The sequence below is a fragment of the Vibrio sp. S234-5 genome, from assembly GCF_000960595.1.
Lineage (GTDB): Bacteria > Pseudomonadota > Gammaproteobacteria > Enterobacterales > Vibrionaceae > Vibrio.
Genome location: NZ_JZAM01000266.1, coordinates 1 through 115,343, shown reverse-complemented (window position 1 = coordinate 115,343; position 115,343 = coordinate 1). Strand labels below are relative to the sequence as shown.

Here is a 115,343-nt window from a genome sequence, read left to right as displayed (position 1 = left end):
ACCTTTATTGTCGCCACACATGACGCGCGTATGGCGTCGCGCTGCGATCGGACCATTGAGCTGCTAGACGGCCAGCTCAGCCAGTATCACGGCGAGCAGGAGGTGATCTCATGGGCAAGTTAATCGCACGCTGTTTGCCTGATTCGCTACGTATTGCGTTGCTCAATTTGCAGCGCAATCGTCGTCGCAGCGCACTCTCAGCCAGCATTATCGCCATCGCGGTGTTTGCGCTTGGCAGCGCGGGCGGTTTTGGCCTGTACACCTACGACAGCCTCAAAGAGTCAACCGCTAGAGATACCGGTCATTTGACCATCAGTACCCCTGGCTACTTCGAGAAAGAAGAAGAGATGCCGCTGAGCAACGGTTTAAGCAATGCCGACTCTTTGATGCGCGATCTGATGGGGCTGGAAGTGGTCCGTGGCGTGCAGCCGCGCATCGACTTTACCGGACTGGTGTCGAACGGCAGCAAGTCGACCATTTTTGCTGGTATTGGCGTTAATGAGCGCGAGTTTGATATGAAAGGGCCGTTTTTGGATGTGCGCCAAGGGAAAACCTTGTCTGATCCAAGCTCTGCACGCTATGACCCGAGCGAACCGGAAGTGATGTTGGCGACCGATCTGGCGCGCAACTTACACGTCAGTGTCGGAGATTGGGTGACATTGCTGGCCACCACCACCGATGGTGCGCTCAACGCGTACGATTTCAAAGTTCGCGGCATCTACTCAACAGGTGTCCCTGAGCTGGATAAACGTCAGTTGTATCTGCACATTGACAGCGCGCAATCGCTGCTGGGTAGCGACAAAGTGAGCACTCTCTCCGTGTTTCTGTTTGAGACGGCGAAAACCGAGCAAGTCCGGCAAATATTGACCAAACGCCTCGCCAGCCAAGAACAAGCATTGCAGATCACCCCTTGGCAAGAGCGGGCTTTTTTCTACCTCAAAGTGAAAGATCTTTATGATCGCATTTTCGGCATCATGGGCGCGGTGATGGCGCTGGTGGTGTTTGTCGCACTGTTTAATACCATGACCATGTCGGTGACCGAACGCACGCGAGAAATTGGCACCTTGTCGGCGCTGGGTAGCTATCCCAATGAAATTATTGGTGGCTTTTTACGTGAAGCGGGATTAATCGGCCTGATTGGCAGTGTGGTCGGTGCGCTGGCTTGCGCTGCGCTTTGTGCTCTTTTGATGGTGGTGGATGTGCAGATGCCGCCACCGCCGGGGCGTACCGATGGCTATCCGCTCTCCATCTACTTCTCTTGGCCGTTGGTGTTGAGTGCAACACTCGGCGTGGTGGGGATCTGTCTCCTTGCCGCTTATCTTTCCGCCCGCAAAGGGGTGAAAAAACCGATCACGGAGGCGCTAATTTATGTCTAATTTCACCGTATTTTCATCGCGAATTTTGCTCGGCCTAGCGCTTGTTGCCCCAACCAGTATGGCCGCCACCGCGCCATCGCCTAAACAAGTGGCGCAAATGCTTCAGCGCGCCGACGACTATCGACTGAAAGAAGACGCTGCGCGAGTGATTTCACTGGTCAGTCTCTATCAAGCTGGAGAACTGGATAAAACCCGCGAGTATCACGTATACACTCGTTCTAACCGCGAATCTCTGGTGATCTTCAAATCGGCGGTTGAAGCGGGGCAGAAGATGCTGATGCTACAAGATAACTACTGGTTGCAAATGCCGAAAAGCCGCCGTCCGATCCGCATTACGCCGATGCAAAAACTGCTTGGCGAAGCCTCGGTGGGCGACATTTCGACCCTGACTTGGAGTGACGATTATCAAGGCCAGTGGCAAGCGCAAGAGACACTTACTTTGCCTGAGGGCCAATCGCTGAACACGCACAAGTTGACCTTAACTGCGCTCACCAGCGGCGCCAGCTATCAGCATATCGACCTTTGGATCGCGCAAAAGGATGACTTTCCCATCAAAGCGGATCTCTATCTGCGCTCCGGGAAGCTCGCGAAGCAAGCGTGGTTTGAGCGTGGCGATCGGCAAGGCGTTAGCCGCGTTGTCTCAATGACCTTGCTTGACCGCATCCAGCCCGCGAAAAAAACCGTGATTGAGTATCAAGACATTCAGCCATGGGCTTTGGAGGATAAGTTTTACAACCCGAGCTACCTCATCAAAGCGGATGTCAGCCAATGGTAGCGCTGATGCACAAACAGGGGTCAATGCGCTGGTCTCGTACTTGGTTTGCTCTTGCGCTGCTCAGTTGTGCTACGCCGAGTGTTGCAGGGCTAAGCACGGTTTGGGATTGGGCACTCAGTTACGAAACGGCAACGCCACGTGAAAGCGCCTTTGTCGCGGCGCAAGCGAGTCATCGCGCTGCTCTTAACGGCATGTTGGATTTGCAGCTTGATTATGGCAGTGAGTACGGTACTTGGACTTCGCTTTGGACGCTCTACAGTCAGGGTTTGTATCTTGATGATGGCCATCAATCTACATGGTGGCAGGAGCGAGATTCGGATCTGATTGTTCGTGAGCTCGCTTGGCAAGGTGAATTGACGATTTACGATCTACCACTGGATGTCAGTGTCGGCAAATTGCGCCTCGATTGGGGGATGGGTTACGGCTATCGGCCACTGGATCTGTTTCGTCCTTATCGGCAGAACCCGATCAGCTTGGTGGCCGAAGAGGGCACGGGCGTGGTGTCGTTGTCGCATTTTGACTTAGACGGAGAATGGACTTGGCTGGCGACGGATTCGAGCTGGACGCGTGCCACACAAACGGCGCTGGATAAAGCCAGTGAGCAGCGTGGTTCTGGTATCCGTCGTTACTGGTTAAATGAGCAAAGTGAGTATCAATGGATTGGCTACTACGATGACGTACGCCGCGGGTTGCTTGCAGCCAGTTTGCGCTCCGTGTGGTCGGATTCTCTGGCTTGGCATGCCTCTGCCGTTTGGCAGCGGAAAAGCGTCGGCTATCAACTCCCGACGACGCTCTACACAGCGCCGTACGTTGCAGAGCAAGGCCATGCGCTGCAGGCTTTGGTGGGGCTGAACTGGGCCAGTCAAGACGGCCACAACCTGATTGGTGAATACTGGTACGACAGTCGATCTTGGTCGAATGATGAGTGGCAACAGGCCCTTGAGCGAGCAGAAAGCCTAAAAACAGTGACACAAACGGCAGGATTAGCCGCCAGCTATCAGCAAGGCTTTCAACATGCCAACTTAGTACAGCATAACCTGATGCTGCATTGGCGTTGGGATCTGCAAGCTTGGATGATGTGGAATGAACTTGCCTGGCCTACCTGGCTTTCGGATGTCACGCCAACGCTGGATCTGCTTTTCTCGCCGCAAGATGGCGGGGTGATTGCCACTCAGTGGCTACGTTATCAGTGGCTCGACACGGGGGCGCAAAGCGTTGAAGTGGAATTTGCCGCACGCTTTTTGACGGGGAATGGGGATTCTGTGTACGCGCATCTCCCCGACCAGCATATGATGGTTTTTAATCTCAAAGGGAGGTTTTAATGTTTGTCGCTAATGTTGCTAATGAAAACAGTTGGCAGAAAAGTTTCATCGTGACATCGCTTTTCTGCCTGTTCGTCTCTCTGTTGACCCTGTCGGTGTGGGGCGGGCCATACTATATCCATCTGTTCATCAGCGTAGGGTTTGGTTATTCAGCGCTGTTTTTTTCTTGGCTGATTGTACATCTGTTCCCTGAGGTACCTCGCCGGGCGGAAGTATTGCTCTCACTCACCGCTTGCTTGCTGTTTGGCATTCTCAATGCCCGTTTTTGGGTGAGTGACTACATGGGGATGTCGGATATGGTGCCCGTTGGCTTGATGGGATTGCTTTTCAGTGGCATGTGCTATTTTTATTTTCACTCTAAAGAGCAGCAAATGAGAGCGTTGCACGAACTAGAAGTGATCAAAAGAGAAAAAGCAGAGCAAGAACGGGCGCTGCTGCTCAGTCAGCTCAAACAAATGCAGAGCCAAATTGAGCCGCATTTTCTTTTCAATACGCTGGCTAACATCAGCGCTTTAATGTCGCAAGACATCGATAAAGCGCGGCTGATGCTGGAAAGTTTAACCGCCATGATGCGTGCGACGCTGAGCAATTGCCGTGAAGAACACACCACGATTGCCGATGAAGTCGCGCTGATTGAGGCGTACCTCGCCATCCAACATATCCGTTTGGGTGATCGGCTGCGCTATCGAATCCAGGTAGATCCCGGTTTAGAGCACGTCAGCATTCCGCCGTTGATGCTGCAACCTTTGGTTGAGAACGCTATTTTGCATGGGATTGAACCGCTCAAAACGGGCGGCGAGATTGAGGTGACGATCGACACGTTCAATCAGGCATTGCAGATTTGCGTAAAAGACACCGGGGCCGGGCTCGGTTCAAGTTCGACGCATGTTGGCTCAGGTGTTGGATTGAATAACCTTAAGCTGCGGGTAGAGACTTTGTTTGCTGGGCGTGGTCAGGTCAGCATCGTTGAGAACAAGCCGCAAGGTGTGATTGTACGCTTGAGCTGGCCGTTAGCGTTGGCAGAGAAAAAAGAGTAGGAAAAACAAGATGCAAGATAGCTATCGTGCGATCATCGTGGATGATGAGCCGCTGCTGCGACACCATTTGAACAAAAGCCTCGCCGATGTGTGGCCAACGCTGGAGATAGTCGCGTTAGCTGAAGATGGCGAACAAGCGTTGCAGGCTATTGGGCTGCATCAACCGGATGTGGTGTTTCTCGACATTCGTATGCCGGTGATGGATGGGTTACAAGTCGCCAAACAATTGCACGGCAAACAAGGCGCGCCGTTGGTGGTGTTTATCACCGCGTACGATGATTACGCGATTCGCGCTTTTGAACAAAATGCCGTGGATTATCTCCTCAAGCCAATTTCGGCGGCGAGATTGCAAAAGAGTTGTCAGCGGGTTGAGCAGCGGTTGCAAGAGCGAGCGGGGCAAGCGCAAAGTGATCCCTCGCTCTCTGCCTTGTTGAGCCAACTGCAGCAGCTCTCGACACCATTACGCACACCGCCGCATTTGCAGTGGATCAAGGCACAACTGGCCGAAGAGATCCATCTGATTGCGGTTTCGGATGTGCTCTATTTTAAAGCGGAAGAGAAGTACGTCTCCGTTTTCGCCGCGCAAGGGGGGGAGGCGATGCAAGAGTATTTGATTCGCACTTCGTTAAAAGAGTTGCTGGCACAGCTCGACCCAGATCAGTTCTGGCAAATCCATCGTTCTTGCGTAGTGCAGGTGAGTAAAATTGATAAGGTGAAGAAGGACTTTAGCGGACATATGTTTGTGCATATCGGCAAAACGCAACTGCCGGTAAGCCGCGCATCACAAAGTCTGTTTAAAGGGATGTAACTGTGGTGTTTACAGTGTAAATCGGGCAGCCAATGGGCTGCCCGAACTTTACATGCACCGTTAGCTTATACGGTGAATCGACCGACCAAGTCATACAGCTCATGGGCTTTGTGGTTCAAGCTCTGACTGCCCGCTCGGTTTTGGTTCGCCAGATCGGCAGATTGGCTGCTTTGATCGGAGATGACCACAATCCGTTGGGAGATTTCCTGTCCGACAATGCTCTGTTCCTCGGTCGCGGTAGCGATTAGCGAGTTCATATCCATGATCGTGCCAATCGAGGATTTGATCTTAAGCAGTGCTTCTGCGGCCGCATTGGCCTCTTTAACGGTATGTTCACCACGGGCTTGGCTGGCATCCATCGCTTTCACTGCCGCATCGGAAGCGGACTTGAGCTGATTAATCATCTGATGGATCTCGCCGGTACTGTCTTGAGTGCGGCTGGCTAATTTACGCACTTCATCGGCCACCACGGCAAAACCGCGTCCTTGCTCGCCAGCCCGCGCCGCCTCAATGGCCGCGTTCAGCGCCAGCAGGTTGGTTTGCTCGGCAATGTCTTGAATCACTTCCAGCGACGACGAGATGTTTTTCACGTCATCTTCTAAACGGGAAATAACCTGATTGGCTTTGGAGACTTCACCCGCCAGATCGCGCACCGAAGTGGCCGCTGAGTTGACGATGGTTTGTGCTTCGTTGGCATTGTCTTCCGCGTCGCGAGCGGCTTGTGCTGCTTGGTTAGCGTTGTTTGATATTTCGGTCGCCGTGGTAGTCATCTCAGTCATTGCTGTGGCCACTTGCTCGGTTTCTTCCCGCTGGCCAGTGGCGATTTCATCAACTTGGGTTGCACGCCCTGTCATGTTGTTGGTTTCGCTGACGACCTCTTGCCCAACTTCACTGACGCGGCGAATGATGTTCTGCAAACTGGCAACAAACTGGTTAAAGTTTTTGCCCAGTTGCGTGAACTCAGGAACGGTGAACGGTTCCATACGCGCGGTTAAATCAGCATCACCACTGGCAAACGAGCGGATCGATTGGTCAAACAGCTCCAACGGTCGCATGATGCTGCGGTTAACAAACACGGCGAAAATGACCACCAGCACAGCGATAACCACACAGAACAGGCCGATTGCCGTGAGTGTGTCTTGCAAAGCTTGATGGGCATTTTCCTTCATCGCGTTAACGGTGGCATCAATATCGTCAGTGTAGAAACCGGTGCCAATCATCAGATCCCATTGTGGAATGTACAGCGAGTAACTGAGCTTAGGCAGTGGCGTGTTTTGCCCAGGTTTGGGGAAATAGTAGGTGGTGAACTGACCTTGTTTGGCGTTCTTTAAAAGATCTTTAATCAAGTAGTTGCCTTTCTGATCTTGCAAATTCAGAAAGTTTTCGCCTACTCCTTTCTCGCTTTTACCGAGAAAAACCCGTGTCCCTTTGGAGTCATAACCAAAGATGTAACCGGAGTCACCGTACTGCATCTCTTTTAAAATCGGCAGCGCTTCAGAGAGCGGGGCGTTTTTCTTTAATAGCGGTTGAACAGCGGATTCAGCCATTTGTATGTAGTTTTTTAGTTCCTCTTGCTTCATGCGCATCATGTTCTCGTGGGTAACACTGAACTGCTGCTCATTAAACGCGACGGTTTTGAGATAGGTAAACCACATCATGCCCAATGCAATGGTGACAACCGGCACTATTGACAAAATGTAGAGTCTTTTTCTTATGGTCAAACTCATTGCTACTTTCCTTGCTTAATCGGCTTATATCGTGACAACTTAGCGTTGATAGATGGTGTAATAGTTATGTGTTAAGCGTAGCCAAATCTGACTGTTCAGACTGTGAAATCTGAAAGTTTTGTGGCTGAAAAATGAAGTTATTGCCGTAATTTTGCTTTTTGTCATTTTTTTAGCCGCACATTTTAAGCGTTCGGTTGCTTATTGTTGGGCTGTCACGGTAGCGATGCTTACTTCCACTGGTGTACGAAATGATATGTGAGATATTGTTTAAGCGGCCTTTTGTTTTTGTACTGATATTGTTTTCTTTTCTGGTTTTTATCGATGATTTTTCTGATTAAATTGGCTGTTTAAGCTAAGTTCGGACATTTTCTTCGAATTATGCTATAGTTTTCGACCTATTGATTTGGTGCGAGAATCAGCATCGCAATGATTCGATGGTTTGGCCGTTGATAGGCTCTGTTTGACCAACTCAATAGCAACGGATTTTGAACGCCAGTACGCGCGTAAGGCTTTTGCACCTCATCGAGGAAAGTGAGATGTGCAGTTTGCCGACACTTCTAGGAGCTAGAGATAGCTCCTTTTGCATTTTGGAAGCTTGCAGAGGGTGTTTGAGACATCACCCGATGATCGTCTTCCTGTCTGAGCCTAACCAGATGGCTTGTCTCTGTTGTTGCTAACCATGCGCTGTGGCGAGGTTAGTTCGACGCCTTAAACACAATGCAGCACTGACGTTCAAAAGTAACAACAACACTCTGACATCAAGGAAGATAAAGAGTCTGAGATGAAGAGGTTGTATGAATCATCTAATTACCGTCGGCGCGCTGGAATCATTTTTAGTGGCGATTAGCGTCCTGTTTCTCGGCCATTTTATTAATGCAAAATTGCCCGTGTTGCGAAAGTTCAACATTCCAGAACCTATCGTGGGTGGGTTGATTGTGGCTTGCGCCATTACCGCGCTGCACTTTCATGGCGTGGATTTGCAGTTTGATTTGCCCTTGCAAAACACCTTTATGTTAATGTTTTTTGCCACTGTGGGGCTGGCGGCGAACTATACGCAGTTGCTCAAAGGTGGTGCGAAAGTGCTGCTCTTTTTAGCCATTGCTTCCGTGTACATCGTGATTCAAAACGGAGTTGGCGTAGCGTTAGCCAGCGCGCTAGGTCTGGAGCCATTAATGGGCCTGATTGCGGGCTCGATTACCCTCTCTGGCGGGCATGGCACGGGCGCGGCGTGGTCGCAAACCTTCACCGATCTGTATGGCATTGAAAATACGCTAGAAATCGCAATGGCGTCAGCGACATTTGGCCTGATTATCGGCGGCTTGATCGGTAGCCCAGTGGCGCAGCGTTTGGTCGATAAACATCAGTTAGAGTCGGAGTACGGGCGCGGTTCGAAAACTCACGAAAAGTTTCCCGAGCTGGTGACCTACAACGAAAACGAAGAAGACAAAGTAACCGCCAAAAAGGTGATTGAGAAGCTATTTTTTCTGCTGATCTGCGTCACTGGTGCTAAATACGTAGAGCAGTGGGTGAGTGCGTATCAAATCAAATGGCTGATGATTCCCGATTTCGTCTATGCGCTGTTTATTGGTGTGATCATCACCAACTTGCTGGAAGTGAGCAAAATTCGTAAATTGGACGCAGAAACCATCGATATGCTGGGCACGGTATCACTGTCTTTATTTTTGGCGATGGCGCTGATGAGCCTAAAACTGTGGAACATTTTTGATCTGGCGATTCCATTTCTGCTCATTCTCGCGGTTCAGTCGCTTGTGCTGGCGCTGTTTACTTACTCCGTGACGTTTCGAGTGATGGGGCGCAATTACGATGCAGCGGTGATGGCCGGAGGGCACTGTGGTTTTGGCTTGGGAGCGACTCCCACTGCGGTGATGAATATGGGCTCGATTGTCAATCGTTTTGGCCCGTCGCCTCAGGCGTTTATGGTGGTGCCGATTGTTGGGGCGTTTTTTATCGACATCGTCAATTTACTCATCCTGCAAGGGTTTATCTCGTTTATCAAATAGCCATTCATGTTAAAAACAAGGAGCTTTCGGGCTCCTTTTTTCTTATCTGATGATAATTAATTGAGGTTATTTGTCTTAAATTCTCTTTGGGTGAGAATGAGATGGGCATGACTCAGTGACATTCCTGACGATGACGGCACACTGCCTGTTTGAAAAATCGTTGTCTGTATGGACAACAACGAGCAACAAAAGGGGTGTTATGAACAATGTTGTCTCTGTTGGCCCGCTAGCGTCTTTTCTCGTGGCGATTGGTGTGCTGTTTCTTGGTGGCTTGATAAATGGCCGTTTTCCTCTTCTGAAAAAATTCAATATTCCTGAACCGATCGTGGGTGGCTTAGTGGTGGCGACGGTGATGACCTTGCTGCACTTTCGTGGCACGACACTCAACTTCGACCTGCCGCTGCAAAAAACCTTAATGCTGATGTTTTTCGCAACGGTTGGTTTGGCGGCAAACTATAGCCAGTTACTCAAAGGAGGCGTGAAAGTTGTGCTCTTTTTGGCGATCGCCTCGCTCTACATTGTGATTCAAAATGGCATTGGCGTCTCACTGGCAAGCTTGTTGGGGCTCGATCCGCTGATGGGCTTGATTGCAGGATCGATCACCTTGTCTGGTGGTCATGGTACAGGCGCGGCGTGGTCGCAAACCCTCACCGAGATTTATGGGATTGAAAATACGTTGGAGATTGCCATGGCATCGGCGACCTTTGGTTTAGTGGTAGGCGGGATCTTAGGCAGCCCACTGGCGCAGCGCCTGATTGATAAACATCAGTTGGAATCGCAATATGGGCGTGGACCACAAGCGCATCAACGCTTCCCTGAGCTTGTTACCTACAACCAGTATGAAGAAGACAAAGTGACGGCGCAGAAAGTGATTGAAAGCTTGGCGTTGATTCTGCTGTGTGTTTTGGGTGCTCGCTATCTGGAGCAGTGGCTCAGTGCCTTGGCTATCCGCTGGCTGATGATCCCCGATTTTGTCTATGCCTTGCTGATTGGCGTTGTGGTCACAAATTTGCTTGAAGTTACCCGAGTGAGAAAATTGGAAGCGGAGACGGTGGACATCATCGGCACCGTCTCATTGTCACTGTTTTTGGCTATGGCGTTGATGAGTTTGAAACTGTGGAATATTTTTGATTTAGCGCTGCCGTTTTTACTCATTCTTACGGTGCAATCTTTCGCCATGGCGCTGTTTGCCTATGGCGTGACGTATCGCTTGATGGGGCGCGGTTACGACAGCGCGGTGATTGCCAGCGGCCATTGCGGCTTTGGCCTCGGCGCGACGCCAACAGCGGTGATGAACATGGGGACCATCGTCAATCGTTTTGGCCCTTCTCCACAGGCATTTCTGGTGGTGCCGATTGTTGGCGCTTTTTTTATCGACTTAATGAACATGATCATCTTACAGGGGTTTATTTCCCTGCTTGGCTAAGCCTTTGACTTGGGAGCGTGAGCTCCCTTTTCTTTATAAAACAGCGAACTATCTGATTCAGCCATCTTCTATTACAATGGTTTTGCAACCGTTTGCACTGTTTTGCTGGCGGCATAAAGAGGAAAGGTAAACCGAGGGCAGCATGATGAGCGAAAAAATTTCCACCACGGCGTTGGCCAAAATGCGCAACATGGATGCTCCGATGTTGTTTAGCGATCTCAAACGTGCTGGTTACATTAGCCGCGTGGGTGATAAATGGATCTTAACGGAACTCGGCGCTCGTTTTGGCGGAGAGTATGTCGATCACCCCAAGTTCGGTCAATTCATTGTGTGGCCTGCCAATTTACACATCGAATTGGCCAATACTCAAGGCAAGCTGCTTAGTGCCACTGAACTGGGAGCAGCGTGGCAACTCAATGCGAAAAAAATCAACCAATTGTTGAGTGAACTGGGTTGGATGTTTAAATCAGAGCAAGGTTGGCAGTTAACCGAATCTGGGATCCGTGCTGGCGGCAAACAAAAAGGCGATGGCAGCGAGCACCCTTTCTACGTGCTGTGGCACGATTCTCTGCTGCGTCACAAGCGTTTGCGTCAATCGGTGGTGGAATTTTTAGGTCAAGACGCACAGACGCAGTCCACCGATCGCTCGCTGTCGAATTTTCGGCAGAAATTTGAGGCCAAACACCGCACTTTAGATGGCCACTATGTCCGCTCGAAAGGTGAGCTGTTGATTGATAATTGGTTGTACATGGCGGGTGTCGTGCACGCTTATGAAAGACAACTGCCGATAGAAGAAGAGGTGATGAGCGATTTCTACTTGCCTGCGGGCAAGGTCTATCTGCAATTTTGGGGTTCAGACAACAGTGTAACGGCGGACAGCATCAGAGAAAAAACCAGAGCCATCTACCAAGCACACCATTTTAATCTGATCGAAATTGAGCCTGAAGAGGTGGATAAATTGGATGACGTGCTGCCAGCTAGGCTGCGTCAGTTTGGTATCAAAGCCTACTGAAAAAGAGCCAATAAAAATCCCGCGTTTGATGCGGGATTTTTATTGCAAATTGAAACGCCGCGAGTGCGATTAGAAGCCTTCGATGTTCTTCGCTTCTAGCTCAGAGAAGTATTTCACGGTTTTTACTTTGAGCTCTTGGGTCGATGGTGCGTCACACACAATCACCGATTTTGGATGCAATTGCAGTGCAGACACGGTCCATAGGTGGTTAACACTGCCTTCAACAGCCGCTTCCAGTGCAAGCGCTTTGTTGTGGCCTGTGACTAGTATCATGATCTCATGAGAATCGAGCAAGGTGCCTACGCCGATGGTCAGCGCGTATTTTGGTACTTGATTGATATCGCCATCGAAGAAACGTGAGTTGGCAATACGCGTGTCTTCGGTCAGCGTTTTGATGCGAGTACGAGATGACAGAGAGGACGCTGGCTCGTTGAAGGCAATATGACCGTCGTTACCCACGCCGCCCATAAACAGATTGATCTTGCCGTAAGACTTGATCTTATCTTCGTAGCGTTGGCATTCGACTTCGTGATCTTCAGCGTTGCCGTTGAGCAGGTTGATGTTTTCTTCCTGGATATCCACGTGATTGAAGAAGTTGTTGTACATGAACGAGCGGTAAGATTCTGGGTGCTGTGGATCGAGGCCCACGTACTCGTCCATATTGAAAGTGACCACGTGTTTAAAGCTCACTTCTCCTGCTTTGTATAGTTCGATCAGTGCTTTATAAGTCGCGAGTGGAGTGCCGCCAGTTGGCAGGCCAAGCACAAACGGACGCTCTGCCGTTGGGTTGAAATCATTGATGCGTTTAGCAATGTGCGCCGCTGCCCACTTACCAACTTGTGCCGCGGTTTGTAACGGGATAAGTCTCATTTTTCGCCCCTAGATATTGGAAATTTTGTTATGCTGAAACATTATTTTGCATTATAAAATAAGTTTTCTGGGTCTGCCATTGTTTTAGGTCAAAATTTCACAACTTTTGTTTTTCTACGTTACATTTCGCTGAGTTAGTGGCGATTTTGTCCATTTTGTGACCGAAGAATGTCACTGGTGGACGAGCGAAGTTGGCATGTGTTCTCTAGGATGAAGGGATAAATTTACCACTTGAATTAAGTGAACTTTTGATGGGCTTCATGTTTCGCCATTGGCTAAATTTTGTGTCGTTAACCATACTTAAAATGTCTCTTTGGTCAGGAGTACCATTATGAAAAACGAACTCGATTCCACCAAAATTTTGCATGCTTACGAAGTCATTATGGAGCGTGGTACGCCGACGGAGTTCGGAAAAATCTATGAAGGTGTTGAAGCCTTCTCCGATTACGATGGCTACAGTATTTACATGCGCGGTAATGGCGTTGAGTTGAAAATTGGTTTTCACAACACCTATCATCTTGACTACGATCAGGAACATCTCAAAGAGAGTTTCTTGAAGAAAGTGGCGACGCTAGCGAAATAGCGGGTGGAGTGCGGTTGCCCAAGTCATTAGATTCTAAGCTCCACGTGGTCTGTGGAGCTTTTTCTATCGGTCGTTTTGCTATTCAGTGGCCGTCAGATTTTTAGGCTATCAATCAAATAAGAGAGATGTGGCTCAGACTCGGCGCGCTTATCCATCAATGGGTGAGGCGGTTTGGCTAACCAGCCGCGCGCGACCAACTCGTCAAGCAGATCGAGATAGCGATGGCTGCATTTGCCCAGCAAAAGATTATCGAGGCTGCGCTGCTGCTCTAGTTGGCGCATGTGCAAAAAGCCGCTGAGATAGAGGTGATCTTTGGTAAAGCCGCCGCCACGGTAAACGCGCATTGTGGTGGTCCAAGCACTCTCTTGGTTCAACACCAGTTCGTCACGCAGATATTGGTATGTTTGGTAGAAATTATGCTCTTTGAGCATCGAGTGCACCGCCAGTACTCGCGTGGCTAAGAGTTTCAGCCGCTGGTGGGACATCCAGCCCGCTTTGTATTCGGCCAAGATGGCCAATCCTTCTTGAGTGGCTGCCGCGCCGGGCAAGCCTAAACGAAATAGATTGAGCGGTTGCTTTCTTGCATTCAGTGTTGTCGCCATATGCACGCCAAGCTCGTGGTGGATTAAACGCTGCACTTCGGCGTGAGAAAAGCGTGCTTTGCCATTGATCAGCATAGTCGGTGGCTGGGACGTCACCATGGCTTTGGCCGCCAGTGACGTAGACGCAGTGACTTTGCACGGCATGTGCCACTGCTCGGCGGCCTCTTGCATTAACTGCTTGGCCTGCTGTGCGCTGTATTGCTCAACTTCATCGTCTGCCAGCGCTTTGGCGTAAAGAAGAAACTGAGCGTTATTGATAGCGTTGCTATCCGGGCGGCCATAGTGGCGCAAAGAGTGATAGAGAAACGATTCTTGGCCGACGTGGGTAAGCAGATCGACTTGTTCGCTCAAGCTATTGAGCGTGTCGCTGTAAAGCTGGCGCATGTCTGGATCGGCAATCTCTTCAATCGGTAACCGATAAAGCTGAGATTTAAACTCGTTGGCATGCAGGGGTAATTGACGGTAGCGGTAGTCCGGTTGGTAGCGACTAGGCGCGGCTTCAAAACGCTTTTTCTCTGCGCTGAGATTGTTTGGATTAACGTATTTAAGCGTTTCCAATTTTTGCGCCAGTTTATACAGCGCCTTGTCAACGTGCAGTACTGCTGGTTCAATCGATGAGCTGAGCATGTCGGCTTTGCCAATGCGATGCTGTCGGTTAAAGCGGCGCTGGAAATAAGCACCTGTTTGGCTAAAGGCTTGCTTGATCCCGGTTTGCAGAGCTTCCAACACCAGCGGAAATAGGGTTCCGCTCTCTTCCTCCATAAAGATTTTTTTCACTTCGGTTGGTAACACCAGCGTGCGGTCAAAGTGCGCATTGGTGTGGGAAATCAGATACCCTCGACCTTCAAACACCGCATTGATTGCCGCGCTGGTGGTCATGTTGGGTAGCGTTATCTGCTCAAGCTCAGTGCAGAAACGTTTCACTACCGGGCCCCAACGTTCCATATCGATCTGGGCGGTGCCGATGTTGAATACTGGCGCGTCGGTTTTCTGCCGTTTGTAGTTGTACGAATGAAGATCAAACACCACCACCATCCCGTGCAGGGCTTCTAGCTTGCCAATCAGCGCTTGATAGAGCGTGTAGAAAGCGGCGTGTTTGCGATGGCTCTCTTGCCGTTGATGGGCACTAAGCGCTTTTTGCCACACTTGTCGGCTCCATGCCGATTTGTAATAGGTGCTGAGCGCCATCGGACGATTAAGATCGTACTCAAAACGAGAGTCGAGACCGATTAAAGTAATCGGCTGGGAGGCGATCATTTGATCGGTAAACGGGTCTTCTTCAAAATAGCGTTCGTCTGGGTTAAGCAAGCACTGTTTGTGCAGATCGGGTCTTAAACGATGTCCGGCGTGAATCGCGGTACAAACCACGGGAAGGTATTCATCGATTTTGATGTAACAGCCCGCACCGATTAACTCGCCGTTAAATGGCAATCCTTGCTTGATAAACCCAAGCATCTCTTGCAGGGAGTAAGCATTAGTGTTCGATGTGTGCATTTTGCACGGCGCTGCGAAACGCGCTTTTGCGCTGTTGCAACAGATCTTTCGAGTTTACGATGTTTTCAACAAAATCAATCACCTGACGCTGAAGGCGCACGCGGTTTAATTTGTTGATGCGTGTGATGCCACCGGGGCTGAGTACGTTCACTTCCACCAGCTTGTTACCAATCACATCGAGACCGGTAAAATAGAGGCCATCGCGAACCAGTTTGGGCCCGATTGCGGCGCACAAACGGCGTTCCTCCTTGCTTATCACATGCTTAACCACCGAGCCGCCAGCGTGCACATTGGAGCGGAACTCTCCGCTCGCCGGGACGCGGCGCATTGCACCAATCGGCTCTCCGTTTAGCATCAGAATGCGTTTGTCACCCTCTTCTGCGCCTTCGATGTAATCTTGCAAAATCACGTAGTTACTCTGTTCCCCTTCACCAATGTAAAAATCGAGCAGAGAGCGAAAGTTTTGCCGCGCGTTTTTCTCAATCACAATCACGCCATGGCCGCCAAAGCCATTGAGTGGCTTTAGGATCATCTTCTCGCTGGGCGATTCTTCCAACACGCGCTGAAGGTAATCGCGGTTTTTTGAAACGTGGGTGCTGGGAAGAAACTCGCTCGCCGTTCCGCCCATGCTAGCGGTGTAAAGCTTGTTATTGGCAATGCGTAGCCCTTCTAAGTCATTGATGATCAAGGTATCATCTTTGATTGAATCGAGAAAGTTTAACGCCAGATTATCCAGTGGCGGATTGGCGCGCATAAAAATAACGTCAAAGCCCGCCATGGGGAGGCGGGCTTTTTGAAACTCAGCTTGGCGATAGAAAGTGGGCACTTTCTCGGAGATTTTTTGGCCCTTTTTCAGGACCTGACAGAAACCGAACACGTTGCTGTCACGAATGGTTAACCCGCTTGTTGTTGTAATGGCAACCGTATGGCCTCTGGACGCGCATTCGTGCACTAAGCGCAACGTGGTGTCCGTTTCCGCACATACCTGCTCCCATGGATACATCAAAAAGCAGATATGCATTAATCTTCCTCGTTTAGGCTTGCGTCTTCTTCCACGTAATCATCCCCTGCGTCTGGCTTATTGCGGCCATTCAGAGTGTGAAAACGCTTGCGACCACGCGCTAAACGAACGTATTTGAGCCAAGTGCGTTCTACTTTGCTGTTGGCATTTTCTGGGTTATCCAACAGAGTCAGAAAATGTTCTTCTGCTTCGTTTTCTGGTGTCAATTCACCTGTTTCCAGAGCCTGCAAAGTGTCCCCATAAAGTGTTAGGATTTCCTCTTCTGCCAGAGTAAAATCACCGGATTTGGCAAATCCTCTAGGAAACTTTGCGTTATCGTAAAAACGTTTTTTGCCATGACGAATCGTCGTGTCAGACATATCAAACAGCCTCTATAACCGTTATTGATCAACAATGATGATTTACGGCGAAAATTAGGCGCAAAGTTAACAAAAGAAAAACAAAACATTTTTATCGAAAAGATTGTTTTTTATTGTTAATCTGATGGCGATTAACCCGGAGAAGTGCAATGGACGTAAAGGTCTTTCGAACATTTTTAGAGTTGGCTAAGGTCCGTCATTTTGGTCGAGCGGCAGAAAATCTCTACATCACACAGGCTGCGGTGAGTGCCCGAATTAAGCAGCTAGAAAGCTATTTTGATACCCAGTTATTTATTCGTGATCGCAACAACATCAAATTGACGTCCGCGGGTGAGCGCTTGGTTGGCTATGCGGAAGTGATGGTGGCGACGCTGCAGCAGGCTAAGTTAGAGCTGTCGATGCAAGATGGCCGAGGGTTGCAATTGACACTGGGTGGAACGCCCAACGTGTGGGATGCCTATCTGCAAAACTGTTTGAGTGTGGTGAGCGATGCGTTTGGTGGCTACGGTTTTATCGCCGAAGTGATGGGGCGTGAGCAACTCAATCGTGGCTTGCAAGAGCGCACGTTAGACATGGCGTTTGCTTTTGATCAAATTAAGGCCGATGAACTGTACTGCAAAAAAGTGGCCGATTTAGTGCTGATACTGGTGTCGACTCAGCCGCACAACAGAGAGACGGTATTTGACAACAAATATGTTTACGTCGATTGGGGCACCAAATTCGCGTCTGAGCACGCCGAACGCCACCCCAAAAGTATGGCTCCATACTTACGTACTTCGACTGCGCGCATTGCCTTGGATTTCATTTTAGAGAAAGGGGGCAGCGCTTATTTGCCGGCTTCTTTGGTCCAGCCGTTCATTGCCAATGACCAACTGTATCGTGTCCCCGGTGTTGAGGATTGGTATCGTCCTATATATCTCAGCTATCGCAAAGCCAGTTCGACCATAGATGCGATTCGCCAAGTGGAGGAGTTGGTGAAGATGATCGATCCACTCACCGCCTACAGTTTGCAACAAGTGGCCGAGCGGCCTGTTGAAGACGAATAAAACCGTTCTGGCCCAAACAGACAACAAAAAGCCTCATCGCAGAGGCTTTTTGTGTTTTAGGAGAGGCACTACAGGTTCATTAGGCTTTCAAGAGAATCCTCAATACTGTTGCAGTGATAGGTTCGGATAAAGTTCCCATCACGGGCATTGATTTGAATGGTTGAGATGCTTTTAGGCCCCTGAGTTTCAATGATACCCAGTGAGTCTTCCACAGAGTTGCTGGTAATAACATTGCTGTTACGCAGCACAATAATGCAGGTATGTAGATCCATAGCCGTTTTCCTTTTATCTGACGTTGCTGACCCAGCCATTAATAAGCGGTTAACTGGTGTCACAACTTTTACCTTAGTTCAGTTTGGCAAATTTGCCACAAGAATGGATGCAGCGCAGGCTCATCATTGTCGCGACATTTCATTCGTCATCATTCAGTTCCGAAAATGGCTGGTTGTGTGCGCTGTGATGTTTACAATTAGGGCATCAAGCGAAGGAGTGTTTTTGTGGCGATATCAGTCTATTCATCGTTGACGACAGAGCAATGCCAGCAGGCAAGAATGGCGCGTGACAGTCGTTTTGACGGCTTATTTTATGTGGCGGTAAAAACCACAGGCATCTTTTGTCGTCCGGTCTGTCCGGCTAATCTGCCGAAAGAAGAAAATGTGGAATACTACAGCGATCGCACCCAAGCGCTTGATGCCGGATATCGCCCTTGTTTGCGTTGCAGGCCAGAAAGCCACCCGGGCTCTTGGGCGTGGAAAGGCGTAGAAACCACCTTCCAGCGCGCGCTCAATCTTATTGATAGTGGCTCGTTACAGCAGCACTCACTCACTGAACTTGCACAGCGATTAGGCGTGAGCGATCGTTATGTGCGGCAACTGTTTTCACGCTATTTGGGCATCTCGCCCAAGCAGTACGCCCAATATCAACAGTTGATGTTTGCCAAACAACTGCTGCACATGAGTAATCTCAGTGTTACAGACATCGGCTTTGCCGCGGGTTTTAACAGCACGCGTCGCTTTAATGACGCTTTTAAAAAAGTGATCCAATTGACTCCCTCACAGGTGCGGCGAGAAGTTGCGCTGCCAGCAGATGAGCAAGCGCTGATTATCCCTTTTCAGGGCGCTCTCAATTGGTCACATATGCTGAATTTCTACCGTTTGCGCGCCATTGAGGGTGTCGAGCAAGTGGATGAGAACAGCTACTCCCGCTTTGCAGATTTGGCGGGAGCGCGCGCTTGGTTTAGGGTGCAGCAAACGGCAGAACAGCAGATGACGGTGTGGTTTCGATTAGACGATGTTGGCCAACTACACTTGCTAGTGAAAAAAATTCGCCAAATGCTCGATCTGAATTGCAATACCGATAACATTGAGCGCCATTTTCAGTCACTCGCTCCTGGTCTTGTCAAACAAACCGGTATTCGCATTCCCGGAGTATGGAATGCATGGGAAGCGGGCGTTCGCGCCATTTTAGGTCAGCAAGTGTCGGTTAAGGCGGCCATCGGACAGCTTAACTTGCTGGTGAGCACGTTAATGCCAGAGCCTAGTGAGCTTTGTTTCCCAACCCCTTTGCAACTTGCTCAAGCGAATCTCGATTTTCTGCGTATGCCGCAAAGTCGTAAAGAGACCTTGCATCGCTTCGCCTGTTATATGCAAGACAACCCTGATGCGGATCCAAAAACGTGGTTAGCGCTCAAAGGGATTGGACCTTGGACGGTCAGTTATGCGCAGCTCAGGGGAGAATCGCGCCCAGATTGTTTTTTAGATAAGGATTTGGTGGTGAAAAAAGCTTTGCTAGCTTATCCGCAACTGAACGCAAAAACGACCTCCCCATGGGGGAGTTACGCTACTTTTCATCTATGGAATCAATGATATGAACTATTACACTATCGCACCAAGCCCATTGGGTGAGATGACGTTGCAAGCCAATGATGAAGGCATACTTGGCATCTGGTTTACCACTCAAACGACTCTGCCAGATGATCTCGGTCAGGAAAATGCCAACCACGCCGTGCTTAGTCTGGCGTTAACTCAACTGGATGAATACTTCACTGGAAAGAGGACCCAATTCGACTTGCCGATTGCTGCTAAAGGAACCGCTTTTCAGATGCAGGTTTGGCAGGCGTTAACCACCATTCCTTACGGAGAAACATGGAGTTATCAGGAGTTAGCCAATGCGATTGGCAACCCAAAAGCAGTTCGGGCGGTGGGGCTTGCCAACGGTAAAAACCCGGTTTCAATTGTAGTACCTTGCCATCGTGTGATTGGTAAGAACGGCAAACTCACGGGTTATGCAGGCGGAATTGAGCGGAAGCGGTGGTTATTGGAGAGAGAAAGCAATCAGGGACGATAAGCCCCTGATTAAGTCATTGTTAAGCCGTTTGAATTTTTGCTTGATAGCGCCCTGGTTTGTGATTCATGGCCAAAATCAAGTTGGTGGCCACCGCGCCTAACACGGAAAGCGCAATTAGAGTTGGCTCAACAATAAACAGCGACATGATGACGATGCCGCAATCGAGCGCCATTTGCACTTTACCTGCTCGGATGCCAAAGCGCTCTTGTAGAAACAGGGCAAGAATGTTGAAGCCGCCCAAGCTCATTTTGTGGCGGAAAATGATCAGCATGCCAATCCCAATCAATCCGCCGCCCAGTAGCGCTGCGTAGAACGGGTCAATATGCGCGATTTCAATCACGTGATGCAGATGGTCAACGGCGAAAGAGACAATCGTGACCGAGATAAAGGTGTTGATGGTAAAACGCCAACCCATGCGCAGCACGGAAAGTAGGTAAAAAGGCAAGTTGAGGGCAAAAAATACCTGACCAAAACTAAAGTCGCTGATTTTTGTCAGGAAAATTGCTAATCCAGCGGTGCCACCAGTGAGTAGTCCCACTTTGCTGAAAAAAATGACGCCGAGTGAAACCAAGGCACTACCGAGCGTCAGAGCCAATAGATTTTCTCTGAGGCTATGATCTTTATCCATTATCATGATTCCTTTCTTATTTGGTCGTCAAAGACGTAAAACGGGCAAAAAACTGACTAAAGATGTCGACTATTGTGTTTTTTGTCGAGTGGCATACTGAAATCGGCAAAATGTTATGTGTTTAACAAAATTTACACAGCGGATTTGAGGTTGAGGGAAAAAATGAGTTTGCTACAAGGCGCATACAAGGAGAGCTTCAATGATCAAACAAATTGGAAAAACCCAGATCTTAGAAAAACACACTGCTTCCTGCCATTGTGGCAAGGTTGTGCTCGAACTGAGCCTGCCCAATGGTATTGAGAAACCAAGACGCTGTGACTGTTCGATTTGCCGACGAAAAGGGGCCATCGTCGCTTCGGTGAAATTGGACGGTATCCGCATTTTGCAAGGTGAAGAGTCACTCAAGCTGTACCAATTTAATACCCACACCGCCAAGCACTACTTTTGCTCTCACTGCGGCATCTATACTCATCATCGACGTCGTTCCGCGCCGGACGAATATGGCTACAACCTCGGTTGTCTGGATGGTGTGAACCCGTATGAGTTGGGGGATGTGCCGCTAATGGATGGCGTCAACCACCCAGCGGACTGGCAGTAATTGGCAGGGGTGATTTCTGCGCCAAAGTGCGCTAAGCGAAAGCTTCATTGGGGCAAACGAATCGGTTTACCCCTTTTTTCGCTTCAGAGCGTAAACAGCGCGGAGTTAAACATTAAGTGGACGGCAATGCTGGCAAAGTAACCAAACAAAATCACTGGCGTCCATTTTAAGTGACCAAAGAAGGTATATTGCCCTCTGGCGGCGCCCATCAATGCGACCCCCGCTGCTGAGCCAATCGAGAGTAAACTGCCGCCAACACCTGCGGTTAGCGTGACCAGCAGCCAGTTACCTATCGACATGGCGGGCTCCATACTCAGCACGGCGAACATTACCGGGATGTTATCAACAATCGCCGAGAGAAAACCAACCATGACGTTGGCCCAGATCGGATCCCACTCGCTATACATGGTAAGTGAAACCACCTGCAAATAGCCAAGCAAACTGAGCCCACCGACACACATCACTACGCCGTAGAAAAACAGCAAGGTGTCCCATTCGGCGCGCGAGATACGGTGAAAGACATCAAAGGGCATCACCGAACCTAAACGTTTCAACGCCTCTTCATCCCCATTGGCAATGGCGATGGCGGTTTTTCTCGCCAAAGAACGCACCAAGGTTTTTCTGAGAAAATAGCCAAAAAACTGCAGATAGGCCAAGCCCATCATCATTCCCATCACAGGAGGAAAATGCAGCACGGCATGGAAAGCCACTGCCGTGGCGATGGTCAGGACGAACAGAGCGACGATACGCCTTGCACCGCGTTTCAGCTCGACGTGTTGGTGAAGGGTTTGTGGTCGCTCTTGAGGAATAAAAAACGACATGATCAAAGCGGGCACCAAGTAGTTGATGACGGAAGGCAGAAACAGCGGCATGAACTGAGAAAAACTGACATGGCCAGCTTGCCACACCATCAAAGTGGTGATGTCGCCAAACGGGCTGAAGGCGCCTCCGGCATTGGCCGCCACCACGATATTAATACAGGCAATATTGACAAAGCGCCGATTATCGCCGGAGACTTTAAGTACCACGGTGCACATCAAAAGGGCGGTTGTGAGATTATCGGCAATCGGAGAAATAAAGAAAGCGAGAGAGCCCGTGAGCCAGAAGAGTTTGCGAAAATCGAAGCCTTTTCCCACCATCCAAGCCTGCAAAGCGTCAAACAAACCGCGCTCTTCCATCGCGTTAATGTAGGTCATTGCCACCAGCAAGAACAGCAGTAGCTCGGCATATTCCAGTAAGTTGTGTTCTAAGGCCAGTTTGGCAACGTCACTTTGTCCATGTGCTTGATAAGCAAAACCAATGAGGATCCAGATGAGACCCGCTGCCAGCAGCACAGGCTTCGACTTACGCATCTTGAGATACTCTTCCAGCATCACCAAGAGATAGGCGAAAAGGAAAATAACCAGCGAGACGATTCCAATGGCAGAGGTGGTGAGATCAAGCGTACTGGTGTTGGCCGCGTGACTCCAAGTAGGAAAAAATAGCAGGATGAGTGCAACCATCCATTGAAAAATGCTCATAGAAATTTCTCCTTATTTGTTTGGAGAAATTCTAGACACAAATGAACGGCTTAGGTGTGATTACAGTCCAATTCGTTGGACGTCGCGAATGTTAGCGCTTGAGACTGTATAAACCAGCGACACTGAGCAGAGCGGCAACAAGATACAGGCCATGAGATAACCAGGCGCTGAGTTCTAAAATCGGTGTTAATTGACTGGTCCACATAACCCCTCCTTGCTATCTTTGGCTACCACATGTGGAATGAATTGGTCACTTTACCGAGTTTATTGGAAAATTTTTGTGATTACTTACAAAGAGTTAGATGTGTCTTTCTCTTGTTTTCTCGAAGTGGGATTTAGGTCGCAGTTTGCAAAGGTCTAATCACGATTTTGCTGAGGAAGATCATGGAAAATCCCTCGTCAGTTAACTCCCTCAGATGTGACTAGGCAATTATTGCTTGGTTAAAAAGAACGGTCGTGCTAAAAAGGGCCACTATGAGTAAAGGTCGAATTACAAAAGAGTACATACTGCAGCAAGCGTTTCAGTTAGCCAGTGAAAATGGGCTAGACAGTTTAACCATTGGTGAACTGGCAAAGTTGTGCGGTATGTCGAAAAGTGGCTTGTTTGCCCACTTCAATGCCAGATTGAATTTGCAGTTGTCAGTGCTTGAGTACGCCAATCAAGTGTTTGCTGAGCGTGTTATTGCGCCAGCCAGACGGTTGGGGGATGGCGATATTGAACAGAAGATTCGCCAGCTTCTCGATAATTGGATGACGTGGAATCACTCTTTTCAAGGCAGTTGTATGTTTCTTGACGCGTGGAATGACGTAAGTAGTAAAGAGTGCGAGCTGCAAAATGCGTTGCGTCAATCGATAGGGCAGTGGCTGGATTACTTGCAAATTCAGGTAGAAAAAGGCATCGAACTCGGAGCGTTTCGTGCTGATTTGCAGGCGAAGCAAGCGGTATTCGAATTGTATGGCCTCTACTTAAGCGCTCACGTGTTCTATTCGATTCGTGGTAAGCAGGATAGCCAAACGCATTTTTGGTTAGGTGTTGAGAAATTATTGGTCAGTTGGCGCGCGCTTTAGGCGTCGATAAGTAAGGGCAACGCGGTTGCCCTTTTTAAAGCATGAAAATAGCACGGTCGTTCTATTGCGATCCAAGGACAACAAAATGAGTGAAAAAATCTACTTCAATACGTCAGGAAAGTTCAGCCTAAAGCGCAGTTTAGTGAATTGGTCTACTCGCTTGCATCACACGCTTGCCCCGACTCATGCGAAGAAAACCGCACGTAAGTTATTACTTACTCCGGCGCGAACGAAGAGCAAAAATGCACAGCCGAATGGGCTGGTGAAAGGCCAAGTCAGCACATCTCACGGCACTTTGACCACCTATCAGCTAGGTGCGGGGCCGGTTTGGGTGCTGACCCATGGTTGGTCAGGAACGGCCAGCCAGTTTTTCCCGCTAATGGAGTATATTGCCGCACAAGGATTTACTGCGCTTGCCTATGATCATCCGGCGCATGGTGAGAGCTCAGGTGAGATTGGACACATTCCCGCTTTTGTTGAAGGCTTAGAGGCGATACTCGACTCGGTTGAGCAAATCGAAGGTTTGATCGGTCACAGTATGGGAACCGCATCCGCGCTTGAATGCCGTCATCGTAAACTGGAAAACAAGCCGATTTTGTTGATTGCGCCCGTGCTCAACTATGTTGAGAACCTGTTCTCGAGTATTGAACGTTCAGGCTATTCGATGAAGCTGTTTAAGGCGGTGGTGTCAGAGGTTGAAGAGCAGTTCAATTATCCCATTCAGTCTATCGACCCTTATCGCCGTTTGGCAATGCGCGAAGCACCAACAATCATAGTGCACGATCAGCAAGATAAATTCACCAGCCACGCAATATCGGCCTCTGCCGCGAGAGAAATGCCACGTGTTGAACTGATCAGTACCAGCGGTCAAGGGCATGGTCGCGTGATGAAATGCCAGCAAGTGTTTGAGAGCTTTGATCGTTTAGCCAAAGCGTGCTGAGAAAGAAAAGATCAGGTGCTTGCACCTGATCTTGCTTCTTAGTGGATTAAGTAACTAACGGAGGTTAGTTGCAGTTAGCAGGGCCCACTTCTTTCCATACGCCCCATTGACCAGATTTGGTTGGATCATCACCTTGAGTCCACCATTTCGCTTGCCAAGTTTTGTCTGCGTAAGTGACTTGCTGACCACCAGTGTAAACGGCGGACGCATCCCATGCATTACTACAGGTGCTGCCGCTGTCCTTCTTCGCCACCACAACCGTTGTAGAAGCGACCGAGCTTGCTAAGCCATCACTCACGGTGACCGAGAAAACTAGGTTAGTATCTGCGCTGTATTCTGCGGCGGTGAAGGTCACTTTCGAGCCGCTGACTTGTGCGTTCAGCCCTTGTGGCAACTGCCAAGTGTAAGTTAATACGTCGTTGTCCGCATCGGAAGAAGCCGAAGCATCTACTACCACTACATTACCCGCGTTGGCTGTTGCAGGCGCGCTCACCTTCGCAACTGGCGCGGTGTTGACTGGGCCAGTATCTTTCGCTTTCACTGTGACCACCACCGTATCGATTGCACTGGCACCATCAGCATCAGTGACGGTCAGTTGGAACGCCAAAGATTGATCGGCGGCCACTTCCGCTGCGCTAAAGCTGGCGGACGCGCTGTTTGCGCCAGTTAATGTCACCGTTGTACCGCTGACTTGCTTCCACGCATAGCTAGTGATTGGGCCTTCCGCGTCTTTGGATGCAGAGCCATCGAGCGTGACAGTCGCAGGAGCGACAACCGTGATGTCAGCGCCCGCATTAGCCGTGGGTTTTTTGTTGGGTGGTGTCACCACGCTGCCAGCCAAACCTTCATGCATAGCATTGAGGATATCGCCGTTATCGGCATCAATTTCCCACGAGAACAAGCCCGCTAAGCCTTGCGCTTTCGCATAAGCACCTTTGGCGAGCACTGAGCGATGGTCATCAAAGGTGATCAGCGTTCCTTTGCTACGGTTCCAAACGTACGGCGCTTCAGCTTGTGCATCATAGCCATATTCAAAGCCATTGATGCCGGTATTATCTGGCCCGAGCATGTAAGACTTAATGCCTTTGTAATCGATGACACCATCCTCCCAAACACCTTGGGCTGTGCTGCCTTTCAGTTTGCCTGTGCCTGTGCCTGTCATCGGATCGGTTGGGTCGGTGAGGGTGCTCGGCATCACGCCTTCCCAACCACGGCCATACATCGCCGTTCCTAGTACCAACTTGTTCGCAGGTACGCCTTGTGCAAGCAACAACTGAATGCCGTGATCGGCGGTGTACGCAGGGCCTTTGTATGGTACGCCATTCTCATCGACGCCAGTACCGTCACATTGGCCGGGGCGCATAAAGTTACCACAGTACAATGCCGTTTGATGTCCAGGCACATTGTTCCAACCGCCGTAGAAGTCATACGTCATGGCAAAGATGTAATCCATGTATTGGATTGCATCGGCATAGTTGACATCTTCGATCTTGTCATGGCCGACACCGATAGCGGAAGTCAGCTCGTAAGTTTTGCCTGTTTCTGCTTCTAACTCGTCTAGCATGGCGCGCAGTTCACGCATCAGCGCCACATATGCAGGGCCGTCATTTATCGGATCGCCTTTATCTGCTGCTGCGCCGTCACCGCCAGGAAATTCCCAGTCGATATCAACGCCGTCGTAAAACTTCCATGTGGTCAGGAAGCGTTTTACCGAGGCAACAAAGGTGTCACGGTTTTTCTTGTCAACGAAGTCATAGAATGGGTCAGACAAAGTCCAGCCGCCGATAGATGGGATGATTTTCAGATCAGGATAACGCTGTTTGAGCGCCATCATCATCGCGTAGTTGCCTTTGATTGGCGTGCTGTACTGATGCCCGGCTTGTGGGAAACTTTTTTGGTAAGCGGCCCACGGGTCGTGGATCACCACTTCATAATCTGGCACTCCCTGACAGGCGGTTTGCAGTGCGTTGAAACTGTTGCCGCCAACGGATTTGACCGATTCATTTGGACCACAGATAGGGATAAAACCGTAGAGAATATGAGTGAGATTTTGTGCCGGAAGGTTATCCACTGTGTAGTTGCGGCCATAGATGCCCCATTCAACAAAGTAAGTGCCTACTACGGTATTTTTATCCGTGTTGTAAGACTTGTTATTGGGGTCAACATTCATGACTAGCGGTTTTAAGTGCGCACCATCGGTATCGGCAATGGTAATTTCTGCGGGGGCACTTTTTGCGCAGCCTGTGGCATCACAAGCTTCGATTTCCATCTGGAATAAACCGCCTTTACCATACTGGAAAGTGGCTGTGGTCTGGCTACCAGAGATAGCACCAGAGGCCACTTTAACGCCATCAAAGTAGATATTGTATGTATCGCCAGTATTGCCACTCCATTGATTAAATTTCACCGATATGGTGGCTTGGTCATGATATTTCACCATCTGGTTGTAACCAGCCGTGGTTTCCATCGCGAGTTCAATTTTTGAAAACTGCAGATTGTTGGAGCCATACAGATCCAAGCTGGGTGCGGTAGGTACGGCAAGCGCGGTTCCGGAAAGAGCCAACGCAATACTCGCTGCACATAGGTTTAACTTGTTCATCATTTTTCTCTCAGTCCTTGAATGTTATGTCATTAAAAAGTGAGACATAAGCTGCCAGTGAATGCGTTCACTTGGCATCATGGACAGTATTGAAGAGTCTTTTTTTTCAGCAAAAAAAATTAAGGCGCTTTTCGAGTGACCAGAGAGAAATTGATGGAAGAAAAGTACGTGTTACATTGAAAATGGAACCGTGGCATAAAGTTTTATAAATTATCGTACAGCATGGTGAAAATTTTGCAGTTTGACATAATTTGGCCATATGTCAGTGATTTCACCATCGGAGAATTCATCAATTGGAGATGTTGAAATGTTCTCGCAATGCTTGGCGACGATCTTGCGCCGCACCGTCAACACTTTGCAAAATGGTGTCTTCATAGCCTTTTTTCACCAGCCGCTGAGATGGAGAGTCAGGGACGATACGGCGTAGTTGAGGGGAATTGTCGTTACCGGTCAGTTGGTAGACGGTCAAACCAATCCCCGTCTCAATGGTGATGCGTTTGCCATTAAACTGATAGCTGGTGGCGATCAAACGATTGTTGCGATAAACGCCTGTCTCACTCAAGGTCAGTATTTCGGTTTGATAGGGGGGCGCACCAATTTCAATCCAATCACCATACACATTCGCTGGGTTAATGTATTTCTGGTATTCGATATAAATTCGGTAGGAAAAATAAGTCACTAAGGCAAGGAAAAACAGCGTTACTGTTGAGGCAATCAAAGTGCGCCGGATGCGACGCCTTCTTTCTGCTGCTTCTCTATTGTCGTCCAGTTTACGATTTTCGTTGGTGGCTTTACTTGTGTTCATACATCATCCTTGTTCATGGCTAATAGTGGTTTTTTTGTCCCCAATTAGCAACATTTCCCTCCGAAAGTTTGTACTTTTCTGTGTGATCGATGTGGTGATGAGCTTTTTTATCGCCACGCGAGGAATGGCTTGAGGTCAATGGGAAAACACGGTAAAAAGAGGTTCCGCATCCAGCGGTAATTGAAGTGTTTAAGGATAAACAATGATCAAAGAAAACAGCTATTTTGCAGGTACCGTTAAATCTCTTGGCTTCGAACAAAATGGCGAAGACAGTAGCGTGGGTGTGATGTTGCCAGGCAATTACACTTTCGGTACCGATGCCCCTGAGCGCATGACTGTGATTAAAGGTTCCTTGGTCATTAAGCGCGCCGGAGAGGATACGTGGAGTACCTACAATGCAGGTGAAGCGTTTGAAGTGGCGGGAAAATCTTCTTTCGATTTACAGGTTGAAATCGCCACTGCTTATCTGTGCGAATACTTATAAAAACAAAGGGGTCCGAATCTCGGGCCCTTTTCTCTAATTAACCTGAGATCGGTTTAACCCACCGCCATCAGTCCTGACTTTTCGGTGTCAGTGATATTTAGCGATGGCTTTTCTGGCTTTAGACAGTAAGCGATTAAGCCACCAAGTAAATTCAGCATGAAACCATGTAAGCTCCTATGGTGAGAGTGCTCAATTTGAGAGATGTTTTTCAGTTGGTCATTGATGGTCTCAATGACGAACCTTTTTGGCCACATCACTCTGTCCCAAGCAGCAAGAAATTCAGGTTTCCTATTCTTACGGTGAGTCGTTATCAAGGTAATTCAATCGTCCTTCAAATCGTCGCTAAGGGCTTTACTGATATAGCCTTTGTCCGCAAGCCTATCGAGCAGCCCTTTTGATAATTCACGAACGGGTTTTCTATCGTCCGTATTCGCAGGCGTGAGTTTGGCGGCAACGATATCACCAAGGTGATTCGTGGTGATGTGCAGCTTAAACCCATAAAACCACCCTATTGAGCTTTTTCCTCTCGCCGCTGTCCCTTGAAATACTTTGTGCTTTGGGATACGTAAGCTGTGACAGACCTTGATACTCGTAGAGTCAATAAACTCCATGCCTGTAGGCTCTCCTTTCAGATAGGTGAAGAAAGAACTGAGAGGGACTAATACGGAAGGCATGACTTCAAGAAAACGCGTGTCGCTGAGCAGGGTTGGAAATTCATTCTTGTGGTATCGGTGGATAATGCCGAGATAGAAGTTCTTAAAATCCCGTTGGTGCGACATATGAAAAGCAATAATGATGGTCATGACTTCGCTTTCGGACATGCGACCTTTGCGATGACGCTTACGTTCCCCACTCCCAAGCTGAAGTTAGTCGCGACGCCCACTGCGGAGTTAATCCCGAGTAACTTACCCCAGAACTTGGTCATGTCCTTGTAGAGGGTTTTTCCCGTCACGACGAACAAAGATTCCATAACGGTGAGCAAGAAAGACAAACCTATGGTCAGTGGGACGAATATAAAGTGATAGAGTGCGGTACTAGCGAACTGAAACCGAGACAGAAGCAAACATAAGGGCTCCTTCCCGCTAACAGAGTAGCGGGTTAGATAAGGTTATTATTGGTCTGTTTAGTTAAGCGTTAAAGCTTGGTGTTGCGCGTCAATTGCGCCTTTGCTAATGTGCGAGAGAAGGGTTTTCTCAACCAGTAATCTAAGCTTACGTAGCGACCACCGCCATAGAAGAACAGCACCAGCAACATCACAAAGTAGGTGGTCGTGAACTCCATACCGTTGTTGAGCATCACAGGGTCACCCAATTCGGTGATGTAGTTGTATCGACCTGGGAAGTTGGTTGCTAACCATTCCATAAAGCCGTTCAAACGTACGGTTGCTTCCATGCTGCTGGTGGCGATGGCATCCCAACCGTGTTTCCAGTGCACCATTGCGCTAGCAACGCTCATCAAGAAAATCATCGGAATCGACATCACTCGGGTAAATAAACCCAATGCGATACAAATACAGCCAAGAACTTCCGTACCTGCGGCAAGAAACGCTAACAACTCGGGAAATGGTAAGTTCAAACCACCATCTGCGGTGGATGCGCCAAACCACGCGACGGTGCCAGAGAAGCCCAACACCTTAGAGCGAGCACCGACAAAAATGACCGGAATGAGGTAGAGACGAATCGCAAGCAACGCTAAGTAATCGTATCTTCTGCATTTCTCGACGAGACCGTCGAACCAATTAAGGGCTGACTTAATCATAATTTTTCTCCTGAAGGGCGGACGCTGACGAGTCCTAGTTCACTGAAGTGTTGAGCCCACTCCATGAAACTGAATCTGGCGAGTTGCTGAGCAATCATTTGTTGTAGTTGAGTCAGAGTCAGGTTTGGTTGCTGTTGTAATAACTGAATCAATGCGACATCCACTTCTCTGAGCTTTTGCGATATCACATGATGCTGTGAGTTCCGATACACGCCATAAAATACAGGGTGACGCCTGTCAGTGAGAAAAGTCACGGAGTCTTGATGCAGCAGGAAAGGCACTTCGATCAGCCTTAATGTTGGGTTGAGTTGCAGCACTTGGTTCTCTTCGAATATCGGATTCGAGGAAGAACTGAATGCTGCGACTAAGGTGTCAATTTCAACATTGAACGCCACCCATTCATATTCCAATAACGCCTTCTGGTCGGCAGAAATGGAGCTGGAATCTTGATGCGATTTCTGCTGCAAAAATTGAACAAACTCGGTCGCAATATGATGAAATTCAGGCTCGGATGCGCCATGCATCACCACAAAGTCATTCACCATGCGTTCCAGTTGGTCATCAGCGAACTGCGAAGAAAATAGAGGGAACGTATTCGCAACGACACCCAAGATGTTGTCGCGGATAAATTCGCTATATCGACACTGCGCATGCTGATTTGTAGGCGTGCGAATCAGAGCCGTTATGGACTCAGTTTGCGCGCGCATTTTACTCGGAGGATTAAGCATTGGGCACCTCCTTACACAAAACTTCGAGTGTTTGGCTGAAATCCAAGATCTCGCCATGAACGCTGCGAAGCTCTTCAGCCAGAACAAGCAGCGACGGCACATTGTGGTCGCGCTCAAGAAGCAAAGGTTTGCTGCCATGCACCGAGTAGGTGTAACGAGCCAGATCAATCACTTCATCAGGCACTGGCTTACCATGGGTATCGAGCAAGAAGTCATCACGCTCTTTCAAGTGACCCGCAATGTGGTAATAACGAATCGCGTCGCTTGGTAAAGTGCTCAGCATGTCGTAAGGGCAGAAATGGTGATTTCGGCTGTTGACGAACACATTGTTGATGTCGATAAGCAGCTCACAACCACTGCGCTCACACACATCAGCGATGAACTCGGCTTCCGGCATTTCATGTCCGTAATCGTGGTAGTAAGAGATGTTCTCTAGCGCCAATGGACGCTGAATAATGTCTTGCACGCGTTGAATGCGTTCGACCAAATACGGAATGTTCTCTTTATGTCGAGGGATCGGAAGCAGTTTATACAAATAGCCCTGATTGTCTCTAGAGAAACTCAGATGTTCGCTATAGATGTCGATATTAAATTCATCGAGAAAGCGTGCGACGTCTCGTACAAAGGAGTCGTTTAACGGTTGGCAATCACCAATCGATAAGCTCAAGCCATGGGCGACAAGAGGATAATATTGAGCAATGTCTTGCAGCTGTTCACGTTTCAAGCCGCCAATATTCATCCAGTTTTCCGGTGCTAATTCGAGGAAATTGATATCTGGGTGATCGGGCAACTGACACAGCAAATCAACGTGTTCGCTGCGCAGCCCAATCCCTTTTGATGTATCGGTTATTGTCCGCATACGCCACCTGTTATTTTGCTTTTGGTGAGTTTGATGGTTTCTTCTGAAGGGTTAATACCTTCGCCAGTCACGCCACATTTGCCGTCACGAGCTCGGACCAAGCGACCTTGTGGATCGTTCTTTAGCTCTTGTTTCTCAAAGCGTTTCTCTGTACCACATTTACCAGCCGCACACTTACCACCATGTTGAGAGCTGGATTGAGCTTCAACGGGATCTTCGGTTGGTGCATCGGCAAACGCCATGCCTGAGTTCAAAGTAATGACAGACGTCATCGCGATAGATAGAGCGAGTTTATTGTTCATGAGACATCTCCTTCGCTGCGCTCATTGGGTAGCTAGATAAGTCGTGACCAGCGATAACTTGACCGTGGTAGTACTCTTTAACGATCTGGATGGAAGCTGGTTTGAGTTTTAGACCTAAGCCCATCCAGTGGTTAAGCACCAAGAGTTTTGGGTTCACTTCTGCGGCGATCTTGCCGACAACCGATGGCTTAGCGTGCAGAAATGACGAGACTTCGTCGGCTTCTTCATGAATTGCCAATGGCATCAATAAGATGTCCGCACCTTTAGCGAAGTCGATGAAGTCAGGGTTACTGCCGTTTTGGTCGGCGGAAATCACCATCACTCCTTCGGCACTTTCGATTCGAAAAGCGAGGCAAGGTACGTCGCCGTGTGGGATGCCTAGTGCATAAATGGTCAACCCATCTTGCTCGTACACCTTGGTGCCTTGGGAAGTTTTGTATGGCACATCCGTAATAGTGATAGGGAACAAGCCATCACTGCCATCAAACAAACCATTCAAGTATGCGTAAGCGCCTTTATTACCGTCGAAAAGCGCTTGCATGTAACCGGTTAGGCTAGGGAATGCAGAGCCCGCTTTCGGACCGGCAATATCGAGTGGATCTTCACGATCAAAGAAGTAACCACCTTTTAGCAGGGCTGGAACGTCGGCGACGTGGTCGGTGTGAAAGTGGCTTAAACCAAGGAAGTCTAAGTCTTCCAGTTTGCCGCCCGCTTGACCGAAACGCAGATAGACACCGCCACTGGCATCGATCATCACGCGTGATTTTCCTTTCCACCAAACCAGTTCACCAGACGATGCGCGAAGGTCATCAGAAATTGGTCCGCCAGAGCCAAGAAGCTGCAAAGTAAAATCTTTGTCGAGCGGTTCGAGAGAGATCGCGTAACTGTTGGCGGCTCCGAGCGATAACCCCAGAGCCAGCACTAACGCTTTTAAAGGCTGTTTCATATCGAATACCTTTTCTTATTTGTTTTCTTTGGGTGAGCATCCAAAGAAGTGTTGAAGAGGCAAGAAAAACGATTTGTTTTTGATGTCCGTCAAAGCACGGGAATAAGATATCCAATATTGGTGGTTAATTATATCTAGTAATTTTAAAGCCTTGTTCAGGTAAATTGAACGTTATTGATTTGAGCAGAACAAGCATCAGAATGTAAAAAGGCACCGCGAAGGGTAATGCCCTTGTTTCTTGTGTATTTTCCAGACATTTTCCCGTCTTAGAGATCGACATTTTTACCGGAGTATGATCAATTATTGGTTTTAAGAATGAAGCCTATAATGCCATGAATATCTCCTACCGTTTTAAGCTGATCTGTGAAGAAATTGCTGAACTTAACGAACTCACCAGTAAAGGGAAGCACAACGCCAGAAAGCTAAAGCGTGCTCAGATCCTTTTACTGGCAAATCACAGGCAACATACAGACGCTGAAATAGGTCAGCTCTTAAATACCAGTACTTCAACGGTCTAAAGAACCAAACGCGGCTTTGTCGAAAGATCTGATCGCAGAACCCGCTTTTAGTTCCCTTCAATTCTTAACCCGAGTTCAGGTTAATTAGACAAAGTGACCTGTTTGGTAATCTTTAATAGCTTGCTCAATTTCTTCCACGGTGTTCATCACAAAAGGACCGTAATGCACGATGGGTTCATGGATTGGCATTCCAGCGAGAATTAGGGCGCCACTTTCCTCTTGCGCCGCCAGTTTCAGTTGTTCTGCGCTGCTCAAGACGCCGAGTTGCCCTGCACTGATAAGGTGTTGGTCAATGGCAATTTTCCCTTGGTAGACAAACACTAAACATTGAAAGTCTGCCGGGATCTCGACCGTGAGCTCATGGGAGGCGTTGCTGCGCCAATCGGCAATGGTCATGGCTATCGAACTGCTTTGCAGTGGGCCAGCGATCTCATGCGCATCGATAGATAGCGCTCCGGCAATCACGCGAACTATGCCCCAGTCAGGATGGCTTTTTTCGGTAATGCTCTCAGGCTGGAAATCGTGGTATTGCGCTGGCGACATTTTGTTTTTGGCTGGCTGGTTAATCCAGATTTGAAACCCATGCAGCTGCCCATCCATCATAATCGGCATTTCGCTGTGTATCACGCCGCGACCTGCCGCCATCCATTGAGCTCCACCACTTCTCAGTTCTCCGACATTCCCCATGTGATCTTTGTGCTGAAAATGGCCATTGAGCATATAGGTCAAGGTTTCAATACCGCGATGCGGGTGCGGTGGAAAGCCGCCGATATAGTCGGCCGCCTTATCTGATTTCAGCTCGTCAATCATCAGAAAAGGAGAAAAGTTCGGTTGGTTAAAACCCGCGACACGACGAATATTAACCCCATCACCATCTGAGGTTCGAACGGCGCGATGGAGTTGTTTTACAGTGCGGTATGAGGACATGGCTGACTCCTTGTTTTTCCAATGAGTTTAATGACATTCGTCGAATGAGAGCAGGTTGGAAAGTTGTTCAACATGTTCGAAAGATTTGAAAACCAGCAAGTGTTTTGGCGAGAAAATTGGCATCCTGATCTGGACAATTCAGCATGTCGGAAACACATGCTTACGGTTTTCACTCTCATTTGAGAGAGGTATTTAAATCGTCATAGGGGGAATTGACTATACTAACAATAGCCTAGTCAAAACGGAGGTGTAGTGTGTCTGTACAACCGAAGCACAGTGACCATTCCCCTCGCTATGAAGTGCCGGATCTGACCAACGAGCAGCGGCATAGATTTACCTCGGTGGCGAACAAAGCGCAGGTAAGAAAAGAACAGTTGGAAGAGCGCCCTACTATCATTGAAGCGGCCAAACGGGCAGCGTTAAAGCCTGTGGTACAACCGCGGCCAAACAAAATCAATAAAGTGCGTTATGCTATTTGGCTATGCACTTTTTTAGCGGTCTGTTTGTGGCTGATGTATATGGAGGGTTAGTTAGGCTCATTGGATGAATGTTGTTCCTTTTAGGCTTTGTGCGAATCGTTAATATTTGCTCGGGCGTTGGCGAGGTATCAAGGGTGACACATTCGACATAGAGGCAGTCTGATACGTTTCCAACGGGTGACTAAAGTGGTTTTGCTCGTCCTCGTTGTAGTAAGTGAAACGATTCTTGCCTGCGTGCTTGGCTTTGTACATGGCTTTGTCCGCGCAGCGTGTCAATTCTGAGAGCTCAAAGGCATCTTGCCCGTATATCGCCGCACCTACACTTAAGGTCAAACCTTGAATCCGCTGATTCGCTTGATAGCCAGTGCGATAGAGCGTAATGATGCGTTTGAGGATGTTGTCCAGATCTTGGCGATTTTTTACCTCATAGAGCATCAAAACAAATTCATCGCCAGCGAAACGGGCGATGGAATAATCATTCTTGTCGGTGCGACGATCTTTATTGCGGATGTTATTTTTCAGCCTTCGAGCAAAGTGTTGCAGCACCTTATCGCCAACATCATGGCCGTAGTTGTCATTGATGGTTTTAAAATTGTCGATATCAATGAAGATAAGCGCGGTGATGCAAGTCGTGGGCGTGGCGTCTATATCTTTGAGCTTCTCTTTTGCCCAGATCTCGAAACTCCAGCGATTGGCTAACCCAGTGAGCTTATCGGTATAGGCGAGATCTTCGATGCCTTCGAGATAGAGAGAATGGACGTAGTTGATCAACCGGTAGTGGTAAAACGCAAAGGCATGACAAATAAGGCTAGTGAAAATTAAGGCGATCACAAGGCTGTAGGCCGTTTGGATCGGATACCCTTGCACGGGATGGCTGACAAGCAGAATCACGCAAACCGTAAGATAGAAAAGCGAGTTCAGTAATACGCCGATTTTAAAACGGTTAAGTAGGATAACTGCGCTTAGAATGGGGAACAACCACAGCAAGCGATCTGGGTTTGGTGTGGTGTGGAAAATCATCGGCATTGCGCCAAGCAATAGAATGGCACTCAAGATCAGGTCGGCATTAAGGCCCTTACGGCTGTGCTGAAGGTAAGCAAAAACCAATAAGCTCAACAAAGCAAACGCACCATTGAGTAGCGCAATACTCAGATGAGCCGCCAACGCTTGTTCAATAGTGTGGTAGAGAAACAGCCCGCAGGACGCGAGTGACCCAATGCTGACAATTTTGCGCTTTCTCGTCAGCCTTATATCTGCCATTTCTTCGATATGTTGTCCTGCTAAAGTGGCCATTTTCCCTCAATAAATTCTGCAACCTGTACTCCTTCACAGCGTAATTGTAGTTGAGAAATGGATTTTTTAACCAATAGCTCAAAAGTATTAGTTAAGTGTGGTGGTATGTGAGACTCAATGGATTGTTGCTGTGTTAGATATTTGTCATTGCGGCCATCGGCTTTCTTGGGTTTAAAGCAAGAGAATGTAATGTGTTACGGGGGTTGTCGGCAAAAAATTGACTATCAATAGGTGACAAAATGTATAGCAAAAAGAAACATTAAGAATGTTGTTTAATAGCGAAATAATCTAAAAAGCCAATGGTCTCAAAATCAGAGAGGCTGGTTTCGACCAGCCTCTGCCTTGTGTTAATCAACGAGGCTGCTTTTGGGCGCTTCTTGGGGCTGATAGTGTAATATCGCCATCGACACTGGAGAGAGCAGTAACTCACCCTCTGCGTGACCAGGGGAGATGTTACGTACGTTGGTATCGCAGATCAGCGTCCAGGTTTGTTTACTGTCATTAGGCAGGGTAAAACGTGCTGGGGCGCTGGTTTGGTTGATGAGATAGACCATTTCCGCGCCATCTTTGCCAATTCCAATATGCAGTGCCACCGCACTCAAACGATTCCAATCTTCGTGCTCCATCGGTGAGCCATCCACTCTACGCCAAAAAATGCGGTTGAGGTTACGGTTGGCCCCACTGAACGCGCGAATAAACGGCACCATATAGGTCTGTCGATTCGCCACCATCTGCGAAAGCCAGTGTTTAAAATCTCGCTTACGCTCTGATGATTGCCAATTGAGCCAACTGGTTTCGTTGTCCTGACAATAGGCGTTATTGTTGCCTTTTTGCGTGTGAGACAACACATCGGCGGTTAAAACATGCGGAATGCCAAAGGCGAATAGCAGGCTCGCCATAAAGTTACGCTTTTGCTTTTCACGCGTGGCGATCACCATCAAGTTCTCAGTGGGGCCTTCTACGCCATAGTTTTCAGAGCGGTTGTCACCGTGCCCATCGCGGTTTTGTTCGCCGTTGTCTTCATTGTGCTTATGTTTGTAAGACACCAGATCTTGCATGGTGAAACCGTCGTGATACGTGATGTAATTCACAGTGAGTTTGTATGGCCAGTTTGCCGCGCTGTAGATATCACGAGAACCCATCAGGCGAGTGGCAAACTCTTTGAGATAGCCTTGATCGCCACGCCAAAAGCTGCGAGTGATGTCGCGCAGCTTGTCGTTGCACTCGTTCCAGCCAAATGGGAAATTGCCGACTTGGTAGCCATTTGGCCCGATATCCCAAGGTTCGGCGATCAATTTGGTCTCTTTTAAAATGGGATCCTGCGCGACCGCTTTGAAAAATGCCGCTTCCGGGTTGTAGTCATCCCCTTGACGGCCCAGCGTGGCTGCGAGATCAAAACGAAATCCGTCGACTTTGAACTCACTTACCCAGTAGCGCAAGGTATCCATAATCAAGTTGAGCGCAGGTTGATAGGTGAGATCCACCGTGTTACCGCACCCGGTAAAATTGGCAAAATGGCTGCCATGTTTAAAGTAAAAGCGTGAATCGAGCGCTTTTAGGTTAAACACGGTTGGGCCAGCGCCGCCTTCTGCGGTGTGGTTATAGACCACATCTAAAATCACTTGAATACCGTGGCGATGCAGTTCCCGAATTGCGGTTTTAAGCTCAAGCACCGCGTCTTTGTCGGCGTAGCGCGGGTCAGGAACCATAAACAAATAAGGGTTGTAGCCCCAATAGTTCACTTTGCCCATATCGAGCAAATGCGGCTCGTGCATGCAGGCGGCAATGGGCAAGAGCTGTAAGGTGTTGATGTTTTGCTCTTTGTAAAACGCCAGCATGGGCTTACTCACTAAGCCCAAATACCGACCCTGTTCGCTCACCGCAACATCAGGGTGAAGTTTACTCACTCCCTTTACATGCGTTTCAAACAGAATCATCTCTTCACGTGCAATACGAGGGTGATCGGTATCTTGCCAATCGAAATCATCCTGATAGACCACGCACTTGGGCATGGCGAAGCTTTTTTCTGCGCTGTAAGGGGTCTTGTAATGCAGTGGCCCATCTAAGGCTTTGGCATAGGGATCGGAAAGGAGCAATGGCCCTTCTTCGCTATCCACTAGATAGCCATATTTTTGCCCAGCTTTAATGCCCGGAACAAAGGTGTAGCGAATGCCCGCGTACTCATTCTCGAGCTCATAGGTTTTGAATTGTTTTTTTTCATCAAACAGAGCTAAACGAATCGACGGACAGTCCGGTGCATGTATGGCAAAGTTGCACCCCGTTTCGTGTAACGTAGCGCCCAGAGGGTATGGGCGTGAGAGCGATGCTGTCATGGTTATTTTTCTTGGGTCTTTATCCATATTCGGAACTATTAGTAAAAAACTTTGTCACAAAGAGGTCAAGCGCCCCTCAGGGATTAATATAAATGTAATAAAATTACTTTCTACCTACCATTGTTGGCAAAAATATGAATTGCGCCTCACTTTGTAGCGCGAAGATCTCTAGCAAAGTTACTAACTCCACCCTAATTCAGTGATCCTGCTCTATTAAACATCGTTCGGTAAAATCTATCCTCCTTTCTCATCCCCCCCATTTTTTTTTGGGGCGGAGGACGCCATTCTGTTCCTCCTCTCTTAGCATAGTCTGTGTTGAAACAACTGGGGACCTTGTCCCATCTTACCTCTCTTTCTTTAGGTGATTTCTACTGCCTACTTCATCTTGAGAGCGAGCGGGGAGACAGAACGATAAATACCCTTAATGGAGTTAAGAATGAAAAAAGTAAGTTTGATCGCTGCCGCAGTGGCTTCTACTTTAGCAGCAGGTACTGCCTTTGCTGCTGGTACTGACGTTACAACCGATGGATGGGAAGTTCACGGTTATATGTCTTCGAACTACCGTCTAATTGATGGTAACACTAATGCTACTACCTTTAACAAAGGTGACTACCATGTTGCTGGTTCTTCTGCGACCAGTGAAAGTACAAACCAAGTTGAATTTGTTGTTAAGAAACATACAGAGTACGAAAGCGGTGTGTGGGCAAATTACAACGTTCGTGCTGAGTATGGTAATGGTAACTCTTACGCTTACTCTTCTTCAGGTAACCAAAAGAACAACACAAATTCTCAGTTCGAAGTGAAAGAAGCATTCGTTGAACTGGGCGCACTTCCTTATCTCGGTGAAGATTCTGTCGTTTGGGCTGGTCAACGTTTCCTAAACCGTAGTGCAGGTATTCTGTCGGGCGAATTCTGGAAACAGTCTTCAGGTGTTGGCGCAGGTTTTGAAACAAAACTGGCTGGCCATAAATTTGGTGTTGCTGCTGTGTCTGCAGACCCGAAAAATACTGTTAATGATTCAAGCTTAGAGCGCAAAACCCGTACTTCTCTTGATGTTTACTTCTACGGTTTGGATGTTGGCATTGGTAGCCTAGATCTTGACGCGAAATTCATGAAACAAGACAAAAACAATGCGAGTGCAGCGGATGAAGCTGAGAATGGCGTTGGTTTTTCTGTCACTCTGAACTCAAGCTACTATGGTTTAGATGGTTGGACACAAACGGGTATCGCTTACGGTAAAGGTATGGCAACAAACCGTGGTGTCAACTTCGGTGAATGGAACGATACCTTTAAAGAAGACGATAACTCACTGTTCATTACCTCTTACGGTGTGTTGAATATTTCAGACACTGTTCAATTAGGTACTGAATTCACTCATTGGGAAATGATGGAAATCGGCGCATGGGGTCTTGGCGATGGTGGTTCTCGCACTATGTTTGCAGCGCGTCCTTCTTTCAAGATCAACGACAACTTCCGTTTCGAAGTAACAGCTTCTTACGCAGTAGAGAAAGCTGAACAGTGGCATAAACAAGACGGTTCTTGGATGTTTGTTGAAGCAGCGCCAATCTTTACTGTTAATGCGGACTACTTCGGTCGCCCACAAATCAAGCCTTACATTGCTTACATGAAAGCGCTTGAAGATGGTGTTGGTAACAAAGGTATCAACGGCGAACAAGACGAAACCGTTGTTGGCGTTCACGCTGAAATTTGGTTCTAAACCATTTAGTATTAAAGGCAGCCCACGGGCTGCCTTTTTGACTTTGTATCCTACAACCTATAGTGAGAAATAAAATGAAAAACAAACACTCTTTGTTAGCGGTCGTACTGGGTGCCTTGCTTGCCGGTTGTGCATCGGATGCCAAGGTGCAAACAGAGCTTACTCCTCCGACTAATGCCGAAGTCTGTTGCACCGATTTTGCTCAGTTTCCTTATGCTCAGCTTAACGATAACGAAGATCTCAAGTTTGATGTCGATCTTGCCTCACCGGTGGGCACTTTTGCGGCGGGCAATAGCCACTTTGCGGCATTTCGCTTTAGCGAGCGCAGCGGCGATGTTGTGGTGACGGTCTCCAGTCTGATGATTGATGACTCGGTGTTTGCGCCAGAAGTGCTGCTGCTGGATAAACAGTTTCAAGTGGTTGAGACCTTAAAACTGCAAGATTTCCAGATTTTGCCGTCCGATGCTTTCACCCGCACACGTTATATTGAAAAATTCACCACCAACGCAGAGCAAACCCCGTACTTTGTGATTTACACTCCTGCCGATCAATTGGGCAAACAAGTAACGGTTGACCATCCTGCGAAAATACGCGCCAAAGAATTTGGTGAAGTGATGCCGATGGTCACCGATCCGGTTTATACCTATCGTTTAGGCGGACGTATTGAGTTGCAGGTTGAGACGCGTAAATTGCGTCCATTCCGCGTGGCAGAAGCCGTGCAATCGGTACAAACGCCAGTCGTAGAAAAAACCATTAAAGCGCAGCCTGAATCGCAAACCTTCTATTTATCAGCGATTGAGAATGCCGTAGCTGCTGGCGACATTCCTAAAGCGCTGAGCCTATTAGATGAAGCCAAAGCGCTCAATATTCCCGGCGCGCAAGAGACGTTTGTCCGCGCGGTCAATCAGATGAAATAAATCCCTTCGTTTTTAGACGCTCCTGGTGAGCGTCTTATTTTTAAGGAGCTTGTCATGGCATTTGATCCTGAACGTTTGCAGATTCTGGATGCTTTTCACATGCCGCAGTTGGCGCGCGAGCGAGCCATTCGTCTCTATCTGCCACGTGACTATCACACCACTTTGCGCCGCTATCCGGTCACTTACATGCAGGATGGGCAGAATGTGTTTGACGATGCCACTGCCAGCTATGGCCGCAGTTGGCGGGTTGGGGAGACGTTAGATGCGCTGCATGAGCAATCAGGACAGGGCGCGATTGTGGTCGCCATCGATTGTGGAGAGGAGTTACGTCGCTTTAACGAATACTCGCCGTGGCAAATGGATGCGCAGTTTGCGTTGCCCGGGCGCGATAAACAGGGGCTGCACGCTTCTGGTGGCGAAGGCGAAGCGTACGTGCGTTTTCTCACAGAGACGCTCAAACCATACATCGACCAGCATTATCGGACGTTGAGCGACCGCCAGCACACTGTGATTGCGGGCAGTTCGATGGGCGGTTACATCAGCTTGTATGCGGGAATGACGCGCCCAGAGATATTTGGCATTTTAGGCGTTTTTTCGCCGGCGTTCTGGTTTAATCGCCAAGCGATGTTTGATTTGGTCGAGCGCACCACGCTTGCCGACCCAATGCGTATTTATATGGATATGGGCAGCGACGAAACCAGCGATCACGCCCGCAGTGACTTTGCCCAAGTCTATCTGCAAGGCTCGCGCGATATGCACGCGCTGCTGCAAAACAAAGCCAACCTTGAGGTGGAGTACATCGAAGGGGCTGGCCATCAGCACAATGAGCTCGCTTGGTCACTGCGCTTTCCACACTTTGCGCGTTGGGCTTTGCCAGCCGAAAAGCATTGAGCTTGAACACCAATCAATAACAAGCCACCAATAAAAAGCACTGGGGTCGCCAGTGCTTTTTTCTTGGTCGTGATCTGTTCTGTCGCGTTTAGTCCTGCGCGATTTTGAGCTTCTCCGCCATGCGCTTTTGCAGCAAGTAGTCACTTTGCGTCAGCGCTGAATGCTCGCGTTGCCAATCCGGTTGAGCAAAGCTGAGCCCATCGAGCAATGGATAGTGCACCGCCGCACTCTCCACGCAGTGCACATCGCTCGGGGAGCAAATGACCTCGCCATGGCGGATAGTCACCAGCAGCTCGCTTTGCAGCGTCCCCGTGATTTGCAGATGTTTGTCGCTTGCTTCTAGCTCGAACAACAAGGTGATCGATGGCTCGTCGCGTTCCGCTTTTACACTGTAAATAGTGCCATCCTCGTTGCTTGTCATCTCAAACCACAACGCATTATCTTGACCAAAGGGCAGGCGCGCTTTGACCTGCTGCCAAGCGCTTGGCAGGGCAGGGCGCAAAATAATACGCTGCTCGGCGAGGCGCGGCATAAAGCCGAGATAATCTTGCTGCGCGTTGCGCGCATACTCAGAGACGGACCACGCTTGCGCGTAAGTGCCTGTCATCACCAAGGCGTTTTCATCTGCTTGATACGCATCGAGGTTTTCACTCATGGTGCCACGGTGCCCTTGGGTTAAGATCTGTTGAGCGAGATTTTTACTCAGCTGATAGGCAAAGTCTTGCTGTTTAAATTGGCACAGAGCACTGACGGTAAATCCGGCGTTCCAGCCCCAAATGGTGCCGTTGTGGTAAGCCGCATCTTTATGATATTCGCTGCGATTGTCGTGATAAGGGTGGAAATCGCGGTGATCTTGCGCCAAAGAGCAAATGCCCCATGGAAACAACAGTTGTTCAACGCAGTTTTTCACTACATGCTGGCCAATCTCGGCCGCAAGCAAGTTACGTTTCATTGGGATGGTCAATGCCATCAACTGATTAGGGCGCGGGCTGAGATCGGCCTCTTCACTATCACGCAGGCAATCGGCTAAACAGCAAAGCTCTGGTTGCCAAAACTTCGCGACAAAGCTCTGTTGCGCTTTGGTGGCGAGCTGGTGGCAGTGCTGAGCAAACGCCTCATCACCTTGCCACAGAGCCAGTTGTTCGGCCGTTTGCAGGCTTTCAAACCACAATGCCTGAATGTCGTTGGCTTTCGGTCCACGTGGCGACCACGGGATCTGGCCATTGATTTTGGCGTCCATCCACGTATCCGGATCGCGGTGCGACATCAAGCCATCGTCGCCTAAGTAGTGTTTTTCTACCCCTTGGATGAAGCGTTTCACCACAGGATAGATCTGCTTGGCAAACGCCATATCTCCGCTGTAGTGGATGTATTCCATCACTTCGCGAATCATCCACGGCGTACCATCGGTGGTGTTGTAAATGATGTTGGTTTTACTGGTGACGCGGTTGGGAATGCGGCCATGATTGACGTCATCCAGATCCACCTTCTGCATGGCGGCAAAGTTATTGATGATCTCACGCGCTTCGTCAAACGCACCGTTTACCAGTGACGTGCCGGAAAGGGCAATAAAGGTATCGCGACCCCAGCAATCTTTGAACCACGGTAAACCCGCCCAAATACCAGCGCCAAATTCATGGCTGACAAACGTGCGGCTGGCGAGCCTCGCCCACATTACTGCGCGGTTGTATTGCACATCGTCACACCATAGGTAATTGTCGGTCAGGAACTGATAAATCTGCTGTTGATGCTGCTTTTCGGCGTGCTGCTTGGCGGCCAGTTTGGCCTTGTGCAGCGCCTCTGCTGAGTCATGTTCAAAGCAGAGATAAACACTCAGTTGAGCGCATGCTCGAACCGTACTAAGCATCAGTTTGCAATTTTGCCCGTTGAGACGCACTGCTGTATCGAGCGCAGGATACGCATCAAAGCTGACCTCTTTGGCGCTAATCGCTTGATTGGCGCTGATGGCGATAAAGCGTGGCGCGCCTTCTGGGCACAGCTCAGGTTTCACCGCAATCAACACCATGTCGTCAATTGTTTCAATCGTGCAGTCGTTGAGGCCGAGATTGAGCTCCGGCAGCAGTGACAGCACCGCCTCGCTTTGGCTTTCGACGCTGAGTGTCACCAAGCGTTGCCCTGCCGCCAGCGATAGGCGATCTCGGCTATCGCTGGCAAACTGGTGTTCAATGCCGTAAGGGAGTAAACGTGCGCTGCTCGCTTGGGTTTTATCCAGTAATTTGCCATCGACAAAAGCGGCAAAGCCGCCTAAGTACCAACCTTGATGATGTCGATAACGGCCTGCGCCAACAAAGCAGTGGCTGCGCCCTTCGTAGTAGCCATCGATGTTATCGCCAAACACAAACGCAAAGGAGCCCGTCTCTTCAATGGCGAGGGTATCGAACAGCTCGTTGGCCGAGAGAGCACCTTGACGTGTCTCGATCGCTGGCAGCGGATCGCATTCGGTTTGGAGCTCGCTATCAAGCAGCGCGCGCTGGGCGAGCGCTTGTTGGTTGCTTGCGCCAGAGGTGATGGTCAGCGTGGGAGCGGTGCCGGATAAGTCCAGCGTCAAGGTAAAACGGCCAGTTTGGCTGGGAGTAAAGGCGAGATCGTTGCCGATGCCTTGGGTGCTGATCAGCGTTTGTGGCTGATCGAGATTAAGCGCTACTGCTTGGGTTGGGTGCGCGGCCAGTGTCCATTGCGCGCTGCCATCCATATCGGCAATTTTGCATTGATGGCGGTCGGCGGAAAACACCACGCTGACTTGCAGCTGTGAGTCAGAAATTGGCACAAAGGGTGTATCAAGTCCCCAACCGTTAAAGGTGCCTTTTAAATATAAAGTGGGCATAGGCATCATTTTCTTCCCAAAAACGAAAAAAGGCACAGCGAACTGTGCCAAGGATACGATGAAATCGTTATTTAGTGATCTGTTTGGCCGCGGTATCCAGCGCTTGTTTAACGCTCTGTTTGCCTTGCATGGCGTTATCAATCGCAGCGCCTTCTGCAAACCAGTAAGCGGTCATTTGCGGAATGTTCGGCATAATTTCGCCATTTTCCGCGTTGATCATGGTGGATCGGATGCGATCGTCGCTCTCTAGCACTTTCTGGAATGACTTTAACGTCACCGCGCCAAGCGGTTTGTCATCGTTCATGGTTTTCAGCGCATCATCTTTAAACAGATAGTTTTCTAAAAACTCCACCGCGAGATCGGTATTTGGACTGGCCGAGTTGATGCCCGCGCTGAGAACGCCAACAAACGGATTGCCTTTACCGCCGTTTAAGGTAGGCAAAACAGCCACGCCGTAGTTGACGTTCATTTTGTCCAAGTTGCCCCACGACCAAGGGCCGTTGATGGTCATTGCCGCTTCGCCTTTAGTAAAAGCGGCTTCTGAAACGGAGTAATCCATGTCTGGGTTGAGTACGCCTTGGTTAACCATGTCGACGAGGAACTGCAGGCCTGCGACGCCGGCTGGGTTATTCACACCAGTGCTCTTGGCGTTGTAGCCGCCGTCGATTTTCTCAAAGGCAAACGCGCCGCCAGATGAGACCACCGGCCAAGTAAAGTAGGCGTTTTTGATGTCCCACATGATCGCTTGCTTGCTTTGCTTTTGCATCTGCTTTTGAATCGCAGGCAGCTCTTCCCACGTTTTAGGCGGGTTTGGCAGTAAGTCTTTGTTGTAAATCAGCGAAGGCGCTTCAATCGCCAATGGGTAACCGACAATTTTGCCGTTGACGGTCACGGCGTCCCAACTGAAATCGACCAGTTTTTCTTTGAACTCTTTGCTGGGTTTCACTTCGTAAAGCAGGCCCGCTTCAGCGTAGCCACCAAAACGATCGTGCGCCCAGAAGATAATGTCTGGGCCGCCGCCAGTGGCCGCGTGCTGTTGGAATTTGGCTTCCAGCGATTCAGGGTGCTGGACGATCACTTTTACGCCGGTATCTTGCTCAAATTGTTTGCCAATTTGCGCCAGACCTTCATAGCTTTTATCGCCGTTGATCCAGATGGTGATTTCGCCCTCTTGCATCGCCATGACCGGCGTGGCAATCAAGGTTGCAAGCGTACAGACAGAAAGGGTTTTGATGACTCGTTTCATTGTTATTATTCCGTTTAATATGTTCTGAGTGGAATATTAACGTCTCTTTTCTGGCGGGAGAAATAGCTAAGCGATGCAGTGATATAGGAAAAATCGATATCACACTCTATTGCAACGCTTCTAAACCGTGTTATCAAGTCAACGGGCTTGTCACCTTAATGCGAATTTGTGAACAAGCCCAAAAACTAAATATTGCCTCGCCAGTCTTGGCGGAATTTGGCTATGTCGCGCGGCCGTTTATTGCTGCAACACCCAAGCGCTGGCCGCAAAGGGCGGCAGTTCAATCCAGACGTCCCCTTGCCCTTGCTGTACTTGCAACTGAATGTCGGCTTGCTCGCCAACCGCGTCGCTGAGTGTATAGCTTCCGTCGCTCAGGCCGAACTGGCTGAGCAACTTTTCAGGCAGCGTCACATGGCACGTATTACTCAGATCAGCAGAGAAATTACTCGCCGCCAAAACCAGCGTTTGCTGAGCAAAGCGAGCAAACAGATGGCAATGCTGGCCGAGTGCTCTTTGGTTAAGTGGATAGAGATCCATATACTCGCCACACAGAGCGGGGCAATTGAGGCTGAAGTTGAGTAAGCGGACGTAAAAGGCGCGCAGCGCTTTTTGTTTTTCGCTCAACAGGCCACCGTCAAACAGGCCGTTGTTCATCCATTTCTGATGTTCCGGCACGCCGATGTAGTCAAAAATCGAGGTACGACTTGGCAGGCCAAAGCCCGCGTTTTCATTGCCCGCCTCGCCGACCTCCTGACCGAAATAGATCATGCTGGGAGAACTGCTCAGCAGCGCTGAGACCAACATGGCCGGGCGACCATAATCGGCGTCGCCAGCAAATTCGTCGTGGGCCAGCCTCTGCTCGTCATGATTGTCGAGGAAATGCAGCATATTGTGCTCAATATCCATCATCTTGGCTTGAATTTCACCGATAATCGCTGTAGATGCTTTGCCCTGGATCACCGCTTTTAGCCCGTCGTACAAATCCACCTTGTCATACAGGTAATCCATTTTTCCCAGATGAATGTAATCGCGATAGAGATGAGGTTGGTAAACTTCGGCCATCAGAAAAGCGTCGCGGTTGCGCATCTTGATGTGTGAGTTGAGGTAACTCCAAAACTCAACCGGCACCATTTCGGCCATGTCATAGCGAAAGCCATCGACGCCAAAATCGAGCCAAAACAGCGCGATATCGCGAAACTTGCGCCAAGAGTTCGGCACCTCTTGCTGCTGCCAAAAGGCAAAGTGTTCCTCAAACGAACGCTGCGCGTAATCGGCTGGCAGTTCGGCGAAATCTTTGCTGCCATCGGGGCGTACGCCGTAGTTCACTTTCACCGTTTCGTACCAGTCATCAAAGTTGGGTTTGGCAAGTCGTGAGCCATTGCCAGTCCACTTGGCGGGAAATTCCTGATACGGCTTTGCCAACTGCGGGTGCGCTTCGCCGCCAAGGGGGGAAAACGGCGTTGGAATATCCGGCAGTTGAAACGCATGGCCGGGAATATAGTAAAAGTTGTTGTCGCGGTGATATTCGACCAAGGTATCGTCATCAGCACCAAAGTCGCGCACTCCTTCAGGGTTGTTTAATCCATGATACTTTCGTGCTACATGATTCGGCACGATATCGATGATAATGCGCATGCCATGGCGATGAGTGCGCTCAATCAGCGCGGCGAATTCCGCCATGCGCTCAGCCGGATTGTCGGCCAGATCTGGGTTGACCGAATAGTAATCTTTGACCGCATAAGGAGAGCCCGCCCGCCCTTTGACCACCGCCGGGTGATCGTTGTCGATGCCGTAGGCTTGGTAGTCGCGCACCAAAGCGTGATGCGGAACACCTGTGTACCAAATATGGTTAATACCCAGTTGTTTGATCGCCGCAAGCGCGTCGTCATTGAAGTCACTGAACTTGCCGACGCCGTTCTCTTCTAACGTTCCCCAGGGCTGGTTTCGGGCACATTGGTTGCCAAATAGGCGGGTAAAAACTTGATAAACTGAATATTTTTGCTTTTTCATTGTTTATTCACTTGCAGATGTAGGGTTGGTCAGCGGCTAATTTAGCGAATATGAAATGCATTGAACTCATCCTATGTGGGGGCGTAGAGCGAGGGAGCAAGTGACTGGAGAAAGCGACGTCCGTTTGGCTATCCTCGTAGAATAGCTCAAGAATTTGCGATAAAAGCCGTTAAACTTAACACTAGGCGTGGTTTAATTGGGCTTAGGATGAGCCAATGATAAAAGAAATGACACTATGAGTATGATGGCGGTTGCAATTGGTGCTACCAGCCTTTCATTGCTGTTGGTTTTTGTCTGGATGTTTTCGCTGTCATTAAGGAAGCAGCGTCTAGAACAGGAAAGGAAAGCAAAAGAGGCGGCGTATCGCAGGGCGATTGAAAAAGCGCGAGAACAGGAACGACAAGAACGCCTTTTTAAGGCGGAGAGTGGACACATTCCAACCATTTTGTTTTTAGCCAAGGAAGCAGAACGCACCAACTTAAAAGAGGCGTTCTATTGGTACAACAAAGGCGCACGTTTGGATAACATCAATTGCATGTATGGCATTGTACGCATCAGTGAACGCATGCGCGAAGATATGGTGATCAAGGAGCAAGCTAACTTCTGGCGATTGGTGATTGCTGGCGCGGAGGGCAACCTTGGAGCCAAGTTTGAGGCGGGGAAAGCGTTAGTTAATGGCCGCGGGGTGGAAAAAAACATTCCCAAAGGCTATGGCTTAGTTGAAGAGGCGGCGACGGAAGGCAGCTTAGATGCCATGCTGTTTATGGGCGATTGGAGCCAGTCTTATCAAAACCCAGACAAATCAAGTGATAGTGCGTTTGAGTGGTATCGCAAAGCGGCGGATTTGGGCAGCGTCGATGGGCAAATTCAGCTTGGCTTAAGCTACTTAAGTGGTTTGGGTACCAGTAAAGATCACACCAAAGGGACTTACTGGTTGGAGCGCGCGGCAGAAAAAGGCAGTGCGGAAGCGATGTTTCATGCTGGTGAGGCGTGGCGCGATTACGGTAAAACGGGCAATGCGCTGGCCTACGTGTGGCTGTTTCTGGCGTCGCATTTTGGTTATGAAAAAGCAAGGGCGATGCGCGATCAAGTGGCGACCAAAATCGGCGTAGATATTGTGGTCGGATTGCAATCGGTGGCCAAGCCGCTGATGAAGAAACTGGAAGCGGGCAAAGTCGGCAAACATTCGATTATCAAGGCGCTGAACAAGGTCTACAAACGCCCTGCGTACTTCCCACCGTTGGAAAAACCGCTAGACGCAGACACTCAGTTACTTAGCGATGACGCTGCGTTTGAAGAAACCTTGCTGGCGGATACGGTAGAAATTGAACAAGAGCCCGTTTCGCCAAGCGCCAACTCAGAAAAGCCTTCGCTTGATTTCTCGCAATCCTTTGTTACGCCGAAGAAGTAGCAAGCAGAGTGAACAGACTGCTCAGCAAAACGCCCGCCAAATTGGCGGGCGTTTTTAATCGCCGGTTGGTTTCGTTTGCGGCAACAGACGTTGGCTAGTTAGGCAATTACCGCAGTGACAAGGCCAATTAAGCCACCAAACACGCCGCCCCAAACCACCAGCCAGCCTAAATGTTGTTTGATCATCTTTTGCACCATCTCTTTGACCATTTTCGGCGTCAGCTCGTTGAGACGCTGATCGATGATGTTTTCAATATTGGCTTGGATCTCTTCCATCATGGCAGGCGCTTCCAACTCTTCTTTTAACGCCTGCTTAATGCTATCGCTCTGGCTAAGCTCAACCATGGCCGCTTGCATTTTTTCTACGAAGGGTTGTTTGAGTGGCACCAAGGCTTCTGTTCCACCAAACATCGCCAGCATGCCGCCAAACTGCGATTGGGCGATCACATCGACCAAAGAATCAAACGTTGGATTGAAATCCACTTTGGCAATAATCGGCTCAAGATTGAGGCTCTTGCCACCCGCCATCTCTTTGTTGAGGAACTTGTCGATGTTTTCGCGGGTGAAAAATTGTTCCATCATCAGGGTTTTGATCGCCGCTTTGAACTCTTCAAAACGCGCTGGAATGACCCCTGAACCATAAAGCCCCGGCACTTTTTCAAACAGCATATGAATCGCTAGCCAGTTAGTGATCGCCCCTGAAAAAGCAAACAGGCCAGCATAAAGAAGGTAATCGTTACTTAGCGCGTAACCCGCAGCTAAAGCGCCAAGCGACAGCAAATTAGTGATTAAGCTTTTGTTCATTAGTACAAAATCTGATTTGAGTTGAGTCATCGGTGCGGCGATTTTAATCACATTTTGTGATCTAAGCCACCCTCGCATGGAGGTTTAATCGCACGTTTTTCGCTAAAAAAAGCCCCGAATGAACGGGGCTTAGGTCAACAAACGGACATTTTTCACGACTGGATTTAGGCGATATTGCTGCTTTCTTCAGGGCAATCGTCGGCGAGGAACCCGCCAGTTTGATGGGCCCAAAGCTGCGCGTAGATGCCTTTGTTATCCAACAGTTCTTGATGCGTTCCTTGCTCGACGATGTTGCCTTTATCGAGCACGATCAGCCGATCCATCTGCGCGATAGTCGAGAGGCGGTGGGCAATCGCGATCACCGTTTTGCCTTGCATCAGCTCGTTCAAGCTTTCTTGGATAGCCGCTTCCACCTCGGAATCGAGCGCAGAAGTCGCTTCATCGAGTACCAGCAGCGGTGCGTCTTTGAGCAATACGCGAGATATGGCAACGCGTTGGCGCTGACCGCCAGAGAGTTTCACACCGCGTTCGCCCACTTGTGCATCGTAGCCGACATTGCCAAACGGATCGGTCAGCGTTTCGATAAATTCATGGGCATGCGCTTGCTTGGTGGCGCGCAGCAGCTCTTCTTCGCTGGCGTCGGGGTTGCCGTAAAGAATGTTGTCGCGGATCGAGCGGTGCAGCAGCGACGTGTCTTGCGTCACCATGCCTATCTGCGCGCGCAGCGAATCTTGCGTGACCTCGGAGATGGTTTGCCCATCGATCTTGATCTTGCCGCTTTCCACGTCATGAAAGCGCAGCAACAGGTTAACCAATGTCGATTTGCCAGCGCCAGAGCGGCCCACCAAGCCGATTTTCTCTCCTGGCTTGATGCTCAGATTGAGATGGTTGATCACCCCTTTGTTCTCGCCGTAGTGAAAGCTGACATCTTCAAATTCAATGCCGCCTTGCGTTACCGTGAGCTCAGTGGCTTGCGGTTTATCTTGGATGGCAATCGGCTTTGCCAGCGTTTTCATTCCGTCAACCACGGTGCCCATGTTTTCAAACAGCGCGCCGACTTCCCACATGATCCACATCGACATGCCGTTGATACGCAGTGCCAAACTGACGGCAATCGCAATCGCGCCGACACTGATTGCGCCGCCCAGCCACAAATAGATAGAGAGCGACGCAATGGAAAACACCAGCACATAGTTGGTGACTTGCACGGCGATGTTAAAGCCCGTGACCAGGCGCATTTGTCGATAGACAGTGCCTAGAAACTCGCGCATACCGTTTTCGGCGTACTGCGTTTCCCGCTTGCTGTGCGAGAACAGCTTCACGGTTTGAATGTTGGTGTAGCTATCGACAATACGCCCGGTCATGGTGGAGCGCGCATCCGCTTGTTCAGAGGCGACACTTTTCAGTTTTGGCACAAAGTAGAGCTGAATAGCAATGTAAATCAGCAGCCAAAACAGCATCGGTACCATGAGTCGCCAGTCCGCCGCCGCCAGCATCACGATGATGCTGGTGAAGTAAACCGAAACATAGACGAACACATCCATGGTTTTCATCACCGATTCACGCACTGCCAGCGATGTTTGCATCACTTTGGTAGCGACGCGGCCGGCAAAATCATCCTGATAAAAGTTCAGGCTCTGATTGAGCAGATAACGGTGCGCTAACCAGCGAATGGACATCGGGTAGTTGCCGAGTAGGGTTTGATGCACCACCAGCGAATAAACTACGACGAGCGTGGGCATCACCACCAACAGCACCAAGCCGTAGTAAATCAGCTCGCTTTGGTTTTGCTCGATAAAGGTACGAGGGTCGCTATTGCTCAGCCAATCCACCAGTTGGCCCATCGCGCCAAACAGGGAGACTTCGACCATGGCGACAATGGTTGACAACAGTGACATCAAAATCAGCGGTTTCTCAAAGCCACGGGTGTAGTAGCGGCAAAATGCCAGTAATCCCTCTGGAGGCTGCTCCGGCTGTCCGGCCGGAAACGGATTGGTAAAGCTTTCAAATCGTTTAAACATAAGGCGTCCTAAAGTAATGCACCCACACGGACGGAAAGTGCGGGTAAAACGAGACAGAGTGGTTTGGAAGGGCAAAAAGTAGTCTAACGGATTGATGAGGCAAATGTAACTAGTTGGTTATGGCTTTAAGACAATGGTTCGGCACAGGCGACACTCTGGAGACGGAATAGTGTGTTTATCGGCGATGTGTCGATAAATATTTCTGTTATATCCCACTTCTAGAGTAACTCTTGCTAAAGAAGGCGTGTGCTATGCTTAAAATCAGTAAAAGCATGGTTAACATTAATTTTACAATCTGCCTAATCTAGTGATAAGGAATGGACCGATGTTGTTACCGAATGAGACAAATTTATCGAAACAGAGCGTGCGACAAAACGCCAACTGCGTGGTGATGGTGCCGCCGAAAGAGTTTCGTTTTAATGAAGAGACCGCTCGCGACAACGAATTTCAGAACCAAATCTCCCTCGGCCAAGAGGCGGTGCGACAAAAAACCATGGCGGAGTTTAAAGCGATGGTGAGTAAATTGCGTCAGGAAGGGGTGCAAGTGGTGGAGTTTGATTACCCCGAGTCATCCGTCGCAACGCCGGACGCCGTTTTCCCGAATAACTGGTTTAGTACTACCGAAGAGGGCGCTTTTTTCACTTTTCCGATGGCGTGTGAAAACAGACGGGAAGAGGTTCGCCCGCAAGCGTTGATTGACGCGCTTATCGCCGCAGGGCGAGAAGTGACCCACCAAGATTCACTGACCCAATACACCCACGATCAGGCATTTTTGGAAAGCACGGGCGTGATGGTGATCGATCATTGCAACAAAACCATCTACGCTGCCTTGTCACAGCGTTGTGATCGCTTGGTGCTTGAAGAGTATGCCAAACGTATCGGCTACTCGCGCGTGATCTCATTTCAAACCCGCTTACCGTCGGGCAAGCCGATTTATCACACCAATGTGATGATGGCGATTGGCGAGAAATTTTGTGTGATTTGTGATGAGGTGATCCCTGAATTTGAACGCCGCTTCGTGCTCAAAGCGTTGGCGAAAGATAAGCAAGTGATCTCGATTTCGCTTGAGCAGATGAACCGTTTTTGCGGCAACATTTTACAGTTGGAAACGGTCAACGGCAGCAAGGTGATCGCCATGTCGCAATCCGCTTATGATGCGTTTTCAGAAGCGCAGCGCAACCAACTGGCCACGCACGGAAAACTGCTTCCCTTCGATGTGAAGACCATCGAAGAGATTGGCGGCGGTTCGGTGCGCTGTATGCTTGGTGAAGTATTTTTGCCAACGCGCAAAAGCGTGCTGTAACGGACCGCTTTATTCTTCGTTCAAACACGTTCGCCTTAAAATGAAAAAGACCAACCCAGAGTTGGTCTTTTTCATTTAAAAGTGGCGAGAATTTTGAGATCAATCGAGTAAAGCCGCAATCGGTGTGCGGTATTGCTTAAACTAACAGGGGGTTAAAAGGGGCGAGTAAATCCTTAGCCAGCGGTATTCGCCCGTGGTAAAGTTCGCCTTTATACCCTTTCTGTTTTCGTCTAGGTACGTTGCTATGCCATTTTCCTCTCTTTCTTTAAGCCCTGAACTGATTCAGGCTTTGCCGAAAAACATCGTGAAACCGAGCGACATTCAAACGCTGGTGATCCCAGAGATGTTGGCTGGCAAAGACGTGCTGGCGCTGGCGAATACGGGCAGTGGTAAAACGTTCGCTTATGGTTTGCCTTTGCTGGAAAAGCTCAAAGCTGATACTCAGCAGCAGGCTCTAGTGTTAGTGCCTACGCGCGAGTTGGCGCAGCAAGTCACAGAAGCACTTAGCCCAATTGGTCGAGCGCTCGGTTTGCACACCGTGTGTCTGTCCGGCGGAGTCGATAAAGAGTTGCAACTGCAAGCGCTGGCACAAAGGCCGAATCTATTGCTGGCGACCACAGGGCGTTTGCAGGATCTGATCAAAAGCGGGTTAGAGCTGAGCGAAGTTGGCTACTTAGTGCTGGACGAAGCGGATCGGCTGCTCGATATGGGCTTTTGGCCCGAGGTGCAGAAGATTGCCGAGCAAACCGCCCATGCACGGCAAACCGCGATGTTCTCGGCAACGTTTTCGGATGAGCTAAAGCACAAAGTCGCGCAGCTGATGCCAGACCCTGTTCAACTGGCGGCTCACGCGCAAAACAGTACTAATCAAGATGTGGCGGAAACGCTCTATCTCGTCAATAAAGGCAGTAAAACCAAAGCCTTTATTGAGCTTGTACAGCAAAAGCAATGGCCACAGGTGTTGGTGTTTATTGGTGCGAAAGAGAATGCCGATGGCTTATGTAAAAAGCTCAATAAAGCGGGCGTCGCTGCCAGTGTCCTGCATGGGGATAAAAGCCAAAGCGAGCGAGAGGCGGCGCTTGCGCAGTTCAAAAGTGGCCAAAGCCAAGTGCTGATTGCGACGGACGTTTTAGCGCGCGGTGTGCACATTGAACAGTTACCAGTGGTGATCAACTTTGACCTGCCTATGCACGCCGAAACCTATGTACACCGAGTCGGTCGCACTGCGCGAGCCGGACAACAAGGTCTTGCTCTTTCGCTGGTGTGCCACGGTGAAATGGAAACGCTCAATGCCATTCGCCACCTCACGCAACGTGAATTGCCGGTGCAAAACTTAGAAGGTTTCACGGTTACGGATCAGCCCTCAACGGGCGAGAGTAAGCGCGCTCCGCGCGACAAAAAAGCCAATCGCCGCACGCAAAATAAAAACAGCATCAAACAGTTCCAAAGTAAACCGACCCAGCCGAACCCGCGCGTAAGATAATCACCTTGGCGAACGCTTAAATCCATCGCGCAGTCGCAACTCTAGAAATAGAGTTTATCCTGCCAGTTGTACTCACAAGAGCGTTATTGGTTGGTATGGGTGCTGTGACATTTAACCCTTGCCGATGAACAGCAGCGGTAAGTTGGACCGCCGAGCGATAAGCGAACAGTGAACAACCAAGGAGTAGTGCTTTGCCAAGCCACGATGCATGCATTATTTGTGCTATTAATAGTAATAGCGATAACTTACAACACTATCGGGTTGCCGAGCAAAATGGGTTGAAAGCCGTGCTCGATATCTTCCCGATAGCCGAAGGTCATGTGCTGATTCTGAGCCGCAGTCACGTCTCTCATCTTGAGCAACTCTCTGCTGAAGAACATGCAGAGCTGTTTCAATTTACGCCTTCAAACAAGGCCGATTCTGCTTGCTATGCGTTCTGTCATTCGTGAATTGCTAACGTTCGATTTTCTGAAAACGATCTCGTTCAGAAGCTGTTGGTGGGGGAGAGTAAGGTGTAATTGCCCAAAAGTTTGTCAGAACAATTTGTTAGAACAATAAAAAAAGGCTGATTGATAACTCAGCCTCTTAAAACCCATAGTGTGAGCTTGTTCTTTCTAGTTTGTACAACGATGTTTATATTCAAAGCAAACACCAATCATTGGCTTGGTTTTCATAATTTGATTTTTCTTTTTTAAGTTTGAACCAAATTTTCTTTCTGCCATTATTCTTCAAAAAACATCTCCAAAACCACACCTCTTTGACCGCTTGATATTCTTTTAAGCAGGTTGTTTACTGAACTTTTATTAAGTAAATCTTTCTTGATTTTAAATTTTTTATTATAAGAATTATTCATGGAATCGATATTTTTATTAGACATACTATGCCCCTTATTTATTAAATAGTTAAGGTGCACTGAACATGTGTTATTTTATGATAGAGAATGAAGGGCGATTGCAGAGAAACTTGTTAAGGATGACGCTGGAAAAACTGGCTTTATACTTTTTATCTGAAACAACTCTAGGTCAGAGCTACTACTTCCTTATCACTTTATTAGGCATGATAAGGAAGCCAAAGTTTGTAAGACTACTAAATTGTCGTTACATTTTCTGCCTGAAGACCTTTAGGTCCTTTACCCACGGTAAAAGAAACCTTGTCACCTTCAACAAGTTTTTTAAACCCATCACCAACGATGTTTCGGAAGTGAACAAACAGATCATCACCATTATTCTGAGAAATGAAACCGAAACCTTTAGTTTCATTAAACCACTTTACTGTACCAATTACTTGATTAGACATATTATGCCCCTTATAAAAAATTAAAATTAAGGTGCACTGAACATAAGCATTATTTTTTTGATAGAGAATTAAGGGAGATACAGAGAAAAACTTGCTAAGGATAACGCTGGAAAACTTACTTTATTTTTTTATCTTGAAACAACTCTTTGTCAGAGCAAAATCGACTATACAGGTTTAAAAAATTAAAGATAGCTTTATTTTTATTTTATTTATCCTAAGGATGAAAATCGCAAAACCTGTGTACGCGATGTGATTCGACTTAGTCACATGATAATCAAACAAAAACTGAGGAGATAGATTCATTTAAGGTGGTTATTTATACCTAGCAAGCTTCTGTCCCAAAAGACGCTAAAGCCACGCCCACTATCGGTGTGTAGGTGTGGCTTTTCTCTCTGTGCCTTTGCAACTGGTCGGCGAAAGCGGCCCGATAGTTCTCTTGGACAGAATGTCGGCGAGCCTCGTTTTGAAAAATCCAACTTCACACGCTTCTTTGCCTCGATGGCGGAAACGACCGATCTGATTTATCTCTATTTATCTCTCTGAAAGTAAAAGCCACTACCATCACGAAGATTAGACAAAGCGCGCTGAGAAAATTTGCTCAGCTTTCACTCTCATCGCGGTAACAGCAAAGCCGCACCGTTATCCCTATCAGAATCTCTTAGTGAAGGTGAATCGCGCCCTTTCTATTTCTCTTAACGTCTTTCAACTGCAACACTAAACATCACAAATCGTGATGCTCGTTGCACCACCTGCGCTAATTGGGGCTATGTTTAATCTATCTACTCAATCATCAACGAGGATATGTTCATGGGCTTATCTATCGTACAGCGGATTATCGCTGGATTCGTGTTGATGCTCCTGTTGTTGATCTTATTGGGCGTCATCAGTACGTTTAAAATTCAAGGCATTAATGATGGTTTGTCTCAAGTTACCGATAAGGCGACGCCTTTAGTGGTATCGGTGGCTGGGCTTAAAGAAGCGTTACAAGAGAGTAACCGTTGGGTGCTTGAGTTTCGCACCAGCGAAGATGCGAACGAATTACCGCAACTTTCGAGTCGCTTTCAAGACCAGCAAGCTCGTTTCCGGCAACTGAGCCAAGAAATGAACAAACTTGCCTCAGAGGAAAGCCAAACCCAGTTTCAACAGGTGCTCAAAGCGACCGATCAATTCTACGCGCAAGCGGACCAAGTGTTGACGAAACATGGTGAATGGGTCAATACCTTGTTGCAGCGCCGAGAGCTGGAAATCGCCTTTATTCGTTTAGAAGACACCTATCAATGGGCGGCGGATTTGCTGTTACAACAGAGTGCTAGCCAACGCTCAATGCGCAATAAAGCGGAGCTGATTACCTCGGGGATTGCTCGCGATTTGAAAAACATCCGTCGCGCCGATGCCAAAACCGACCTCAATGAGCTGGAAAAAGTGCTAAGTAAAGATATCGAAATGGCGCGAAAACGGCTCGAACGGGTGCTGGTGGCGGACGATGTCAAGGCGCGCTACGTGGCGAATCTGAATCGCTTGCAAGAGTTGGCGCTTGGACAGCAAGGTTTGCTGGCAACCATGCGCAGAGCGCAGCAGCTTGAAAACGATCTCGTGAGCCAAAACCAACAGGTTGATGCGAGCTTAGCCAATAGCCTTTCAAAGCTAGATGAAATGGCGCAATCGGCGGGCAGAATCGCAGAGCAAAGCCGCGTGCTCGCGGATGCGGCGGTAAGCAGTGCCAATTTCTGGATCATGGCGGTGTCTGCCATTTCTGCGGCGGTGGCACTGGTTATTGGCTACACCACCGCGCTCAGCATTCAAAGACCATTGCAGAAAATCAACAGCGAGTTGGCCTACATGGCCAAAGGCGATATGACGCGCCGAATCAATTATCAGACCCGCTGTGAGTTTGGCGAGCTGTCCCGTTCTATCGACATTTTGGCCGACAAAACCGGTGAATTGCTGTCGCAAATTAACGCCGGATCGCGCCACTTGGTGGAAGAAGCGAGCCGTTCGGCTGAAATAAGTGAACGGGCGATGGCGCGCGTGCAAGAACAAAAGAGCCAGACCGATCAGGTCGCGGCCGCCATTACTGAGCTTGAAGTGAGTGCTACCGAGGTTGCACGTTCGACCGATGGCGCGAAAGATGAGGTGGATCGTGCCGATGCCGAAGCGAAGAATGGCCGCCAGAAAGTCGCGACCACACGGCGCATTACCGAGCAACTTGCAACCGATATGGAGTCTGCGGTCGGCATTACCCACAAACTGGGCGAGTTTAGTAACAACATTGGCAGTATCTTGGATGTGATTCGCGGTATCGCCGAGCAAACCAATTTATTGGCATTGAACGCCGCGATTGAGGCCGCTCGCGCGGGCGATGCCGGACGCGGTTTTGCGGTGGTGGCTGATGAAGTGCGTGCGCTGGCAACTCGCACGCAAACCTCAACCGAAGAGATCCAAAATATGATCGAGAATTTGCAGCAATCCAGCAAAGAAGTGGTGGAAGTGATGGGCCGCAGCCAAGAGCAAACGCGGACCTGCGTGGAGCAAACGCGAGAAATGGACAGCGCATTGCAGTCAATTGCGGATCGCATGAGTGCGATTAAAGAGATGGCCGACCAAGTAGCGCACGCGGCGCAAGAGCAGATTTTGGTTAGCCAGAGCGTCGCCCACCACGTGACGGGCATCTCGGAAGTGGCGCATGAAACCGAACGGGAAGCGAGAGAATCGGCTACCAGCAGTGAAGTGTTGGCCGATCTAGCGGCGAAACAGCAACAACTCATTGCACATTTCAAGGTTTAGGAGGGCTTATGACCAACAAGTGGATTGGAGCGTTGAGTCTCCTGTTTTGTAGCCAACTGATGGCCAGTGAACTGGTGATCGAAAGCTGGCGTGGTGATGATAAAGCGTTGTGGGAGCAAAAAATCATCCCAGCCTTTGAAGCTGTTCATCCTGGAATCAAGGTGAAGTTTCATCCGGTGCAGAACGTCAACTACATGCCGACCTTGTGGCAAAACCTCAAGGCAGGTAAAGCGGGGGACTTAATCACCTGTCGTCCGTTTGATGACTCATTAGCGCTGTTTAAAGCGGGGCATCTTGCCGAGTTGACCGAAATGGCGGGGATGGAAAACTTCCCCAGTTTTGCGCAAGCACCATGGCAAACCGACTCGGGGGCGCAGACCTTCTGCGTGCCGATGGCATCGGTGATTCATGGTTTCTTTTACAACAAAACCATCTTTAACCAGCTGGGTTTGAGTGTGCCACAAACACGCGATCAGTTCTTTGCTGTGCTGGATAAAGTGAAAGCCGATGGCCGTTATGTGCCGTTATCCATGAGCGGTTCGGAAAGCTGGGTTTCCTCTGAGCTCGGCTTTCAAAATATCGGCCCCAACTACTGGAAGGGAGAAGATGGCCGCTTGGCGCTGATTAATGGTCAGGAACGTTTGGACGATCCGCAATACGTTGAAGTATTTGAAGAGCTTGCCCGTTGGCGCAAATATCTTGGTTCGGGGGGCGAAAGTCGCGATTATGGCACCAGTAACGAGCTGTTCACCTCAGGAAAAGCGGCGTTTTATGTCGTGGGATCGTGGGAAATTGCCCCTTTCACTGGCAAGGTGGATTTTGGCGTAATGCGTCCACCGGTGGCAAAAGCGGGCGAAGGCTGCTTTTTTACTGACCATACCGACATCGGCATGGGGATGAATCCGGCGAGCAAAAATCCGCAAGCGGCGAAAGCGTTCTTGCAATGGCTGACCACGCCTCAGTTTGCTGAGCTTTATACCAACTCGCTTCCCGGTTTCTTCTCGCTTTCAAACCATTTCTTTGACGTGACCAACCCCGCTGCAAGGGAGATGATGGAGTGGCGCGATCAGTGTGACTCCACGATTCGGGTGGCGACGCAAATTCTCTCGCGCGGCAAGCCCAAATTGGGCGATGAACTGGCCGAGGTAAGCCAAGCGGTGTTACTCGGCAAAATGGCACCGAAAGCGGCGGCCGAACGTTTGGAAATGGGGCTGCAAGCGTGGTACGCGCCACATCAAAACATGCCAGAGAAAGAGACAAGTTGTCAGTGTGTCGAGGCAGCAACCATGCCAATATCGAATAGCAATGAGGTGATGTTATCAGCCACCGTCACGGAAGGCTTTGCCGCAGAAGAGAGTGAGCAGATATCAGAATAACGGTGAAGATAGGCTCGGGTTGTTTTGCACTTGCGAAGCGAGATGCTCAGGCGTATCAAAAATTAAAGCGGCCTTCTTGAGCCGCTTTATGTTTCCTGAAGGTAAACAATTTAGGGGACAGCAAATTACTGTGGCTGCTGCATTTTCGCTTTCGCTTCTTCCACTTTAGAAAAATCGAGGCCGAGCTCTTCCACCGCTTCTTTGATCAGAGCCGGGTTTTGCATCACTTGCGCCATCAGCGCTTGCAACTGCTCTTGAGGCAAACCGAGCTGGGAGATGGTCATCATCGCGGCGAGCGGGTTTTGTGTTAGTGCTTGGAAAAGCTCGTTAATCTGCTCATCGCCAATATTATTTTCTTTCAACATCGCCAGAATTGGGTTCATCACATTTCCTTTTAATCGATACACGAAATAGACAGGCAGTTTAGCACTTGGTTAAACAGGGGTGAACTGGCAAAGGCGCGTTTTATTGCTGCTACCATTTATTACTGCTACCAGCCATAGCTCGGGGGAAATCGTAGAAAAAGAAAAGCCGACGCAAGCATCGACTTTTCAGGTTGTCAGCGAAACTGATGAAGTTACACGTAGTAAGCTTCAACCGTGCCTTTCAGTTGAATCAGCATTGGGTTACCGTAGCGATCTTTTGCTTTTGGCGATGGAATTTTAACCCAACCTTCGCTGATGCAGTACTCTTCAACATCAGTACGCTCTTTGCCGTTAAAACGGATACCGATCTGGTGTTCGAAACACTCTTTAATGAAGAAAGGGCTGCGTGGATTACCCGCTAGGCGATCCGGTAGGGCTGGTTTTGCCGTAGTGTCGTTCATGTTTTTTGACCTAAAGTCGCTAAAAAAGTGCGCCATTGTAGACAGAGCCAGCGCGCTGTTCAAGTGAAGTCGTTCGCGTTGGTACAAGCTGAAAGCGCTGGGCAACCGTGGTTTGTTTGATTTTGCTTAACCTCAATTTACCAACTTTTGACAGTCATTGACGAGCTGAGCAGGTAAGCTCAGTCTCTGGCAAACAATGAATATCTGAGATTATGTTAAGAAAATACGTTGCGTTACTCTGTTTACTCTCCGCGTCAAGCGTTCAGGCAGCCGATAATTGTCAGGTGACCATTGAGCGGTTTCATGATGTTGCTCAAGGCTATCAAGTTGAAGATAACGTGGATGGTGAGCGCTCAAGCGTTGCACCCAATCCACCGCTTCGCTGCGCAGAAATTACGATTACGTCGACTTTTCGCAAAGAAAAAATCGCCATTTGGTTGCGCGAGCACATTGAAGCGACCTTGATTGATGGACGCGAAGTGACGGCTACCCAGCTCAACTTTAAAAAAGATGACGTTAAGGCGGGCTACATTACCTTTCGCCCGCAACAGGCGGTTTGGGCGTATGTCTGTTTTGGTCAAGATGCTACACCAATCGCCAGTATTGAGTGCGAATTGGACTGATGGTGGACGACCATTAGGCTCTCAACGAGGTAAGCTTAGGTCACACTTTCATTTTTTCGTTAATCACTTCCACGGACTGATTCATTTCGCGGACAAGGGAAGATTGCTGCTCGGAGGCAATGGCAATCTGAGTACTCATCTCATTGACACGACTGACTTGGATGAGAATCTCGGCGAAGCTTTCTCGTGTTTGGGTTACGCCATTAAACGCTTCTGTGATTAGAACGTGAGCACATTTTTCACCGAGGTGATATTGACGCAAAACGCTGTGGCATTATGCAATTTAGAGGGGCGCCTTATATCAAAGCCAATGTGATCCGCGATCTGTTTGCTTTATCTTGTATTGAATTACTCGCCTGGGACTGTGGTTGGGGGGATCGTTGCGCAGCCGATGCAGCCTGTGAGTGATCAAGAGGAGTGGCTGCTTTTAGATGAGCTTGCCCAGGTCAGCGCGTTATCCGATGGTGTCAAAGCGTGCCACTATACACAGTGTCATAATGCGCTTCGCTTGCCCAACAAAGAATGGCAGTGGAGCCAAGCGCCGACCATAGCGCAACTGCTGAGCGTGCGGCAGAAGAGCGGTACTAAGTTCTTATATTGTGTACAAATGCCAGGCTAGAACGTTTTTGATATCAGTTGCTTGAGTAGACCTAGGCGTTGACATCTGGTATTTTCGCTCAGCTGCTCTGTGCTTCACAAAATGTTACAATTGGGTGTCATTTTTGTGTTGACCTTCGCAGGGCGGAAGTTTGCTTAAAGCGGCGTAGGCTGTGGACTGGCAAGCATTCGGGCTCTAATGAATGTGCATTGGAGAGTGACTGTTGAATGAGTTGTAAACAGGCCTTATGCAAAACAGCAAGGAAAGCTTCAATGTCGCCGTGTCTGAGCAAGAAATCCGCAAAATGGATACGCTGCTACAAAATATCGACACGGATATGGCGGTCTCTATGTCTTACGTACGCCGCGCTCAAGGTATCTCCTTCAAGCAGCTCGAGCAACGTTTCTCGGGCATCAATGGTTCGACGCTCAAGCGTTACATGCAGCAAAGTTATCCGTCGATGCGCCCCATCCATGTGGTGGCCGCGCTAACTTGGGTCATGATGGTGCCGATGACCAGCTTTTACTATGGCCTGAAAATGAAAGAGCAGTTTCGTGGCATGGATGACAAAGCCATTGAGGCGCTGCTCTGTATTGGCCGACTGCCCAGCGATCAGTTCAAGCTGTATTTGGAGTTAGTGGCGAACTTAATGAATGAAGACGATCGCGTGGCGTTTCTTCGTTTCAAAAGTGAGCTTGAATCGCAAACGGGTTTGCTGAGTAACTACAACGAGCTGCTTCCCCCTCCCGTGCTGGATATCCACGACTTTGCAATTGACTACTATCGCTCTGTGGCGATTACCGTAAAACGGTTTCGTCTGCAGCACAACATTCCACTCGAAACCATTGCGCGTGTACTGGGCATTTCAGAATATCAGTACCAAATTTTGGAAGATGTGAACAAGGTACGCGATTTCCCAGTGGCGATTGGTTTTCGTGTCAAGTTGGGTTTCCATCTCAGTTCGCACGTTAACTTTACCAGCGAGATGCGCCAATTCCCTGAGTTCCATCAGTTGCGTCAGGTGCAGCATGTGCGCGATGCGTTGATTGTGGAAGCTTTGACCAAGGTTGAAAAGTCACGAAAAAATAGCGCTATCGATATACTGATGAGTTTATCAAAGATATACACATAAAATGTGATATTGATAAGGTGAGTGAAAATAATCAACCCAAATTGCACAGCGACTTGAGTTGATTATAAATGCATGAAAAATGAAAATACCCTAAGTTTTTACGTTAGGCTGGCGAATGTTTTCTGCAGCGCAACCGATGAAGCGGCTTGGGCGATTAATATATCCGCCACTTTGTCTGGATGTTGTAAATGGACTAAATGGTCCGCATTTTTGATCACAATAAAGTGACTTCGATTGAGTTTGGCTGAAAATTCTTGCGCCACTTCTTTGGTGACATAAGGGTCAAATTCACCGACACAAATGGTGCAGGGGATATTGATATTTTCAATATTTGCTGGCGTATGAACTAATAGACGAACCGAATTCTCAAAGAATACATCAATACGTTCTTGCTCCATTTTGCTGACTTCTCGCTCTGTTGCACGAATGATGGCGCTGTTTCTAGGAATCTCTGGATGCGTGATCGTCAAGGAATGGGTAAAACTTTTGGCGAATGCCAGTGGGCTTTCCATGGCGGCCGCAATCATTTTCTTGGTGGCGAAACGGCCAGAAGAGGGAATACCGGGAACGCCACCACAAATAGAGAGGCTGAGCACGTTTGGCCAAAGGTCGCACAGCTCCACGGCAACCGCCGTGGCGTAAGAGAATCCCATCACGTGGGCCTTGTTTATGCCTAAATAGTGAATGAGATCTTTGAGCATTTGTGCTTGATCGCGAATACTGATGGTTGAGTCCAACGGCGTGGTGCGACCTGTGCCGGGCACTTCAATGGTAATGCAATTCAGTTGCGTGGCGAAGCGGGTCGAAAAGGCATGCACGCTTTCGATATCTTGCAGAGCGCCAAGTAAAAAGATCGCAAATTGGTCGGAATGTTTGCTCGGATAAGCGCGGTAGCGGTATTGGCGGCCGTTTAATACGATTTTTTGGATTTCCATGTTGTTCTCCTTTGGGTTAAAGAAGAACACAATATAAATGATTGAAAAATATATAAGAATTAACGTTAAAGTTAGGGTTAGGTGCATTAATGAAAAATGAAGATCTGGAGCAATACCTTTCTCAGGCAGATCAGTCAGTTAAAGATTTTATGGCTGAAGTGCTAGAAACATTGGGAAAAAAAATTAGTGAAGAAGAAGAGCCGTTGATCAGTTTGCAATATTTCGGTGCCAAACTGGAAATAAAATTGCTCTCCTTTGATGGTGTTTATGATTGATTTATTAATAATAAATATCCTTAGTGGGATTTGAATAATAAAAATGCCAGCAATTGCTGGCATTTTTGTTATTTGTTGTCATTGGGTGGGCGTTTGTGTTTAGGCACATAATTTAAGATTGAAATCGGCACCGGCTTTTTCGGCGTAAAACCGTCTATTTCGCGGCGCTCAAGGAGATGGCCTAAGCGGCTTTCAATCATGCATAGATTCTTGAAGTTATCTTTAGAAACGAAGGAGATCGCTTCACCTTGTGCGTTGGCGCGCCCGGTTCGTCCAATGCGATGCACGTATTCGTCGGCCGGGAACGGCAGATCGTAGTTGACCACTCGCGGTAGCGCTTCAATGTCAATCCCGCGTGCCGCGACACCGGTTGCCACCAAGTATTTGATTTTACCTGCTTTGAAATCTTCAAGCAGTTGAGCGCGACTTGCTTGGCTGCGGCCACTGTGGAACGCTTCTGCGTGAATGCCGCGTTTTTCTAGCTGAGAAACCAACTTGGCCGCCCCATGCTTGGTTTCAATGAAAATCAGTGTTTGATCCCACTGATTTTGCTGGATTAGATGGCTCAAAAGTGCCGATTTTTGATCTTTGTCGACGCTAATAATCCACTGCTCAATGTTGGCTTTGGAGGCCTGCTTCGCCGCGATGCTGATCTCAAACGGGTTGTGGATCACGCTTTTCGCCAGATCGCGCACTTTGTTCGACAAAGTGGCGGAAAACAGCAGATGCTGCATCGCCTCCGGCAAACGATCGAGGATCTTGTTGATGTCGTCGATAAAGCCCATATCCAGCATGCGGTCCGCTTCATCGAGAACTAAAATCTCCACTTCTTCAAAGTAAACCGCGCGTTGGCCGTAGAGATCGAGCAATCGTCCGGGTGTGGCCACCAGAATATCTACGCCATCAATCAGCGCTTGTTTCTGCGCTTTTTCATCCACACCGCCATAGATAGCCAGTGAGCGTAACGCCAATTGTTGACCGTACTGCTGAATTTTGTCATCGACCTGAATGGCGAGCTCACGGGTAGGCACTAAAATCAGCGCGCGGATGCGTTTTTTCTTTTGCGTTTGCGCGCCGTGCAGTTTGTGCAAAATCGGCAATACAAAACTGGCGGTTTTCCCCGTGCCCGTTTGCGCTGCGGCAATGACATCTCGTCCTTGCAAAATCACTGGAATAGCTTGGCTCTGGATATGGGTCGGCTTCTCGTAACCGAGCGCGCTGACCGCTTGTGCCAGTGGCTGGCATAGGCCGAGTTGAGTAAATGACATGCGAATCCTCACTTAATGGGTATCAAAATCGCGTCACTTCTACTGGCGGGACGCAAAGCGCGGCATTCTATCATAGCCTTGGTAAAACTACAGACGGATATCCTGCCATTTTGTTTGAGCAAAATAGCGCAGCAGATGATCGATTAAGCCCCGCACCGCAGGCGAAAGGTGCTTGCGCGAAGGATACAGCGCGTAGATCTCCATCACCTTAGGCTGCCACGAGGGGAGTATCACCTCAAGCTCGCCTTTTTCCACGGCACTTTGCGCCAGATAGGTTGGCTGCATCGCAATCCCCATACCGTGGCGCGCTGCGCTCAGCAGTGTGGTTGCCTCGTTCGCCGTGAGCGCGCAGGAGACCTCCACCGACTGATGATGGTCACCTTGACTAAGATGCCAGATATGGCGCTCGAAGTTCTTGTAGCCAAGACAGCGATGATGAGCCAAATCGGTCGGATGTTGAATCGGGCGACTACTGGCCAAATAGTCGGGTGAGGCGACTAAAATGGAATCGCAGCGGGCGATAGGGCGGCCAATCAGCGACGGATCGGGATTGGCCGCGATGCGGATCGCCAAATCGATCCGCTCGGCAATCAAGTCGCTGGCACGGTCTTGCACATCGATATCAATTTCAACCATCGGATGTTGCGCCATAAACTCTTTCACTGCGGGGATCAACTGCGCAAAGCCAAACGACATACTGGTGGCGATGCGAATGCGTCCGCCGAGCGCGCCATCGTTACTGAGTTCATCCTGCAGCGCCGCCGCTTGCTCGACCCACGCTTGCAATAAAGGCAGGCACTGCTCTCCCGCTGAGGTCAGGGCCACTTTACGGGTCGTGCGGTGCAAAAGACGCACACTTAACCACTCTTCAACCAGATCGACGTGGCGTGTCACCATAGGTCGCGACATATCCAACCGTTCAGCGCTGGCGGTAAAACTTTGCGTCACGGCGACGTCCAGCAGGACGCGTGCAGCAGTCAGTCTATCCATGATTTGCTCTTATTACGAAATAATGATGTTAATTATTGGCTATATATCTGAACAAGTACAGCCCGTAAACTGCGCTCATCCACTTAGCTCACCGCCAAGTGAGTGAAACAAGATTGAGCCAACCAATACGGGAATAGAGAATATGAAAACAGTTATGACTTTAACCGCAACTTTACTGATGTCTGCAGGCGTTATGGCAAAACCGCTCACCTTAGAGGTGTACAACGCCGACGGTAACAGCTTCCACGTTAACTCAACACTGGTTTATGGCGACACCGAAGCCATGGTGGTTGACACGGGTTTCACCAAAGCCGATGCGCTGCGCATTGCGGCTAAGGTGCTGGACTCTGGCAAAACGCTGAAAACCATTTTTATCAGCCAAGCGGACCCGGACTACTACTTTGGTGCCGAGGTGCTTAAGCAGCTCTTCCCACAAGCGGAAGTGGTCGCCACTCCCGCTGTGCGAGCAAAAATTGCCGAAAAACTGCAAGGAAAACTGGCCTTCTGGGGGCCAAAAATGGGCGCGAATGCGCCAGTGAATCCGCTATTGCCAACCGCTTATCAAGGCAAAACATTGAGCTTAGACGGCGAAACGATTGAAATTCGCGACAGCGAAGGAGAGTTGGCGCACCGTCCTTATCTGTGGATCCCGGCGAATCGCGCGATTCTTGGTAACGTTGCGGTGTATGGCAATGTACACCTGTGGATGGCAGACGCGCAGTCGAATCAAGAGCGTCACGCTTGGGCTGAGCAGTTGCAGCAGATGGCAGAGTTGAAACCACAAGTGGTGATCCCGGGTCACATGACGGCCAACACGGCGACCGACAGCAGCGCGATTCGTTTTTCACAAAGCTATTTAACTGCGTTTGACCACGCGAAAAGTAACAGCAAAGACAGTGCTGCGCTTATCCAAACCATGCTGGCGAGCTACCCAGATGCAGGTTTGCCAATGGCGCTGGAGATTGGTGCGAAAGTGCACACAGGAGAGATGAAATGGTAAAAGTTCACTATATTTTTGACCCAATGTGTGGGTGGTGCTTCGGCGCCACCTCATTGATGGCTGAGCTGGCATACCACCCTGAGATTGAACTGCTTCTGCACCCCGGCGGTATGATGCAGCGTGCGCCGATCAGCGTCAATTTTCGTCAGCACATTTTGCAGGCCGATCAGCGTATCACAGCGCAAACGGGGCAACCGTTTGGCGAGGCGTACTTAGAGCGTGTATCGAGTGGCGCGCCGCTGATTCTCGACTCTTACCAAACTGCGCAAGCGATCATCGCTGCTGAGCAAGTGGGGATTGCCGCTTTTGAGATGCTTAAAGCGATTCAAAAAGCGCACTACATTGATGGCAAACTGGTCGCCAGTGAAGAGACGTTGAGCGAGCTTGCGCTGCAGTTAGGCGCAGATCAAGACGCGTGGCAACAGGCGATGCAAGCGGCGAGCAGTAAGGTGGATAGCCAAGTCGCTAACACCCGCCGCCTAATGGAACAGTATGGTCAGGGCGGTTTTCCTTCCTTATTGGTTGAACAGCAAGGCCAAATGCGCAGCGTGCGCCCAAGCGATTTTTACGGGCAAAGTCAGCGTTGGAAATCCTTTTGGCAACAAGTGGTTAATCACTGACAATTCAAGCGCAACAGGTTATCCTCAGGCACTTCATATTGCTTAGAGGGTAACTTCCATGCGTTTTGAATCGGTCCATCAGGACGTGATTTCTTTTGAACGTTTTGTTTGGCGCTGCGTTCGTTATGCTTTGATTGCGCTGTTGGTACTGCTCATCGGCCTTATGCCGGGCATCGGTGGCTTCGTCTGGATCACTGGCCTATCTGTCGAGCAAGCGCTGCTCAACGCTTTGTCCATGGTCAGTGGTTTGGAACTGCCTTATCCGGTGGCTGATTTGCTGGAATCCACGGCCACGCACCTCTTCTTGGCGCTTTACAGCCTGTTCATTGAAGGGGTATTTTTTGCCGCTTTAGCCACCTTATTTGCTCCGGCTATTCATCGCCTGTTTCACCGCCTGCATTGTGAACCCAGAGAGTAACCTTAGGGAGACAAGCTCTCCCGACATTTCCCTCATTGCCATTTAAATGGTGCTCCTCCTATTGGATTAAGCGTTTCTTAAGTTACCCAAGCTAATTTTGCTGACAGATTGAGCAAAAGGGGAACGCTTATGTACAGCAGATACCAGCCATCATCGATTCAGCTTGAAGTGATTGACCAGAAGCATGCGCGCTGGTCTGAGGCGACACACTTGGTTCAAGAGCGTTACCAACAAGCCTTCGATGCTCACTTACATCACTTTATGCCCAGTTTTTTGGCCTTGCTCGACAACGGTGAGATGAAATCGGTGTGCGGCTATCGAGTGGCGAAGGATGAGCCGCTGTTTTTGGAACAGTATCTCGACGAGCCTGCGAACCAGATCCTCTCACGCCGTTTCGCTTGCGACGTCACCCGAGACTCACTGATTGAGTTCGGTCAACTGGCCTCTTTTAGCCGAGGCTTATCGGGATTGCACTTTACCTTGATCGCCGAAAAGCTGGTTGGTCTTGGCTTTGAATGGTGCATCTTTACCGCCACCGATCCGCTGCATGCCTTGATGAAACGCTTTGGTTTAGAGCCGACCATGATCGCCAGTGCCGATGCCAAGCGCATCCCCAACGCGACCCAGATCTATGGCAGTTACTATCAGCACTCGCCACGTATTCTCGCTGGTAATTTGCGCTTGGGTCTGGCCCATTTAAAGCAATTGGCGCTGCAGCAAAAACAGGCATAGGAGGGGAAGATGAACACGATTTTGATCGCGCTTGAACAGCGCGCCCTCACTCGCCCCGAGCAGCTTGCTTTTATTGGTCACAACGCCAAAGGGCAAGCCATCTCGCTGAGCTATTTTGCCCTGTGGCAATCGGTGGTGGAAATCGCTGAACAGTTTATCGCCCTGGATGTGCAGCGCATTGCGCTCAGGGCAGAAAACAGCCTCGATTGGGTGGTGGTGGATCTCGCGGCGATGTTGGCCGATGTGGTAATTGTGCCCGTACCGATGTTTTTTTCCGCTGAGCAGGTGGCGCATCTCCTATCCCAATCTTGCCCAGATTTGCTGATAGGCGAATGGTTTTTTGGCGCTGATCAACGAATAGACGCGCTTGGCCAACTGCAATCGGCGGGTGAGCTAAGTAATCTGCCGATTTTCTCGCTCAGTAGCGCGCATTCGGCCAACTTGCTTAGGAACACACGCAAAATCACCTTTACCTCTGGGTCAACCGGAACGCCGAAAGGGGTTTGTTTAAGTGATGACAACTTGGTGCGGGTCAGTGAAGCGATTGCCGCCGAGCTTGGCAGCGAGTTTCGTCAGCATTTGGTCGTGCTGCCGCTGTCCACCTTGCTGGAAAACATAACCGGTGTTTACGTGCCGATTTTACTCGGTGTCACCTCATTGATTTATGCCGGACGTGAAGTAGGGCTAAACGGCTCAAGTCAATTTTCTCCCCACGCTTTCGCTGCTGCACTTGGTCGCTTACAGCCCTCGAGCTTGGTGCTGACCCCAGCGCTACTGATGGCGCTGATCGCCGTGGTGCAGCAAGCGCCATCACTGGCGAGCTCACTGCAATGGGTGGCGGTCGGCGGCGCACGGGTTGCTCCAGAGCTGATTGACAAAGCTCGCGAGCTCGGCATTCCCGCTTTTGAAGGTTACGGGTTGTCGGAGTGCGGCTCTGTGGTGAGCATGAACACCGCGACGCACAACAAACCGGGCAGTTGCGGCAAAGTGCTCAGCCACTTGCAGGTTAAAATCGCCGACGATGGCGAGCTGTGGGTCAAAGGCAATAGCGCGCTGGGCTATCTTGGTGAGCCGTTTGAGGATGTGTGGCTGGCAACGGGCGACATCGCTACCATCGATGACGAAGGATTTCTCACCATCTCTGGCCGTAAAAAGAATCTCATCATCAGCAGTTTTGGTCGCAATATCTCCCCCGAGTGGATCGAGTCGCAAGCCCAAGTATTTGTCCCTGGAGGTCAGTTTGTGGTCGTCGGCGATGGGCAAGCCTATCTGACGGCGGTGGTGAGCCCCCATTTTGACGACATTGCCCAACGCGTCGAGGCGTTAAATCGCACTATGCCCGACTACGCGCGTATTGCGCAGTTGCTGGTGGTTAAGAGCAGTGCCCAGTGGTGTGACTGGCTGACCGCCAACGGCAGACCAAAACGTGCGTTGATTGAACAACAAACCGCCGCCACCAGAGCGCAGTCAGACGCGGCGCTGATTCGCTGGCCACAAGATGCGCTGCCAGCGTAACGCTTTAAATCAGGCGAATTATTTCAAGGAGATAGACCATGACTTATTTTTTCCAAACACTACAAAATGAAACATGCAGTGCTCAGCAGAGTATGCTGCAAGCGCCGGTGTTTGCGGCCTGTGCCAATGGCGATATCTCGCTTGAGATGTACCAACGTTTTCTGACTCAGGCTTATCATCACGTTAAACACACAGTGCCGCTTCTTATGGCCTGTGGTGCGCGTCTGAGCGACGATTATGAGTGGGTCCGCGATGCCATCGCCGAATACATCGACGAAGAAAAAGGCCATCAAGAGTGGATTTTAAATGATATCCACGCCAGTGGTGGCGACGCCGATGCGGTGCGTGCTAACCGTGCGCAAGGCCGAGTGGGTACGCCGATTGAGCTGATGGTGGCTTATCTCTACCACCAAATTGACCGTCACAATCCACTCGCTCTGTTCGGCATGGTGTGGGTGTTGGAAGGCACTAGTGTGGGTGTCGGTGGCAACATTGCCCGTTTGGTAAAAACACAGCTTAATTTGCCTGCCGAGGCGATGACCTATCTCACCTCACACAGTGAGCTGGATCAGCAGCACATCCGTTTTTTTGCTGCCTTGATGGATAAGATCACCGAGCCAAGCGATCAGCAGGCGATCATTGACTCGGCCAAGATGGTGTTTCACCTCTATGGGCAAATGCTGTGTGAACTCTACCCAAGTCCACTTGGCAAAGTGGCTTAGGAGCGCTGTATGAAAATTGAAGACAGCCATATTCTGCTCACCGGCGCTTCTGGCGGCATTGGGCGTAGCATCGCCAAGCTATTAGCTGAAAAAGGGGCGCGCCTGACCTTAGTTGGGCGTGATGGCGACAAGCTAAACGCGCTGCGTCAGTCGTTGGTCAATGCTGAAAAGCACAAGCTGATCTGTGCCGATTTGAGTAGCGCGCAAGGGATTGCACAGATCCGCCGCGCCGCGCTGCAATGTATCCAGCAAGACGAGCGGATTGACGTGCTCATCAACAATGCGGGCTGCAATCAGTTTCGTCTATTGGCGAAACGCAGTGCCGAATCGATAGAGAGTGAGATTGCGCTAAACCTGCTCACGCCGATCCACTTAACCCAATCGGCGCTAACTTGGCTGAACAAACCGGGGATCATTCTCAATATCGGTTCGACTTTTGGCTCGATAGGTTACCCCGGTTACGCCACCTACTGCGCTGCAAAATCAGGTTTATTACGCTTTAGTGAAGCGATGAACCGAGAGTTGGAAGGCACGGGCATCAAGGTGCTTTACTTGGCCCCGCGTGCCACTAATACCGAGCTCAATAGCGAGGCGGTTAAGCAGCTGAATCAGGCGCTTGGCAACCATTGTGATGAGCCGGAAGTGGTGGCGCAGCACGTGCTGACAACCTTAGAGCGCGAACACAATATGCGTTGGATAGGTTGGCCTGAGCGGCTGTTTGTGCGCATCAACCAGATCTTGCCGTTTTTGGTCTCGGGCGCGATTCGCAAGCAGCAATCGGTAATTCTTTCATTTCTTAATCGTTAACCTTTGTTTCTCAGGGAGAGGATGTCATGAACACTCAAATTTCTCTTTTGGTTTTGGCGGCGGCCTCGCTGACTGCTTCGATTCCCGCACACGCGATCACTCCGCTGGAAAAAATCCAAGCAGACTGGGCTCATTGCCAGTACCAAGTGACCGACAGCGATGAGCAAGAACGCTGTTTTGAAAATGTGATTGCACAAAATACCGTCGAAGTGAACATCGCCCCCAACAACGCGGAGCTAAAAGTCTGGCTTGCGATCAACAAATCGTCATTGGCGGGTGTGCGCGGCGGTTTAGGTGCTCTATCCTTAGTCAAGGAATCTAAGGCCTTGTTTGAAGAGGTGATTAAGCAAGCACCGCAAACACTGAACGGCTCGGCCTACACCAGCCTTGGCACACTCTATTACAAAGTGCCCGGTTGGCCGCTTGGTTTTGGTGATGATGACAAAGCCGAAGAGATGTTGAAGAAAGGGCTTGAAATTAACCCAAACGGCATTGACTCCAACTACTTTTATGCTGATTTTCTCGCCGAACAAGGCAAGAAAGCCGAAGCCAAGCAGTATCTCGCCCGCGCGCAGCAAGCACCCGCCAGAGCGAACCGCCCACTGGCCGATAAAGGGCGGCAAGGGGAAATCGCCCGTTTACTGGAGAAATTAAAATAATCTATGCGCTTATTACTGGTTGAAGACGATACACAATTAGGCGAATCCATGCTCGCGGCGCTCAGTCGGCATGGATACACGGTGGACTGGCTTGAGCGCGGTAGTGGTGTCACTACCGCGCTGAAAACCGAGCAGTTCACCGCCGTGATCCTCGATCTCACTTTGCCAGACATTGATGGCCTAGAAGTGCTGCGACAAATTCGCCGCGCCGGTTACACTTTGCCCGTGATGATCCTGACCGCACGCGATGACATCAGCGATCGAGTCAAAGGGCTTGATGGCGGCGCGGATGAGTACATCGGTAAACCATTCGCATTAGAAGAGTTGTTGGCGCGCCTTCGCCTCATCATTCGCCGCAGCAGTGGCAGTGCTGAAGAGCAGATTCAGGTCGGCGAACTGACGTTATCTCTCTCAAAACAAGAGATTTGTTGTCAGCAAACGCCACTGAAACTGACGCGCAATGAGTATAAGATTTTGGCCACCATGATGACCCAGACCGGGCGTGTATTGAGCAAAGAGCAGTTGCAGCAGGCGCTACACGGCTGGGACGAAGGCAGCAGCGACAATGCCATCGAAGTGCACATTCACAATTTACGCAAAAAGCTACCGGATAACGTAATCAAGAATGTCCGCGGTGTGGGGTATCTAATTGAAAAAGCATAAAGTTTTCTCGATTAAACGCCGTTTAACCCTTTCTGTTGTGCTACTAAGTTGCGCACTTATCCTTTTGTCTCTCTACTTCAGTTTTTCTGCCGCACAAGATGAGGTTGAAGAAGTGTATGACGCGCGTTTGGGTCAAGCAGCGAAACAGCTTTTGATGGCAACTGCGCTGTCGGCGGAACATCTAGCACGAAAAGAGCAGCGTGAACATTTTGATGAGTGGATGGAGAATATTCAGCGCCTTTCTCACGCTCGGGATGATATCGCCACCGCTTTTGGTCACCCCTATGAACAGAATATTCTCTTCCAATTCTATCGTGACGATGAGCTAATATTCAGTTCTGACTCGCAACAAGCTGCGCTGAGCCTTGGTCGTGATCATCAAGGCTTTGGTGATGTACAGACTGAAGGACATTTCTGGCGCATTTTTCAGCTCGCTCAACCGCACAGTCAGCGTGGCTATGAATACGTCTTAGTGGCGGAAAAGCAGCACATACGTGATGAAGCGATCAATGAAATTGCGCTCTCTACGGCGCTGCCACAGTTGGTGCTCATCCCTTGTTTAGTACTGCTGATGATTGTTCTCATCGATCGCAATTTCCGTCCGATTCACGAGCTAAAATCGGCCATCGCGGTGCGCAGCGTGCATAAACTCGATCGCATCTATGTGCGTGAACAAACCGCCGAATTGACCCCTTTGGTGGATACCTTAAATGAACTGCTCGAACAACTTGAGCAAGCGTGGCAGCGGGAAAAACGTTTTACGCGTATGGCGGCGCATGAACTTAAAACACCGCTGACGGTGCTGCGTTTAAATGCGGAGAACGCCCTGCACAGCCAAAACCCAGAAGAGTTAAAACATGACTTGGGCATGATCCTCAAAGGGATTGACCGTACCGACCGTTTGATTCACCAACTGCTTACTTTAGCTAAAGTCGAAAGCCTAGCCGAGCTCACAACTCAGCAAGTTGAGCTGTCGGCTTTGATTCGGCAAGTTATCGCCAATCTCGCGCCATTGGCCATCAAGCAGCAGCAACAGTTGAGCTTTGAGGGGGAAAAATATTGGCTGCAAGGGGACGAGATTCTGCTGGGGGTGCTGTTTAAGAACTTGATCGACAATGCGATTCGCTATTCTGGCACGGGGAGTGAGATTGAAGTGCAACTCACGGTGGATGCCCATGGCGCGCAAGTGACGGTGGCAGACAGTGGGCAAGCGATCAAAGAAGAGGTGCGCGAGAAAATGTTCGACAACTTTTATCGCGCCAACACGGAAAAAGGCGATGGCGCTGGCTTAGGAATGTCGATTTGTCGTGATATTGCCCAGCGTCACGAGGCTAGCGTAGAGCTTTTAGCTAGAGAAGGTGAGCGTAATGTTTTTTGTGTGCGTTTTTCATCCTCATGATGACGAATGCAGAGACAGCACCGCAGTGAAATGCTGTTGAAGGGGCTGGGATAGAGGTTGATTTCAAAATGATTGCTTTGGCTGAAGATTGCTATCAAAGCTTGAGATTAAGCGAAGCGGCATAAAGAGGCTTTTACTTAGAATATTTATTGGAAGCTGTTCGATGAGGCGCTTTTGATGTCAGCGCCTCACACTGAAATGTGCGAACTAAAACTCGGCATCCACTTGAAAATGCATGCGCTCTTTGCGGTAAGGGTGGTCGAGCTCAAGCGACTCGGCGTGCAAGTGCAGTCGGTTTGCCTTCTCACCATATAAACCATCGCCCACCATCGGCATGTTCAAACCAAGGTGATGAGCGCAATGAACGCGAAGTTGGTGAGTGCGCCCTGTTCTTGGGTAGAGGTAAAGCTTGCTGCGACCATCGCGAATTTCAATCAACTGCCAATCAGTGTGCGCGGGTTTTCCGTGTTCAAAACAGACCAGTTGGCGCGGTCTGTCGTCTGGGTCGCCTCGCATGGGCAGGGTGATTTCCCCTTGGTTTTGCGACACTTCACCTTCCAATAGCGCCACATAACGCTTTTGCACGCCACGAGAAATAAACTGCTTTTGCAGGCTCTTGTTGGCACGGCGAGTGAGGGCAAACACCAACAGTCCTGAGGTCGCCATGTCTAAGCGGTGAATCACAAACGGCCCTTCCACGTCAGGGAATAGCGCTTGCAAACGGGTATAAGCGGAATCGGTAATGGTTTTGCCCGGCACCGATAACAGCCCAGAAGGTTTGTTGACCACGACCATTGCTTCGTCTTGATAGACGATTTCCAGCGCTTTGTCTTCTGCCCAGTTTTCTTCCAGCGGGTTCGGGTCCATGTTCAGCCCTTGCAGCATATGGCCCAAAATAGGGTGGCATTTACTGTGGCAGGAGGGGTAAAACTTTTTGTGTTGGCGCACTTCCGATTTCGGCGACACCCCCCACCAAAATTCCGCCATTGCCAGTGGCTTCAAGCCGTGGGTAAAAGCGTATTGCAGCAGTTTTGGTGCGGCACATTCGCCAGAGCCGGCTGGTGGTACAGGGCTGGTGGTCGGCGCGAAAATCGCGTTGAGATCGCTCGGCTCCCCGCGCCCATTGAGGAAGCGATACTGAGCAAACAATTTGTGTTGCAAGGCGTTCGATAAGGTTTTGCGCTGCTCTTTGAGGGCTTCAAGCTGAGCAAGAAGTGAGTTCAAACGCGCCTCTTCGCTGGCGAGTTTTTCATCCCATTCCAGTTTGAGGTATTTGAGCACGTTTTTCTCAGCCACGCTTTGTTTGGCAAGATCATCCAACACCGCTTTGAGCGCATCGCCAGTGAGCGTTGCTTCCGCTTGCTCGCGCTGTTGCTTGCGTGCGGCGCGCCCTGCAATCATCGCTTGGCGCTGGGCCTGCTCTTGCGCTTGGTAAGCTTGGCGGTCTGCTTCAATTTGCTGGCGAAGTTGCATCAGTTCAGAGCTTTGCGACAGCTGTTTTACTTGATGGTTGATGTCGTTGATTTCGGCAAACTCACGGTGGAAAAAGCTCTCTTTGGTCAACATGTCAAACACCGGCGGGACAAAACCCGGCAACAAATTTTGCTCCGCCACTTTGCCAGAAAAGGCACTTAAAAAACCGATTTCACCTTGTGGGTTTTGCACCAGCAACACGCCAAACATTTTGCCAATCGCGTGCTCATCGTCACTGACCACTTCGCCGTTCAACAAGCCAAAGTTGTGCTGCCACTCTTGCTGAGTGAGCAAATGGTGTTGCAACTGCTCAGCGGCCAACGCACACAGCGGGTGCGGTGTGTAGTAAAACGGGAAGGTAAAGCGCTCGGGCAGGGCGTAGCCGTCGATAGCGGTGGTGAATGGCGTAAAGCAAGGGTCCGGCGTGTGCATGAGGGAGTCCGCGCAAGTCAAAAAAATCGAGCGAGGATTGTACCTATTTTACGCAGGATTGCACGGCGCAAAGGTTCGCTGTTGTCACTCGTTGCAATGAATTAGGCAATTTTTTGGCGCAATCAAAAATCCATGAATATACTTTATGTGCATTAATGCATATCTGAGCAATAAGCCCATGCGGTATCGGGCAGCACATAACAAAAGTACATAAAGTAAAGGAAGCAAATATGGATTTTCAGCGTTTGGCCGGGTTGCAGTTAGAACGAAATCCGCGCTTATCGAACCGAGACATCAGCCATTTAGCAGCCGATGTGAACGCCGTGCGTTGTCTGACTCAGGCCGCGATCAACGTCGAGCTGTTTACTATTCCGTTGTACATGACCACCATGTACTCGATATATGGCATGCACTCGATCACAGGGAAAGACAATGCGCTCTATCTTGGTCGTCGTTGGCCGGGCATCACGCCGACTCCGAACCCGCAAACTGCCAATCAACAAGCGTGTAACTTGATTTTCAGTGTCTTTATCCAAGAGATGCTGCATCTGCAAATGGCGGCCAATATTCACAACGCGCTCAGTGCGACCGTGGCAGGTAGCCAAGCGGCCGCGGCCGATTTCAACTCGCCACTGCTGGTGAATGAGAACAATGGCTGGATCTGCTACGGCCCGGACAAAACCACCATTCCGCATATTTTGGATCTCACCGACTTGTCAGAAGCACCCTATAACGCGGTGAAAGTTGCGCTGGGTGGCTTGGATGAAAACAGCATCAACCTATTTTTGTTGATTGAGGAGCCGTCGGATGTGCTCGCCAGCCGCATCAAAGCGACTGCGCACGATAAGTACATTGCAACTAATGGCAAAGGCGTCGAGAGCTGTGTGCCGTTTAAAGATTGGAGCGCGCAATCTACCGAAGCCGAGCTGCCGCAATTTGGCACCATTGCGACCATGTATGAATGTTTGGCCGCGTATTTGAATGTCACTTACAGTGACGGTAGCAGCCTGTTTAACAATATGTTTAATCCGGATTCGATTCAGCGCGACTTGTTCAATACCGAAGAGAGCGGCCACCCGCTGGCAGAGTTCCCACGCATGAAAACGGTGGTGGACGCTAAAGAGGCCAATCAAGCGAAAAGCCAGATTTTCCAGTTGATGAACGCGATTACCGATCAAGGCGAAGGCGCAACCATGAAAGTGGAAGCGCAAACCGTCTTGCCAGCCGGTTTGGTGGGGGCGCCAGTTGACCCAAGCTACCAGCCAAACTTCCAAGCACTTCAAGCCGATTACAAGCAGTATGACGAACAGGGCAACGAACTGCCGATGTCTGGCGCAGCGCACGCCCGCTTCTTTGGTGGCGTGGTGGATCACTACGACCGTTTCCAGCAAGTGAAGGGGTTGTTGGAATCCGGCGAAATCACCACCTGGGCCGATTGGCATGCCAACCCAGCCAATAAATGGCAGCCAGACGAGCTGCAAACCGCAGAGTACCAACACAACCAATATGCGGGTGTGTTGCCTTCTGCTCAGGCGGTCTCCACGGCGCTCAATAACCTCAAAGCGGGTGGCGACGCCAGCTGGCAAGAGATGAGTCATGTGGCTGCTGGTGCGATTGCAGGCATTACCACTGTGCTCAATAAATACTGGACAGACAAAGGTGTCGACTTCCCGTTCCCGTCAATGTCAGGTTCTGGCGATCGTGTCTCCATCTGCTGGGCGGTGTTTGGCCAAGCACCGGATCTGTCGCTAGGAGAGTACCAGCGCATTCCTGAATCGCAGCGTGATTATCTCTATCACGCTTGCCAAGGGATGGCGCTGGAGCCAAACCCAAATGAAACGGGCAATAGCTGCGCGTCGAAAGAGATTTTCCACACCTGTCGCGGCTCGAACAGCTGTAAAGCGGAAGGGGGCTGTGGTTTTGTGCAAAAAACCTCTGGTGGCGGCTCGGGTTGTCGCAGTTTGAGTGCCACACCGAGCAATAAGAATGCGGTGCAAGCGGGTTGCGGCGCGCCGGAGCTCTACTCTCCGCCCGCCGATAACGCTTGTGGTGGCTTGGGCGGCTGTGCGGTGCCCATCTCCGCCTCACAGCTCTATCCCGATGGCGGCCTGATGCCCATTTACCAATTGCGCGCTGGACAGCATCCAGAACAGGTTTCCGGTGAGGGGGTGCAGTTTGCCACCGGTGATGCGGTGTATGACATTGCTTGGCAGGCGTACAGCAAAGCGCTGGCTGCTGAAGGAAAAACGGCGGGGGACAAGCCACAACCTTCTGACCTGCGTTTGGCCTTCCCACCATCAACGTAAGAAAAATAACAGCTTGCCTATTTGCAATGCACTTCGCTCTGTCTGCCCTTTGGCAGACAGAGTTGTTATGACTACACATTCAGTTGAAAGGATGCCAATGCGTTCCAAGTCAGATCTGCCTAATTTCCCAGCATCGACACCGCCCCATTCTCATGCAGAGGACTCTCATGCCGAGCTTAGCGCTTCCATGGGGTTTGGTGTCGGGCTTCGCTCTTGCCATTTTGCTTGGCTTGAGCAACACCTACTACCAGAGCAAAGCGGCGTTGATTGGTTTGAAGCGATCAGCGAAAACTACCTCGACCACCATGGCTATGCGCGCCACTTACTCGTTAAGCTGCGTGAACACTATCCGATTGCCTTGCATGGCGTTTCGATGTCGATCGGCTCAAGCGATCCGTTGGATAAAGAGTACCTTGGCAAACTGCGGCTTTTGTGCCAAGAACTGGAGCCGAAGCTGGTCTCCGACCACCTTTGTTGGACAGGGATTCAAGGGATTAACAGTCACGATCTGTTGCCGATGCCACTTACCGAAGAGAGCCTGACGCATGTTTGCGCGCGGGTGCAGCAGGTACAAGAGTTTCTGCAACGGCCGCTGGTGATAGAAAACCCCAGCACCTATTTTGCTTTTCAGGAGAATCAATTCCATGAGTGGGATTTCCTTGCCCAGTTAGTTCAGCGCAGTGGCTGCCGCTTGCTGTTGGACGTCAACAACGTCTACGTGAGCGCGAAAAACCTCGGCTTCTCCGCTCATGACTACTTGGCGGGTATTCCGCTCGATGCGGTGGTGCAGTGTCATTTAGCCGGTCCGACCGATTGCGGAACCCATTTGATCGACACGCACGACAAGCCAGTGCCAACCGCTGTGTGGCAGCTCTATCAACAAATGATCGAACAGGCTGGTAGGCCGATTTCCACATTGCTCGAGTGGGATGCCAATATTCCGGATTTTCCCGAACTGGTCGGCGAACTGAATCTTGCTAAAGCGGTATTGCAAGGGCACATTCCACAACGTGAGCCGTTGAGGCAAAGCGAGCATGCGCCGCTCTCGACGCCGATTGCCGATGCGCTTGGCCGCAAGCAGTTCGTCTCTGCGCAGGAGGTCGAATGAGCTCATCTAATGAGTTAGCCGCGCGTCAGCAGTGGTTGCTTGAATCGATTCTACAAGGCCCCAAAGCCAGCCAAATGGCCAGCGAGTTTATTGTGGGCTCGGCGCAAATGTCAGCGGCAGCACGTCTGGCCATATATCAGGACGGCTATCGGCTGCGTCTGCTTGAATGCATGGCGGCGGAGTTTCCGGCATTGCAGCACTACCTCGGAGAACCGCTGTTTCGTTTATTCAGCTTAGGTTATCTGCAACAGCAGCCTTCCCGTCACTACAGTTTGTATCAATTGGGTGAGGGATTTGCTGATTTTCTCGCCGCAACGCGCCCGAGTGCAAAGAGCGTGCAGCCACAATGGGCAGCAGGGCTTAAGATTCCAGAGCAACTCGCGAGATTCGAGAGGGCGCGGGCAAATGCGCTCCGCGCTGAGGGCGCGCAGCCGCAGAGCACGCTGGAGTTAGGTTGTCTGTTTCACTTTCCAGCGCTGGCCTTGCCTCAAAGCAGTACATTAGTCGAGCACGATTTTGCGCTGCATGACTATGTACTCGCCGCTGATCGCCACGCACTGGCGCTTGAACAAGGTCAGAGTGCTGAAAAGCCCGCCATGCCTGCAGCACAGCCCGAGTCTCTGCTGGTCTATCGCCATCAATTTCGCGTCAAAGTGGTCAAACTTGAAGCTTGGCAGGCCGATGTGCTGCGCGTACTAAGTGCCACGACGCACAGAGCACAAAAGGGCAAAGCCATGCAAGCGGATTGGCAAACCTTGCTTGAGCACAGCCGACTCGCTGAAAGCGAACTGCTGATGAAACTCAACCTGTGGCTGCCACAGGCTTTAAAAGAAAATCAGCTTACGCTTGCCGAATAACGTTGTTTGAAAGCGTAGGCAGGGCGCTTCTTCGGTTTGCAACGGTGAAAAGCGTGCGCAGCGCGGCACGTCCCAAGGCATTAATCCAACTGAGGCGAGGTGGTCGCCGCTGGCGAGTTTACCGTGGGTAGGTTGCGATTAAAAATGCTGAGCAAGGCAGGGCTATCTTGGCGCTGTTTCGGGAAGAGTAAGTAGTTGCTGTTGGTGAGAAAAGGCACAGGATGGTGGGTTATCCGTTGTCTCAAATGAGGGATCTCTTTATTAATCAGATAGTAGCCTATGTGTTTCTCTTCGGGGACAATTTCAACTCGTCCTTTGGCTAATTTTTCTAGGTTTTTAGCCGCCAAGCCATCACGTTCCATGTAGAGAACGCCACTCTCAATCAGCGCATCCATCTGCTGTCCATAGCTGTATGCAATCACACCACCCAGTTTGTACGGGGCCAGATCGCTAAGGGATTGCCACTCAAAAGGTTTTGCACTGGGGTAGAAAAAGACAAACTCTTCTTGGCTCACTGGTTGGCTATAGTAAAAATCGTTCTCCCGCTCCGCGCTGTGCATCCAAATCGCCGTCGCATGGTAAAGCCCCCTCTGTGTTTCGGCGTACGCTCTTGCCCAAGGGAGAAAGTGGAACTGAACTTGATACCCTTCAGCCGCGAAGGCGGTTGAGATGATTTCGGCAACGAAACCATAATTGTTTAAATCACTGCCGATAAAAGGAGGCCATTCGCCCGAAGCGATATGGATGATGTTATCTGCGCTAGCGATGCTTTTCTCGATACGCTTTTCTGTAGCGTAAACCTTGACTCCCCAACTGCACAGAGCAAGTAAGCATAGGCCCCACTGAATGTGTTTAAAAAAGGCAGATTTCAACAGCGGAACTCCTTTGTTGTCATTGCGTAATGACTTGATGATGGGCGCAGACGATACCGACTGTCAATTTATCGAACAATTATCCATGAGAAGAGTCGCGCCTTGGCCATCCACAAAGGCGCAACTTGTGACGGGCGCAGCATGTCATACAAGTAACACCCGTTTCTCATCGCCTTGTCACAATCGGTCACTAGCTTGTTCGGATCTATGAACAATAAGGAAGTTTTAAATGCTTATCTCCCATTTTCGTCTGGGTGCGCTGGCGCTCATCTTGGCCAGTTCTTCTTTTGCCAGTTCCGCCGACTCGTTCAAACGTATCGCCAGTTTTCCGGTGGCCGACAATGTGCCCCATGGTATGGACAGCAAAAAGCCGACTTCGGCAGAGATCATCACCGCCACAGAAGATGGCAACACACTGATTTATTCCGACAGTCCACTCGGCGGGATCGGTTTTATCGACATCAAGCAGCCCCATATGCCGCAAGCCGCCGGGTTTCTCTCGCTGAATGGCGAACCCACCTCGGTAGCCGCGTATGATAAATGGGTGTTGGCGGCGGTGAACACATCGAAAAACTATACCCAGCCTTCGGGATATCTGGCGATTGTGTCGGCGACTGGGCGCAAAGTCGTCGATAAATGCGAACTGGGCGGCCAACCAGACTCGGTCGCCGTCTCTAAAGATGGTCGCTACATCGCGGTGGCGATAGAAAACGAGCGCGATGAGAGCCTTAATGACGGCGAACTGCCGCAGTTGCCAGCGGGTTTTCTGGTGATCATTGCAGCGCAAAAAGGCAAAGCCGACTGTTCCACGGCCAGACGTGTGACGTTGACTGGATTGGCGCAGATCGCCCCCGACGATCCTGAGCCGGAGTTCGTCGCATTCAATACCGCCAATCAAATTGCGCTGACTTTACAGGAAAACAACCACATTGTGATTGTTGATGCCGCCAGTGCGAAAGTGGTCAATCACTTCTCGGCAGGTCGTGTGGACTTGCAGCAGATTGATGTGAAAAAAGATGGCGCGCTGCTGTTTACTGGCGAGCAGAAAGGCGTTTTGCGCGAACCGGATGCGGTGAAATGGCTCGATAATGAACGTCTGGTGATCGCCAATGAAGGTGACTATCACGGCGGCGCACGGGGTTTTACCATTTTCAGTAAGCAGGGATCGGTGCTGTTTGAAAGCGGCGCGTCATTTGAGCATCAGATCGTGCGCGCCGGGCACTATCCAGAAAAACGCTCGGGCAAAAAAGGAGCAGAACCGGAAGGGCTGGAAGTCGCGACTTTCAACGGTCAGCAGTACATTTTTGTTTTGTCGGAGCGAGGCTCGGCGGTCGGCGTGTATCAAGACCATCGGGCGAATCCGCGCTGGATGCAACTGCTGCCTTCGGGCATTGCGCCAGAATCGGCGGTTGCCATCCCCCAGCGTAATTTGCTGGCAACAGCCAACGAAGCCGATCTCAATGCTGAAGGCGGTGCACGTTCTCATGTGATGATTTATCAGCTGAGTTCAGGTGAGCCGACCTATCCGCAAATTGTCTCGGTGAATGACGAACACGGCGCGCCGATTGGTTGGGGGGCGCTTTCTGGCCTTGCTAGCGACGTCAAAACGCCCAGCAAATTGTATGCAGTGAATGACAGCTTTTATTCTTCACAGCCGACGATTTTCACTATCGACGCAAGCAAAACGCCTGCGGTAATTAAGGGCGCTCTTACGGTCACCCGCGACGGCAAAGCGGCGAAAAAGCTGGATCTGGAAGGCATTACGACCGATGGCAAAGGCGGCTTTTGGCTTGCCTCGGAAGGCAACGCCGCCAAAGAGGTTCCGCACGCGCTTTATCATGTCAACGCCAAAGGCGAAATCCAACAAACGGTTGAATTTCCAAAAGAGTTGTTGCAATACGAAACTCGTTTTGGTGCAGAAGGGGTGACGTTAGTCGATGATACTTTGTGGGTTGCGGTGCAAAGACCGTGGAAAGATGACCCAAGTGATCGGGTCAAATTGCTCGCGTACCACATTCCGTCGGATACGTGGCGCGCGGTGCACTACCCGCTTGAACAGACAGAAAAAGGTTGGGTCGGTTTGTCGGAGATCACCGCATTCCAAGACAATCTCTACCTGTTGGAGCGCGACAATCAACTGGGCAAATCAGCCAAAATCAAACGCTTGTACAAAGTCTCGCTTAAGCAAATTTCGCCTGTCGCGCTTGGGCAAACCTTGCCTGTGGTGCAAAAAGAGCTGGCGTATGATTTCTTGCCAGAACTTAAGGCAGGCAATGGGTATGTGGTCGATAAAATTGAAGGTTTCACCATCGACCCGCAAGGCCGTGGCTACGCGGTGACCGATAACGACGGCGTCGATGACAGCAGCGGCGAAACCTTGTTCTTCAAACTCAAACTGGATTTTCTTGATCGTTAATTCTGTTTCCCCCGGTTTTCGGCGTGAAAGCCGGGGGTGTTTCGCTTAAGTTACGCGTGTTTTAAACAATCCCTCACTAATTTGTAGCGCTTTTGTAACCAATTCTCTACCAACAAGACATCGTTCGTTCCATGCTGGCGCAGTTTTTCGTTTTCCAAGTTGACCCGCACACGCTCATCACAGGCACCTATGATCCCGCTTTGGCGCAGCTTTCCGTCCTGCATGGCCTCCTTTCACTGCGTCACTATGGCAGCCTAACGGGGCTGCTTGTCTCACTCTGCCAACGATTCTAGCGCTTGGATTGCCGCGTGCGCTTTCTCTTGTGGGACAAAAATATGGTCATGGTAATAACCAGCAACCACATTGGCGCTGATGCCATGCTCGGCGAGCTGGCTCGCAAACGCCGCCGTTAAGCCAACGGCTTGCAAACTGGAATGCACCGTTAACGTAATCAGGCAAAAGACGCCATCAAATGTCAGGCCGCCAAGCTCGGCTTTGTCGCGTGGTACAACCAAGGTCAGCCCTTCTTGCTCACGAAAGGTCGCAATCGGCTCTAGGTGCAAATAGTCGGCTAATGGACCATCGACGCAGCAGAAAACATACTCACCGTCGAGCAGTTTGGGTGACATGGATTTTAGCAGCAGGTCTAAATCGGTAATCGCGCTCATAATAACTCCTTGTAAAGTGGCTTGGCCGCAAGCTTACGCGGCGATTTGGCCGAAGTACACCGTATGATATTAATCCATGATTAGCTGCGCTTATCGCTTTGTCGGCACTGGTGAATCAGGGCGAGCAGCGTGTCGAGCTGCGCTTTGGCCTCATCTTGTAAGGGATACCCTGCGTTGATGCGCAGACAATCTTGATACAAATCCAACGTGGTGAAGAGTTGCCCTAAACGTACATCCAACCGCTGCTCCTGTGCCTGTTTTGCAAAGGCATCTGCATCAAGAGCAGGGATCTGTAGCCAGATAACCATGCCACCTTGCGGCTGGCTGATTTTCACCTCTGCGGGTAGATGGGCGCTGAGATACTGGAGATATTCGCGCTTAAGCTGCGCCAATTTCTGTCGCCGCTTTTTGACCTGACGAGCATAGTGCCCCGAGGCGATATAGTCGGCGACGGCGAGCTGCATGGGGGTTGCTACGCCGTAGCTGCTGACCGAAAAGCGGCGTTGGTACGTCTCAAGATAGCGCCCGGGTAGGCACCACCCCAACCGATAACCGGGGGAGAGGCTTTTCGACACCGATCCGCACCACAGCACATAGCCATCGGTGTCGTAACATTTTGCCGGTAGCGGCGTTGTTTCTTCGTGGCTCAACTCCAGATACACGTCGTCTTCAATCACTGGGATCTGGTATTGGTTGGCCAACTTTGCCAAGGCCTGTTTCTGTTTGACCGACATAGTCATGCCCTGCGGATTCATGTGCGAGGTGCAGAAGATCGCGGCGGTGACCACGCCTTGCTGGAAATGGGTCTCCAACTGAGCGAGATCAACTCCGTCGTTCAGTGAAGGAATTTCGACGATGCTGCGTGACATCTCGCCAAGGAGCTGCAAAATGCCGTTAAAACAAGGGGAACTGATGGCGATGGCATCCCCCGGCTGTGTGCAAGCTTCCAACGCGGTTTTGATTGCCGACATGCATCCTGATGTCACCACAACCTCGTCAGGAGAAAAATGCAGCCCGAGCGGCGTAAAGTGATCGCTCAGCGCGGTGCGTAGTGAAAGTTCGCCACGGCTGTCTGGATAGCGATTGAGTCTGTCCCCCATGCGCTTGACCGCACGGCGAAAACTGCGTTCCAGTTCAATCACATCCGCCGCTTCACTGTGCGTGCTGGAAACCCCAAGCGGTCCATTAAAGGCGGCAGGCAACTGGTGATTGGGTTTCGCCGCAGAGATTTGGCTGACAAACTGCGTCCATTCTGGGGTGGCGTGAGAAACCGCACTGGCCGAAACAAAATAGCCCGCTTGCGGCCGGGCGTGAATTCGCCCTTGGGATTCCAGCTCCTGATAACAGCTGATAGCGGTCGACAGACTCACCGCTTGCTGTTTGGCAAGTTGGCGCAGTGACGGCAGGCGGCTGCCGGGTTTGCGTCGGCCTTGTTCAATGTCGCTAACAAACTGCTGTGCCAGTTCTTGATAACGGCTCATCTTGCGCCCCCTTAAAATTGTACTGGTTTTAATTGTAAAAATTGTATCTGTATCCCTTTTCTTGCTCAAGCCATACTCCGCCTGTCGATGATTGGCGTAGAAGGGAGAGAGTATGAAAAGAGAAGATCTGCTGTTGGCGGTTGCGGTGATGGCGATATGGGGTTTTAACTTCTCGATGATCAAGTTAGGGGTGAGCGAAGTGCATCCGCTTTTGGCGACGGCGGCCCGTTTTACCTTGGCCGTGTTTCCGGCGATATTTTTTATCGCGCGGCCCAAAGTCGCTTGGCGCTATTTGGCGGCGTATGGATTGGTGTTTGGTGTGGGCATCTGGGGCATGGCCTCTTGGTCGATCACCGCTGGCTTGTCGTCGGGAATGTCCTCGATCTTGCTCTCGACCAACGTGCTGTTTGGCATGCTGATGGGGCTGGTGGTGTTCAAAGAGCGTTTGTCACGTCGCAAATTACTCGGCGCGGGCTGCGCACTGGTGGCGCTACTGATTTTGGTGTTTGCCACCCAAGGCAATATTACGCTCAGCGGCTTGGTGCTGATTTTAACCGCTGCGATGAGTTGGACCGTGATGGGCGTGATCGTCAAAGCGTCGAAAACCACCCAAGCCTTTGCCTTTAACGTGTGGGGAATGTTGTTTGCTCCGCTGCCACTGGTGCTGTTTGCGTTGGCGCTACACGGGCCAAATATCCTGTGGCAAGTGGCGGAAAAATGGAGCACGTTCACTACCATAGCGGTGGTGTTTCAGGCCTATCCTACGACGTTGTTCGGCTATTGGGTGTGGAACAAAATGCTGATTAGGTATCCGTTAAGTACCGCTGCACCCCTGACGCTGTTGGTGCCGATCTTTGCGTTAGTTAGTGGTTTCTTTATGTTTGCAGAAACCCTGACACTGGCGCAGATCATCGCTTGCGCGCTGTTTTTGCTTGGCATTGGTTTGATTGTTAAACCAGCCAAACCCAAGCCGTCGCTTGCTGACGCAGAGGTGCTGGTACGCTAGTCACCTCGAAAAGTCGTGAATAAAATAGCGGTATCAGCGTCGAGGCAGGATGGTTTTTGTCTAACGACTTCTTATGCTAGGATTTCTCCGCATCCATCATCAGAGAATCCTATGCTGACCGCTTTAGCGATTAATAACTACCGTTCCATTCTTGATCTGGTCATCCCGCTTGGGCCGTTGAATGTGATCAAAGGGGCGAACGGGACGGGCAAGTCCAACCTCTATAAAGCGCTGCGCTTGCTGGCTGAAACGGCGCAAGGCGGTGTGGTTTCTGCCTTGGCGGCCGAGGGCGGCTTAGACTCTACCTTTTGGGCTGGCCCGGAAAAAATCACGGCGGCCATGCGGCGCGGCGATCAACCCGTTGAGCAAAGCGTGCGGCAGGAGGTGAAGCGGCTGAGGCTTGGCTTTTCGACCGATCACTTTAGCTACGCCATCTCGCTTGGCTTGCCAACGCCGACGATCTCCATGTTTGGGTGCGATCCCGAGGTAAAGCGCGAGTGTATTTGGAACGGGCCAGTTTATCGTCCGGCGAGCGCCTTGATTGACCGCACTGGTGCAATGATAAAGTCACGTGATGGTCGAAGCTGGCAGGTGGTTTCCCAGCATATTGCGACATACCACAGCATGTTTGATCAAATCGCCGATCCCATGGCTACCCCTGAAGCGTTTACTTTGCGTGAAATCATTCGCGGGTGGCGTTTTTACGACCACTTTCGCACCGATAAAGAGGCGCCAGCACGTCAGCCGCAATTAGGCACAAGAACGCCAGTGCTGCATCATGATGGGCGAGATCTCGCTGCCGCATTGCAGACCATCATTGAAATTGGTGATAAAGAGACGCTGTTCAAGGCGATTTATTACGCTTTTCCCGGTGCGACCATTCGTATTCTCAACCACAGTGATGGCCGTTTTTCGTTGGAGTTTAAGCAGCATGGACTTTTGCGACCACTAAGCGGAGCAGAACTGTCTGATGGCACTTTGCGTTACTTGCTTTGGGTCGCCGCGCTATTAACGCCTCGTCCACCGAGCCTGATGGTGCTCAATGAGCCAGAAACTAGCCTGCATCCTGATCTGCTGCCCGCTTTAGCGCGGCTGATCCTTCACGCCAGTGCCCATACTCAAGTGTGGGTCGTGTCGCACGCGCCTCGATTAATCGCCGCGCTGCAAGCCCACCCTGAATGTAACGCTATCGAGTTAGATAAGGATTTTGCTCAGACTGTGGTGCCGGGCATGGATATTCTTTCCACCCCCAATTGGCGCTGGCCGGATATGGGATAGGTAGAAATTCGGTATCGGCAACGTATCATTATATGTTGGTGTTGTGCTGTTTGTGTTGACAGCACAAGGTCACATATAAAGAGGCGACCGCGCATTTCTGCACTATCGCCTAAGTTTGTCTGGTCTAGGGTAAATCAAACACCAATGCGGTGACGGTTTCACTGCCTGAGCTGCGCAGTTCAATCGTGGTTTGATCCACCACTTTGGCGCCATCCCCCGGCTGAAGTATGGTGCTATCAAGCGATAGCGTGCCACTAACTAGATGCACATACACCTTGCGTCCGGCTTGCACTGCTAAGCTGAATGACTCACCGGATGCTAAGATCAACTGTGATAAGGTCGCATCTTGCTTAATGTGCAGTGTGCCTTCTCGGCCATCAGGTGTGGCGATGGGCGTCAGTCCCGGTTCTCGACCAACATCTTTCTGCTGATAGCCGGGCTGGCCGCCGAGGCTGTTGGGCTCAATCCAGATTTGCAGAAAACGTAAATCATCTGCTTTGGATGCATTGAACTCACTGTGGTAGATGCCTTTGCCTGCCGACATCAATTGGAACTCACCCGCAGGCAATGTTTGTACGTTGCCCTCGCTGTCTTTGTGCGCAATGGTGCCGCTGAGCACATAACTGATGATTTCCATGTCGCGATGACCGTGGGTCTCAAACCCTGCGCCGGGGATAACCTTGTCATCGTTGATCACACGCAGTGCGGAAAAGCCCATATGCTGTGGATCGTAGTAACTGCCAAACGAGAAAGTGTGTTTACTGTCGAGCCAGCCAAAGTTGGCGCGCCCGCGCTCTTGTGCTTGTCTTACGCTGATCATGATGTCTCCTCCGAACTCTGTGAGAGTGGATTATTTTCCAGCCAGTTTTTGGCTAAGAAGGCTATCTAGGCCCAGTTTTCCTGCTCCTGAAAAAGCCAGTGATACGCTTGCGGCCAGCAGAGCCAAACCAAATTCGTAACCGTTGTTGGCCATAAACAAGCCATTCTCAAGGTGTACAGAAATAATCGCCACCAGCATGGTAAAGGCAAGTGCAAAGGCAGCGGGGCGAGTCAGCAAGCCGAGCAAAATGGCCAATCCGCCAAAAAACTCGGCACTGCCTGCTAGGCCAGCCATCAACATGCCAGGGCCAAGGCCGATGGAATCCATCCATTGTCCGGTTCCTGCAAGGCCATAGCCGCCAAACCAACCAAACAGTTTCTGCGCACCGTGAGCCATAAAAATAATGCCGATTGGCAAACGAAGGGCAAGCGCGCCGTAACCTGCTTTCGATTCAGCTAAGCTTTTGATTAGTGATTTCATCTTCATATCCTCAATAATTTTTAATGTCTTTTTGTTTTGAGAGAGGCTTTATCTCTCAAGCGTTGAAGCAAGTTTAGAGCGAAAAGTCGCTTGCAGTAATCACTAGTTTGTGATTGAGACGTTCAATTATTTCGAATGAGTTTGGTGGAGCTTCTTAAGGGTTGCTACTGCCACGCTCGCCGTTTAGGTATGTGCTAGCGATTGATAGCCGCGTTTCGTTTACCTTCGAGCAGGTGAACGAGCGAATATTCATCGCCTACGCCCTTGATTGGCGAACTTGTGATAGGGGTTAAATTTTAGGGCGTAGTGGCGGTGAATGATGTCCGTTGCCACAGAGTTTTTTACCATGCACGGTGAACAAAACTATTCTAACAACGGACTGAACGATGAAACTCAATGCCATTACCCTGACTTTATTGCTCAGCTCGGCCGCTGCGGTCGCTGAGCCCAATTTGACCATTTCAACCACCACCAACAGCCGCGACTTTCCACTCAGCGCCGAGCAGCCGTTAGTGGTGCCGCTCGTCAAAGATACCTACACCTTGAAAGTGACCGGGCTTGAGGGGAACTGCCAAGCGCAGGACGACCAGCGCATCAAGTTTAACCAACCGATTTCGCTAAACTGTGGCAAAGCCACCGAGTTACCGCTGAAAATCCTCTTTAGCGGCGATTACGCTTTTGATTTTGATGCAAGTGCAAATACCTTGACCTTTAAGCGTGAACCGAAAAAGGTCGCCAAAAGCGAGTTTAAGCGCCCCGTGCCGCAAGTCGAATGTGAAGTGTACGCTGGCGGGGAAGTGAGTGTGAACCTTGGTAACACCTTTGCCGACGGCACTGAACTGCGCGACGCGTACAGCGGCCAAACCGTGACGGTGAAAAATGGTGCCGTGTCGCTAACCCCAGCGGCGCGCTCTGGCGGTCTGCTGCTGCTTGAACCGGTGACCCCGGCCAAGTCAGATGCTGGTTTTGATTACCGCAACGCCAACATCTACTTTGTTATGGTTGATCGCTTCCACAACGCCGATCCGAGTAACGACAACAGCTACGGGCGCAAAAAAGATGGCAAAGAGGAAGTGGGGACGTTTCATGGCGGTGATTTGCAAGGTGTGATTGCAAAGCTTGACTACATTCAAAGCCTTGGCACGGATGCAATTTGGCTTTCGCCGATTGTCGAGCAAGTGCATGGCTTTGTTGGCGGCGGCGACAGCGGTTCGTTTCCTTTTTATGCGTATCACGGCTACTGGACGCGCGATTTCACCAAAATTGACCAGAACTTTGGCAACGACGCCGACCTAAAAACCTTGGTTGATGAAGCGCACAAACGTGGCATCAAAGTCTTGCTTGATGCGGTGATCAACCATTCCGGCTATTCGACCTTGGCTGACTTACAGTTTGATGGCTTGAACGTTATCAAACCCGAGGGGCAACTGCCGACCAAATGGGCAGATTGGCAGCCACAAGCAGGCCAGAACTGGCACAGCTACCATGAAGCGATTGATTACCAAAGCCAAAACTGGCGGCAATGGTGGGGGCCAGATTGGGTGAGAACGGGGCTGCCCGGCTATCAGGCTCCAGGCAGCAGCGATATCACCATGTCGTTGGCCGGTCTACCCGATTTCATCACTGAATCGACCAAAGCTGTGACGCCGCCCGCTTGGCTGCTCAACAATCCCGGTACGCGTGTGGTGGCGAGAGAAAACTACACCGTGGCCGATTATCTGATTGAATGGCAAAGCGATTGGGTGAAACGTTTTGGTATCGACGGTTATCGCGTTGATACAGTGAAGCACGTTGAAGGCGAGGTGTGGCAACGGTTGAAAAAAGCCGGCAGCGAACGCCTTGAAGAGTGGCGTAAAGCCAACGGAAAAACCGGTGAACCCTTCTGGATGATGGGCGAAGTCTGGGGCCATTCGGCGTATCGCAGCCCCTATTTTGATGATGGCTTTGATGCTTTGATCAACTTCGACATGCAGAAAAAACTGGATAAAGGCGCGGCTTGTTTTAGTCAAATGGCGGATACTTATCAGGATTACGCGAATACCATCGCCAAAGAGAAAGATTTTAATCCGGTCAGTTACATGTCTTCTCACGACACGGAGCTGTTTTTCAGCCGCTTCAAAGACGATGCGATGCAGCGTAACGCCGCCAATGCATTGTTGCTGAGCCCCGGAGCAGTACAGGTTTATTACGGCGATGAGATCGGCCGCAACATTGGCCCGTATGCCGACGATTTCCATCAGGGAACGCGCTCAGATATGGTCTGGACGCTCAATGACGATCAGCAAGGCTTGTTGAAACACTGGCAGACCGTCGCCAAATTCAGACAAGCTCACTCGGCGATTGGTGCTGGAGTGCATCAGGTGATAGAGCAAGAGGGTGCGTATGTTTTTTCTCGCACCAAAGGCGATGACAAGGTGGTGGTCGCTTTTGTCGGCCGAACGGAGAAATAGTCAGCATAGACCTCACCCATACCATCCCTCGACAAAGTTCGAGGGATTTTTTTAACTTTTTCCTGTATTACCCGTCGCAAGCAGATGAGCTTGATTGCAACCGAGGCAAATAAAAACAGCAAAAACGGGTCAAGATCACAGCGAAAAAGATCTCGACCGCCAGCGTTTAACTCGGCATAATGCATTAAAACCACTTACGTAATTTTAAGTTTATGACGCAAGAAGAGCGCCTGATTCACTTACAAATGCTGATTAAGCAGCAGGGGAAAATGACCCTGACTGATATCTGTGACCAATTTGGCGTATCGCGTGATTCCGCGCGGCGCGATCTGGTGAAGCTCACCCAGTTGCCGGGCATTCAGCGCATTCGTGGCGGTGCGATGCTGGCGCCAGTGTCGCCGAAAAGCGAGCCGTTCTCGGCCAAAACCGTCAGCGCGAGCAAGCACGCGTTGGCGCAGTGCGCGGCATCCATGGTGGATGCGCAGGATTATATTGTGCTCGATACCAGCACCACCTTGGCGCTGGTCCCCGGTTATCTGGCGGCACCCGCGACCATCGTGACCAACTCGGTTAACACACTGGCTCAGGTTGAAGAGGGCTGTTCGCATTCGGTCCATTTGCTGGGCGGTCATTTCGATCCGTACAGCCGCGCTATTTTAGGCGCGCAGGCTGAACAGCAAATGGCTGGCTATCATGTCAACAAGGCGTTTATTGGCGTGTGCGCGCTGTCTGAGCGCGGCCTGACCACCAATTATGAGCAAGAAGCGTCGATGAAACGCGCGATGATGGCGCAAGCGCAGCAGATCATTTTGGTGTGCGAACAGCGCAAAATGGGCAGCGAGAATTTTCATCACGTGTGTGATGTGGCGGCGATCGACATGGTGATCACCGACGCGCCCCCCGCGCCAGCACTGCAAGAATTATTTGACCGTCACGACATTCAGTGTGTTGTGGCGACCGCACCAGAAGGACAGTTTTGATATGACTTACGCTCCGGTAAAAACCGCCGTGATCGGCTACGGCTATTCGGCGAAAACCTTTCACTTGCCTTTCATCAACGCGCTGCCCGAGCTGACGCTGAGTGCGATCAGTTCCAGCCAGCAAGCCGCAGTCGCGGCCGATTGGCCGAGCGCGCAATGGTTTGGCGATGCGAATGATCTGCTGGACAACAGCGATGCGGAGCTGGTGATCATCACCGCGCCGAACGATGTGCATTACCCGCTGGCCAAACGCGCGCTGCAAAATGGCAAGCACGTGATCGTTGAAAAGCCGTTCGTGACACGCATTGAAGATGGCGAAGAGCTGATTGCGTTGGCAGCGGAAAAAGGCCTAACGCTGAGCGTGTTCCATAACCGTCGTTGGGATGGCGATTTCCTCACCCTGCAAAAGCTGATGGCACAAGGGCGTTTGGGCGACATCAAACTGTTTGAATCCCACTTTGACCGCTACCGTCCACAAATTCGTCAGCGCTGGCGTGAACTGGCGCAAGACGGTGGCGGTATTTTGTTTGATTTGGCGCCGCACCTGCTGGACCAAGCGCTGGCTCTGTTTGGCTTGCCACAAGCGATCAATGCTCAGTGCCGCATGATGCGCCCGGGCGCGACCACCATCGATTACTACAACCTGATCCTGCACTACCCAAATCACTTGGTGCACCTGCATTCGAACCTCTACAGCCCAGAGCCGAATCTGCGCTACAAAGTGCTGGGTAGCCTGGCGAAGTATGAGAAATACGGCCTCGATCCGCAGGAAAGCTACCTCAAAGAAGGCAAGCAGCCGGACAGCCCGCAGTGGTCACAAGAAGAGGCGTCGCTGTATGGTCAGCTGTACAGCGAAACGGGATCACAAACCATTCCGACGGAATTGGGCGGCTACCAGCTCTATTTCAAAGGCGTGGCGGATGCGATTCGTCTCGGCACCGCCAACCCGGTGCCGCCAGAGCAGGCGCTGCAAAACATCGCGCTGATTGAAATGGCGCTGGAGAGCAGCAAAACAGGTCAAACGTTGCAGGTGAACTTATGAGCCTGACACTGGTCGAGATTGCGCAGCAAGAAGAGGCGCTGCAACTGAACCATTTTAACCACGATGTGGCATGGCAACTGGGCTGCGCGCTCAAACAGATGGCGGAAAGTCAGCAAGCTGCGGTGGCGATCGAAGTGTATGGTTTTGGCCAAACACTGTTCCAATACGCCATGCCGGGCACGTGCGCGGATCATCTCGATTGGCTGCGCCGTAAACGCAATTCGGTACTGCGATATGGCCGCAGTTCTTACTACCTGTCGCTGTACAACGCGCAAAAGCAGCGCGAGTTTGAAACTCAGCCGCACATTGATGCCGCAGAATATTGCGCTCATGGCGGCTCGTTTCCGATTCGTATTGCCGGTTCTGGATTGGTGGGGGCGGTGACGGTTTCTGGTCTGCCTTCTTTGCACGATCACAATTTGGTCACGCAGGCACTTGCTCAGGTGATGGCTGAGAGCGAAAAATGAGAAAAGCCCGTGCTGGGCTTTTCTTAGTTTGGCGTCATTCACAAGGTTTTGAGGCTTTGTTTACAGTGTAAATTTAGCTCAGTTTGATCAGCGCAAAATGCTTTTTACCGCGTTGCAGCAGGTAGTAGCGATCGAACAGCGCAAAGCTCTGGCTCAAATCGGCGCTGGCCATTTTTTCCCCGTTGACGCGAATGGCGCCGCCAGCTAACCATTCACGCGCCTGACGTTTTGAGCTGGCGAGTTGCGATGCGATCAGCAGTTCAACCACATCATCTGCGGTGCTAACGGTGGTGCGTGGCAGCCCATCCAACTCTAGTTGTGCCAGTTCATCTAGGCTGAGCTGTGCAACTGCGCCACTGAACAGAGCGTCACTGATGCGCTGCGCGCTCGCTAAGCCCGCTTCACCATGCACAAACGCAGTGATGTTTTCGGCCAGAATTTGCTGCGCTTGCGGCTTGCCGCTTCGCGCGGCATCTTCGGCTTCAATGCGTGCAATCTCGTCCACCGAGAGGAAGGTGTAGTAACGCAGAAAACGGTACACATCGGCATCATCGCTGTTCAACCAGAACTGATAGAACGCGTAGGGTGAGGTTTTGCTTGCGTCCAGCCAAACGGCGCCACTTTCGGTTTTGCCAAATTTGCTGCCGTCGGATTTGGTGACGAGTGGCAGCGTTAAACCGTGCACGGTTTGGTTGTTCAAGCGACGCGTGAGGTCGATGCCACTGACGATGTTGCCCCATTGATCGTTGCCGCCAATTTGCAGGCGACACTGATGTTCGCGGTTTAAATGGGCAAAGTCGAACGATTGCAGCAGCGAGTAGCTAAATTCGGTGAACGAAATGCCTTGGTCCGGGCGAGCCAGACGCTGTTTCACCGATTCGCGGTTGATCATCGCATTGACTGAAAAGTGTTTGCCGATGTCGCGGAAGAAGTCGATCACATTCACTTGGCCTGTCCAGTCGGCGTTATTGACACACCGCAGTGGCTGGGTGAGATGCGGCGTCATGGTGCGCGTGATCTGCTGGCGTAAATCGTCCACCCATTGCTGCACGGTCTGCGCTGAGTTGAGTGTGCGTTCGGTGGCTTTAAAGCTTGGGTCGCCAATCATGCCCGTCGCGCCGCCAATCAGCGCAATGGCTTGGTGCCCCGCATCCTGAAAACGTTTGAGCATCAACAGCGGCACCAAGTGACCAATGTGCAGGCTGCCCGCGGTTGGATCAAAGCCGCAGTACAGGGTTTGCGGTTCAGAGAATAGGGCGGCGAGTTCATCGAGCGATGTGCTTTGCGCGATCAGGCCGCGCGCGGTTAAATCATGAAATAGGGTTTGGGAATTCATACAGCCTCCAAGATGTCTTGCAGGCAGAGTAACGGAAAGGGCTTTGTGTCGGCGATGTCCCTAAAGGGATAATCGCGGTGATTTTTTCAGGCGCGTGGTGAATGGTTGGGTGCGCCAATCAAGTGATTTAAAAACAGCTGAAACAGTTCACTGAGCGAGGCGACATGGAGCTGCGCGTAGATGCGCTTGCGATGATTTTTGACCGTGCCGTGTGTGATGCCCAGTTGCGTCGCGATCTCTTGCGAATCCAACCCTTGTACCAGCAAGGCGGTAATTTGCTGCTCGCGTGGGCTCAGCAGTTGGGTGCCAAAACTGGCCAGCGCGCGTTCCACCCAGCGGCGCATGTCGGGCGTGTGGTTGGTCTCGTTCTCTAGCGCGGTGTCATCGCTGTGAGCCAGCAGCAGCGCATTGGCGCTCCAATGTTGGCGGCAGAGCGGCGCCAGCGTGTGGAATCGGCTTTTGAGCGCTTGCCGGTCCTGCGCGGAAAAACTGCGTCCGACAGCAAGTTTGCCAAGGTAGAGTAAAATCCAGCGCTCATGGTCGAGTTGCACCGCCAGGCTCATTTCATCCTGCCAGCCGGTTTGCGGATAAAACTGCTGCTGGTAATGGCTTTGCTGATAACTGTGCGGCGCACCGCTCATCTCGCTGAGATGAAACACGCCTTCTTGTTGCGTATCGGCCACCAAACGATAGAACGGATCGTGCTGATATGACTCAGTCAGGTAGCGTTGAAACAGCAGTTCGCGGTTATCCGGAATCGAATCGTAGAGATAAATCGGGTGTTTGTTGTGGCGGTAGCCGAGCATCACCGCGCAGTCAAAATCGACAATCTCGCGCAGCAGCGCCACATAGCGCGAAGTAAAGGCGGGCGTATTGAGCGAGATAATCGCATCACCCAAGGCGTGATATTCCAAGAGACTGACTTGCATAATCCTAACCGAGCGAAAAGCACAGCTGACAGTATGCCGACTCTGCTGGGTTTGGTCGAGTCCCTTGGTTTTACTAAGATGGAAAGCTCAGTTAAGTGGCGGCATTTCCAGTTGAGTTTGCTGCATTTCACTCAGGCCACCACCATTGTGCACATTGGTGAAACCTTGTTTCATCAGCGCTTGCATGGCGATGGACGAGCGGTTGCCGCTGCGGCAATAGACCACGATCGGCTGGCTTTTATCAATCGAGCGAAAGCCGGTGGCAACCTCGCTAAGAGGGATATTACGCGCGTGTTCGATATGCCCACTGGCGAACTCTTCGGCAGTGCGCACATCGATCAGCAGCGCGCCGCTTTCTACCCATTCCCATGCCATTTCTGAGCGCTCAGAGGCGAGAAGTGGCCCGCAAGGTGCGAGAAGCAATAACGTCAGACAGGCTGATTTCCAGTTAAGTTTTGGCATGTTGTTCTCCAGTTCGTCGTGTCATCAAAACCAATAGATGAAGGTTCAAGGCTAACAAACAAACTCATTTTCGAGCTGTTTCAGCAGTTGTTGACTGAGCAAAGGGTGTGGTTTAGCGGCGACTGCCAACACAATATCCACCTTAGGTAGGGGAGGCATATCGGCCAATATTTGCACTTTATTACCAGCGCTGAGGCGTCCCATGGCGCCAATCGCTAAACCCTGATCGACCAAAGCGCGCTGCGCCGAGGCGGTATTGCAACAGGCCAAAAGGTGAAAAGCGATACCACGCTTGGTCAAGCCATCAATCGCAGCCGCGTGATATTTGCAGTCGGTTTGAAACAGCGCCAGAGTAAGCGGCTTTTGGTGGTCGGCTTGATAGTGCGGCGATGCGATCCACACGCCCTGATCGGAGGTAAGCCAGTAGCCTTCCTCGCTATCGGGCGCGCGGGTAAGAATCGCGCAGTCCAGCTCGCCCGCGTCTAATTGGCGACGCAAATCGACACTGGGCAAGCTGTAAATTTGTATCGAGCAGGTGGGTTGTAACTGTTGCAGCTTGGCCACTAACGTCGGCAGCACGGTTTGATTGTAATCTTCCGGGCAGCCAAGGCGCAGCGGTCGTTTATCCTGAAAATGCTGCAGTTGAGACAAGGATTCATCATGCTGCGTCACCAGATTTCGCGCATGAGTGGTGAGGCGCACTCCAGCATCGCTAAGGACCAAATAGCGCCCCTCTTTGATAAACAGCGAAGCGCCAATCTCTTCCTCCAATTTGCGCATTTGCGCACTGAAAGCCGATTGTGTGCGGCTGATCTGTTTTGCCGCCCGGGTAAAACTGCCCGTTTCGACAAAAGCAAGAAAACTGCGTAAAGCTTCAATGTCCATTGTTTGCCTCATCCATCGTAATTTTGAATAGGTTATATAAAAACTATCCGTTAGTCGCGCAGAAAAACTTGCCCTATTGTTTTGCGATATCAACTGAAAAAGGAATGACAATGAAGCTCTACATAGGAAATCAAAACTACTCTAGTTGGTCACTACGCGCATGGTTGGGGTTTGCTCAAAACGGACTGGAGGTCGAAATTGAAAAGCTCAAGTTGTTTACCCCTGAGTTTTACCAAACATTACAGGGAGTTACGCCTACAGGGAAAGTGCCTGCTTTAGTTGATGGTGAGCGGGTGGTGTGGGATTCCTTGGCGATTTTGGAGTACCTCAACGAAGTGAAATTAGGCGGAAAAGCGTGGCCTAGCGATGTGCGAGAAAGAGCCAAAGCGCGCGCCATCGCTTGTGAAATGCATTCAGGGTTTAGCGCATTACGCAATGAGTTACCAATGAACTGCCGCGCGAGGCGTAAAGTGGCACTTTCTGAACAGGCACGTCTCGATGTCGCCCGTATTGATGCCATTTGGAGTGAACAGATGGCGCAGTACCCGCAGCAATGGCTGTTTGGTGCCTGGTCGATTGCCGATGCCATGTACGCTCCGGTGGTTTTGCGTTTTATCACTTATCAGATCCCGCTGTCAGAGCAAGCCGCGCTCTATCGAGACAAAGTACTGCAAAGCGCCGCGATGCAGCGTTGGTTGGCGGAAGCGGCTCAAGAGAGCGATATTGTTAGCGAAGACGAAACGGGTGAAGAGGTTTCAATCTAACGGCTTCTCACCTTGTCGCTGAGGTCAGTATACCTTAGCGACAATCTGTCTCCACGTTATTATGATTTCTATCAAAAAGTGACAAAAAAAAACCTTAGCCCGGCATCGTATCGCTTATAGTTACTGACATGTAATCATAGCTGTATAGTCATCTATCCAGAGGGGCGAGACAATGTTGGTGCAATCTTTGCAAGTCCTTCTTGTCCTGTATGAGCGTGTCTCAATGGCTGGAGGATCGTATGGATAAATGGGCTCTACAGCGGGGGCGTTCTTTAGCGCTGAGTTTGGTGGTCATGGTGATCTTGACCACGTCATTGGTCATCGCCAGTTACGCCTTTCACACCTACCAACAGCGCATTGAGATGCTGGAAGAAGAGCTCCTTGGTCAAGCCCAAGAGAGCGCAGAGCGGCTAAGCCGTGCGATTACTACCGATTTGCAAACCGGTCATCTTGCTGATTATTCGCTCTTGGTGCAAACAGAAATGAAAACCGAGAATCATAAAGCGCTGCTGGCCATCTTGCTGGAAGCTTCTTGGTTAGAATCCGCCTCTGAACCGCCTTTCTCTGCCGTCGGTTTGATTAAAATGCCAACAGGTGAAGTGCGTGAGTTTATACCTAGCCAAGATGAGCACTTGCTCGCTTCTTCACTGTTTTTCCAGCAGCGAGAAATTAAAAACGCGGAGGGTACACTGCTTGGCTATGTCAAAGTGTATGGCAGTGGTGAAGAACTACAGCAGGAAAAAAGAAGCCTATTGCTGAACTCGTTACTCACGGCCCTTGGCCTGCTGCTAATGCAAACCGTGATCTCGGCAACCCTGATACGATGGATTTTGACCCGTCCGCTACAACGAATTACCAATACCTTAGTTGAGCGAGATGCCGATGGCTTACCCACCGCACAGGTTCATTCCTCTTCTTATACCGAACTTTCCTTATTGACCGACACCGTCAACGAGATGTTAGACGTAATTTGCAAAACACGAGATACATTGCGCGCGCAAACTGAGCGGCTGGAAAACGTGATCGAGGGGACCGATGCAGGCACTTGGTATTGGAATATTCAGACAGGTAAGACCGAGTTTAACCCGCGCTGGGCGGAAATTATTGGTTATCAGTTGCATGAACTAGGGCCTATTTCTATCCAAACTTGGCTTGCACTCCTTCATCCCGACGATGTAAAAAAATCAGAGAAAAAGCTGCAAGCGCATTTTGCTGGTGAGCAGGAGTACTACCAGTGTGAGGTGAGGATGCGTCACCGAGACGGACATTGGGTGTGGGTGATGGATCGGGGCAAAGTGGCGCTGTGGGATGAAAGTGGTAAACCGCTAGAGATGTTTGGCACTCACATTGACATCAGTGAAGATAAAGCGCGAGAGCAGCAGCTGGCACTCGCCGCCGATGTGTACAAATATGTTCACGAGGGAATTTTGATTGCCAATAGTCGCGGTTTGATTGTGGATGTTAACCGGGCGTTTAGCCAAATCACGGGTTACAGTCGAGAAGAGGTGATTGGTCAGTCGCCGAAAATGCTCAAATCCGGTATTCACGACCGAGCGTTTTATCACAATATTTGGAAGACCTTACACCTTGAAGGGTGTTGGCGCGGCGAGATCTGGAATAAACGTAAAAACGGCGAAATCTATCCTGAATTGCTAACCATTAGCCGGGTCAGCGATCCGGTAGAGGATGTTCGCTATGTCGCGCTGTTTTCTGATATTTCCGCGCTCAAAGAGCACGAGTACCACTTAGAAAAAATTGCCCATTACGACGCCTTAACCAAACTTCCTAATCGTCTTTTGCTGCAAGAGCGTCTGAATACGTCGATGCTGAATGCGAAAAAATATGGCCGCGCCATTGCACTGCTGTTTATTGATTTAGATGGCTTTAAAGATGTGAACGATCAATATGGGCACACGGCGGGTGATGAAGTGCTGTGCGTGATGGCACAGCGGATGAAAACCATTACCCGAGAAGAAGATACTTTAGCGCGCTTTGGTGGCGATGAGTTTATTGTGATTCTGTCGGATATTGATGATAAACACCGCACGACTCAGATCGTAACCCGTTTACTCAGCTCTATCGCTAAACCTCTGCATGTCTCAGGGTATGAAATGAGCTTGTCGGCCAGTATTGGTATCAGTCTATATCCAGAAAATCGTGATATCAGCGCTGAAAGGCTGATACAGCAAGCCGATGAAGCCATGTATCAAGCCAAACTGGCGGGGAAAAATGGCTACTATTTTTACCAAGCTTAACTGCGTCAATAGTGGCGCTGGGGGCATCTTAAGTGTTGTCATTGTTTTGTCGATACTTGTTAGCTCAGCATCCCCAAACTCTTAAGTTTGCGATAAATGGTGTTGCGGCTTATGCCAAGCAAACGCGAGGTTTTGCTGATGTTGCCTTGTGTCGCTTGGTAGGTTTTCAGCAAAGATTCATCGACAGTCGATTTGATGTCTTTGACCGCCGCTTCTTCCTCATAGTGAGGTTGCGGTTGGCCCAGTTTGCCAGCAAGGTGATTCGGCAGATGGCTGAGCGTCAGCAGCGCTTCACCTTGTGCCATCAGCGCGGACACTTTAAGCAGGCTATCGAGTTCGCGTAAATTGCCCGGCCAGTGGTAATCGAGCAACAGCGCCATTAGATGAGGGCAAATCGATTGATCGCTCTCGGCATAACGGCGGTGAATTTGCTCTATCAGCGTTTGTTTGTCGCTGCGCTGTTGCAAGCTCGGCAGTTCGATGATGAGGCCATTGAGGCGGTAGTAGAGATCCTGACGAAACTCGCCCTGCGCCACTAACTGTTCAAGATTTTTGTGCGTAGCGGCGATGATTTGTGTATCCACTTGCACACTCTGGTTCGAGCCAATCGGCAGAACAGTTTTATCTTGCAGTACGTGCAGCAGTCGGCTTTGCGCCGCTAAAGGCAGATCGGCAATCTCATCTAAAAACAAAATCCCTTTGTCGGCTTGGCGCACCTTACCCAGATAGCCCTTGTTACTCGCGCCAGTAAAAGCGCCCGCCTGATAGCCAAACAGCTCCGATTCAATCAGATCTTTTGGTAGTGCGCCGCAGTTAACCGCAACCAATGGCCCGTTTTTGCGCGCGCTGTTTTTGTGTAGCGCTTTTACAAACTCATTTTTACCCACCCCGGTTTCTCCGAGGATCAGCAAACGGATATCTTTGTCGATGACGCGGTTCGCTTGTTGCCAGCAATGCTCGACTCTGCTGTCGCCAAAGTGAAGATCGTTTGAGGCGCAAATCGCGCGGCTGCGGCGCTTTTTCTCGCCCAAGGTTTGGGTGGCAAACACCAGCGGATGCTGGGATGAACGCTGATGCAAAATGCTCTCCAGCGGCTGGCCGATCACCTTGTCTCGCGCTAACAACTGCTTGGCTACTTGGTTGTGCGCCAAAATTGTTCCCGCCTCATCGGCGATGATCACGCCTTGCCAGCCACTGTGCAGCAGGGAGGTTTCACAGGCCAAGTCGACCCGAATATGACTATCTGGGATCTGGTTTAGCAACTGATTTTCTACCTGCTGCACCATGTTTTGCACCAGCACTTGGGTGGAAAAATCATGCTTTTGCTCTTCGCTGGTGATGTCCAAAATACCGATCAACTGCCCATTGTGATCAAAGAGTGGGCTGGCAGAACAGCTGATAAAGCGGTGATGCTGTATAAAATGTTGATCGCCAATCACCGAGATGGGTTTGGCTTCGATTAAGGCAGTGCCAATCGCGTTGGTGCCTTTGAGCTTTTCCTGCCAGCAGGCTCCGGAACTTAGGGCGATTTCGGTCAGTCTTTCACGAAATTTCGGTTGTCCCCAACTGCCGATAATTACCCCTTCTGCATCGGTGAGAATCAAACGGCTGTCACTGTGCGCAAACAACTGATTAAAAAGGGGCAACGCATATTGACTGACGCTGTCAATCAGTACGCTGTTTTGCTGGCGACGATCTTTGAGCAGTGCAGCAGTTAAACGCACATCTTCTGGGCGTCGGCGCTGCTTTAGGCCGGCCTGTTCACTGCGATTCCAAGAGCTGGAAAGCCAATTGGGGTTAGTAACCTGTTGAAGTTGCATGACTGTACCATTTTGTCACAGTGAGAGTGTGCCATTTTGTAGCACTTGAACACTGGTGAACACACCATACTTCTGCTCAATCTGAACTCACCCAAGTTGTTATCGTTTGGTAATCATAGTTTTACATTTGTTTAACAACAAGCTTGTTGTTGTTGGCCTGTGACTTGCGTTGTTGAGTTGGACAACAGTGCGTTTCGACACTGTCAACACTGAACGAGAAACAAAAGGACGAGTTATGATCTATGCACAACCAGGCAGTGAAAATGCCATCGTTAGCTTCAAATCTCACTATGACAATTACATTGGCGGAGAGTGGGTGAAACCGGTCGGCGGTGACTATTTCGACAACATTTCTCCGGTCAACGGTCAGGCGTACTGCAAAGTCGCTCGCTCAGGAGAAGCGGACATCAATCTCGCGCTGGATGCTGCGCACAATGTCAGAGCGCAGTGGGCGAAAACCAGTGTTACAGAACGCTCCAATATCTTACTGAAAATCGCCGATCGCATTGAAGCGCATCTGGAAGAGCTGGCGGTGGCCGAAACGTGGGAAAATGGTAAGCCTGTGCGCGAAACATTGGCGGCAGATTTACCGCTGGTGGTTGACCACTTCCGCTATTTTGCTGGTTGTATCCGCGCGCAGGAAGGCAGCGCGGCGGAGCTTGATGCCAATACCGCGAGCTATCACTTCCCTGAACCGATTGGCGTGGTCGGACAGATCATTCCGTGGAACTTCCCGATGCTGATGGCGGCGTGGAAACTGGCACCCGCGCTGGCGGCAGGCTGTTGTGTGGTTCTGAAACCGGCAGAGCAGACGCCAACGTCGATCTTAGTTCTGATGGAAAAAATCGGCGATTTGATCCCGGCGGGTGTTATCAATGTGGTCAACGGATTTGGCGCTGAAGCCGGTCAAGCGCTCGCGACCAGTAACCGCATCGCCAAATTGGCCTTTACTGGCTCAACGCAAGTGGGCAACCACATCTTGCGCTGTGCAGCCGATAACTTAATTCCATCCACCGTGGAGTTGGGCGGTAAGTCACCGAACATCTATTTCCCAGACGTGTTTGACCACGAAGATGAGTATCTGAACAAGTGTATTGAAGGCACCTTGCTGGCGTTTTTCAACCAAGGTGAAGTGTGTACCTGTCCGTCACGCGTGCTGGTGCATGAATCCATCTACGATAAGTTTATTGCCAAAGTGGCCGAGCGGGCGAAAACCATCAAGCAAGGCAACCCGCTGGATACCGATTGTCAAGTGGGCGCGCAAGCCTCGCAAGAGCAGTTTGACAAGATCCTTAGCTATCTTGAAATCGGTCGTCAGGAAGGTGCAAAAGTGATTTTCGGCGGTGAAATCGCCCAGCAAGAAGATGCGTTGTCGCAAGGCTACTACATTCAGCCAACCCTACTGCAAGGTCACAACAAAATGCGCGTATTCCAAGAGGAGATCTTTGGCCCGGTGATCGCGGTGACCACTTTTAAAGATGAAGCAGAGGCCTTGGCGATCGCCAACGACACCGAATATGGCCTCGGCGCTGGGGTGTGGACGCGTGACCAGAACCTCGCTTATCGCATGGGACGTAATATCGAAGCGGGGCGGATCTGGATCAACTGCTATCACGCCTATCCCGCCCATGCGGCATTTGGCGGCTACAAAAAATCGGGCATTGGCCGTGAAACGCACAAAATGATGCTCAATCACTATCAAAACACCAAAAACCTGCTGATCAGTTACGATGTCAATCCACTTGGCTTCTTCTAAGTTGGCAGGTTAAATAAACCGACAGGTTAAACTTCACTCTAAGCCCTGAAACCTCAGGGCTTTTTTTATGGCTTGACTGGGGTTTTCTCACCTATCTGGTGCAAGTGCTGCAACTTAAAGGCGCATCTGCACGCAAATAGTGCAAAAAAATAAATTCATCAAATCAAAAGCTTAAGTTTCATTCACTGACCTTTAGCCAAAATGCCAGTGGGGTTTTTGGGAGCGAGTTCAAATTTCAGTATATCGTCTGGTTTTCTTATTTCTGCAACAGTTGTGGAATAAGGGTTGCACAGCTTTTGTGAATAAAAATGAGAAATGGTGGTTTATCTATGCATTTAACGTCGGAAGAACAACGCTGGCTGCCTTGGCTGGGGAAAACAGGCAAATTGGCGATGGGTAAAGCGTGCTTTATTAATCGCAACCGCAAGCACGCTTTGGAGCAAACTTTTGAAAATATTGCCAATACGCGGGTGCAAATTTTAACCACGTGGGCGAACAATCAATGGTCATTTTTGCAAGATGCCGCGCTCTACCTCTCCTCCAAAGCGCCCAATGAATATCACGAAACGCTGCAAAGGTTGCTCAAACGGGGCACGGATTTTTCCGAGCTGTTTATCGTAGAGCCCAATGGCACCATTGTGGAATCGACTTACTCTGGGCAAAAAACGCGTCAAGTGGCCGCAAAAGCGGCGCTAAAAAACGGCTTGCAACAACCATTTCTGCACGGTCCGTATGTCGATAAAATCACGTTGGCGATAGGCGCCTCGAGTTCCACTTTTCACGACCAAGTGACCCTGATGTTTTATCAACCGCTGCGCCAAGAGGGCAAGTTGCTTGGCTGTCTCTGCGGGCGAGTGCCGAATGATGTGATTGGCGATCTAATTCAGCGCGAAGCCGGGCACATTTACAGCGAATCGGGCGATAACTACCTGTTTATGGTGCAGTCAAATTTTGACCCTGCGATAGCCCCTGGCGTAGCACTCTCGCGCTCGCGCTTTGAAGATAACCGTTTTTCGCATGGGGAAAATTTGAAATCTGGCGTGCATACCAAGTGGGGCGTGGTCAAAGTGCAGCACCATACTGAATTTGAGATTGTGTTTAATGATCCGAAAACGGGCAAGCTGCATCCCGGTGTGCGTGAAACCATCAAAAACGGCGCCAATTTGTATGTGCAATACCCTGGCTATTCCGATTACCGGCACATCCCGGTGATTGGTAAAGGGGTGACTTTCACCATGCCTGGCTCTTTGGATAAATGGGGCATGATGTGTGAAGCGGATCTGGAAGAGGTGTATCGCCATCGCTCTGTGGCGCAAAAACTGAATCAGCAGTTTGCATTGAGTATTTTTGCCCCGATGCTGCTGCCGTTTGCAGTCAGCTCTCTTTACCCGCTGAGCGAGTGGCAACTGCTGCTGTTCTCTCTGTTGATGGGCACTGTGGCGGTAACGCTGTTTCATCTTCTCACCGCGAAGCCACTGGCGAGGCATCTTGCTAGCATGACGCAAGTGATGCAAGTTTTGGCTGAGGGGGATGGCAACTTGACTCGGCGTCTCGATGCCAGTCGTTTTAAAGCCGATGAAACGGGCGATCTTGGCCGCTGGACCAACAGTTTTATCGACAGTTTGCAGGGGGTGGTCAAAGAGCTGGTGTTTGCCAGCAAAGAGGTGCAGAGCGTATCGCAGTCGATGTTTCGTCGTAGCCAGATGTTGCTGTCCAGCAGCGACTCGACCGCCACATCGCTCACCGACATGCTGACGTTAGCGGGGATTCAAAGCCAAGAGATTGCAGGGGCCAACGACACTGCCATCGAGATGAATGGCTTGATGCAGGACGCGGTACACGCCGCGCAGCAGGAATATCACAATGCTGCGCAAAGTGCCGAGCAGATCAAAACCATTGTCCAATCCTCGGCGCAGACGGTGGAAGAAGTGAACCGCGAAATGCAAAAGATCGGTGGCATTGTCGATCTCATCACGGAGATCACTTCGCAAACCAATCTCTTAGCCCTGAATGCGGCGATCGAGGCTGCGCGCGCGGGCGAGCACGGGCGAGGGTTCTCGGTAGTTGCCGACGAGGTGCGTGTTTTAGCCAACAAAACCTCGCAGGCGGCCAATAACATCGGCGAGCTGATGAAAGCGCTGCACAGCCAGTCCGAACTGGCGGTCAGCTACATGCAAGAGGGCATTGCCAATGTAGAAAGTAACACGCAGGTGGTCGACCAATCGGCGCAAAGTGAGCGCTTGCAAACCTCAGTTAGTGGCCTCTTCAAACGGATCCAAGATATCGCTCGCAACAGTGAAGAACACCGCCAAACCGCCGACGCCACCTCACACACCGTGGCGGAGCTTCAAGAAGCTTCTGGCCAGTTAGCGCGTCGAACGGCGTTGATGCAAAACTCATTGCAACGTTTGGATCAATTGGTCGGTCGCTTTGATGTTGGCAAAGCGTCTTAACCAAATGCCGCAGCAAAGTGTCTTAACAAATGTCTTAAAAAAGGGGAGGCACGCAGTGTGCCTCCCTTTTGTTATTAGCATTACCGAGTGGTTAGTAAGTGACCACTAGGTTTATACATATTGATTGTCTGAGCTATTAAACGAGAACATGCGGATTTCATCTCGCGCTTGCCACCCCGATTTTAGGTAGAAATCCTGCGCCGAGAGATTGTTACTCAGAACGAAAAGGTGGGTTTTGGCTATGCCTTGCTGCGCGAGGGCTTCGGTTGCGCTTTGCACCAAACGCTGAGCAATTTTCTGTCCGCGGTAGTGCAGATCGACTGCCAAATGTTGTAAGTAACCACGGCGGCCATCGGTGCCAACCAGCACGGCGCCAACCATGTGCTGCCCGCCAATCTGTTGTCCGTCAATCGCAACGAAGCTCAGCCCGGGGTTTTTGGCTAAATAGGCGGCGATGCTCGCGCGGGAGTCGGCGTCTTTAAGCGATAAGTTTTCTGTTTGTCCCCACAGCGTCATCACTGAGTCGTAGTCTGAAATGTCCATTTGACGAATTGTAATCACATCTTCTCCATTGCCTTCGGCAGCATTTGTTTTAGTGCGCTTTTCGCCGATATCATGCGGCCAATTCACTCATAAAGACAAGTAGCAATTGCTTGCCACTGGACAAGATGGCTCAGTGAGAGCCATCTTGTCCGTCCGCAGCTAGTTGGCGTTGGCTTGCAAGCTTAAGCCGCTAAAAGCGGAATAGCCGTTGAGCATGATGTGGTAGGTACCCGGCGTGGCGCTAGGGAATGTGCATGTTTCGCTATTCCCATTGCGATACGGGCGACAATCCCAGTTTTGCAGTGTCGGCTCTGAGCCAAATTTGACGTACAGATCCGCATCGCCGCTCCCACCCCAGCTTGTGATCTGCAGATTCTGTGACTGCGTCAGTTCAAAGGTATAGCGAAACTGAGTGCTGCGTGAGCCAGCGAGATTGTTGACCGGCACGCCATTTTTCAGCACGTTGCCGGGTTGCGGGGTTGAGTCTGCATTGGCCATCTCAATCGCGTAGGCTAAGCCCAGCTTAGTAAATTTTTCCGCGTGTGCGCCTTCAGCATCGGAGTTTTGCAGCGTGTCTCGGCCCGTATGAATATTGGGGTTTGAGTCATTGAACTTAGATTCAAACGGCATCGCGGCTGAGAAGCCTGCATTGTGCCACGAAGCGTGATCCGAGCAGGCGTAGCCGCAGCGATCATAGCCGTAAGTGAGTGATGGTAAATATTCATCAATCAAGTTGGCGAGAAACTGCGTGAGGTTACTGTCGGTGTAATCGGTGATAAACACAATGTCTTGCGCAGATCCTTGATAATTGGTCATATCCAGTTGCAACGCTGAGACGACTTTCTTACCTTGCGCTTGATAACGGTTAGCGATCTCTTGTGAACCGCGTAGCCCAACCTCTTCGGCGGCATACGCCATAAAGGCGATAGAGCGTTTGGGCTGGAAGTTGTTTTGTGTCAGCACGCGGATAACCTCGGTCACGGAGGCGATACCGGAGGCGTCATCGTCCGCGCCCGGAGCAATGCTCTGCTCGTTGGTGCGTGAGCCGATGGTGGAGTCGAGATGACCACCGATGACGATCCACTCGTCCGGCTTTTCACTACCAGTAATGGTCAACACCACCGATTTTTGGTTGTAACCACTATGGGCAATTTGCTCGACATTCGCACCGGGTAGACCTGATGAGAGTGAGCGCCATTGACTCGCGATCCAGTCAGACGCTTGTGCGCCAGAGGTTGTGGTGTAAAAACGGTTGTTGAAACTGGCGAGTGAGCTGATGACGGTGGTGATTTGACTGGCATCGACTTGCGGTAACCACGCGTTGACGGTTGCTTTTTGGGAAATATCAGGAATAGCGAAACTAGCAAGGGTTTGCGGCATGACGCTTGCGGCCATGGCACTTTGCGCTGATGCGTGCACCATATATCCCCCACAGCGATGATGCTCTTCGTGCATGTCATGGGAGAGCGCCGCGAGCTGGCTGCTGTCGACTTGCCCGACCCAAACCTCGCTGCTGCTCGCCAGCGTATTGGGTAAAATGGGCATTGCCCCAGAGCGAGTGACGGTCTGCACCGCATCCGAGCCGATCGAAATCCAGACTTTCTCTTCCTCGGCGTATGCCTGTGCAACGCTGCCTGCCAAGACCATAGCCAATAACGTTTTGTTGTATTTCATTATCTCCTCCTGAGATATTTATAAAATCAACAAAATTTAGAACAGAAATTCGTTTTATGTTAATTATTTGTTATTGCTATGCTTGTCATGATTTATTGGCAGAAAATTATCAATAACGGCGGGAATGAGTAGCAGCACGTGAACAGCTTAGGTGGGAAGATTCTCTGCTAAAGGATCAGCAGAGAAGTGGCTTCTCTGCTGATAAGGTACTAAACAAACAAGGTTTTACGCTTTGGCTGCTTGTTGTGGTTTCGCTCTGCGACGCGTGGAGGAAGGATTGCCACCATTTGGCTTGGCATTGCCTGATTTGCCAGCGTTTGCTTTAGGCTTACCTTGTTGATTGTTTGGTTTGGCGTTGCCGCTTTGCTTCGCGCGCGGTGAATTGCCTTTGTTTTCTTGGCCAGATTTCGGCTGGCTAAACTGACGTTTAGGCTTTTTCTGCCCGTTATCCGCAGAGTTTGCTGGGCGACGCTCACCGCCTTCAGCGTTTGTTTGTGGTTGCTTCGGTTTTTTCGGCTTTTTCGCTTTGATTGGGCGAGTATCGAGTTTGGACTCTGGCACTTCGTTGCTCGGTTTGAAGCCTTGCAGCTCATGGCGAGGCAAGAGCTCTTGGATCAAACGCTCAATTGCGAACAGTTCAGGCGCTTCCAAGGCGCACACCAGTGAGATGGCTTTGCCCGTTTCGCCTGCACGACCTGTACGGCCAATGCGGTGCACATAGTCTTCTGCCACTTTCGGCAGCTCAAAGTTAACCACTTGTGGCAACTGAGGAATGTCGATACCACGAGCGGCGATATCCGTCGCTACCAGCACACGAATGTCACCCGATTTAAAATCCGCCAGCGCTTTGGTTCGCGCACCTTGGCTCTTATTGCCGTGAATCGCCGCTGCTGAAATGCGGTTGTCATTGAGGAAAGCGGCAAGACGGTTTGCGCCGTGCTTGGTGCGGGTAAACACCAGCACTTGCTGCCAGTTACCGTCTTGGATCAGTTTCGCCAACATGTCTGGCTTTTTCTTCACATCGGATGGGTAAATACACTGCTCAACGGTGCGAGCAGTCGAGTTTGCCGGGCTAACCGAGATCTCCACCGGATTGTTTACCAGCCCTTTGGCCAGCGCGCGGATCTCTTCTGAGAAGGTGGCCGAAAACAGCAAGTTTTGACGTTTTGCCGGCAAAATCTGCAGAATTTTACGAATGTCGCGGATAAAACCCATGTCGAGCATGCGGTCCGCTTCATCCAGCACCAGTACTTCTAACTGATCAAACTTCACTGCGTTTTGCTGGTAAAGATCCATCAGACGCCCTGGGGTCGCGACTAAGACGTCGGCCCCTTTACGCAGGCGCAGCATTTGCGGGTTGATTTTTACCCCACCAAATACCACTGCACTGCTCAGTGGCAAGTGACGGCTGTACATAAACACGTTCTCTTGCACTTGCGCCGCAAGTTCACGCGTTGGCGTTAGGATCAAGGCGCGAACTTGGTTACTACGCACACGTGGGCCGTTGGACAATCTTTCAAGGATCGGCAGAGTAAAGCCTGCGGTTTTCCCCGTACCTGTCTGCGCGGCGGCCATCACGTCCTTGCCTTGTAAAATCGCAGGAATTGCCTGCATTTGAATTGGCGATGGCGTGTCGTAGCCTTTCTCCTGAATAGCTTTAAGGATTGGTGCAGACAGACCTAACGAGGTAAAACCCATATGTGATTCTCAATATAAATGGTAGGAAGCGTCGCCCATTTTTCAGGCGGCGAAAAGTGCGACATTCTGAGGCTTTTACCCGTCTACTTCAACCGATAATTGTCTCTTTTCAATTCAAGTGCAGAGTCGTGGCTTTTGTGAAGCACTTCTCGCTTTTGCTCATCAGGGCCCATTTCCTCTTTACCTCAACTTAACTTGGGGTTTTAGCCTGCATCTAGGGTTTAAAAAACAAGGAGATGATGATGAGAAGTTATGTTGAACACGCCAACATGTCGGTGGTGGACCACAAAAAACCATCCACTTTTTGACCAGTGCTGACGTGCACTTACGCAATGACTACACAATAACGATAGGCAGGCCATCTCACGGCGCAGTTCAGCGAGCTGACTGCGCGTCAGGGGAAGGCTATAACTAATGACAAAAAGAGGCGAGCAATGAAAACCTACAATGTGTTCTATTCGGTCAAGCAAGGCGTGAGTTGTAAGCAGGTGAGTAAACTGACCGATGAATTTGTCGCCCAGTTACGCACTCATGAGTTGATTGAATCGGCAATGAGTCAGCGCATCGTCAACAAAGGTAACTTTCCGGAGATGGCGGATTTTCATTTGGCGGTGAACTTTAAAGATCAAGCGCAGATGGATGCGTCGTTTCACACCATTCGGCTATCTTTAATGACAACTTATCCGCATGCCGACTTGATGCGTTCAGTGGCGGATTTTAAAGTGACGTTTAGCGAGTCGCTGAGCGATTTACCCGTGGCTTAAAATGAGGATGTTATGCAAAAGCAAAACCCAATTGAACTGCAAGCGATCGATCACCTTGTGCTGCGCGTGAGCGATCTGCCGCGCATGCTGCACTTTTACTGTGAGGTGTTGGGCTGCCAAGTAGAACGTGAATTAGCGGAGTTTGGCTTAACGCAACTTCGCGCTGGCAGTGCCTTGATTGATCTGGTGACCATTGAGGGCAAACTTGGTCAACAAGGTGGCCGTGCGCCGGGCAAAGAAGGGCGCAATATGGAGCATTTTTGTTTGCAAATTACTCCGGCGGATGAAGAGCAACTGCTGGAGTACTTTGCTTCACATCAAGTGACCGTGGACGAGTTTGTTGAACGTTATGGCGCACAAGGCTTTGGCCGCTCTGTGTATATTCGCGATCCAGAAGGCAATACGGTGGAGCTTAAACCGCAGGTGCGCTAAAGCACCGAAACAAAAAGAGCAGCGTGTGGGCTGCTCTCTGTTTCGCAAAGACGGCACTTTAGTCGGCTTGGCTTGGTGCTCGCCACCATAAAGGGAAGCACTGGCGCGGCTAAGCCATTACGCTTCCGTTCAAACTCATCGTGCTACCGCTCAAACTCATCACGCTACCGCTAAAAGCAACGTCTAATTAACGTTACCCGATTTTCTGGCAGATCGCCTCGGCCAGTTGGTGGCTGGCGATATTGCGCTCAATGACCGCATCCGGCACTCGGCCTTGTTCAATCACGCCAATCCAATCTTCGATCATGCTAGCAAAGCCTTTGCTGGCAAGCATCGGCGTCCAGTCGGCGAGGTGAAGTGTGCTTTGTTGCCCTTGTTGCCACAGGGTACCTTGGACAAAAGAGTCAAATTCCACGGCGCGGTTTTGATAGCTCGCGCTGACTCGCTCGCAAGTGATGCCAAACTGGCGGTTCATTGAGGCGTGCAGCAGCGTTTCGCCACTTTGCCACTGCACATCGACTCTGGCGAGCTTGCCATCGGCCATTTGATGGGTGAGGTAGACATCGCGCAAATCCGCTTTGGCATTGAGGTTAACGCTATCGAGTGGGTGAATGAAATCGTCAAAAAGGAAAGTGCGAACATCGCCAGGTAAATTGAGACGATGCTTTTCCCAGCGTAGAGAGCGCAGCTCTGCGCTCTCGCCATGCGCTAGTTCTGGAATATGCTGGTTAAACAGTGGGATATGGCGGCGATTGAATCCGACATACAAAGGCTGTTGCTGACGAATGGCTAACTCGTAGAGCGCTTCGACCTCTTTGGCATTATCAGCCAAGGGTTTATCCACAAATGTGGCGATGCCGTGCTGAAGGAAAAACGGTTCATCCGGAAAATCGATACCTGAATGGCTTTTCTGATACCATATCGCCAAAAATAGCCAGTTAATGTCAACTTCACTTCTTTACCATCGCTTTGGAATACGCGGCCCTTTCCATTATTGCTCTACAGAGTTTGATGGTGACGCGACCATCTTTCACGTAGCACACAATCCTCATATTAAATGTCCATCATGTCGTAGTCGTGATGTCATAAAAAAAAGGAGGTAAGGTTCGCCGTTTCATCGCTACGCCAATCGGCACTAGCCCCTGTTACATCCAGATAGCAAACCAGCGGATTGAATGCCGAGCTTGTAATACACTCGGGTATTTGCCGCTTAATTTTGCTCCTCGTCCCAAGGTGCGTTACACAAAGGGCTTTGAACAGTATGTTCTCTCCCTGTCAGCATTGAACGTCACCATCAATGCCATTGCCAAGCTATGTGGTGTCTGTTGGGATACAGTGAAAGATATTCAGAAGCATTACCTGCAAAAGCGATACTCTCAACCTTGTCTTAAAAACGTCACTCACATTGGAATTGATGAGATTTACTGTGGCTCAAAAAGTGGCTTCATGACGGTTGTGATTGATATGAAGACAAGTGCCGTCATTTATACAGAGAAAGGAAAGAAGGCCGAAAGCCTTGACGGTTTTTGGAAACGGAAGCT

104 protein-coding genes and 3 pseudogenes (1 of these 107 running past the window's edge) are annotated in these 115,343 nt (G+C 50.3%); 58 read left to right on the top strand and 49 right to left on the bottom strand.

Features of this window, described 5'->3' with window-relative positions; translation table 11 throughout:
- The 6 genes in view from UF06_RS16540 to UF06_RS16515 are tightly spaced (at most 58 nt apart) and all read left to right on the top strand, a layout consistent with a single transcriptional unit that may run on beyond the window.
- Positions 1-123, top strand: the final stretch of a protein-coding gene (locus UF06_RS16540) for an ABC transporter ATP-binding protein (protein WP_045571405.1). It extends 576 nt beyond the left edge of the window; only the last 123 of its 699 coding nucleotides appear in the window; the start codon falls outside the window, past its left edge; the stop codon is at positions 121-123.
- Positions 111-1,376, top strand: a complete 1,266-nt coding sequence (locus UF06_RS16535) for an ABC transporter permease (RefSeq protein ID WP_045571404.1) — start codon at positions 111-113, stop codon at positions 1,374-1,376. Before UF06_RS16540 ends, UF06_RS16535 begins: the two co-directional genes overlap by 13 nt.
- A gap of 58 nt (positions 1,377-1,434) precedes the next feature.
- The gene (locus tag UF06_RS16530; RefSeq protein WP_226972175.1) at positions 1,435-2,151 is read left to right on the top strand and encodes an outer membrane lipoprotein-sorting protein; all 717 of its coding nucleotides are present in this window, start codon (positions 1,435-1,437) and stop codon (positions 2,149-2,151) included.
- 23 nt (positions 2,152-2,174) lie between these two features.
- Positions 2,175-3,473: a hypothetical protein gene (locus UF06_RS16525; RefSeq protein ID WP_139046394.1), complete on the top strand. Its 1,299-nt coding sequence runs from the start codon at positions 2,175-2,177 to the stop codon at positions 3,471-3,473.
- Positions 3,473-4,510 (top strand): sensor histidine kinase, encoded by a 1,038-nt coding sequence (locus tag UF06_RS16520; protein ID WP_045571401.1) that lies wholly within the window; start codon positions 3,473-3,475, stop codon positions 4,508-4,510. Before UF06_RS16525 ends, UF06_RS16520 begins: the two co-directional genes overlap by 1 nt.
- Before the next feature lie 10 nt (positions 4,511-4,520).
- The gene (locus tag UF06_RS16515; RefSeq protein WP_045571400.1) at positions 4,521-5,318 is read left to right on the top strand and encodes a LytTR family DNA-binding domain-containing protein; all 798 of its coding nucleotides are present in this window, start codon (positions 4,521-4,523) and stop codon (positions 5,316-5,318) included.
- Positions 5,319-5,383: 65 nt separating this feature from the next.
- On the opposite strand, the gene UF06_RS16510 is transcribed toward UF06_RS16515, so the two are convergent.
- On the bottom strand, positions 5,384-7,045 hold the full coding sequence (locus UF06_RS16510; protein WP_045571399.1) for a methyl-accepting chemotaxis protein: 1,662 nt from the start codon (positions 7,043-7,045) through the stop codon (positions 5,384-5,386).
- A 794-nt stretch (positions 7,046-7,839) separates the two neighbouring features.
- On the opposite strand from UF06_RS16510, the gene gltS (UF06_RS16505) reads away from it, so the two are divergent.
- The 3 genes from gltS (UF06_RS16505) (at position 7,840) to UF06_RS16495 (ending at position 11,504) form a co-directional block, all read left to right on the top strand.
- Positions 7,840-9,066 carry a sodium/glutamate symporter gene (gene gltS / locus UF06_RS16505; RefSeq protein ID WP_045571398.1) on the top strand — a complete coding sequence of 409 codons (1,227 nt, stop codon included), beginning with the start codon at positions 7,840-7,842 and terminating at the stop codon, positions 9,064-9,066.
- 199 nt (positions 9,067-9,265) lie between these two features.
- Positions 9,266-10,492 carry a sodium/glutamate symporter gene (gene gltS, locus UF06_RS16500; RefSeq protein WP_045571397.1) on the top strand — a complete coding sequence of 409 codons (1,227 nt, stop codon included), beginning with the start codon at positions 9,266-9,268 and terminating at the stop codon, positions 10,490-10,492.
- A gap of 145 nt (positions 10,493-10,637) precedes the next feature.
- Complete coding sequence (locus UF06_RS16495; protein WP_045571441.1) at positions 10,638-11,504, top strand: hypothetical protein; 867 nt, start codon at positions 10,638-10,640, stop codon at positions 11,502-11,504.
- A 69-nt stretch (positions 11,505-11,573) separates the two neighbouring features.
- Here the strand turns inward: UF06_RS16495 and nagB are convergent, their stop codons facing one another.
- Complete coding sequence (nagB, locus tag UF06_RS16490) at positions 11,574-12,374, bottom strand: glucosamine-6-phosphate deaminase (RefSeq protein WP_039426665.1); 801 nt, start codon at positions 12,372-12,374, stop codon at positions 11,574-11,576.
- A gap of 331 nt (positions 12,375-12,705) precedes the next feature.
- On the opposite strand from nagB, the gene UF06_RS16485 reads away from it, so the two are divergent.
- Positions 12,706-12,957: a DUF3081 domain-containing protein gene (locus UF06_RS16485; protein WP_045571396.1), complete on the top strand. Its 252-nt coding sequence runs from the start codon at positions 12,706-12,708 to the stop codon at positions 12,955-12,957.
- Between the two features lie 92 nt (positions 12,958-13,049).
- Here UF06_RS16485 and UF06_RS16480 read toward each other — a convergent pair whose 3' ends face one another.
- The 3 genes from UF06_RS16480 to UF06_RS16470 are packed head-to-tail and all read right to left on the bottom strand — an operon-like array spanning position 13,050 to position 16,433.
- Positions 13,050-15,053, bottom strand: coding sequence for a flavohemoglobin expression-modulating QEGLA motif protein (locus UF06_RS16480; RefSeq protein ID WP_045571395.1), 2,004 nt, complete (start codon positions 15,051-15,053; stop codon positions 13,050-13,052).
- Positions 15,034-16,074: a glutathione synthase gene (gene gshB / locus UF06_RS16475; protein ID WP_045571394.1), complete on the bottom strand. Its 1,041-nt coding sequence runs from the start codon at positions 16,072-16,074 to the stop codon at positions 15,034-15,036. The genes UF06_RS16480 and gshB overlap by 20 nt, the downstream gene beginning before the upstream one ends.
- The gene (locus tag UF06_RS16470) at positions 16,074-16,433 is read right to left on the bottom strand and encodes a DUF413 domain-containing protein (RefSeq protein ID WP_039426671.1); all 360 of its coding nucleotides are present in this window, start codon (positions 16,431-16,433) and stop codon (positions 16,074-16,076) included. Before UF06_RS16470 ends, gshB begins: the two co-directional genes overlap by 1 nt.
- Positions 16,434-16,582: 149 nt before the next feature.
- Between UF06_RS16470 and UF06_RS16465 the strand changes: the two genes are divergently transcribed.
- Positions 16,583-17,479 (top strand): LysR family transcriptional regulator, encoded by an 897-nt coding sequence (locus UF06_RS16465; protein WP_045571393.1) that lies wholly within the window; start codon positions 16,583-16,585, stop codon positions 17,477-17,479.
- A gap of 68 nt (positions 17,480-17,547) precedes the next feature.
- Here the strand turns inward: UF06_RS16465 and UF06_RS16460 are convergent, their stop codons facing one another.
- Positions 17,548-17,751, bottom strand: coding sequence for a hypothetical protein (locus UF06_RS16460; protein ID WP_045571392.1), 204 nt, complete (start codon positions 17,749-17,751; stop codon positions 17,548-17,550).
- Positions 17,752-17,976: 225 nt separating this feature from the next.
- Here UF06_RS16460 and UF06_RS16455 point away from each other — a divergent pair, with 225 nt between their 5' ends.
- Complete coding sequence (locus UF06_RS16455) at positions 17,977-19,344, top strand: Ada metal-binding domain-containing protein (protein WP_045571391.1); 1,368 nt, start codon at positions 17,977-17,979, stop codon at positions 19,342-19,344.
- A gap of 1 nt (position 19,345) precedes the next feature.
- Positions 19,346-19,825 carry a methylated-DNA--[protein]-cysteine S-methyltransferase gene (locus UF06_RS16450; RefSeq protein ID WP_045571390.1) on the top strand — a complete coding sequence of 160 codons (480 nt, stop codon included), beginning with the start codon at positions 19,346-19,348 and terminating at the stop codon, positions 19,823-19,825.
- A gap of 19 nt (positions 19,826-19,844) precedes the next feature.
- Here the strand turns inward: UF06_RS16450 and UF06_RS16445 are convergent, their stop codons facing one another.
- On the bottom strand, positions 19,845-20,453 hold the full coding sequence (locus UF06_RS16445; protein ID WP_045571389.1) for a YitT family protein: 609 nt from the start codon (positions 20,451-20,453) through the stop codon (positions 19,845-19,847).
- Positions 20,454-20,652: 199 nt separating this feature from the next.
- Here UF06_RS16445 and UF06_RS16440 point away from each other — a divergent pair, with 199 nt between their 5' ends.
- Positions 20,653-21,051 carry a GFA family protein gene (locus UF06_RS16440; RefSeq protein ID WP_045571388.1) on the top strand — a complete coding sequence of 133 codons (399 nt, stop codon included), beginning with the start codon at positions 20,653-20,655 and terminating at the stop codon, positions 21,049-21,051.
- A gap of 83 nt (positions 21,052-21,134) precedes the next feature.
- Here UF06_RS16440 and nhaD read toward each other — a convergent pair whose 3' ends face one another.
- On the bottom strand, positions 21,135-22,571 hold the full coding sequence (nhaD, locus tag UF06_RS16435) for a sodium:proton antiporter NhaD (RefSeq protein ID WP_045571387.1): 1,437 nt from the start codon (positions 22,569-22,571) through the stop codon (positions 21,135-21,137).
- A 474-nt stretch (positions 22,572-23,045) separates the two neighbouring features.
- Between nhaD and UF06_RS16430 the strand changes: the two genes are divergently transcribed.
- Positions 23,046-23,639, top strand: coding sequence for a TetR/AcrR family transcriptional regulator (locus UF06_RS16430; RefSeq protein WP_045571386.1), 594 nt, complete (start codon positions 23,046-23,048; stop codon positions 23,637-23,639).
- Between the two features lie 85 nt (positions 23,640-23,724).
- The gene (locus UF06_RS16425; RefSeq protein WP_045571385.1) at positions 23,725-24,579 is read left to right on the top strand and encodes an alpha/beta fold hydrolase; all 855 of its coding nucleotides are present in this window, start codon (positions 23,725-23,727) and stop codon (positions 24,577-24,579) included.
- Positions 24,580-24,643: 64 nt separating this feature from the next.
- Here UF06_RS16425 and UF06_RS16420 read toward each other — a convergent pair whose 3' ends face one another.
- The gene (locus UF06_RS16420; protein ID WP_045571440.1) at positions 24,644-27,178 is read right to left on the bottom strand and encodes a glycosyl hydrolase family 18 protein; all 2,535 of its coding nucleotides are present in this window, start codon (positions 27,176-27,178) and stop codon (positions 24,644-24,646) included.
- 289 nt (positions 27,179-27,467) lie between these two features.
- Complete coding sequence (locus tag UF06_RS16415) at positions 27,468-27,983, bottom strand: DUF2850 domain-containing protein (protein ID WP_082069737.1); 516 nt, start codon at positions 27,981-27,983, stop codon at positions 27,468-27,470.
- Between the two features lie 202 nt (positions 27,984-28,185).
- On the opposite strand from UF06_RS16415, the gene UF06_RS16410 reads away from it, so the two are divergent.
- A complete protein-coding gene (locus UF06_RS16410; RefSeq protein WP_045571384.1) occupies positions 28,186-28,467 on the top strand; it encodes a pyrimidine/purine nucleoside phosphorylase in 282 nt (93 codons plus the stop codon).
- A 53-nt stretch (positions 28,468-28,520) separates the two neighbouring features.
- Here UF06_RS16410 and UF06_RS27925 read toward each other — a convergent pair.
- The 8 genes and pseudogenes from UF06_RS27925 to UF06_RS16370 all read right to left on the bottom strand — a co-directional run.
- Positions 28,521-29,318 (bottom strand): annotated as a pseudogene (locus UF06_RS27925) (IS982 family transposase); the annotation flags it as partial.
- Positions 29,319-29,335: 17 nt separating this feature from the next.
- A pseudogene (locus UF06_RS24750) lies at positions 29,336-29,530 on the bottom strand (cytochrome ubiquinol oxidase subunit I); the annotation flags it as partial.
- 71 nt (positions 29,531-29,601) lie between these two features.
- Complete coding sequence (locus tag UF06_RS16400) at positions 29,602-30,225, bottom strand: DoxX family protein (RefSeq protein WP_045571383.1); 624 nt, start codon at positions 30,223-30,225, stop codon at positions 29,602-29,604.
- Positions 30,222-30,953, bottom strand: coding sequence for a putative DNA-binding domain-containing protein (locus UF06_RS16395; RefSeq protein ID WP_045571382.1), 732 nt, complete (start codon positions 30,951-30,953; stop codon positions 30,222-30,224). The genes UF06_RS16400 and UF06_RS16395 overlap by 4 nt, the downstream gene beginning before the upstream one ends.
- Positions 30,946-31,812: a DUF692 domain-containing protein gene (locus UF06_RS16390; RefSeq protein ID WP_045571381.1), complete on the bottom strand. Its 867-nt coding sequence runs from the start codon at positions 31,810-31,812 to the stop codon at positions 30,946-30,948. The genes UF06_RS16395 and UF06_RS16390 overlap by 8 nt, the downstream gene beginning before the upstream one ends.
- Complete coding sequence (locus UF06_RS16385) at positions 31,800-32,114, bottom strand: hypothetical protein (RefSeq protein WP_045571380.1); 315 nt, start codon at positions 32,112-32,114, stop codon at positions 31,800-31,802. Before UF06_RS16385 ends, UF06_RS16390 begins: the two co-directional genes overlap by 13 nt.
- A complete protein-coding gene (locus tag UF06_RS16380; RefSeq protein ID WP_045571379.1) occupies positions 32,104-33,060 on the bottom strand; it encodes an MBL fold metallo-hydrolase in 957 nt (318 codons plus the stop codon). The genes UF06_RS16385 and UF06_RS16380 overlap by 11 nt, the downstream gene beginning before the upstream one ends.
- 602 nt (positions 33,061-33,662) lie before the next feature.
- Positions 33,663-34,505: a pirin family protein gene (locus tag UF06_RS16370; protein WP_045571378.1), complete on the bottom strand. Its 843-nt coding sequence runs from the start codon at positions 34,503-34,505 to the stop codon at positions 33,663-33,665.
- 254 nt (positions 34,506-34,759) lie between these two features.
- Here UF06_RS16370 and UF06_RS16365 point away from each other — a divergent pair, with 254 nt between their 5' ends.
- On the top strand, positions 34,760-35,035 hold the full coding sequence (locus UF06_RS16365; protein ID WP_045571377.1) for a hypothetical protein: 276 nt from the start codon (positions 34,760-34,762) through the stop codon (positions 35,033-35,035).
- A gap of 48 nt (positions 35,036-35,083) precedes the next feature.
- Here the strand turns inward: UF06_RS16365 and UF06_RS16360 are convergent, their stop codons facing one another.
- Together UF06_RS16360 and glgX are read right to left on the bottom strand one after the other, a co-directional pair.
- Positions 35,084-36,277: a GGDEF domain-containing protein gene (locus tag UF06_RS16360; RefSeq protein ID WP_045571376.1), complete on the bottom strand. Its 1,194-nt coding sequence runs from the start codon at positions 36,275-36,277 to the stop codon at positions 35,084-35,086.
- 347 nt (positions 36,278-36,624) lie between these two features.
- Positions 36,625-38,610 (bottom strand): glycogen debranching protein GlgX, encoded by a 1,986-nt coding sequence (gene glgX, locus UF06_RS16355; protein ID WP_171816748.1) that lies wholly within the window; start codon positions 38,608-38,610, stop codon positions 36,625-36,627.
- Positions 38,611-39,046: 436 nt separating this feature from the next.
- Between glgX and UF06_RS16350 the strand changes: the two genes are divergently transcribed.
- The 3 genes from UF06_RS16350 (at position 39,047) to UF06_RS16340 (ending at position 42,135) form a co-directional block, all read left to right on the top strand.
- The gene (locus UF06_RS16350; protein ID WP_171816747.1) at positions 39,047-40,327 is read left to right on the top strand and encodes a carbohydrate porin; all 1,281 of its coding nucleotides are present in this window, start codon (positions 39,047-39,049) and stop codon (positions 40,325-40,327) included.
- A gap of 74 nt (positions 40,328-40,401) precedes the next feature.
- Entirely contained in the window at positions 40,402-41,244 is an 843-nt protein-coding gene (locus UF06_RS16345) for a MalM family protein (RefSeq protein ID WP_171816746.1), read from the top strand.
- Positions 41,245-41,298: 54 nt separating this feature from the next.
- Entirely contained in the window at positions 41,299-42,135 is an 837-nt protein-coding gene (locus UF06_RS16340) for an alpha/beta hydrolase-fold protein (protein WP_045571372.1), read from the top strand.
- An 88-nt stretch (positions 42,136-42,223) separates the two neighbouring features.
- Here UF06_RS16340 and UF06_RS16335 read toward each other — a convergent pair whose 3' ends face one another.
- The 3 genes from UF06_RS16335 to UF06_RS16325 all read right to left on the bottom strand — a co-directional run bounded on the left by UF06_RS16335 (position 42,224) and on the right by UF06_RS16325 (position 48,236).
- Positions 42,224-44,989 (bottom strand): amylo-alpha-1,6-glucosidase, encoded by a 2,766-nt coding sequence (locus UF06_RS16335; protein WP_045571371.1) that lies wholly within the window; start codon positions 44,987-44,989, stop codon positions 42,224-42,226.
- 58 nt (positions 44,990-45,047) lie between these two features.
- Positions 45,048-46,226 (bottom strand): maltose/maltodextrin ABC transporter substrate-binding protein MalE, encoded by a 1,179-nt coding sequence (gene malE, locus UF06_RS16330; RefSeq protein ID WP_045571370.1) that lies wholly within the window; start codon positions 46,224-46,226, stop codon positions 45,048-45,050.
- Between the two features lie 237 nt (positions 46,227-46,463).
- Complete coding sequence (locus UF06_RS16325) at positions 46,464-48,236, bottom strand: alpha-amylase family protein (RefSeq protein WP_045571369.1); 1,773 nt, start codon at positions 48,234-48,236, stop codon at positions 46,464-46,466.
- A gap of 235 nt (positions 48,237-48,471) precedes the next feature.
- Here UF06_RS16325 and UF06_RS16320 point away from each other — a divergent pair, with 235 nt between their 5' ends.
- Positions 48,472-49,647 carry a tetratricopeptide repeat protein gene (locus tag UF06_RS16320; RefSeq protein WP_045571368.1) on the top strand — a complete coding sequence of 392 codons (1,176 nt, stop codon included), beginning with the start codon at positions 48,472-48,474 and terminating at the stop codon, positions 49,645-49,647.
- A 98-nt stretch (positions 49,648-49,745) separates the two neighbouring features.
- Here the strand turns inward: UF06_RS16320 and UF06_RS16315 are convergent, their stop codons facing one another.
- Together UF06_RS16315 and UF06_RS16310 are read right to left on the bottom strand one after the other, a co-directional pair.
- Entirely contained in the window at positions 49,746-50,450 is a 705-nt protein-coding gene (locus tag UF06_RS16315) for a DUF445 family protein (protein WP_045571437.1), read from the bottom strand.
- A 164-nt stretch (positions 50,451-50,614) separates the two neighbouring features.
- Positions 50,615-52,471: an ABC transporter ATP-binding protein gene (locus tag UF06_RS16310; RefSeq protein ID WP_045571367.1), complete on the bottom strand. Its 1,857-nt coding sequence runs from the start codon at positions 52,469-52,471 to the stop codon at positions 50,615-50,617.
- A 325-nt stretch (positions 52,472-52,796) separates the two neighbouring features.
- Between UF06_RS16310 and UF06_RS16305 the strand changes: the two genes are divergently transcribed.
- From UF06_RS16305 to UF06_RS16295, 3 genes are all read left to right on the top strand, one after another.
- On the top strand, positions 52,797-53,774 hold the full coding sequence (locus UF06_RS16305) for an arginine deiminase-related protein (RefSeq protein ID WP_045571366.1): 978 nt from the start codon (positions 52,797-52,799) through the stop codon (positions 53,772-53,774).
- A 244-nt stretch (positions 53,775-54,018) separates the two neighbouring features.
- Entirely contained in the window at positions 54,019-55,257 is a 1,239-nt protein-coding gene (locus UF06_RS16300; RefSeq protein WP_045571365.1) for a DEAD/DEAH box helicase, read from the top strand.
- Positions 55,258-55,448: 191 nt separating this feature from the next.
- Positions 55,449-55,706, top strand: a complete 258-nt coding sequence (locus UF06_RS16295; protein ID WP_052702572.1) for an HIT domain-containing protein — start codon at positions 55,449-55,451, stop codon at positions 55,704-55,706.
- Between the two features lie 272 nt (positions 55,707-55,978).
- Here UF06_RS16295 and UF06_RS26915 read toward each other — a convergent pair whose 3' ends face one another.
- Together UF06_RS26915 and UF06_RS16290 are read right to left on the bottom strand one after the other, a co-directional pair.
- Positions 55,979-56,134: a hypothetical protein gene (locus UF06_RS26915; RefSeq protein WP_171816745.1), complete on the bottom strand. Its 156-nt coding sequence runs from the start codon at positions 56,132-56,134 to the stop codon at positions 55,979-55,981.
- 209 nt (positions 56,135-56,343) lie between these two features.
- A complete protein-coding gene (locus UF06_RS16290; RefSeq protein ID WP_045571364.1) occupies positions 56,344-56,553 on the bottom strand; it encodes a cold-shock protein in 210 nt (69 codons plus the stop codon).
- Between the two features lie 807 nt (positions 56,554-57,360).
- Between UF06_RS16290 and UF06_RS16285 the strand changes: the two genes are divergently transcribed.
- Both UF06_RS16285 and UF06_RS16280 read left to right on the top strand, forming a co-directional pair.
- The gene (locus tag UF06_RS16285; RefSeq protein ID WP_045571363.1) at positions 57,361-59,337 is read left to right on the top strand and encodes a methyl-accepting chemotaxis protein; all 1,977 of its coding nucleotides are present in this window, start codon (positions 57,361-57,363) and stop codon (positions 59,335-59,337) included.
- Between the two features lie 8 nt (positions 59,338-59,345).
- Positions 59,346-60,713 carry an ABC transporter substrate-binding protein gene (locus UF06_RS16280; protein WP_045571362.1) on the top strand — a complete coding sequence of 456 codons (1,368 nt, stop codon included), beginning with the start codon at positions 59,346-59,348 and terminating at the stop codon, positions 60,711-60,713.
- Between the two features lie 125 nt (positions 60,714-60,838).
- On the opposite strand, the gene UF06_RS16275 is transcribed toward UF06_RS16280, so the two are convergent.
- Positions 60,839-61,096, bottom strand: coding sequence for a DUF2999 family protein (locus UF06_RS16275; protein WP_045571361.1), 258 nt, complete (start codon positions 61,094-61,096; stop codon positions 60,839-60,841).
- A 194-nt stretch (positions 61,097-61,290) separates the two neighbouring features.
- Positions 61,291-61,539: a DUF3297 family protein gene (locus UF06_RS16270; protein WP_039441740.1), complete on the bottom strand. Its 249-nt coding sequence runs from the start codon at positions 61,537-61,539 to the stop codon at positions 61,291-61,293.
- A 212-nt stretch (positions 61,540-61,751) separates the two neighbouring features.
- Here UF06_RS16270 and UF06_RS16265 point away from each other — a divergent pair, with 212 nt between their 5' ends.
- A complete protein-coding gene (locus UF06_RS16265; protein ID WP_226972165.1) occupies positions 61,752-62,162 on the top strand; it encodes a hypothetical protein in 411 nt (136 codons plus the stop codon).
- A 40-nt stretch (positions 62,163-62,202) separates the two neighbouring features.
- Here the strand turns inward: UF06_RS16265 and UF06_RS16260 are convergent, their stop codons facing one another.
- Positions 62,203-62,424: a hypothetical protein gene (locus tag UF06_RS16260; RefSeq protein ID WP_045571359.1), complete on the bottom strand. Its 222-nt coding sequence runs from the start codon at positions 62,422-62,424 to the stop codon at positions 62,203-62,205.
- A gap of 138 nt (positions 62,425-62,562) precedes the next feature.
- On the opposite strand from UF06_RS16260, the gene UF06_RS16255 reads away from it, so the two are divergent.
- Positions 62,563-62,781 (top strand): hypothetical protein, encoded by a 219-nt coding sequence (locus UF06_RS16255; RefSeq protein ID WP_139046392.1) that lies wholly within the window; start codon positions 62,563-62,565, stop codon positions 62,779-62,781.
- A gap of 226 nt (positions 62,782-63,007) precedes the next feature.
- The gene (locus UF06_RS16250) at positions 63,008-63,892 is read left to right on the top strand and encodes a hypothetical protein (RefSeq protein ID WP_045571357.1); all 885 of its coding nucleotides are present in this window, start codon (positions 63,008-63,010) and stop codon (positions 63,890-63,892) included.
- A 98-nt stretch (positions 63,893-63,990) separates the two neighbouring features.
- Here the strand turns inward: UF06_RS16250 and UF06_RS16245 are convergent, their stop codons facing one another.
- Positions 63,991-64,827, bottom strand: coding sequence for an alpha/beta hydrolase (locus UF06_RS16245; protein ID WP_045571356.1), 837 nt, complete (start codon positions 64,825-64,827; stop codon positions 63,991-63,993).
- Positions 64,828-64,916: 89 nt separating this feature from the next.
- Between UF06_RS16245 and UF06_RS16240 the strand changes: the two genes are divergently transcribed.
- A complete protein-coding gene (locus tag UF06_RS16240; RefSeq protein ID WP_039426805.1) occupies positions 64,917-65,102 on the top strand; it encodes a hypothetical protein in 186 nt (61 codons plus the stop codon).
- A gap of 68 nt (positions 65,103-65,170) precedes the next feature.
- Here UF06_RS16240 and UF06_RS16235 read toward each other — a convergent pair whose 3' ends face one another.
- Both UF06_RS16235 and UF06_RS16230 read right to left on the bottom strand, forming a co-directional pair.
- Complete coding sequence (locus tag UF06_RS16235) at positions 65,171-66,370, bottom strand: DEAD/DEAH box helicase (RefSeq protein ID WP_045571355.1); 1,200 nt, start codon at positions 66,368-66,370, stop codon at positions 65,171-65,173.
- Positions 66,371-66,457: 87 nt separating this feature from the next.
- Positions 66,458-67,360: a LysR family transcriptional regulator gene (locus UF06_RS16230; RefSeq protein ID WP_045571354.1), complete on the bottom strand. Its 903-nt coding sequence runs from the start codon at positions 67,358-67,360 to the stop codon at positions 66,458-66,460.
- A gap of 142 nt (positions 67,361-67,502) precedes the next feature.
- On the opposite strand from UF06_RS16230, the gene UF06_RS16225 reads away from it, so the two are divergent.
- From UF06_RS16225 to UF06_RS16180, 10 genes are all read left to right on the top strand, one after another.
- Complete coding sequence (locus tag UF06_RS16225; RefSeq protein WP_045571353.1) at positions 67,503-68,360, top strand: MBL fold metallo-hydrolase; 858 nt, start codon at positions 67,503-67,505, stop codon at positions 68,358-68,360.
- On the top strand, positions 68,354-68,980 hold the full coding sequence (locus tag UF06_RS16220; protein ID WP_045571352.1) for a DsbA family protein: 627 nt from the start codon (positions 68,354-68,356) through the stop codon (positions 68,978-68,980). Before UF06_RS16225 ends, UF06_RS16220 begins: the two co-directional genes overlap by 7 nt.
- A 58-nt stretch (positions 68,981-69,038) precedes the next feature.
- Positions 69,039-69,398, top strand: coding sequence for a hypothetical protein (locus UF06_RS16215; protein ID WP_045571351.1), 360 nt, complete (start codon positions 69,039-69,041; stop codon positions 69,396-69,398).
- Positions 69,399-69,527: 129 nt separating this feature from the next.
- Positions 69,528-70,130 (top strand): thermostable hemolysin, encoded by a 603-nt coding sequence (locus tag UF06_RS16210; RefSeq protein ID WP_045571350.1) that lies wholly within the window; start codon positions 69,528-69,530, stop codon positions 70,128-70,130.
- A 9-nt stretch (positions 70,131-70,139) separates the two neighbouring features.
- Positions 70,140-71,645 (top strand): AMP-binding protein, encoded by a 1,506-nt coding sequence (locus tag UF06_RS16205; protein ID WP_052702571.1) that lies wholly within the window; start codon positions 70,140-70,142, stop codon positions 71,643-71,645.
- A gap of 38 nt (positions 71,646-71,683) precedes the next feature.
- Entirely contained in the window at positions 71,684-72,367 is a 684-nt protein-coding gene (locus tag UF06_RS16200) for an iron-containing redox enzyme family protein (protein WP_045571349.1), read from the top strand.
- A gap of 9 nt (positions 72,368-72,376) precedes the next feature.
- Positions 72,377-73,174: an SDR family oxidoreductase gene (locus UF06_RS16195; protein ID WP_045571348.1), complete on the top strand. Its 798-nt coding sequence runs from the start codon at positions 72,377-72,379 to the stop codon at positions 73,172-73,174.
- 26 nt (positions 73,175-73,200) lie between these two features.
- Positions 73,201-73,833: a tetratricopeptide repeat protein gene (locus tag UF06_RS16190; RefSeq protein ID WP_045571347.1), complete on the top strand. Its 633-nt coding sequence runs from the start codon at positions 73,201-73,203 to the stop codon at positions 73,831-73,833.
- A 3-nt stretch (positions 73,834-73,836) separates the two neighbouring features.
- A complete protein-coding gene (locus tag UF06_RS16185) occupies positions 73,837-74,496 on the top strand; it encodes a response regulator (protein ID WP_039426815.1) in 660 nt (219 codons plus the stop codon).
- Between the two features lie 58 nt (positions 74,497-74,554).
- Positions 74,555-75,895: an ATP-binding protein gene (locus UF06_RS16180; protein WP_171816751.1), complete on the top strand. Its 1,341-nt coding sequence runs from the start codon at positions 74,555-74,557 to the stop codon at positions 75,893-75,895.
- Between the two features lie 207 nt (positions 75,896-76,102).
- Here the strand turns inward: UF06_RS16180 and UF06_RS16175 are convergent, their stop codons facing one another.
- On the bottom strand, positions 76,103-77,800 hold the full coding sequence (locus UF06_RS16175; RefSeq protein WP_045571345.1) for an RluA family pseudouridine synthase: 1,698 nt from the start codon (positions 77,798-77,800) through the stop codon (positions 76,103-76,105).
- A gap of 230 nt (positions 77,801-78,030) precedes the next feature.
- On the opposite strand from UF06_RS16175, the gene UF06_RS16170 reads away from it, so the two are divergent.
- The 3 genes from UF06_RS16170 to UF06_RS23200 all read left to right on the top strand — a co-directional run bounded on the left by UF06_RS16170 (position 78,031) and on the right by UF06_RS23200 (position 82,071).
- A complete protein-coding gene (locus UF06_RS16170) occupies positions 78,031-80,106 on the top strand; it encodes a ferritin-like domain-containing protein (protein WP_045571344.1) in 2,076 nt (691 codons plus the stop codon).
- Between the two features lie 97 nt (positions 80,107-80,203).
- A complete protein-coding gene (locus UF06_RS16165; RefSeq protein WP_197541318.1) occupies positions 80,204-81,214 on the top strand; it encodes a DUF692 domain-containing protein in 1,011 nt (336 codons plus the stop codon).
- Complete coding sequence (locus UF06_RS23200) at positions 81,211-82,071, top strand: DNA-binding domain-containing protein (protein WP_052702570.1); 861 nt, start codon at positions 81,211-81,213, stop codon at positions 82,069-82,071. The genes UF06_RS16165 and UF06_RS23200 overlap by 4 nt, the downstream gene beginning before the upstream one ends.
- Positions 82,072-82,151: 80 nt before the next feature.
- Here the strand turns inward: UF06_RS23200 and UF06_RS16155 are convergent, their stop codons facing one another.
- Complete coding sequence (locus tag UF06_RS16155) at positions 82,152-82,892, bottom strand: transporter substrate-binding domain-containing protein (protein ID WP_319023890.1); 741 nt, start codon at positions 82,890-82,892, stop codon at positions 82,152-82,154.
- 280 nt (positions 82,893-83,172) lie between these two features.
- Between UF06_RS16155 and UF06_RS16150 the strand changes: the two genes are divergently transcribed.
- Entirely contained in the window at positions 83,173-85,359 is a 2,187-nt protein-coding gene (locus tag UF06_RS16150) for an esterase-like activity of phytase family protein (protein WP_045571341.1), read from the top strand.
- Positions 85,360-85,409: 50 nt separating this feature from the next.
- On the opposite strand, the gene UF06_RS26910 is transcribed toward UF06_RS16150, so the two are convergent.
- The 3 genes from UF06_RS26910 to UF06_RS16140 all read right to left on the bottom strand — a co-directional run bounded on the left by UF06_RS26910 (position 85,410) and on the right by UF06_RS16140 (position 87,508).
- Complete coding sequence (locus tag UF06_RS26910) at positions 85,410-85,583, bottom strand: hypothetical protein (RefSeq protein WP_171816744.1); 174 nt, start codon at positions 85,581-85,583, stop codon at positions 85,410-85,412.
- A gap of 48 nt (positions 85,584-85,631) precedes the next feature.
- Entirely contained in the window at positions 85,632-86,027 is a 396-nt protein-coding gene (locus UF06_RS16145; protein WP_045571340.1) for an ACT domain-containing protein, read from the bottom strand.
- An 80-nt stretch (positions 86,028-86,107) separates the two neighbouring features.
- Complete coding sequence (locus UF06_RS16140; RefSeq protein WP_045571339.1) at positions 86,108-87,508, bottom strand: PLP-dependent aminotransferase family protein; 1,401 nt, start codon at positions 87,506-87,508, stop codon at positions 86,108-86,110.
- 112 nt (positions 87,509-87,620) lie between these two features.
- Here UF06_RS16140 and UF06_RS16135 point away from each other — a divergent pair, with 112 nt between their 5' ends.
- Entirely contained in the window at positions 87,621-88,514 is an 894-nt protein-coding gene (locus UF06_RS16135) for an EamA family transporter (protein ID WP_045571338.1), read from the top strand.
- A gap of 111 nt (positions 88,515-88,625) precedes the next feature.
- A complete protein-coding gene (locus UF06_RS16130; RefSeq protein WP_045571337.1) occupies positions 88,626-89,792 on the top strand; it encodes an AAA family ATPase in 1,167 nt (388 codons plus the stop codon).
- Between the two features lie 124 nt (positions 89,793-89,916).
- Here UF06_RS16130 and UF06_RS16125 read toward each other — a convergent pair whose 3' ends face one another.
- Positions 89,917-90,612 (bottom strand): pirin family protein, encoded by a 696-nt coding sequence (locus tag UF06_RS16125; RefSeq protein ID WP_045571336.1) that lies wholly within the window; start codon positions 90,610-90,612, stop codon positions 89,917-89,919.
- A 30-nt stretch (positions 90,613-90,642) separates the two neighbouring features.
- Positions 90,643-91,092, bottom strand: coding sequence for a DoxX family protein (locus tag UF06_RS16120; protein WP_045571335.1), 450 nt, complete (start codon positions 91,090-91,092; stop codon positions 90,643-90,645).
- A 386-nt stretch (positions 91,093-91,478) separates the two neighbouring features.
- On the opposite strand from UF06_RS16120, the gene UF06_RS16115 reads away from it, so the two are divergent.
- The 4 genes from UF06_RS16115 to UF06_RS16100 all read left to right on the top strand — a co-directional run bounded on the left by UF06_RS16115 (position 91,479) and on the right by UF06_RS16100 (position 96,031).
- Positions 91,479-93,542, top strand: a complete 2,064-nt coding sequence (locus UF06_RS16115) for an alpha-amylase (RefSeq protein ID WP_045571334.1) — start codon at positions 91,479-91,481, stop codon at positions 93,540-93,542.
- A 212-nt stretch (positions 93,543-93,754) separates the two neighbouring features.
- A complete protein-coding gene (locus tag UF06_RS16110; protein ID WP_045571333.1) occupies positions 93,755-94,522 on the top strand; it encodes a DeoR/GlpR family DNA-binding transcription regulator in 768 nt (255 codons plus the stop codon).
- Position 94,523: 1 nt separating this feature from the next.
- Positions 94,524-95,564 carry an oxidoreductase gene (locus UF06_RS16105; RefSeq protein ID WP_045571332.1) on the top strand — a complete coding sequence of 347 codons (1,041 nt, stop codon included), beginning with the start codon at positions 94,524-94,526 and terminating at the stop codon, positions 95,562-95,564.
- Positions 95,561-96,031, top strand: coding sequence for a heme-degrading domain-containing protein (locus UF06_RS16100; RefSeq protein ID WP_045571331.1), 471 nt, complete (start codon positions 95,561-95,563; stop codon positions 96,029-96,031). The genes UF06_RS16105 and UF06_RS16100 overlap by 4 nt, the downstream gene beginning before the upstream one ends.
- A gap of 73 nt (positions 96,032-96,104) precedes the next feature.
- Here the strand turns inward: UF06_RS16100 and tyrS are convergent, their stop codons facing one another.
- From tyrS to UF06_RS16080, 4 genes are all read right to left on the bottom strand, one after another.
- Positions 96,105-97,367, bottom strand: coding sequence for a tyrosine--tRNA ligase (tyrS, locus tag UF06_RS16095; protein ID WP_045571330.1), 1,263 nt, complete (start codon positions 97,365-97,367; stop codon positions 96,105-96,107).
- Between the two features lie 86 nt (positions 97,368-97,453).
- The gene (locus UF06_RS16090) at positions 97,454-98,296 is read right to left on the bottom strand and encodes a LuxR C-terminal-related transcriptional regulator (protein ID WP_045571329.1); all 843 of its coding nucleotides are present in this window, start codon (positions 98,294-98,296) and stop codon (positions 97,454-97,456) included.
- A gap of 87 nt (positions 98,297-98,383) precedes the next feature.
- Positions 98,384-98,758: a rhodanese-like domain-containing protein gene (locus tag UF06_RS16085; RefSeq protein ID WP_045571328.1), complete on the bottom strand. Its 375-nt coding sequence runs from the start codon at positions 98,756-98,758 to the stop codon at positions 98,384-98,386.
- Between the two features lie 51 nt (positions 98,759-98,809).
- Positions 98,810-99,643: a LysR family transcriptional regulator gene (locus UF06_RS16080; protein WP_082069736.1), complete on the bottom strand. Its 834-nt coding sequence runs from the start codon at positions 99,641-99,643 to the stop codon at positions 98,810-98,812.
- Between the two features lie 110 nt (positions 99,644-99,753).
- Here UF06_RS16080 and UF06_RS16075 point away from each other — a divergent pair, with 110 nt between their 5' ends.
- Together UF06_RS16075 and UF06_RS16070 are read left to right on the top strand one after the other, a co-directional pair.
- Complete coding sequence (locus UF06_RS16075) at positions 99,754-100,407, top strand: glutathione S-transferase family protein (protein ID WP_171816743.1); 654 nt, start codon at positions 99,754-99,756, stop codon at positions 100,405-100,407.
- A 239-nt stretch (positions 100,408-100,646) separates the two neighbouring features.
- Entirely contained in the window at positions 100,647-102,662 is a 2,016-nt protein-coding gene (locus UF06_RS16070) for a sensor domain-containing diguanylate cyclase (protein WP_045571325.1), read from the top strand.
- A 59-nt stretch (positions 102,663-102,721) separates the two neighbouring features.
- Here the strand turns inward: UF06_RS16070 and UF06_RS16065 are convergent, their stop codons facing one another.
- A complete protein-coding gene (locus UF06_RS16065) occupies positions 102,722-104,482 on the bottom strand; it encodes a sigma-54-dependent Fis family transcriptional regulator (RefSeq protein WP_045571324.1) in 1,761 nt (586 codons plus the stop codon).
- 235 nt (positions 104,483-104,717) lie between these two features.
- Between UF06_RS16065 and UF06_RS16060 the strand changes: the two genes are divergently transcribed.
- Complete coding sequence (locus tag UF06_RS16060) at positions 104,718-106,238, top strand: aldehyde dehydrogenase family protein (RefSeq protein WP_045571323.1); 1,521 nt, start codon at positions 104,718-104,720, stop codon at positions 106,236-106,238.
- Between the two features lie 329 nt (positions 106,239-106,567).
- Positions 106,568-108,691 carry a methyl-accepting chemotaxis protein gene (locus UF06_RS16055; protein ID WP_045571322.1) on the top strand — a complete coding sequence of 708 codons (2,124 nt, stop codon included), beginning with the start codon at positions 106,568-106,570 and terminating at the stop codon, positions 108,689-108,691.
- 111 nt (positions 108,692-108,802) lie between these two features.
- Here the strand turns inward: UF06_RS16055 and UF06_RS16050 are convergent, their stop codons facing one another.
- The 3 genes from UF06_RS16050 to UF06_RS16040 form a co-directional block, all read right to left on the bottom strand.
- Positions 108,803-109,252 (bottom strand): GNAT family N-acetyltransferase, encoded by a 450-nt coding sequence (locus UF06_RS16050; protein ID WP_045571433.1) that lies wholly within the window; start codon positions 109,250-109,252, stop codon positions 108,803-108,805.
- Positions 109,253-109,393: 141 nt separating this feature from the next.
- Positions 109,394-110,908: a M28 family metallopeptidase gene (locus tag UF06_RS16045; RefSeq protein WP_045571321.1), complete on the bottom strand. Its 1,515-nt coding sequence runs from the start codon at positions 110,906-110,908 to the stop codon at positions 109,394-109,396.
- A 225-nt stretch (positions 110,909-111,133) separates the two neighbouring features.
- A complete protein-coding gene (locus UF06_RS16040) occupies positions 111,134-112,606 on the bottom strand; it encodes a DEAD/DEAH box helicase (RefSeq protein ID WP_045571320.1) in 1,473 nt (490 codons plus the stop codon).
- 434 nt (positions 112,607-113,040) lie between these two features.
- Here UF06_RS16040 and UF06_RS16035 point away from each other — a divergent pair, with 434 nt between their 5' ends.
- The gene (locus UF06_RS16035; protein WP_045571319.1) at positions 113,041-113,370 is read left to right on the top strand and encodes a DUF6614 family protein; all 330 of its coding nucleotides are present in this window, start codon (positions 113,041-113,043) and stop codon (positions 113,368-113,370) included.
- 12 nt (positions 113,371-113,382) lie between these two features.
- Entirely contained in the window at positions 113,383-113,802 is a 420-nt protein-coding gene (locus UF06_RS16030) for a VOC family protein (RefSeq protein WP_045571318.1), read from the top strand.
- A 193-nt stretch (positions 113,803-113,995) separates the two neighbouring features.
- On the opposite strand, the pseudogene UF06_RS16025 reads toward UF06_RS16030, so the two are convergent.
- Positions 113,996-114,676, bottom strand: a pseudogene (locus UF06_RS16025) (gfo/Idh/MocA family oxidoreductase); the annotation flags it as partial.
- A 359-nt stretch (positions 114,677-115,035) separates the two neighbouring features.
- On the opposite strand from UF06_RS16025, the gene UF06_RS16020 reads away from it, so the two are divergent.
- Positions 115,036-115,343 (top strand): ISL3 family transposase (locus UF06_RS16020; RefSeq protein ID WP_171816720.1); only part of this gene is annotated, 308 nt, incomplete at its 3' end.

Coding starts and splice junctions, on each gene's coding strand:
- UF06_RS16055 (WP_045571322.1), top strand. CDS start 106,568: ATGCATTTAACGTCGGAAGAACAACGCTGGCTGCCTTGGCTGGGGAAA.
- UF06_RS16325 (WP_045571369.1), bottom strand. CDS start 48,236: ATGAAAAAGCAAAAATATTCAGTTTATCAAGTTTTTACCCGCCTATTT.
- UF06_RS16515 (WP_045571400.1), top strand. CDS start 4,521: ATGCAAGATAGCTATCGTGCGATCATCGTGGATGATGAGCCGCTGCTG.
- UF06_RS16440 (WP_045571388.1), top strand. CDS start 20,653: ATGATCAAACAAATTGGAAAAACCCAGATCTTAGAAAAACACACTGCT.
- UF06_RS16200 (WP_045571349.1), top strand. CDS start 71,684: ATGACTTATTTTTTCCAAACACTACAAAATGAAACATGCAGTGCTCAG.
- UF06_RS16045 (WP_045571321.1), bottom strand. CDS start 110,908: ATGAAATACAACAAAACGTTATTGGCTATGGTCTTGGCAGGCAGCGTT.
- UF06_RS16395 (WP_045571382.1), bottom strand. CDS start 30,953: ATGCTTAATCCTCCGAGTAAAATGCGCGCGCAAACTGAGTCCATAACG.
- UF06_RS16470 (WP_039426671.1), bottom strand. CDS start 16,433: ATGTCTGACACGACGATTCGTCATGGCAAAAAACGTTTTTACGATAAC.
- UF06_RS16270 (WP_039441740.1), bottom strand. CDS start 61,539: ATGAACGACACTACGGCAAAACCAGCCCTACCGGATCGCCTAGCGGGT.
- UF06_RS16415 (WP_082069737.1), bottom strand. CDS start 27,983: ATGAACACAAGTAAAGCCACCAACGAAAATCGTAAACTGGACGACAAT.
- UF06_RS16110 (WP_045571333.1), top strand. CDS start 93,755: ATGACGCAAGAAGAGCGCCTGATTCACTTACAAATGCTGATTAAGCAG.
- UF06_RS16130 (WP_045571337.1), top strand. CDS start 88,626: ATGCTGACCGCTTTAGCGATTAATAACTACCGTTCCATTCTTGATCTG.
- UF06_RS16065 (WP_045571324.1), bottom strand. CDS start 104,482: ATGCAACTTCAACAGGTTACTAACCCCAATTGGCTTTCCAGCTCTTGG.
- UF06_RS16380 (WP_045571379.1), bottom strand. CDS start 33,060: ATGAAACAGCCTTTAAAAGCGTTAGTGCTGGCTCTGGGGTTATCGCTC.
- UF06_RS16360 (WP_045571376.1), bottom strand. CDS start 36,277: ATGGCCACTTTAGCAGGACAACATATCGAAGAAATGGCAGATATAAGG.
- UF06_RS16265 (WP_226972165.1), top strand. CDS start 61,752: ATGTTAAGAAAATACGTTGCGTTACTCTGTTTACTCTCCGCGTCAAGC.
- UF06_RS16090 (WP_045571329.1), bottom strand. CDS start 98,296: ATGCAAGTCAGTCTCTTGGAATATCACGCCTTGGGTGATGCGATTATC.
- UF06_RS16425 (WP_045571385.1), top strand. CDS start 23,725: ATGAGTGAAAAAATCTACTTCAATACGTCAGGAAAGTTCAGCCTAAAG.
- UF06_RS16115 (WP_045571334.1), top strand. CDS start 91,479: ATGAAACTCAATGCCATTACCCTGACTTTATTGCTCAGCTCGGCCGCT.
- UF06_RS16145 (WP_045571340.1), bottom strand. CDS start 86,027: ATGAGCGCGATTACCGATTTAGACCTGCTGCTAAAATCCATGTCACCC.
- UF06_RS16390 (WP_045571381.1), bottom strand. CDS start 31,812: ATGCGGACAATAACCGATACATCAAAAGGGATTGGGCTGCGCAGCGAA.
- UF06_RS16140 (WP_045571339.1), bottom strand. CDS start 87,508: ATGAGCCGTTATCAAGAACTGGCACAGCAGTTTGTTAGCGACATTGAA.
- UF06_RS16210 (WP_045571350.1), top strand. CDS start 69,528: ATGTACAGCAGATACCAGCCATCATCGATTCAGCTTGAAGTGATTGAC.
- UF06_RS16320 (WP_045571368.1), top strand. CDS start 48,472: ATGAGTATGATGGCGGTTGCAATTGGTGCTACCAGCCTTTCATTGCTG.
- UF06_RS16080 (WP_082069736.1), bottom strand. CDS start 99,643: ATGGACATTGAAGCTTTACGCAGTTTTCTTGCTTTTGTCGAAACGGGC.
- UF06_RS16305 (WP_045571366.1), top strand. CDS start 52,797: ATGTTGTTACCGAATGAGACAAATTTATCGAAACAGAGCGTGCGACAA.
- UF06_RS16235 (WP_045571355.1), bottom strand. CDS start 66,370: ATGTCATTTACTCAACTCGGCCTATGCCAGCCACTGGCACAAGCGGTC.
- UF06_RS16420 (WP_045571440.1), bottom strand. CDS start 27,178: ATGAACAAGTTAAACCTATGTGCAGCGAGTATTGCGTTGGCTCTTTCC.
- UF06_RS16285 (WP_045571363.1), top strand. CDS start 57,361: ATGGGCTTATCTATCGTACAGCGGATTATCGCTGGATTCGTGTTGATG.
- gltS (WP_045571398.1), top strand. CDS start 7,840: ATGAATCATCTAATTACCGTCGGCGCGCTGGAATCATTTTTAGTGGCG.
- UF06_RS16350 (WP_171816747.1), top strand. CDS start 39,047: ATGAAAAAAGTAAGTTTGATCGCTGCCGCAGTGGCTTCTACTTTAGCA.
- nagB (WP_039426665.1), bottom strand. CDS start 12,374: ATGAGACTTATCCCGTTACAAACCGCGGCACAAGTTGGTAAGTGGGCA.
- UF06_RS16215 (WP_045571351.1), top strand. CDS start 69,039: ATGCGTTTTGAATCGGTCCATCAGGACGTGATTTCTTTTGAACGTTTT.
- UF06_RS16100 (WP_045571331.1), top strand. CDS start 95,561: ATGAGCCTGACACTGGTCGAGATTGCGCAGCAAGAAGAGGCGCTGCAA.
- UF06_RS16300 (WP_045571365.1), top strand. CDS start 54,019: ATGCCATTTTCCTCTCTTTCTTTAAGCCCTGAACTGATTCAGGCTTTG.
- UF06_RS16250 (WP_045571357.1), top strand. CDS start 63,008: ATGCAAAACAGCAAGGAAAGCTTCAATGTCGCCGTGTCTGAGCAAGAA.
- UF06_RS16170 (WP_045571344.1), top strand. CDS start 78,031: ATGGATTTTCAGCGTTTGGCCGGGTTGCAGTTAGAACGAAATCCGCGC.
- UF06_RS16105 (WP_045571332.1), top strand. CDS start 94,524: ATGACTTACGCTCCGGTAAAAACCGCCGTGATCGGCTACGGCTATTCG.
- UF06_RS16345 (WP_171816746.1), top strand. CDS start 40,402: ATGAAAAACAAACACTCTTTGTTAGCGGTCGTACTGGGTGCCTTGCTT.
- UF06_RS26915 (WP_171816745.1), bottom strand. CDS start 56,134: ATGTCTAATAAAAATATCGATTCCATGAATAATTCTTATAATAAAAAA.
- UF06_RS16040 (WP_045571320.1), bottom strand. CDS start 112,606: ATGGGTTTTACCTCGTTAGGTCTGTCTGCACCAATCCTTAAAGCTATT.
- UF06_RS16185 (WP_039426815.1), top strand. CDS start 73,837: ATGCGCTTATTACTGGTTGAAGACGATACACAATTAGGCGAATCCATG.
- UF06_RS16205 (WP_052702571.1), top strand. CDS start 70,140: ATGAACACGATTTTGATCGCGCTTGAACAGCGCGCCCTCACTCGCCCC.
- UF06_RS16190 (WP_045571347.1), top strand. CDS start 73,201: ATGAACACTCAAATTTCTCTTTTGGTTTTGGCGGCGGCCTCGCTGACT.
- UF06_RS16075 (WP_171816743.1), top strand. CDS start 99,754: ATGAAGCTCTACATAGGAAATCAAAACTACTCTAGTTGGTCACTACGC.
- UF06_RS16465 (WP_045571393.1), top strand. CDS start 16,583: ATGGACGTAAAGGTCTTTCGAACATTTTTAGAGTTGGCTAAGGTCCGT.
- nhaD (WP_045571387.1), bottom strand. CDS start 22,571: ATGAGCATTTTTCAATGGATGGTTGCACTCATCCTGCTATTTTTTCCT.
- UF06_RS16315 (WP_045571437.1), bottom strand. CDS start 50,450: ATGAACAAAAGCTTAATCACTAATTTGCTGTCGCTTGGCGCTTTAGCT.
- UF06_RS16480 (WP_045571395.1), bottom strand. CDS start 15,053: ATGCACACATCGAACACTAATGCTTACTCCCTGCAAGAGATGCTTGGG.
- UF06_RS16230 (WP_045571354.1), bottom strand. CDS start 67,360: ATGGATAGACTGACTGCTGCACGCGTCCTGCTGGACGTCGCCGTGACG.
- UF06_RS16120 (WP_045571335.1), bottom strand. CDS start 91,092: ATGAAATCACTAATCAAAAGCTTAGCTGAATCGAAAGCAGGTTACGGC.
- malE (WP_045571370.1), bottom strand. CDS start 46,226: ATGAAACGAGTCATCAAAACCCTTTCTGTCTGTACGCTTGCAACCTTG.
- UF06_RS16240 (WP_039426805.1), top strand. CDS start 64,917: ATGAAAAATGAAGATCTGGAGCAATACCTTTCTCAGGCAGATCAGTCA.
- gshB (WP_045571394.1), bottom strand. CDS start 16,074: ATGCATATCTGCTTTTTGATGTATCCATGGGAGCAGGTATGTGCGGAA.
- UF06_RS16385 (WP_045571380.1), bottom strand. CDS start 32,114: ATGAACAATAAACTCGCTCTATCTATCGCGATGACGTCTGTCATTACT.
- glgX (WP_171816748.1), bottom strand. CDS start 38,610: ATGACAGCATCGCTCTCACGCCCATACCCTCTGGGCGCTACGTTACAC.
- UF06_RS16450 (WP_045571390.1), top strand. CDS start 19,346: ATGAACTATTACACTATCGCACCAAGCCCATTGGGTGAGATGACGTTG.
- UF06_RS16035 (WP_045571319.1), top strand. CDS start 113,041: ATGAAAACCTACAATGTGTTCTATTCGGTCAAGCAAGGCGTGAGTTGT.
- UF06_RS16310 (WP_045571367.1), bottom strand. CDS start 52,471: ATGTTTAAACGATTTGAAAGCTTTACCAATCCGTTTCCGGCCGGACAG.
- gltS (WP_045571397.1), top strand. CDS start 9,266: ATGAACAATGTTGTCTCTGTTGGCCCGCTAGCGTCTTTTCTCGTGGCG.
- UF06_RS16495 (WP_045571441.1), top strand. CDS start 10,638: ATGAGCGAAAAAATTTCCACCACGGCGTTGGCCAAAATGCGCAACATG.
- UF06_RS16125 (WP_045571336.1), bottom strand. CDS start 90,612: ATGATCAGCGTAAGACAAGCACAAGAGCGCGGGCGCGCCAACTTTGGC.
- UF06_RS16070 (WP_045571325.1), top strand. CDS start 100,647: ATGGATAAATGGGCTCTACAGCGGGGGCGTTCTTTAGCGCTGAGTTTG.
- tyrS (WP_045571330.1), bottom strand. CDS start 97,367: ATGAATTCCCAAACCCTATTTCATGATTTAACCGCGCGCGGCCTGATC.
- UF06_RS16340 (WP_045571372.1), top strand. CDS start 41,299: ATGGCATTTGATCCTGAACGTTTGCAGATTCTGGATGCTTTTCACATG.
- UF06_RS16290 (WP_045571364.1), bottom strand. CDS start 56,553: ATGTCTAATCAAGTAATTGGTACAGTAAAGTGGTTTAATGAAACTAAA.
- UF06_RS26910 (WP_171816744.1), bottom strand. CDS start 85,583: ATGCAGGACGGAAAGCTGCGCCAAAGCGGGATCATAGGTGCCTGTGAT.
- UF06_RS16370 (WP_045571378.1), bottom strand. CDS start 34,505: ATGTCCTCATACCGCACTGTAAAACAACTCCATCGCGCCGTTCGAACC.
- UF06_RS16485 (WP_045571396.1), top strand. CDS start 12,706: ATGAAAAACGAACTCGATTCCACCAAAATTTTGCATGCTTACGAAGTC.
- UF06_RS16245 (WP_045571356.1), bottom strand. CDS start 64,827: ATGGAAATCCAAAAAATCGTATTAAACGGCCGCCAATACCGCTACCGC.
- UF06_RS16195 (WP_045571348.1), top strand. CDS start 72,377: ATGAAAATTGAAGACAGCCATATTCTGCTCACCGGCGCTTCTGGCGGC.
- UF06_RS16220 (WP_045571352.1), top strand. CDS start 68,354: ATGGTAAAAGTTCACTATATTTTTGACCCAATGTGTGGGTGGTGCTTC.
- UF06_RS16410 (WP_045571384.1), top strand. CDS start 28,186: ATGATCAAAGAAAACAGCTATTTTGCAGGTACCGTTAAATCTCTTGGC.
- UF06_RS16445 (WP_045571389.1), bottom strand. CDS start 20,453: ATGGATAAAGATCATAGCCTCAGAGAAAATCTATTGGCTCTGACGCTC.
- UF06_RS16530 (WP_226972175.1), top strand. CDS start 1,435: ATGGCCGCCACCGCGCCATCGCCTAAACAAGTGGCGCAAATGCTTCAG.
- UF06_RS16175 (WP_045571345.1), bottom strand. CDS start 77,800: ATGCACACGCCGGACCCTTGCTTTACGCCATTCACCACCGCTATCGAC.
- UF06_RS16085 (WP_045571328.1), bottom strand. CDS start 98,758: ATGCCAAAACTTAACTGGAAATCAGCCTGTCTGACGTTATTGCTTCTC.
- UF06_RS16135 (WP_045571338.1), top strand. CDS start 87,621: ATGAAAAGAGAAGATCTGCTGTTGGCGGTTGCGGTGATGGCGATATGG.
- UF06_RS16525 (WP_139046394.1), top strand. CDS start 2,175: ATGCGCTGGTCTCGTACTTGGTTTGCTCTTGCGCTGCTCAGTTGTGCT.
- UF06_RS16275 (WP_045571361.1), bottom strand. CDS start 61,096: ATGAACCCAATTCTGGCGATGTTGAAAGAAAATAATATTGGCGATGAG.
- UF06_RS16060 (WP_045571323.1), top strand. CDS start 104,718: ATGATCTATGCACAACCAGGCAGTGAAAATGCCATCGTTAGCTTCAAA.
- UF06_RS16460 (WP_045571392.1), bottom strand. CDS start 17,751: ATGGATCTACATACCTGCATTATTGTGCTGCGTAACAGCAATGTTATT.
- UF06_RS16430 (WP_045571386.1), top strand. CDS start 23,046: ATGAGTAAAGGTCGAATTACAAAAGAGTACATACTGCAGCAAGCGTTT.
- UF06_RS16030 (WP_045571318.1), top strand. CDS start 113,383: ATGCAAAAGCAAAACCCAATTGAACTGCAAGCGATCGATCACCTTGTG.
- UF06_RS16165 (WP_197541318.1), top strand. CDS start 80,204: ATGCGTTCCAAGTCAGATCTGCCTAATTTCCCAGCATCGACACCGCCC.
- UF06_RS16535 (WP_045571404.1), top strand. CDS start 111: ATGGGCAAGTTAATCGCACGCTGTTTGCCTGATTCGCTACGTATTGCG.
- UF06_RS16150 (WP_045571341.1), top strand. CDS start 83,173: ATGCTTATCTCCCATTTTCGTCTGGGTGCGCTGGCGCTCATCTTGGCC.
- UF06_RS23200 (WP_052702570.1), top strand. CDS start 81,211: ATGAGCTCATCTAATGAGTTAGCCGCGCGTCAGCAGTGGTTGCTTGAA.
- UF06_RS16335 (WP_045571371.1), bottom strand. CDS start 44,989: ATGATGCCTATGCCCACTTTATATTTAAAAGGCACCTTTAACGGTTGG.
- UF06_RS16510 (WP_045571399.1), bottom strand. CDS start 7,045: ATGAGTTTGACCATAAGAAAAAGACTCTACATTTTGTCAATAGTGCCG.
- UF06_RS16225 (WP_045571353.1), top strand. CDS start 67,503: ATGAAAACAGTTATGACTTTAACCGCAACTTTACTGATGTCTGCAGGC.
- UF06_RS16280 (WP_045571362.1), top strand. CDS start 59,346: ATGACCAACAAGTGGATTGGAGCGTTGAGTCTCCTGTTTTGTAGCCAA.
- UF06_RS16520 (WP_045571401.1), top strand. CDS start 3,473: ATGTTTGTCGCTAATGTTGCTAATGAAAACAGTTGGCAGAAAAGTTTC.
- UF06_RS16400 (WP_045571383.1), bottom strand. CDS start 30,225: ATGATTAAGTCAGCCCTTAATTGGTTCGACGGTCTCGTCGAGAAATGC.